The organism is Actinomycetospora succinea, assembly GCF_004363095.1.
Classification (GTDB): Bacteria; Actinomycetota; Actinomycetes; order Mycobacteriales; family Pseudonocardiaceae; genus Actinomycetospora; species Actinomycetospora succinea.
In genome coordinates, this window is the sequence record NZ_SNYO01000006.1 from 111,029 (window position 1) to 225,284 (window position 114,256).

Below are 114,256 nucleotides of genomic sequence, written 5' to 3' on the forward strand. Positions count from 1 at the left end.
GGAACATGCCGACGAAGGGCGTCCAGGAGATCCACCACGCCCAGTAGAAGACCGTCCACGAGCTCAGCCACTCGAGCATGGCCTCGCCGCCGGTGGCCTCGGTGCGCCCGACCATCTGGGCGAAGTCGCCGAAGTAGGCGCCCACGGCCGTCGGGAGCAGGTCCAGGATGATCACCGTCGGGCCGACGACGAACACGAAGAGCGCCAGGATGCCCGCGAGCACCATGTTGATGTTCGACAGCCACTGGATGCCCTTGGCGACGCCGGACACGGCCGAGAGCACGAACGCCGCGGTGAGCACGACGATCAGTGGGACCAGGACCTCGTTGCCGGCGCCGGGCAGGAAGCCCGTGGCGTCGAGCCCGCCACCGATCTGCAGCGCGCCGAGCCCCAGCGAGGCCGCCGACCCGAAGATCGTCGCGAAGATCGCGATGATGTCGATGACCCGGCCGACCGCCCCGTTGGCGGCGCGCTCGCCGATGAGCGGGATGAACGCCGAGCTGATCAGCTGACGGCGACCCTTGCGGAACGTCGAGTACGCGATGGCCAGGCCGACCACGGCGTAGATCGCCCACGGGTGCAGGGTCCAGTGGAAGAGCGAGGTGGCCATCGCCGTGTTCAGCGCGCCGACCTGGTCGCCCGGCATGACCGACCCGGGCGGGGGCTCGGTGAAGAACGACAGCGGCTCGGCGACGCCGTAGAACATCAGACCGATGCCCATGCCGGCGCTGAACATCATCGCGATCCAGGAGACCGTCCTGAACTCGGGCTGCTCGTCGTCACGCCCCAGCCGGATCCGGCCGAAGCGGCTGAACGCCAGCCACAGCGCGAAGACCACGAAGCCGGTGGCGGCGAGGATGAAGCCCCAGCCACCACCGCGGATGACGCCGCTGAGCATGGCGCTCGACGCGGCGCTGAGGCTCTCGGTGCCGATGACACCCCAGCCCACGAAGATCACCGCGAGCGCGGCGCCGACACCGAAGACGACCCAGTCGGTGCCGTGCTTCCGGTCCGCGGCGCTCACCGCCGGGACGTCCGGCTCACCCCCGGACGACCCGGCCGGCTGGCCCGGCGGTGATGAGAGATCTTGTGTCATGGCGAGTCGCGCCTCCCAGGTCCTCGAGAGACGCCCCTCCTCTCCGGATCGTCAGCGGACGCCGAGTGTACGTCTGGTTGCAGCGGGTTCATCCCGCTTTCGGCCTGTTGCTGTCGGTACGGCGTGTTCGGGTCAGTATTCGTACACCGGATCGGGTGTCGCAACCGGCGACCACGAGGTCACCGCCAGTGTCGGGACGTGCCCGTCGGCCGGCGTGCCCGTGCCGGCCACGACCCGCCCGCGCACCGCCACCCAGCGGTCGCCCTCGGGACCGCCCGGGCCCTGGTCGCGCAGCTGACCCTGCGGGTCGGCGAGGTGCACCCGCACGGTCGCGGCGTCGGCCGCGCAGCACGTGATCACCCACCGTGCCAGATCCACCGTGGCGGTCCCGGGGGGCGGGTGCCGGGCCGGCACGAGGAAGCCCGTCACCGTGACCTCGCGGGTCGTGACCTGCCCGAACGGGTCCGCGGCGGCGCGCGAGACGACATCGAGGAGCCCGAGCGCCGGCGCCTCGCCCGCGGGCAGCGGGTCGTCGGCGACCGCGGACACCGGCGCCGCGCGGGCCCCGACACCGCCGACCGCCGCCGACCCCAGCGCCGGCGGCACGACCAGCAGCAGCGCGAGGACCGGCAGCACGAGCATCCACGCCGACGGGCCGGCCCGGGAGTCGTGCCCGGCCTCGGGACCGGCCCCGTCCCCGTGGTCGTGCCCGTCCACCACCGCCCGTCCCCGCAGGTCGCGCACGATGCCGACCACCGCCACCGTGATCAGCACGACACCGGCCGCGAGCACCGGCACCGCCGACCACGGCCGCACGTAGCGCAGGTACGAGCCGTCCGCGACGATCTTGACGAGCACGCCGCCCACGAGGACGAGCAGCACGTGCTGCGAGTCCCTGCTCATGACCCGCTCACCCCGCTCCCCCGAACACGACCAGCCCCACCACGACGGCGCTCGTCACCGCGACGACGAAGGTCAGCGGGGCGAAGCGCGCCGCGAACGCCTTCCCGAACGCCCCGGCCTGCAGGGCGACGAGCTTGACGTCGACCGCGGGACCGACGACGAGGAAGACCAGCCGCGGCAGCAGCGGCAGCGTCGAGAGCGACGCCGCGACGAACGCGTCGGCCTCGCTGCACAGCGCGAGCAGGACCGCGAGCAGCGCCATCACCGCGCAGGCGAGCACGAGGTGGCCCGCCAGCCCGTCGAGCCACGACGCGGGCACGACGACCGTCATGACCGCCGCCGCCAGACCGCCGACGACGAGGAAGCCGCCGGCGTCGACCACGTCGCGGCGCACGGTCTCGGCGAACACCGCCCACCGCGGCGTCCCGTCGTCCGGCGGCGGCCTGCGCACCCGCGCGGCGATCCACTCCGCGCGCCCCACCCGGGTCCACAGCCATCCGACGCCGACCGCGGTGGCGGCCGAACCGAGCAGTCGGGCGCCGACCATCTCCGGGTGGTCGGGGAACGCGACGGCCGTCGCCACCAGCACCACGGGGTTGATCGCCGGCGCGGCGAGCAGGAACGCCAGCGCCGCGGCCTCGGGCACCCCCTGCGCGACGAGCCGCCGCGCCACCGGGACCGACGCGCACTCGCAACCCGGCAGCACGAGCCCCGCGGCTCCGGCGACGGGGACGGCGAGCGCGGGACGCCTCGGCAGCACCCGGCGCAGCACCGCGGGCGAGACCCACGCCGCGAGCGCCCCGGAGAGCAGCGTGCCGAGCACGAGGAAGGGCAGCGCCTGCACGCACACGGCGACGAACACCGTGGCCGCCGTGCGGACCACACCGACGTCGAGCAGCCGCACCAGCGGGCCCTGCAGCGCCGTCGCCACCAGGAGCGTCGCGCACAGCACGACCAGGGACACGGACCCGCGCGTGGTCGTCGATCGCGGGGAGCTCACGAACCGTGATGCTCCCAGCCGTCCCGATCAGCGCCGAGGACCCGCCGGGAACCCTGTGGAGGCGAACGGAGGATGGGGACGGCGGACGGGCGAACGGCGCTCAGGTCTCGGCGACCAGGTCCTCCCGGACCCGCTCCGCCGTCGACACGACGAGCATGAGCAGCGTGCCCAGCGGGCCGACCGCGAGGCCCTCCGCGGGGAACGCGTAGCGCAGCGTCACGTCCCAGCCCGTGTCGGTGGCGACCGCGCCGAGCGTGCCGAAGAGCCCCTGACCAGCGCGTTCGGCGACCCGGCGGGGGACGTCGGCGTCCTCGAGGTCCCAGGCGACGACGCAGGTCAGGCTGAGCACGACGAGCCCCTCGACGAGCTCGACGCCCTGGATCGCGCACGGCACGCCCGCGTGGCGGAAGGACAGCGCGCCGTCGTCGTCGACGTGCACGTCGACGAACTGCTCCATCGCCTCCCGGGCGGTGATCAGCAGTCCGGCGGTGGTGGCGGCCTCGCGGCTCACGAGCCGCTCCCTTCGGCTGCGTCGGTGGCCCCGTCGACGGCTCCGCCGTAGCGGCGGTCGCGCCGGGCGTAGATCTCGCACGCCTCCCAGAGGTGGCGGCGGTCGAAGTCGGGGAAGAGCGTGTCGAGGAAGACCATCTCGGCGTACGCCGACTGCCAGAGCAGGAAGTTCGACGTCCGCTGCTCCCCCGAGCTGCGCAGGAAGAGGTCGACGTCGGGCATGTCGGGCTCGTCGAGGTGGCGGGCGAGGGCCTTCTCGTCGATGCGCTCGGGGTCGATCTCGCCGCGGGCCGCCCGACGCGCCAGCTCCTTCGCGGCGCCGACGATCTCCGCGCGGCCGCCGTAGTTGACGCACACGGTGAGGGTGACGACGTCGTTGTCCTTCGTCAGCTCCTCGGCCGTCTCGAGCTCCTTGATCACGCTGCGCCAGAGCCGCGGGCGCTGCCCCGACCAGCGCACCCGGACGCCCATCGCGTGCATCTCGTCGCGGCGCCGGCGGATGACGTCGCGGTTGAACCCGAGCAGGAAGCGCACCTCGTCGGGGCTGCGGCGCCAGTTCTCGGTGGAGAAGGCGTACGCCGAGATCCACTTGACGCCGAGGTCGATGCAGCCGCGCACGACGTCGAGCAGCTGGCCCTCGCCCTGGCGGTGGCCCTCGATGCGCGGCAGGCCCCGCTGGTTCGCCCAGCGCCCGTTGCCGTCCATCACCAGCGCGACGTGGTTCGGGACGAGCTCGCGCGGGATGGCGGGGGCCGTCGCCCCGCTGGGGTGCGGCGTCGGCGGCATCACCGTCGGGTCGTCGCGTCCCCGCAGCGCGCGGTCGGCGGTCCGGCCGCGGGTGGGACGCAGGCGGGGGCTCACAGGGGCACTCCCGGTCCCGACCGAAGGGCACCTTCGGTCGGCTCCTCGGGTCGAAGGTGCCCTTCGCTCGGATCCTCGTCGACCCCGATGTCGAGCGGGGTCCCGGTCAGGTCGACGCGCGGGACGCCGCCGCGGCGGTCGACGAGCGGCAGCGAGCGCAGGGTGCGCTCCAGGTGCCACTGCAGGTGGGCGGCGACGAGGCCCGCGGTGTCGCGGCGCGCGGCGGCGTCGGTGCCCTCGGCGGTGTCCCAGTCGCCGCTGCGCAGCGCCTCGAGCAGGCGCCAGGTCTCCTCCGACGGGACGACGGCGCCCGAGAGCCGGCAGTGCTCGCACACCGCGCCGCCGGCGGGTACGGAGAAGCGGCGGTGGTACGGCGCGCCCTCGACCCCGCAGCGCGCACACTCGGTGATCGCCGGCGCCCAGCCGGCGATCACCATGGCACGCAGGAGGAAGGCGTCGAGCACGAGGTAAGGATCGCGGGTACCGCCCGCGAGGCCGCGCAGGCCCCCGACGAGCAGCAGGAACAGCTCGCGGGCCGGCTCGCCCTCCTCCGAGGTCAGGCGGTCGGCCGTCTCGAGCAGCGCGCACCCCGCCGTGTACCGCGGGTAGTCGCCGGTGAGCCCGCCGCCGAAGGCGTCGACGGTCTGCACCTGGGTGACGATGTCGAGGCTGCGCCCGGTGTGCAGCTGCAGGTCCACGTGCCCGAACGGCTCGAGCCGCGCCCCGAAGCGCGAGCTCGTGCGCCGCACGCCCTTCGCGACCGCGCGCACCTTCCCGTGCCGGTGGGTCAGGAACGTGACGATCCGGTCGGCCTCACCGAGCTTCTGCAGCCGCAGCACCACCCCGGTGTCGCGATAGAAGCCCACGGCGCCATCGTCCCACCCTAGGGCGCCGGGGGGTGCAGCAGTGGCCGCAGATCGGGGTAGTTCGTGATCTCCCAGCCGCCGTCGACGACCAGGCTCGTCCCGTTGACGTAGGACGCGTCGTCGCCGGCGAGGAACAGGGCCGGGCCGGCGATCTCGTCGGGATCCCCCGCCCGGGCGGCGACGATCCGCGTGACGAAGTCCTTCTCGATCGGCCCGCCGTCCAGGAAACCGGCCGTCAGCGGCGTGCGGACGAGGCCCGGGAGGATCGCGTTGACGCGGATGCCGCGGTCGCCGAGCTCCAGCGCCGCGTTCTTCGTGAACATCTCCACGCCCGCCTTCGCCGCCGCGTACGAGCTGGCGCCGTAGAGCGGGACGTGGGCGTTGAGCGAGGAGATGTTGACGATCGAGCTGCCCGGCGCCATCGCCCGCGCCTCGTGCCGGGTGCTCAGGTAGACCCCACGCAGCACGAGGTCGACGGTCCAGCGCCAGTCCTCCTCGTCGCCGTCGACGACGGTGCCGAAACGGGCCGAGCCGGCGACGTTGAACGCCGCGTCGAGGCGCCCGAACCGCTCGACGGTCCGCGCGACGGCGCCCTGGACCTGCGCGGAGTCGGTGACGTCGGCGACGACGGTTTCCGCGCCCTGCTGACGGCCGAGCCCGTCGGCGTCGATGTCGACGAGGACCACCGACGCGCCCTCGGCGACCAACCGCGCCCCGATCGCGGCGCCGATGCCCGACGCGCCGCCGGTCACCAGGGCGACCTTGTCCCGGTATCGCTGCATGCCCCGAACGTAGGACGATCAGGCCATGAGCGGAATCGAGCGGCGCGTCCTCGACGCCCTGGCCCACCCCGCGTCCGAGGCACCGGAGGGGCTCTTCGCCCCCGGTGCGGTCACCTGGCACTCGTTCGACGAGGTCGAGGCCCCGACGGTGCCGGACACGTTCGCGACGTTGGCCGCGATCCGGGAGAAGGTCCCGGACTTCACGATGACCGACGTCCGCCTCGGCGACGGCTTCGCGCAGTACGTGTTCGTCGGGACGCTGCCGGACGGCTCGACGCTGCGGGCGCCGGCGGCGCTGGCGATCCACGTCGACGGCGGCCTCGTCACCCGGATCGAGGAGTACGTCGACACGGGCCAGCTGGCGGGGCTGTTCGCGCTGCTCGGGTGATCGTGGGGGCTTTCCTGATATCTGACGTCAGCGTGGCCGCCAGGCTGACAAACCTCAGAAGCCGAGGCGGCGGAGCTGGCGGGGGTCGCGCTGCCAGTCCTTGGCGACCTTGACGAACAGGTCGAGGTGGACCTTCTCGCCGAGCAGGGCCTCGATGTGGCGGCGGGCCTCGGTGCCGACGTGCTTGAGCCGCGAGCCGCCCTTGCCGATCACGATCGACTTCTGGCTGTCGCGCTCCACGAAGATCTCGGCGCGCACGGTGAGGACCTTGCCCGGCGTCATCTCCTCGACGACGACGGCCAGCGAGTGCGGGAGCTCGTCGCGCACGCCCTCGAGCGCCGCCTCCCGCACGAACTCGGCGATCATCGTCGTCTCGGGCTCGTCGGAGAGCTCGCCGTCGGGGTAGAGCGGCGGGCCGGGCGGCATGCGGGCGAGCAGGAGGTCCGCCAGCAGCGACACCTGGTGCCCCTTGGACGCGGACACCGGGACGATCTCCGCGAACTCCGCCAGCTGCTCCAGCGCGAGCAGCCGCTCCGCGATCACCTCGGGACCCACGAGGTCGGTCTTGGTCAGGATCCCGATGAGCGGGGTCTTCGCCGTCACCTTCGCCAGCTCGGCGGCGATGAACCGGTCGCCCGGCCCGATCTGCTGGTCGGCGGGCACGCAGAACCCGACCACGTCGACCTCGGCCCAGGTCGTGTGGACGACGTCGTTGAGCCGCTCCCCCAGCAGCGTGCGCGGGCGGTGCAGCCCGGGGGTGTCGACGAGGACGAGCTGGCCGTCGTCACGGTGCACGATGCCGCGGATCGCGTGCCGGGTGGTCTGGGGCCGCGACGACGTGATGGCGACCTTCTGCCCGACCAGCGCGTTGGTCAGCGTCGACTTGCCGACGTTGGGCCGGCCGACGAAGCACGCGAACCCGGAGCGGAACTCCTCGGACGACGTCACGCGGCCTTCCCCTCCAGCCGCGCCACGATCTCCCGCCCGATCGGCAGCGCCGCGGTCGCCGCGGGCGAGGGCGCGTTGAGCACGTGCAGCACGCTCGGGCCGTCCTCCGGGGCGCCGTCCTGCACGAACAGGAAGTCGTCGACCAGCGACCCGTCGGGACGGATCGCCTGCGCGCGCACCCCGGCGCGGCGGGCGACGTCGTGCGGCGTGCGCAGGTCGTCGGCGGTGACGCCGGGCAGCATCCGGGCGACCGCGGCGGCCATCGCGGGCCGCGACAGCGAGCGCTGCATCTCCCCCAGCCCGTAGCGCCACTGGCGGCCCGCGAGCGTGAGAAACCCGGGATCAGTGAGCGTCCCGGCGAGCTCGCGCACCCGCAGCGTGCGCCAGTCGTAGCCCTCGCGCGCCAGGGCGAGCACGGCGTTCGGCCCGACGTGCACCGACCCGTCGACGCCGCGCGTGGCGTGCACCCCGAGGAACGGGAACGCGGGGTCGGGCACCGGGTAGACGAGGCCGCGGACGCTCTCGCCGATGGGTCCGACCAGGTCGGAGTACTCGCCGCGGAAGGGCACGATGCGCACGCCGGGGTCGAAGCCCGAGGCGCGGGCGATCTCGTCGGAGCGCAGGCCCGCGCACACCACGACCTGGCCGGCGAGCAGGTCGCCGCGGTCGGTGTGCACGACGACGTCGCCGCGCCGGCGCGCCACCGAGCGGACCGCGCGCCCCGTGTGCAGCACGGCGCCGCGCCCGACGGCGAGCTCGGCGAGGCGGCGGGTGATCGCGCCGTAGTCGCAGATCCCGGTCGAGGGCACCCACAGCCCGGCGATCGCGGCGACGGCGGGCTCGCGCTCACGCACGCCCGCCTCGTCGAGCTCGTGCACCTCGACGCCGTTGGCGCGCCCGCGGCGGACCAGCTCGGCCATGCGCGGCAGCTCGTCGGCGTCGGTGGCCGCGACGACCTTGCCGCACTCCTGGAACGGCAGGTCGTGCTCGGCGCAGAACTCCTTGGTCTCCGCGCAGCCGGCGACCGCCAGGCGCGCCTTCAGCGAGCCGGGCGCGTAGTAGAGCCCGGAGTGGATGACGTTGGAGTTGCGGCCGGTCTGGTGCGTGCCCGGCGTGGACTCGCGCTCGACGAGGGCCACCGAGGTGTGCCCGGCGGCGAGCAGCTCGTGCAGCACCGCGAACCCGACGATCCCCCCGCCCACGACGACGACGTCGTGGCGCGGGCTGGGCGCGACCGGGAGGGTCACAGCACCGGTCACGACGCCACCCGGTGCACCGACGACGCGTCCGGGCCGGCGACGAGCACCACCGCGCCCGCCGTGACCTCGGCGACCGCCGCGAGACCCGGGTCGTCGAACCCGCCGTCGAGGCCCTCGGCGCCGACCACCGCGGCGGCCTCGAGCCCGGGCGCACCGGCCGCCACGGCCGCCGCGACCGCGGCCTGCAGGGCGGTCAGCGACAGCGAGGGCAGGCTCACCGTGCACGCCGCGTACGTGCGGCCGTCGCTGTCGCGCACCGCGGCGCCGTGGGCCGCCCCGGTCCGCGCGCGGGCCGAGCGGGCCAGGGTCACGATCTTGGCGTCCTCGGGGTCGAGGGCGTCGGGGGCCACGGGCTCCGTGAGCGCGGCAGCGTCAGCCACGGTCGTCCTTTCCGTCGCGGGCGCCGGTCTGGGCGAGGTCGCCCTCGGCGCGCCCGGTGTCGTCGGCGCGCCGCGCATCGTCGTCGGTCGTCGTCGCGGGGTCCTCGGCGGGGGCGGGCTCGTCGGCCTGGCGCCACACGAGCAGGCTGCGGATGCGCATCCGGCCGCGGGCGTCCTCGCCGCCCTCGGCGCGCAGCCGCAGGCCGCCGATCTCGGCCTCGGCGCCGGGCAGCGGCACGCGCCCGAGGCGCTGGGCGAGCAGCCCGCCCACGGTGTCGACGTCCTCGACGTCGAACTCGACGCCGGTGGCCTCCTCGAGGTCCTCGACGGGCAGGCGCGCGGCGACCCGCCACGTCGTCTCGTCGAGGTGCTCGAGCGGGCGGTGCTCGGCGGCGTCGTACTCGTCGGTGATCTCGCCGACGATCTCCTCGAGCAGGTCCTCGATGGTCACGAGGCCCGCGGTGCCGCCGTACTCGTCGACGACGAGCGCCATGTGGTTGCGGTCGCGCTGCATGTCGCGCAGCAGGGCGTCGGCGCGCTTGGAGTCGGGCACGAAGTTGGCGGGGCGCATGACCTCGCCGACCGCGCCCGCCCGGTCGGCCGGGGCGTCGCTGTCGACGGTGCGCCGCACCAGGTCCTTGAGGTAGACGACGCCGACGGTGTCGTCGACGTCCTTGCCGATCACGGGGATGCGCGAGTAGCCGCTGCGCAGGGCGAGCGCGAGGGCCTGGCGCACGCTCTTGTCGCGCTCGATCCACACCATCTCGGTGCGCGGGACCATCACCTCGAGCACCCGGGTGTCGCCGAGGTCGAACACCGACTGGATCATCGCCCGCTCGTCGTCGTCGACGAGCCCGCCGCGCTCGGCCATGTCGACCAGCTCGCGCAGCTCGACCTCCGAGGAGAACGGCCCCTCGCGGAACCCGACGCCGGGCGTGATCGCGTTGCCGACGATGATCAGCAGCGAGGCCAGCGGGCCGAGCAGCACCACCAGCAGGCGCACCGCGGGCGCCACCGCGAGCGCCATGCCGTACGAGTGCTGGCGCCCGAGCGTGCGCGGCCCGACCCCGATGAGCACGTACGACACGAGCACGACCACCAGGCCCGCGACCAGCAGCGCGAGCCAGTCCGGGCCGATGAGCTGCAGGGCGACGAAGGCGCCGAGGACGTAGGCCGCGGCCTCGCACGCCAGCCGCAGCAGCACGAGCAGGTTGAGGTGGCGCGGACGGTCGGCGACGACGGCGGCGAGCGCCTTCGCCCCGGTGGCGCCCTCGCGCACGAGCCCGTCGACCCGCGCCCGCGACACCGACGAGATGGCCGCGTCGGCGGCGGCGAACACCCCGGCGAGCGGGACCAGGAGGATGACGGCGACGAGCTGGCCGACCAGCCCGGAGGTCACTGTTCGTTCTCGCCGAGCCCGACCGTGCCGAGCAGGCGGTCGTCGGCGGCGCGCTCGCGGGCGCTGCGGGCGGCGGCGGCGCGCTGGGTGCGCCAGTCGGCGAGCAGCTCGGCCTGCAGGCCGAACATCTGGCGCTCCTCGTCGGGCTCGGCGTGGTCGTAGCCGAGCAGGTGCAGCACGCCGTGGACGGTCAGCAGGTGCAGCTCGTCGTCGAGCCCGTGCCCGGCGGCCGCCGCCTGGTCGGCCGCGAACGCGGGGCACAGCACGATGTCGCCGAGCAGCGCGGGCCCCGACGACGGCGCGTCGGGGCGGCGCGCCGAGTCGTACTCGTCCATCGGGAACGACATGACGTCGGTGGGGCCGGGCTCGTCGAGCCAGCGCTCGTGCAGCTCCGACATGGGCTCCAGCTCGACGAGCATGATCGAGAGCTCGGCGAGCGGGCTGACGCCCATGCGGTCGAGGGCGTAGCGCGCGACCTCGACGATCGGGCCCTCGGCCACCTCGACGCCGGACTCGTTGGCGATCTCGATGCTCATGGGGTCCTCGTCGGTCTCGGAAGTCATCGACCTCGTCGCTCGCGGTTGCGCGGCCCCACCGGCGGGCCGGTGCGCGGGGCCGTCGACACGGCCTGGGGACGCCGCTGCTGCTGGGACTCGTCGTACCGGCTGTAGGCGTCGACGATGTCGGCGACGAGACGGTGACGCACGACGTCGTGCGACGTCAGCTCCGAGAAGACGACGTCGTCCACCCCGTCGAGGATGTCGCGGACCACCCGGAGGCCGGAAGCGGAGCCACCCGGGAGGTCGACCTGGGTGACGTCACCCGTGACCACCATCTTCGAGTTGAAGCCCAGGCGGGTCAGGAACATCTTCATCTGCTCGGGCGTCGTGTTCTGGGCCTCGTCGAGGATGATGAAGGCGTCGTTCAGGGTGTTGTGGGTGACGATGAAGTCGTCGGTGACGTAGAGCGAGTCCTCCGCCGCGACCGAGATGCAGACACAGTCCGCCTCGCCGTCCGGGAGGATGCTGTCGATGTAGCGACGCGGGCGTCCGCCGCCGGTCGCCTCGAAGGCCTCACGCTTCCGGGTGAGGCGGAAGGGGGCGATCTCGGCCGGGAGCCGGATGTCCAGGACATGCGTATCCGACCGGTAGAGGACCGGCCTGCCACCCGCCCAGCCCGGCGGGCGTCCCGCGGCGTATCGCGTCTTGACGTAGGCGACCCCGCCGAGCGACCGGACCAGGCGCACGACGTCGTCGCGCAGCCGCGGCGAGCACGTCGCGTACTGGACGCGGCAGGTCCGACCGCCCTGCGTCACCGGTCCACCGTCGGTGTCGAGCAGGCCCTGGAGCACGCCCAGCCGCACGTCCACGCTGTTCTGGAGATAAGCGTCGGGGACGAACTTCGTGCTCGAGTTGGTGCCCGCCAGGCCGAGCTGGCGGAGCACCGCGGTCACCGGGTTCGCCGTGATCACTCCGCCGCGACCGCCGCCGCCCGCCCGCCGGAGCACGTAGTCCAGCCCGGACTTGTGCGTCACCTCGGCGCCGGGCAGCGCCGCGTCCAGTGCCTCCGCCAGCTCGGCGTCCTTGGTCGAGAAGCTCGGCGTCGTCCGACCCGTGATGCACCCGTCGCCGAGGAGGAGCCCCAGGGCGTACGGATCCATCGGCACGGTCTGCGCCGGGTGCTCGACCGGCGACACCATCGGGAGCTCGTAACGGTGGGCGTGGGACCAGCGCAGGTTGCCCGTCATCTGCTGCGTCTGGAGGACTCGGCCCGCCGTGCCGTCCCGGCGGTCGTCGGGGGTGGTCACGAACCACAGGTGCTCGCCGCACGCCCGCGTCGAGGCCCCGTCCTGGGTCCAGACCCGGTAGACCTGCTTGCGGCCCTGCGGGTGGACGCCGACGACGGGCGTCGGTGTGCCGTCGCGTCCGGTCACCAGGTCGCCGACCCGCAGCTCCCCGATGGGCCGGAACCCGTCCGGGGTGAGGACCGGCGAATCCACCGGCTGCGCGCGACCCCGCATGTAGGCCAGAGGGGCGATCTCGATGGTCCCGGCGGCCATGAGCTTCGGCACCGCGTCGGTGTCGAGCATGTCGTGCAGCGCGTCGTAGAGCGGCCGCAGGTACGGGTCGATCTTCTCCGAGAGCGTGCCGGGCAGGAACCCGAGCCGCTCGCCGGCCTCGACCGCGGGCCGGGTCAGGATGATCCGGTTGACCTGCTTGGCCTGCAGCGCCTGCACGGCCTTCGCCATCGCCAGGTAGGTCTTGCCCGTGCCCGCCGGGCCGATGCCGAAGACGATGGTGTTGACGTCGATCGCGTCGACGTAGCGCTTCTGGTTGAGCGTCTTGGGCCGGACGGTGCGCCCGCGCCGGGAGACGATGTCGAGGCTGAGCACCTCGGCGGGCGACGGGGAGCCACCCTCGGTGCCGTCGTCGATGTCGTCCTGCAGCATGCGCACCGAGCGGCGCACCGCGTCGGGGTCGATCTGCTGCCCGCGGCTGGCCAGCACGACCAGCTCGGCGAACACCCGCTCGGCGAAGGCCACGTCGGCCGGCTCGCCGGAGAGGGTGAGCTCGTTGCCGCGGACGTGGACGTCGGCGGCCAGCAGGCTCTCGGCCTCGCGCAGGTTCTCGTCGCGCTTGCCCAGGAGCGTCAGGAGCGCTGCCTCGGGCACCACGATCCGGGAGTTTCCGTCACCGGTCACGTGCTGAACTGTCCTGCTTCCTGCTCGCCATGTGGGCCGTCGGTCCCTTCACGCCAATCCTAGCCTCCCCGCGCGGGTGGCCGGGCGCCGCTCACAGCAGCCCCTCGACCTCCTCGCGCACCGCGGCCCACGCCGGCAGGCCGGGATCGATGATCGCGAAGTGGTCGGCGCCCGGCACGACCCGCAGGCGGGCGTCCCCGCGCGCCGCGACCGCGGCGGCCACGTAGCGCTGCGACTGGTCGAGCGGGACCACCGTGTCGGCGTCGCCGTGCACGCACACGACGGGGGCGGGCGCCGGCACGAGCGCGGCGGGCGAGGCCAGCGCGTAGCGGTCGGCGACCTGTTCGGGGGGCCCGCCGAGGAGGTCGGTCACCGCGCCGCCGCCCAGGCCCTGGGTGGCCCCGGCGACGAGGTCGAGCACCCCGGCCTGGCTCACCGTGCCGACCGGGCGCACCTTGGGATCGGCGCCCGGGCGCCCGGTGTCGAGACGCTCGCGGCTCGCGGCCCAACCGACGAGCTGGCCACCGGCGGAGTGCCCGAGGAACACGACGCGGTCGAGGTCCAGGCGCCCCTTGGCGGCGTCCTGCACCGGGCCGGGCAGCAGGTCGAGGGCGGCCGCGACGTCGGTGAACGTCATCGGCCAGCCCCCGCCCGCGCCGACGCGGCGGTACTCGACGTTCCACGCCGCGATGCCGCGGTTGGTGAGGTCGACGGCCAGCGGGGTGCCCAGCTCGAGGCCGTACGCGGCGCGCCAGTAGCCGCCGTGCACCACGACCACGACCGGCACCTGCTGCCCGCCGGGCGGGAGGTGCAGCACCCCGTACTGCGCGGGGTCGGGGCCATAGGGCAGCGAGGTCGGCGACGGCGTGCCCGGCTGGGTCGGCGGGACCGCGACGCCGCCGGTCGGGGTGGGGACACGGCTGCAGGCGGCGAGCCCGGCGAGGCCGGCGAGGCCCCCGAGCAGCGAGCGGCGCGCCATCGTCGAACTCCTGGCCGTCATCCCCATCGTCCGGTGCGCGCCCCCAGCGCGCCGAGCGCCACCGCGGCGGCGCTCGAGGTCCGCAGCACGCCCGGGCCCATGCGCACCTCGCGGGCGCCGGCGCGGGCGAGCAGGGCGCGCTCGGCGTCGGTGACCCCGCCCTCCGGGCCGACGACGAGCACCAGCTCGCCGCGCCCGGGCAGGGCGACGTCGGCGAGCGACTCGGTGGCCGTGGCCTCGAGGACCAGCACCGCGTCGGCGTCGCGGGCCGCGAGGTCGCCGGTGGTGGCGGGCGGCGCGACGTCGGGCACCCGGGCCCGGCGCGCCTGCTTGGCCGCCTCGCGGGCGGTGGCCCGCCACTTCGCGAGCGCCTTCTCGCCGCGCACCCCGTCGTCCCAGCGCGCCACGCAGCGCTCGGCGCGCCACGGCAGGATCGCGTCGACGCCCGCCTCGGTGGCGAGCTCGACGGCGAGCTCGGCGCGGTCGCCCTTGACCAGGGCCTGCGCCAGCGTGATGCGCAGCGGCGCCTCGTCCTCCGAGCGGCGCTCGAGCACGGTCGTCGTCACCCGGCTCTTGCCCACCTCGGTGACCCGCGCCCGGGCCCGCGTGCCGGCGCCGTCCCCGATCAGCACGACCTCGCCGGGACGCACCCGGCGCACGTCGGCGGCGTGGCGCCCCTCGGCGCCGTCGAGCACGACCTCGCCGCTCCCGGGCACCGCGTCGACCCAGAACAGCGCGGGCCGCGACCATGCCGTCGGACCAGCCGTCGGGTCGGCCCCCACGTCCGGTGTCCCCCCTGCCCGCCCCCGCGAGCTCACCGCAGGCTCACCGCGTGCGACCACCCGAGCGCCGGCGGCCGAACAGGCCGTTGCGGTGGGCCAGATCCGGGCGCTCCTCGCCGCGCAGCTCGGCGAGCTCGCGCAGGAGCTCGGTCTGGCGGGTGTCGAGGCGGTCGGGCACCTGGACGTCGAGGTGCACCAGGAGGTCGCCGCGCCCGTCGGTGCGCCCCGTCGAGCGCAGGCGGGGCATCCCACGCCCGCGCAGGGTGAGGGTGGTGTTCGGCTGCGTGCCCGCCTCGATCGTCAGCTCCTCCTCGCCCTCGAGGGTGCGCTGGGGCAGCGTCGTGCCCAGGGCGGCCGCGGTCATCGGCAGGCTGACGTGGCAGTGCAGGTCGACGCCGTCGCGGGTGAAGTACTCGTGGCGCTCCTCGGAGACCTCGATGTACAGGTCACCGGCCGGTCCGCCGCCGGGCCCGACCTCGCCCTGGTTGGCCATCCGGATGCGCATGCCGTCGCCGACGCCCGCGGGCACCTGCACGGTGACCGTGCGCCGGGACCGCACGCGCCCGTCGCCGCCGCACTGCGAGCAGGGGCTCGGGATGATCTCGCCGGTGCCGCGGCAGACCGGGCAGGCGCGGGCCGTGACGACCTGGCCGATGAACGAGCGCTGCACGTTCTGGATCTCGCCGCGGCCGTCGCAGGTGTCACAGGTCTCGGTGCGCGTGCCCGGCTCCGCGCCGCCGCCGTGGCACTTCTCGCAGAGCACGGCGGTGTCGACGGTGAGGTCGCGCGCGACGCCCGTCGAGCACTCCTCGAGCGTGAGGTCGATGCGGATGAGCGCGTCCTCGCCCGGCTGCACCCGGCTGCGCGGCCCGCGCCCGCCGGTGGCCCCGGCGGCGCCGAAGAACGCGTCCATGATGTCGCCGAGGCCGCCGAAGCCGGCCGCGGAGAAGCCCCCGGCGCCGCCGCCACCGCCGCCGCGGGTCTCGAGCGGGTCGCCGCCGAGGTCGACGATGCGCCGCTTCTGCGGGTCGGTCAGGACCTCGTAGGCGTTCTTGACGTCCTGGAACCGCGCCTGCGTCTCGGCGTCGGGGTTGACGTCGGGGTGCAGCTCGCGGGCGAGCTTGCGGTAGGCCCGCTTGAGCTCGGCGTCGTCCGCCTCCCGGGACACGCCCAGGATTCCGTAGTAGTCCTTCGCCACGCTGGTCCTCGTCCGTCCTGTCTCATCGTGCCGGCGCCCGGTCGAACGGGCACTCAGCGTCCCCCGACGATCTCACCGACGTAGCGCGCGACCGCACGCACCGCCGCGATCGCGCTCGGGTAGTCCATCCGCGTCGGTCCCACGACGCCCATCCCGCCCAGGGCGGTGGTTCCCTGCCCGAGAGAAGATAAAGCTCCGTACCCGATCGACACCGTGGAGGCACTCCACAGGTCCTCGGACTCGTTCTCCTCGCCGATCCGCACCGTGACCCGCTCCGGGTCGCTCGCCGAGGTGAGCAGGCGCAGCACCACCACCTGCTCCTCCAGCGCCTCCAGCATGCCGCGCAGCGCCCCGGCGTCCGTGCCCGCCCGGGTGAGGTTGGCCGTGCCGCCGAGCACCAGGCGTTCCTCGGGGCGCTCCAGCAGGGCCTCGAGCAGCACCGCGGCCACGCTGAGCAGCGGCGAGCGCAGGCCGGCCGGGGCGTCGTCGGGCAGCTCGGACATCCGCGCCGACGCCGTCGCCAGCGGCTGCCCGACCAGCGCGTTGTTGAGCAGCGCCCGCAGCCGCGACACGTCGTCCTCGTCGAGGACGTCGCCGAGGTCGACGACGCGCTGGTCGACCCGGCCGGTGTCGGTGATCAGCACGAGCATCAGGCGCGCCGGCGTCAGCCGCACGACCTCGAGGTGGCGCACCGTCGAGCGGGTCAGCGTCGGGTACTGGATGACGGCGACCTGCCGTGTGAGCTGGGCGAGCAGGCGCACGCTGCGCTTGAGCACGTCGTCGAGGTCGACCGCGCCCTCGAGGAAGGTCGTGATCGCCCGGCGCTCCGCGGCCGAGAGCGGCTTGACCTGGTGCAACCGGTCGACGAAGAGGCGGTAGCCCTTGTCGGTGGGGACGCGCCCGGCGCTGGTGTGCGGCTGGGCGATGTAGCCGTCCTCCTCGAGCGCCGCCATGTCGTTGCGCACGGTGGCGCTGGAGACGCCCAGGTTGTGACGCTCCACGAGCGCCTTCGAGCCGACCGGCTCGTTGGTGGCGACGAAGTCCGCGACGATCGCGCGCAGGACGGCGACGCGGCGCTCCTCGGCGTTCACCGCGCACACCTCCTCGCCGTGGCCGTCGGGTCCGTCCCATCGTAGGCGAGCCGGGGCGCGGCGTCCGTGGGACGCCGAGGGTGCTGTCAACGAAGTGGCGCCGCCCGGGCTCAACCTCCGGAGCGCCCGGCCAGGATCCCCTCGACGCTGCGGACGACGACGCGCGCGACGTCGGCGCGGGCCCGGTCGGCGCGCGGGTCCTCCCCCGCCCGGCGCCACCGGGCGAGCGCGTCGAGGGCGAGCCCGCGGACGTCGTCGGGGGCCGCGTCGGAGGGCGCGCCGAGCCGTGCGGTCGCCCCCGGGCCGTCGCCGCCGAGCAGCCGGCGCGCCTCCTCGTCCGGGCCGCCGCGGGCCTGCAGCGCCACCAGCGCGTCCTGCTCGGCGAACTCGTGCGCGCCGGTGAGCACGCGCTCGACGGCGGCGGCGAGCTCGGCGGTGTCGCCGCCGCCGCGGGGGCTCGGCACGGTGTGCAGCACGCGCCCGAGCGCGCCGAGCGCGGCGCGGGCCCGGAAGACGTCGCCGTGCGCGACGAGCTGGGTGCCGACGACGGCGCGGAGGTCCTCCAGGCCGCTGCGGCGGACGAGCTCGGCGGCGAGGCCCGCGGAGTCGGTGGCGCCGCGGCGGACCAGCGTGGTCGCGAGGCGCAGCCCGTGGAGCCCGAACCGGTCGAGCAGGGCCCGGCGCTCCCGGCGCTCGAGCGCCTCGGGGAACCGCCCGTCGAGGAAGCGGTCGGCCGAGAGGAGCAGGTCCTCGACGTCCTCCCGCGGCGTGCTCGCGAGATCCCGGACCGCGGCGAACTCGGTGGCGCGCAGGGTCCGGGCGGTCTCGGCGAGCAGGCCCGCGACCGGCACCACGGTGCGGCAGTGCCGCCGCAGGGCCGGGTCCGCGCGGTAGCGGCGGGCGACCTGGGCGGCGGTCATCAGCGCGTCGAGGCGCCCGCCGCCGATCTCGTCGGCGTGGGACAGGACGGCCACGGTGCCCGCCGGACCGATGCCGCGCGCCGCGCGCTCGCCCACCGTCTCGGCGAAGGCGACGTCCGCGTCGTGCAGGTGGCGCACGAGGTGCAGGACCACGTCGGCCCCGTCCTCGTCCTCCTGCTCGGCGGACAGGAACGCGCGCGCCCGGCCCGCGACGCCGGGGCGGGTGGAGTCCGCGCCCGGGGTGTCGATCAGGTGGACGGCCCGCAGGCTCGCCGAGGGCCAGTCGACGCGCAGCTCGCGCAGCCGCTCGGCGGTGCCGCCGAGGTCGATGACGAGCGCGCCGCGGCGGTGCACGACGGGCAGGTCGGTCGGTGGGGTCCCGTCGCGGGGGATCGCGGTGATCCGCGCGCTCGGGGCGTCGCGGTAGGTGGTGACGACGCGGGTGCACTCCGCGGTCCCGGTGGGCGCGATCTGCTCGCCGACCAGCGCGTTGAGCAGCGTCGACTTGCCCGCCTTGAGGGTGCCGGCCAGCGCCACGCGCAGGGGGCCGTCGAGGCGGTCGCGGTGGGCGCGGAGCACGGCCGCGGCCGCCGGGTCGGCGGCGTAGACGGCCAGGGCGCGGTCGAGGACGGCGCGGGTGCGCCCGGCGAGGGCGCTCACGCGGCGCACCGGGCGAGGACGTCGTCGAGGCGCGCGAGCTGCGCCCGGACCTCGGCGGTGCGGCGGCGACGCACCTGGGCGTCGAGGTCGCGCGCCCCGGTGGCGGCCGCGACGGCCTCGGCGGCACCCCGGGCGACCTCGTCGGCCCGCCCGGCGAAGTGGTCGCGCAGGGTGCGCTGGACCTCGCGGAGCATGTCCTTGGTGTGCTTGCCGACGACGAACTGCACCTCGTCGGCGTGCTGGCGGACCACCCGGCGGGCGTCGAGCCGGCGACGCCGCAGGGCGCGGCGGCGCTCGTCGCGCAGCGTGCGCCCGCCGAGCAGCACCCCGGCGCCGACCGAGAACGGGTTGATCAGCGCCATCCCCGACAGCGTCGTCACGAGTCCGACCATGAGGACGCCGCCGTAGGAACCGCGCAGGCCGACGAGGAGCCCCTGGGTGAGCGCCATCCGGTCGAGGTCGGGCGTCGCGAGCTCGGGCAGGACCGACAGCTCGGCGGTGAACCGGCCGGCGGGCACGGGGGCACGGTCGGGTTCCGAGCCGGGATCGGCGAAGTGCGCCGCGACCCGCTCGGCGAGCCACCACGTGCGCTCCCCCGCCCACAGGTAGGTGGTCGCGACCGCCCGGCCGACCTCCTCGGCGAGCCACGGCTCGAACTGGTCCCAGACCTGGGCGGGGTCGACCTCCTCGAGCGTCTCCTCCGCGGTCCGCACGACCTGCCGGACGCGGTCGCGCAGGTCCCACTCGATGTCGGACGTGAGGTCGGCGACGCCGTCGGCGAGCGTCTGCTGCCAGCGCGCCGAGCGCTCCTTGGTCGCCGCCGCCCGGGCGGTCGCCGCGGCGAGCGCCTCGTCGAGCTCGCGGGCCCGCTCGGGTCCCTCCAGCGCGGCGAGCTCGACGACCGGGACCGCGCGCAGGTCCCCGAGGACCTCCGCGACGTGCCGGTGCACCGCCCGCTCCGCCCGGCGCCCGCCGGGCTCGACGACACGACGGCGCAGCAGGTCGCGCAGCGCCGGGATCCCGGAGGCGACCTCGAGCTCCCGGCCTGTCTCGGTATCCCCCCGCGTGCGGCCGTGGCGCTCGAGCTCCGCCGACACCCCGACCACCTCGACCGTGAGCCCCCGCTCGGCGAGGAGGGCGAGGTCCAGGTCGCGCACCTCGCGCCAGGCCGGGTGCAGGTCGGTGCGGGTGAGGGCGACGACGACCGTGGCGACATGCGCCACGGCCGCCCGCAGCAGCTCGACCTCGCCGGCCGCGAGCTCCCGCGACGCGTCGCTGACCAGCAGCACCGCGTCCGCGGCGGGCAGCTCGGCGAGCACCGCGGCCGCCGGCGCCCCGCCGGGCCCGCCCGCGCCCGGGGTGTCGATCAGCGTGAGGCCCTCGGCGAGCAGCGGGACCGCCCGCCCGATCTCGGCCTGCATCCACGCCGGGTCGTCCCGCGCCGTCACCGCGCCCGCGAGGCGCGCGGCGGTGACGTCCTCGCGCCCGTGCGCGCCCACGAGCACCGTGTACGGCTCGTCGGCGTGCGCGACGACGGTCGGCAGGGCCGTCGCGACGTCGGGGTGCGCAGGGCAGAGGTCCGCGCCGACGAGCGCGTCGACGAGGCTGCTCTTGCCCTGCTTGTAGTCGCCGACGACGAGCACCCGGGCGCCCGGGTCGAGCAGGCGGCTCCCGTTGCGCGCGAGCGAGGCGGCGACGTCGTCGCGACCCAGGTCGCGGGCGATCGCCACCGCCGCGTCGAGGACCGCGGCCGCCTCGCGCCGCCCGGTCCTCGCGGGTCCTGTCGTGGTCGTCGTCGTGGTCATGCGCTCCCCCGTCGTCGACGGGCGGTGCTCGACCTCGCCGAGCACCGCCCGTCACCGAACAGCCAGCAGATGCTACTGCGTGTGACCGGACCCGATCAGGGGAAGAGGTCCACGTCGACGTCGTCGACCTCGATGTCGACGTCGTCGTTGTCCTCGGTCACGTCGTTGTCCTCGGTGACGCTGTTGTCGACGTCGTTGTCCTCCGTCACGTCGTTGTCCTCCGTGACGTCGTTGTCCTCCGTCACGTCGTTGTCCTCCGTGACGTCGTTGTCCTCGGTCACGTCGTTGTCCTCGGTGACGCTGTTGTCGACGTCGTTGTCCTCGGTCGTGTTGCCCGAGTCGGTGATCGTGACGTCGTTGTCCTCGGTGACGTCGTTGTCCTCCGTCGTGTTGCCGGAGTCCGAGATCGTGACGTCGTTGTCCTCCGTCGTGTTGCCGGAGTCCGAGATCGTGACGTCGTCGTCGCTGGTCAGGTCGCCGGCGCCGCCCTCGACGAGCACGTCGCCCTCACCCGAGGTGGCGACGGTGCCGCCCGCCGCGTCACCGCCGATCGACACCGCACCCCCGACGCCGGCGGCGAGACCGCCGCCCACCGCGGTGCCGTCGCCGAGCACGGCGGTGCCGTCGTCGACCACCTGGTTGCCGTCGCCGACGATCGCGCCGGCGCCGGTGACGACCGTGCCGTCGAGGTCGTCGCCGACCGCGACCGCGCCGGCGCCCGAGGCCACCGTCGGGCTCAGGTCGACGTCCTGGACGACGTCGCCGCCGGCGACGATGTCCTGGTCGATGATCTGGTTGAGCACCGTGTCGTGGCTGTCGAAGTGGTAGGTCGTCGTCGCGACCGACAGGTGGGCGATCACGCGGTCGATCTCCGTGACGCCCGGGACCGCGGCCCCGGGACCGCCACCGCCGTGCCAGCCACCGCCGCCGCCGTGTCCCCCGCCGCCGTGCCAGGCACCGCCGCCACCGCCGCCGTGCCAGCCGCCCGGCCCCGACCAGTCGTCGTCCACCGCGGCGATCCGGGCGGCGCCGCCGCCCCCGCCCCCGGGGCCGTCGAGCACGCCGTCGCGGACGTCCTCGTCGTAGCGCGCCGCGACGGCGGCCGGCGCGTGGTCCATCACCAGCGGCACCGCGTCGCGGACGTCGTCGAACGTGAGGTCCTCGAGGCCCGCCGACTGCAGGGAGCACGTCGGGTCGGCGAGGAACTCGGCCCGCGCGACCGGGTCGCGGAACAGGTCGAGGAGGAACTGCAGGAGCGTCTTGGCTTCCGTCGTGGGCATCGGGCCACCTCCGTCGTCGTGTCCGGAGCCGTCGTCCGGTGCCGACGAAAGCTAGGAAGATCCGGGGTCCGGGACAGCGGGGATCGGCCCGCATCCCGGGGAGGGGGCTCGGGGGATCCGCCCCCACTGGGCCGTCCGGGACGGGGGGTCCGGACGTGCGACCCCGATGTCCACCCCCCGTGTGGGCTAAGTGGACTAGGTGTTAGCCCGAATGCCGCCTAACCTCGCCGCTGAGCACGTTCGGTACATCAATGCCGAACGGTGGGTGACGGAGTTTTCGGGTGACTGGGTGGGGGGCGGCCATGACGTACGACCTCGGCATCGATCTCGGGACGACCTCCACGGCGGCGGCGGTCCTGCGTGACGGGGGTGCGCACCCGGAGACGGTGGCGCTCGGGAGCCGCCTCGCGGTGGTCCCGTCGGTCGTGTACCGCGGCGCCGACGGGACGGTGCTGGTCGGCGAGAGCGCCGAGCGCCGCGCCGGCGACGAGCCCGACCGCGTCGTGCGCGAGGTCAAGCGGCGCCTCGGCGACGACGTCCCGCCCGTGGTGGGCGGCGAGCCCTGGCCGGCCGAGGACGTCGCGGCCGCGATCGTGGCATGGGTGCTCGCCCGGGTCGCCGAGCGCGAGGGCGGGCCGGCGCGGCGGGTGGTCGTCACGCACCCCGCGACCTGGGGGGACTTCCGGTGCACCCGCCTGCGGACGGCGCTCGCCGGGCTCGCCGACGTCGAGCTGCTCGCCGAGCCGCACGCCGCGGTCCTCGGGCACGCGGCGCTGCGGCGGCCGGTGACCGTCGGCGGGGGCGCCGAGGACGCCGTCACCACGGCCGTCTACGACCTCGGCGGCGGCACCTTCGACGCCGCCGTCGCCCGCCGCGCGGCGGACGGCACCGTCACCCTGCTCGGCACGCCCCGCGGCCTGGACCGGGTCGGGGGCATCGACTTCGACGAGGCGGTCCTCGCCCACGTGCGCGCCGAGGTCGCCGACGCGCTCGCCGAGCTCGACCCCGACGACCCGGAGAGCTGGCAGGCGCTGCACCGGCTGCGCCGCGACTGCGTCGAGGCCAAGGAGGCGCTCTCGGCCGACACCGAGGTCGCCGTCCCCGTCGTCCTCCCGTCCGGCCACCGCACCGTGCGCCTCGGCCGCGCCGACTTCGAGGCGCGCATCCACGACACCGTCGCGGCGACCGTCGAGGAGTTCGGGGCCGCGCTGGCGGACGCGGGCGTGACCCCGACCGAGGTCGACCACGTGCTGCTGGCGGGCGGGTCGTCGACGATCCCGCTGGTCGCGCGCCTGCTCACCGAGGCGCTGGGCCGGCCGGTCTCCGCCGACGCGGACCCGCTGACCGTCGTCGCCCTCGGCGCGGCCGTCGCGGCGCGCGGGGAGGCGGTCGAGGACGCCGAGGTCCCGGTCCGGCCCCGCGGACCCGAGCGCCCGCCCTCGACCGTCGTGGCCCTGAGCGACGCGGCCGGGTCGCCCGACGCCGACCCGCCCCGGCGCGGCCGGCGCGCCCTCGTCGCCTCCGGGGTGCTCGTGGCGGCGGTGGCCGTCGCGGTCGCCGTCCCCCTGCCGCTCGACGAGGCCGTCACCGACTCCGTGCGCGGCGCGCTGCACGACGCGTTCGGCACCCCGGCGGCCGCGCTCACGGTGCCGCCGCCACCCCCCACCGTCGTCGCCCGCCCCCTCGGCGAGGTGACGCCCCTCGGTCCGACGGACCCCGCTCTTCCCGGCGGCGGTCCCGTGTCGGGCCCCGGCCCGGTGCCGCCCCCCGGCACCGGGCCGGTCGGGGCCGCCGCCCCGGCGGCCTCCCCCGCGGCCTCCCCCGCGGTCGCCCCGGCCGTCGCGACCCCCGCGGCCGCGAGGACGGCCGAGGCCCCGACCGGTCCGGTCACCGTCGCGGCCACGCCCGCCGCGGCGACCGAGCCGGACCCGCCCTCGTCACCGGTCGAGCAGGCGCCGTCGGACGACCAGCCACCGTCGGAGGAGCCGGAGCCCACCGGTGAGCCCGACCCGCCGGCCGAGGAGACGCGCAGCGTCGAGGAGCCGTCCGAGCCGTCCTCGTCGGCTCCCGCTCCGTCCTCCGGCGACACCGAGGAGACGACGTGACCGCCGTCCACACCGCCCCGCCCCCGTCCGACGAGGGGGCCGACCCCGCCGAGCAGGCCGCCCGCACCGGCGACCTCGACGCCGCCCTGCGCACCGCCGACGCCGCGCTGCGCGACCGCTCCGACCCCGACGGGCAGCTCCGCGCCGCCGCCGTGCTCGCCGCGGTCCTGCCCCACCGCGGGCTGCTCTCGCGCAGCGCCGACCTGCACCGATGGCTCGCGCGGCGCCAGGGCGCGAGCGCGCCCGACGCCGCCGTGGCGCTGCTCGGGGTGGGGGCGCTCGACGAGGCGACGGCCGCCGTGGTGTCGGCCGACGACGACGCCCCCGGCCTCGCCGACGCCGCCGACGTGCTCACCGCCCGCGGCGCGCTGGCGACCGTCACCGGCGATTCGTCGGCGGCCCTGTCCCTGCTCAGCCGCGCGGCCGCGGCGCTGGCGGTGTGCGACCGCCCCGCGGTTCGCGGCGACACCCCGGCCGCGCTCGGCGCCCTCGTCGCCCTGCACCGCGGGGAGCCCGAGCTCGCCGGGCCGCTGCTCGACCGGGCGCTCGCGCTCGACCTCGGCGGACCCGCCCACCGCCGCCGCCACCTGCTGCTGCGGGCCTGGTGCGCGCTCGCGGCCGGCGACGCCGCCGGCGCCCGGACGTGGCGGGCCCGCGCCGGCGAGGCCGGGCCGGAGACGGTGGAGCCGCGCGACGAGCTGGTCGCCGTGGCCCTCGACGTCGCGCTCGCCCGCCGGGCCGGGGACGTGCGCGCCCTGCTGGACCTCTGGGCGCGGGCCCGGGAGGCGCTCGTGCGCCACCCCGTCGACCTCTACGTGCTCCTGCCCGTCGGCGAGCTCGCCCTCGCGGCGGCACGGCTCGGCGAGCAGGGCTGGGTGGCGCCGCACCTCGACGATGGCAGCGCCCTGCTGGCGGCGCTCGGGGAGCCGGCGCTGTGGAGCACGCCGTGGCACTGGTACGGCCTGCAGTACGCGATCGCCACCGAGCAGTCCGCGCTCGCCGCCGTCCACGCGCAGGCGCTGGCCGACGCCGCGCAGGTCGCGCACCCGGCCGTGGCGCCGGCCCGCGCCGCCGCCGCCTGGCTGCGCGTGCTGGACGGCGACGTCGACCCCGACGAGGTCACGGCCGCGGCGACCGGTCTGCGCGCCGCCGGGCTCGGGTGGGACGGGTCCCGCCTCGCCGGCGAGGCCGCCCTGCGCACCACCGACCGGCGCGCGATCTCGTCGCTGCTGGCGTGCGCGCGGGATCTGCACCCGGACACCTCGGACACCCCCGACGTGCCCGCGCCCCGGACCTCGGGCGTCGTGCTCAGCGACCGGGAGCGCGAGGTCGCGGCGCTCGTCGTCGAGGGCCTGACCTACCGGGAGATCGGCGCGCGCCTGTTCCTGTCGGCGAAGACCGTCGAGCACCACGTCGCCCGTCTGCGCCAGCGCCTGGGCTCGGCGACCCGGAGCGAGCTGTTCGGGGACCTGCGCGCGGCGCTGGGCCGCTGAGCCTCAGCGCTCCGCGAGCGCCAGCGCCACGCCGTCGGCGAGCAGGCGCCCGCGGCGGGTGAGCACCGCGCGGCCACCGGCCCAGGCGTCGGGGGCGAGGAGGCCGTCGCGGGCCGCGTCATCCCCGGCGTCACGGCCGGCGGGGGCCAGCGCGGACACCGCCAGCCCGTCCGACGTCCGGAGCTCCAACAGCACCTGCTCGAGGTGCGCCTCGTCGGGCGTCACGCGCTCGCGGGCCTCGGCGGGCGAGCGGCCCTCCGCCAGCGCCGCCGAGTAGCGGGCCGGGTGGCGCACGTTCCACCAACGGGTCCCGCCGACGTGCGAGTGCGCGCCCGGACCGGCGCCCCACCAGTCGCCGCCGCCCCAGTAGCCCAGGTTGTGGCGGCACCGCGCCGCGTCCGAGCGCGCCCAGTTGGACACCTCGTACCAGCCGAAGCCGGCCTCGGTGAGCACGTCGTCGACGATCTCGTAGCGGTCGGCGAGCACGTCGTCCTCGGGCATCGGGATCTCGCCGCGCGCGATGCGCCGCGCCAGCGCCGTCCCCTCCTCGACGATCAGCCCGTACGCCGAGACGTGGTCCGCGCCCGAGGCGAGGACGGCGTCGAGCGAGCGGCGCAGGTCGTCGTCGGTCTCGGTCGGCGTGCCGTAGATGAGGTCGAGGTTGACGTGGCGCAGGCCGGCGTCCAGCGCGGCCGAGGCCACCGACACCGCCGCCCCCGGCGTGTGCCGGCGGTCGAGGACGGCGAGGACGTGGTCGACGTCGGACTGCATCCCGAGCGAGAGGCGCGTGTAGCCGGCGTCGGCGATCGCGGCGAGCAGCCCGGGGGTCGTCGACTCGGGGTTGGCCTCGGTGGTCACCTCGGCGCCCGGCCGTAGCCCGAACGACGCCCGCACCGCGTCGAGCACCGCGACGAGACCCTCGGCGCCGAGCAGCGACGGGGTGCCGCCGCCGAGGAAGACGGTGTCGGCCGGGGGCGCCGCCCCCAGCACGCGCGCCCCGAGGTCGAGCTCGCGGCGCAGCCCCTCGAGCCACGAGGCCGGCGACGCGGGGTCGTCACTGCTGGTGAGCCCCAGGTCGGAGGCCGTGTAGGTGTTGAAGTCGCAGTACCCGCAGCGCGTCGCGCAGAACGGCACGTGCACGTAGACCCCGAACGGGCGCGTGCCGAGCCCGGTCAGCGACGCGGGCGGGAGGGCACCGTCGGCGGGCGCCGGCTCGCCGGACGGGGGGACGGAAGGCACCGGTCCATTTTGCGCCCGCCCGCCGAGTAGCCCGTCCGCCGGACGTGAGCAGTCCCTCCCGGCGGCCGAGGCGATGAGTGCGCACCGAACTGACCGGGGGCAAACCCCGCTGCGGCGAAGGTCACCGACGGCGCTCCCCCGCTGGAACCGGGCGATCACGGATGGCACGGTCGATCCGTGCGCGCTCCCCGTCTGCTCCTCGTGGCCCGCCGCCACGTGGATCTCGGACGGCTCGCGAGCGCCCTCTGCCCGGCGTGCTGAGGCCCCCGCCCGCACGCCGTCGCAGAGGACACCCATGACCACGGCCGCCGCGCCCGCGCTCGACCAGCACGACTCCACCAGCCCCCGCACGGTGCTGGTCGCGAGCCTCATCGGCACCACGATCGAGTGGTACGACTTCTTCCTGTTCGCCACCGCCGCCGGGATCGTCTTCCCGGCACTGTTCTACGGCGACAACGACCCGACGGTCGCGACGCTGCTGTCGTTCGCGACGTTCGCGGTCGGCTTCGTCGCCCGCCCGATCGGCGGGCTGATCTTCGGCCACATCGGCGACCGGGTCGGCCGGCGCGAGACGCTGATCGTGACCATGGCCCTGACCGGCCTGGCGACCGCCGGCATCGGGTTCCTGCCGACCTACGCCGCGATCGGCGTCGCCGCCCCCGTCCTGCTCGTGCTGCTGCGGATCGTCCAGGGCATCGCGATCGGCGGCGAGTGGGGCGGCGCGGTGCTGATGGCCGTCGAGTACGCCCCGAACGGCCGGCGCGGCCTCTACGGCTCGACCCCGCAGATCGGGCTGGGCCTGGGGCTCGCGCTCGGCACCGGGGTCTTCGCCCTGCTCGGGCTCGTCATGGACGACGCCGCCTTCCTGTCCTGGGGCTGGCGCGTCGCGTTCATCGCGAGCCTCGTGCTCGTCGGCGTCGGGCTCGTCGTGCGGCTCGCGGTGATGGAGACGCCGGCGTTCCGCCGCATGCAGGCCGCCGCCGAGACCTCGCGCGTCCCGGCCGTCGACGTCCTGCGCGACCCGCCGTCGCGCCGCAACCTCGGCTGGACGCTGCTCGCCCGCTGGGCCGAGGGCGCCTCGTTCAACACCTGGGGCGTGTTCGTCCTGACCTACGCCGTGGCGACGCTCGGGATGCCGCGCACCCAGGTGCTGGTCGCCGTCACGGTGGCCGCGGTCGCGAGCGCGGTCGTCGTCCCGATCGCCGGCGCCTGGGGTGACCGGATCGGGCGCGGGCGGGTGTTCGCGATCGGGTGCGTCGTGCTCGTGCTCGGTGTCTTCCCGGCCTTCGCGCTCATCGGCACGGGCTCGATCGCCCTGGTCACCGTCGCCCTGCTCGTCATGCTCGGCCTCTCCTACGGCTTGACGAGCGGGGCGGAGTCGACGCTGTTCGCCGAGGTCTTCCCGACCCGCACCCGCTACACCGGCATGTCGCTCGCCTTCCAGGGCGGCGGCATCTACGCCTCGGGGCTGACGCCCCTGATCCTGACCTCGCTGCTCGCCCTCGGCGGCGGCACGCCCTGGCTCGCGGCGGGGTACCTCGCGCTCGCCGGGGTCGTCAGCACCGTCGCCGCCCTGCGGGCCACGCCCCTCGAGACGCTCTGACCGGAGACACCCATGAGCCTCACCGCCCACTGGTTCCTGCCCACCTACGGCGACTCGCGCGGCCTCGTCGGCGGCGGCCACGGCGTCGCGACGACGGCGGCCGACGCCGTGCGGCCCGCCGAGATCGGCTACCTGGCCCAGATCGCCCGCGCCGCCGAGACCGTCGGCTTCGAGGGCGCCCTGACCCCCACCGGCGCGTGGTGCGAGGACGCCTGGCTGACCACGGCGATGCTCGTCGCCGAGTCCGAGCGGCTGAAGTTCCTCGTCGCGTTCCGCCCCGGGGTCATCTCCCCCACGCTCGCCGCGCAGCAGGCCGCGACCTTCCAGCGCCACTCGCAGGGCCGCCTGCTGCTCAACGTCGTCACCGGCGGCGAGCCCACCGAGCAGCGCGCCTACGGCGACTTCCTCGGCAAGGACGACCGCTACGTGCGCACCGGCGAGTTCCTCGAGGTGTGCCGCCGGCTCTGGGCGGGCGAGACGGTCACGCTCGACGGCGAGCAGATCCACGTCGAGGAGGCCGCGCTGACCCGCGTGCCCGACCCGGTGCCGCCGGTCTACTTCGGCGGCTCGTCGCCGAAGGCGGGCGAGGTCGCCGCCCGGCACGTCGACGTGTACCTGACCTGGGGCGAGCCGCCTGAGCAGGTCCGCGAGAAGGTCGAGTGGATCCGCGGGCTCGCCGCCGCGCAGGGCCGCGAGGTGCGCTTCGGCATCCGCCTGCACGTCATCACCCGCGACACCTCCGACGCCGCGTGGGCCCAGGCCGAGAAGTACCTCGAGGGCATCCCCGACGCGATGATCGAGGAGGTGCAGGCGGGCCTGTCGCGAAGCGAGTCGGAGGGGCAGAAGCGCATGCGCGCCCTGCACTCGGGCGGGACGAAGACGGCCGCCGACCTCGAGGTCGCGCCCAACCTCTGGGCGGGCGTGGGGCTCGTGCGCGGCGGGGCGGGCACGGCGCTCGTCGGCAGCCACACCGAGGTCGCCGACCGGATCGCCGAGTACCACGACCTCGGGATCACCGAGTTCGTCCTCTCGGGCCACCCGCACCTCGAGGAGGCCTACTGGGTCGGCGAGGGCGTCCTGCCCGAGCTGGGCCGCCGGGGGCTGTGGGAGCACCCGGCGGGTGCCCGGGAGTCGGCGCCGGCCGCCATCCCCTTCGCGCAGTAGAGCGGGCAACCTCACGTGGAAAAAATCGCCCTGCTCATGGCAGGGTTGTGGGCATGTCTGCGCCGGGCGATCTCCTCGTGAGTCGACGTCACGTCGACCTCGAGCGCCAGTCCAGCGCGCTCTGCCGCGCCTGACGAGCGCGATCCCCCGCCACCACGCCCGAGCGGACCCCGCGCGCCCCCGCCCACGAGGCCTGTCCTCGTCGTGCCCGCGCGCGCCCGTGCACCACCCGGAGGAACCCCGAACCATGGCCGCTAGTTCCGGCGCCCCGTCGTCCGAGAAGGCCGCGACCTCGGAGGAGTCGTACGCGGAGACCACCCCGCTGCGGCACCCCGGGGCCACCGAGGACGTGCCGCCGAAGCCCAAGCCGGCCCGCGCCCGCAAGGGCAAGGCCGAGGGCCAGTGGGCGCTGGGCTACCGGGAGCCGCTCAACAAGAACGAGCAGTCGAAGAAGGACGACAACCCGCTCAACGTGCGGGCGCGGATCGAGAACATCTACGCCCACCGCGGGTTCGACTCCATCGACCCGGCCGACCTGCGCGGACGTTTCCGCTGGATGGGGCTCTACACCCAGCGCGCCGAGGGCTTCCCGGGCACCGACACCGGCCACGTGGAGGAGGAGCTCCTCGACGCCCCGCACTTCATGATGCGGGTGCGCGTCGACGGCGGCGGCCTCACCACCGAGCAGCTGCGGGTCATCGGCGAGATCTCCCAGACCTTCGCCCGCGACACCGCCGACGTCACCGACCGCGAGAACATCCAGCTGCACTGGATCCGCGTCGAGGACGTCCCCGAGATCTGGCGCCGGCTCGAGGCCGTCAACCTCTCCACCACCGAGGCCTGCGGCGACTGCCCGCGCGTCGTCCTCGGCTCGCCGGTGGCGGGGATCAGCAAGGACGAGATCATCGACGGCACGCCGGCCATCGAGGAGATCGTCGAGCGGTTCATCGGCGACAAGTCGCTGTCGAACCTGCCGCGCAAGTACAAGACGGCGATCTCCGGGCAGCAGGACATCGCCCACGAGGTCAACGACATCAGCTTCGTCGGCGTCGTCCACCCCGAGCACGGCCCGGGCTTCGACCTCCACGTCGGCGGCGGGCTCTCGACGAACCCGAAGCTCGCGGTGCGCCTCGGCGCCTGGGTGCCGCTCGACGAGGTCCCCGACGTCTGGCACGGCGTCACGAAGGTCTTCCGCGACTACGGCTACCGCCGCCTGCGCACCCGCGCCCGCCTGAAGTTCCTCCTCGCCGACTGGGGCCCCGAGAGGTTCCGCCAGGTCCTCGAGGACGAGTACCTGGAGCGCAAGCTGATCGACGGGCCGGCGCCCGAGGAGATCGCCGGCACCATCGATCACGTCGGCATCCACGAGCAGGTCGACGGCAACCACTACGTCGGCGTCGCCCCGCCCGCCGGGCGCACCAGCGGCTCGACGCTCGTCGGCGTGGCGAAGGCCGCCGAGGAGGCCGGCTCGGGCCGCGTCCGCCTCACGCCGTACCAGAAGATCGTGGTGCTGGACGTGCCGCCGGCGAACCTCGACGGGCTGACCACCGCGCTCGACCACCTCGGCCTGCCCGCCCGGCCCACGCCGTGGCGCCGCGCGACGATGGCCTGCACGGGCCTCGAGTTCTGCAAGCTCGCCTTCGTCGACACGAAGAACCGCGCGGGCGAGCTCGTCGAGGAGCTCGACCGGCGCCTCGCCGACGTCCAGGACACCCTCGAGCACCCGGTGTCGATCCACCTCAACGGCTGCCCGAACTCCTGCGCGCGGGTCCAGGTCGCCGACATCGGCCTCAAGGGCCAGATCGTCAACGACGCCGAGGGCAACCCGGCTGCGGGCTTCCAGGTGCACCTCGGCGGCGGCCTCGGCCTCGACGCCGGCTTCGGGCGCAAGCTGCGCGGGCACAAGGTGCTCTCGGCCGACCTCGGCGACTACGTCGAGCGGCTCGTGCGCGCCTACGCCGAGAACAAGGAGACCGGCGAGCGGTTCGCCCAGTGGGTCGTCCGCGCGGAAGAAGCGCAGCTCTCATGAGGTTGGCGGTGCAGTACTGCCCGTACTGCGGCGAGCAGGACCTGCGGCCCCGCGAGGAGCCGCAGGGCGCGTGGGAGTGCGCCGACTGCCGCAGCACCTTCGTCATCACTCCGGCGGCGTCGCCGGTGAGGGGACCAGCATGACCACCACGGAGACGGACGCGAGGGACGACCTGCGCACCGAGGCCCTCGCCGCCGGTGAGCGGTTCGCCGCGCGGGAGGGCGAGGTGGGCCACGAGGAGCTCACCCGCGAGATCCTCGCCTGGGCCGCCGAGACCTTCGGCGAGGACCTGATCGTGGCCTCGAACATGCAGGACGCGGTGCTGGTCGAGCTCGGCGCCGCGGCGCGCCCCGGCGTCGACGTGCTGTTCCTCGAGACCGGCTATCACTTCGCCGAGACCCTCGGGACCCGCGACGCGGTCGCGCAGGTCTACGGCGTGCGGATCGTCCAGGCCGAGCCCGAGCTGACGGTGGCCGAGCAGGACGCGCAGTACGGCAAGGACCTCTTCGCGACCGACCCCGGCGCGTGCTGCGGCATGCGCAAGGTCGAGCCGCTGAAGAAGACGCTCGCGCGGTACGACGCCTGGGTCACCGGCGTGCGCCGCGTCGAGGCCCCGACCCGCGCGACGACGCCGCTGGTCACCTGGGACGAGCGCCACGGGCTGGTCAAGATCAACCCGATCGCGCACTGGAGCGACGAGCAGATGGACACCTACATCCGCGAGCACGCGGTGCTGGTCAACCCGCTGGTCGACGCCGGCTACCCGTCGATCGGCTGCGCGCCCTGCACCGCCAAGCCGGCCCCGGGCGCCGACCCGCGCAGCGGGCGCTGGGCGGGCTTCTCCAAGACCGAGTGCGGGCTGCACGGATGACCGCCGCCGCCGTGGAGACGCTCCACACCGACCAGCTCGACGCCCTCGAGTCCGAGGCCATCCACATCATGCGCGAGGTCGCCGGCGAGTTCGACCGCCCGGTGATCCTCTTCTCCGGCGGCAAGGACTCCATGCTGCTGGTGCACCTCGCCGCCAAGGCGTTCTGGCCCGCGCCGATCCCGTTCCCGGTGCTGCACGTCGACACCGGGCACAACTTCGACGAGGTCCTGTCGTTCCGGGATCGGGTCGTCGAGCGCTACGGCCTCGAGCTCGAGGTCGCGCGCGTGCAGGACTACATCGACGACGGGCGCCTGTCCGAGCGCGCCGACGGCACCCGCAACCCGCTGCAGACCACGCCGCTGCTCGACGCGATCGCCGAGCACCGCCACGACGCCGTGTTCGGCGGCGGGCGCCGCGACGAGGAGCGCGCCCGGGCCAAGGAGCGGGTGTTCAGCCTGCGCACGGCCTTCGGGCAGTGGGAGCCGTCGCGCCAGCGCCCCGAGCTGTGGAACCTCTACAACGGGCGGCACAAGCCGGGCGAGCACGTGCGCGTGTTCCCGCTGTCGAACTTCACCGAGCTCGACGTGTGGCGCTACATCGCCCGCGAGGGCGTCGAGCTGCCGTCGATCTACTACGCGCACACCCGCGACGTGTTCTCCCGCGACGGCATGTGGCTGACCAGCGGCCCGTGGGGCGGGGCGCGCGACGGCGAGGAGGTCGTCACGAAGACGGTGCGCTACCGCACCGTCGGCGACGGCTCCTGCACCGGCGCGGTCGAGTCCACCGCGACCAGCCTCGACGAGGTCCTCGCCGAAGTGCGCGAGAGCCGGCTGACCGAACGTGGCGCGACGCGGGCCGACGACCGTCTCTCGGAGGCCGCCATGGAGGACCGGAAGCGAGAGGGCTACTTCTGAGATGACCGACCTGCTGCGCCTCGCCACCGCCGGATCCGTCGACGACGGCAAGTCGACGCTGGTCGGACGGCTGCTCTACGACACCAAGTCGGTGCTCGCCGACCAGATGGAGGCCGTGGAGCGCGCCACGCAGGGCGGCGGCGACCCGGACCTCTCGCTGCTCGTCGACGGCCTGCGCTCGGAGCGCGAGCAGGGCATCACGATCGACGTGGCCTATCGCTACTTCGCGACACCGCAGCGGTCGTTCGTCCTCGCCGACACCCCCGGCCACGTCCAGTACACCCGCAACACGGTGACGGGCGCATCCACCGCGCAGCTGGCCGTGCTGCTGGTGGACGCCCGCGCCGGCGTCGTCGAGCAGACCCGCCGCCACGTCGCGGTGATGGGCCTGCTGCGCGTGCCGCGGCTCGTCCTCGCGGTGAACAAGATGGACCTCGTCGACCACGACGAGAACACCTTCTGGCGGATCGCCAAGGAGTTCACGGGGCTCACCGACGCCCTCGGCTACGCCGAGTCCGACGTCGTCGCGATCCCGCTGTCGGCGAAGAAGGGCGACAACGTCGTCCTGGCCTCGGAGAACACGCCCTGGTACGAGGGCCCGACGCTGCTCGAGCACCTCGAGTCGGTGCCGGTCGAGGGCGCCGACCACACCGCGCCGTTCCGGTTCCCCGTGCAGTACGTGGTGCGCCCGCGCACCGAGTCGCACCCCGACTACCGCGGCTACGCCGGGCTCGTCGCGGCCGGCACGGTGCGCGTCGGCGACGAGGTGGAGGTCCTGCCCGACGGGCAGCGCACCCGCGTCGAGGGCATCGACACCTTCGACGGCGAGCTCGACGCCGCCCACGACGGCCAGAGCGTCGTCCTGCGCCTCACCGACGACCTCGGCATCGCCCGCGGCGCCGTGCTCGCCGCGCCGGGCGCGCCCGAGCCGGTCACCGAGTTCGACGCGACGCTCGCCTGGCTGCACGAGAAGCCCCTGCGCCCCGGCGCGCGGCTGCTGCTCAAGCACGGCACCCGCACGGTGCAGGTCATCGTCGGCGCCGTGACCCACCGGCTCGACACCGAAGACCTCTCTGTCGTCGAGGACCCGGGCGAGCTCGGCATCAACGACATGGGCCAGGCGTCGCTGACGGTCTCCGAGCCGCTGCCGCTCGACCAGTACGACGAGATCGCGGCCACCGGGTCGTTCCTGCTCGTCGATCCGCAGGCCGGCGACACGCTCGCCGCGGGCCTCGTCGGGCGGCCGCTCGTCGCCCGCCCGCTGGAGATGCGCTGACGCGCAGGTGAGTGGTTCGGGTCGCCAGGGCGACCCGAACCACTCACGTGTCGGCGTCAGCTCACCTCGTTCAGCTTCCCGGTCGCGACGTCGAGCACGAACCCGCGCACCGAGCCCTTGTTCTTGACGAACGAGCTGTCGGTGATGCGCTTGATCGAGTCGCGGACGTCCGCCTCGAGGTCGGGGAACGCGTTGGCCGACCACGACGGGCGCTCGCCGGCCTCCTTCTCGAGGATCTCGGCGAACTGCTCGTCGGTGAAGGTCACCATGCCGCAGTCCGTGTGGTGGATCAGCACGATCTCCTCGGTGCCGAGGAGGTGCTGGCTGATCGCGAGCGAGCGGATCGTGTCGTCGGTGACGACGCCGCCGGCGTTGCGGATGACGTGCGAGTCGCCCTCGTGCAGGCCGAGCGCGCCGTAGGGGTTGACGCGGGCGTCCATGCAGGCCACGACGGCGGTCCTGCGCGCCGGCGGCAGGGGCAGCTCGCCCGGGAAGGAGGCGACGTAGGCCTCGTTGTTCTTCAGGTACTCGTCGGTGACGGACACGGGAGAGCCTCCGCGGGATCGATCCGGATGGTGGGCACGACGATCCGGCCGCGCGAGCGGATCTCAGGACACGTCTCGACCCCGGGCGCTCACGCGGCCCGGCGACACCACTGGTCGAACTCCTGCACGCGCCGGCTCGGCCAGAACGGCTCGAGGGCGCGGCGACTCATGCGCACATCTCACCGCAGGCATCCGTTCGGCCGCAACGAGGGCCCGTCTACGAGACGGCGGCGAGCTCGTTCTCCCGGCGGGTGAGGACGCGCGGCCCGTCCTCGGTGACGGCGACGGTGTGCTCGCTGTGGGTGGTCCGCGAGCCGTCGGCGGAGCGGATGGTCCAGCCGTCGGGGTCGAAGACGATCTTCCCGGTGGTGCGCGCGAACCAGGGCTCGAGGGCGAGGGTGAGGCCGGGCTTCAGGCGCATCCCGCGGCCGGGGCGCCCGTCGTTGGGCACGTGCAGGTCCTCGTGCATCGTGCGGCCGATCCCGTGCCCGCCGAACTCGAGGTTCACCGGGTAGCCGTGCCGGGCGGCGACCGCCCCGATCGCGGCCGAGATGTCGCCGAGCTTCCCGCCCGGCTGAGCAGCGGCGATGGCGGCCTCGAGGGCCTCCTCGCTCGCCGCGACGAGCCGCCGGTCGTCCTCGCGGGGCGTGCCGACGATGACGGTGCGCGCGGAGTCCGCCGCCCACCCGTCGACCATGACGGCGAGGTCCATCTTCAGGACGTCGCCGTCGCGCAGGACGTAGTCGTGCGGCAGGCCGTGCAGGACCGCGTCGTTCACCGACAGGCACACGACGTTGCGGAACGGGCCGCGCCCGAAGGACGGCGCGTAGTCCCAGTAGCAGGACTCGGCCCCGTGCTCGCGGATGAGGTCGCGGGCGTGCTGCTCGAGGTCGAGCAGGTTGACCCCGACCGCCGCGCGCTCCCCCAGCTCCGTCAGCACGTGCGCGACGAAGCGGCCGGCCTCGTGCATCCGCTCGATCTCGGCGGGGGTCTTCAGCTCGATCATCGACAGCACTCTCTCCGCGGGATAACTATCCCGGTATTAGTATCACGGTCATGGTGCGCGTGCCGCTGACGGCCGAGGAACACGAGCGGGGGCAGCGCCTCGGCGAGGTGCTGCGTGCGGCGCGGGGCCCGCGGAGCATGACGTCGGTGGCGGCGGCGGTCGGGATGTCGCCCGAGACGCTGCGCAAGATCGAGACGGGGCGCGTCCCGACGCCGGCGTTCTTCACCGTGGTCGCCCTGTGCGCCGAGCTCGGGCTCCCGCTCGACGACCTCGCCGGGCACTGCACCGCCGCCCCGGAGCCCTCGCGCAGCGCCTGACGGCGGGGACGACCGTCACCTTGCGTTGACCCGCCCGGGTGACCCTGGTGGACTCCGTGCCCGTGTTCCTGACCCGCCGCCGGCACGTCGACCTCGGTCGCGTCGGCGCCCAGGGCTGTCGTCGCTGACCTCGTCAGCGTCCAGCCCTCTCCCCCGGGAACCCTCATGAGCACCAGCACGCCCACCACCGCCGCGCCCGTCCGCACCCCGCGCCGGGTCGCGCTCGCCAGCGCCATCGGCACCACGATCGAGTGGTACGACTTCTACCTCTACGCCACCGCCACCGCGCTGGTGTTCAACCAGCTGTTCTTCCCGTCGATCAGTCCGACGGCCGGCACGCTCGCGGCCTTCGCGACCTACGCCGCGGGCTTCGGGGCGCGCCCGATCGGCGCGGTGATCGCCGGGCACCTCGGTGACCGGCTCGGACGCCGCACGGTGCTCGTCGGCGCGCTCGTGCTCATGGGGAGCGCGACGACGCTGATCGGCCTGCTGCCGTCGTTCGCGACGATCGGGGTCGCCGCGCCGATCCTGCTCGTGGTCCTGCGGATCCTCCAGGGCCTCGCCGTCGGCGGCGAGTGGGCCGGCGCCGCGATCCTCGCCGTCGAGCACGCCCCGCCGCGCCGCCGCGGGTTCTTCGGCAGCTTCACCCAGCTCGGCTCGCCCGCCGGGATGCTGCTCGCCACCGGGTTGTTCTTCCTCGTGCGCACCGCGGTCGGCGACGCGGCGTTCGTCGACTTCTGGTGGCGCCTGCCCTTCCTGGCCAGCGCGGTGCTCGTGATCGTCGGGCTGGTCATCCGGCTGCGCATCTCGGACGCCCCGGAGTTCACCGCGCTGCGCGAGCAGGGCAAGGTCTCGCGGCTGCCCGTCGTCGAGGTGTTCCGCGCGGCGCCGCGCGAGGTGATCCTGACGAGCGGCCTGCGCCTGTCGCAGATCGCGCTGTTCGTGCTGATCACCACGTACGGCCTGACCTACATCGCGAGCGAGATCGGCCGCGGCTCGAGCGCCGGCCTGATCGCCGTGGTGATCTCGTCGGCGCTGGGGCTCGCGACGACCCCGCTGTGGGCGATCCTGTCCGACCGCATCGGGCGCCGGAAGCCGTACCTGTTCGGCGCGGTCGGCGGCACGGTGACGCTGCTGCTGTTCTTCCTCGCCGTCGGCACCGGGTCGACGCTGTTTGTCGTGCTCGCGGTCGTGCTCGCCGTCAACGTCACCCACGACGCCATGTACGGGCCGCAGGCCGCGTGGTTCGCCGAGCTGTTCGACGTCCGGCTGCGCTACAGCGGGGCGTCGCTGGGCTACGGGATCGGCTCGGTGATCGCCGGCGGCTTCGCGCCGCTGGTGGCCGCGGCCGTCGTCGGCGCGACCGGGTCGTTCTGGCCCGTCGTCCTGATCTTCGCCGGTGTGTCCGTGCTGACGATCCTCTCGGCCGTCTTCGCGCGCGAGACGGCGTTCGACGACGCGGTCTGAGAGAAAGGACGCCGTGCCCCCCGAGAAGCGGAGAATCCACCTCAACGCGTTCGCCATGAACTGCGCCGGCCACCAGTCGGCCGGCCTGTGGCGCCACCCCGACGACCAGGGGTTCCGCTACACGGACCTCGACCACTGGATCGGGCTGGCCCGGACGCTGGAGGACGCGGGGTTCGACGCGCTGTTCCTCGCCGACGTGTTGGGCATCTACGACGTCCACGGCGGCAGCCGCGACGCCGCGGTCCGGGCCGGCGCGCAGGTCCCCCTCGGCGACCCGATGCTGCTCGTGCCGGCCCTGGCCGCGGCGACGTCGCGGCTGGGCTTCGGGGTCACGGTGTCGGTGAGCTACGAGCACCCGTACGCGCTGGCGCGGCGCTTCACGACGCTCGACCACCTGACCAAGGGCCGGGTCGCGTGGAACGTCGTCACCGGCTACCTGTCCAGTGCGGCGGCGAACCTCGGGCTCGGCGAGCAGCTGCCCCACGACGAGCGCTACGCGATGGCCGAGGAGTACCTCGAGGTCTGCTACAAGCTCTGGGAGACCTCCTGGGACGAGGACGCGGTGGTGCGCGACGCCGGGCGCGGCGTCTACACCGACCCGGCCAAGGTGCACGACGTCGCCCACCACGGGACGTGGTTCGACGTGCCCGGGCCGTTCCTGTGCGAGCCCTCGCCGCAGCGCACACCGGCGATCTTCCAGGCGGGCGCGTCGTCGCGGGGCAAGGCGTTCGCCGGCAAGCACGCCGAGGCGGTGTTCGTGTCGGGGCCGTCGACGGCGGTGGTGGCGAAGTCGGTGGCGGGCATCCGCGCGGCGGTCGCCGAGGCCGGCCGTGACCCCGAGTCCGTGACGATCTACGTGCAGCTGGCGCCGGTGGTGGCGTCGACGTCGGCTGAAGCACGGGAGCTCTACGAGAGCTACCTCGCTGCCGCCTCCCGCGAGGGCGCGATGGCGCTCTTCGGCGGCTGGACCGGCCTCGACCTCTCCGACGTGCCGCCCGACGAGCCGCTGCGCCACGTGCACACCGACGCCGGGCAGACGGCGCTCGCGTCGTTCACCACCGACGACCCGGACCGGGAGTGGACGATCGACGAGATCGCCGCGCACCTCGCGGTCGGCGGGCGCGGCCCGGTCGCGGTGGGGTCGCCCGCCGAGGTCGCCGACGAGATGGAGCGCTGGATCGACGAGACCGGCGCGGACGGGTTCAACCTCGCCTACGCGGTCACGCCGGGCACGTTCGAGCAGGTCGCCGAGCTCGTCGTCCCCGAGCTGCGCCGGCGAGGGCGGATGCCGGAGACCCCGCCGACGGGGACGCTGCGCGAGGTGCTGGGCGGCAAGGGTCCGCGGGCGGACGCGAGCCACCCGGCCGGGGCGCTGCGGGCGGGTGCCACGTCGTGAGCCCCGCGTCCCGGACCGCCGCCGAGCCCGAGGTCGCCGCGCTGCTCGCCGAGATCGCCGCGGGGGCCGCCGAGCGGGAACGTCTCGACGAGTCGCCGTTCGACCAGGTCGCCGCGGTCGCGCGGGCCGGGCTCGGCGCGCTCTCGCTGCCCGTCGACGAGGGCGGGCGCGGCGCCTCGGTGCGCGAGGTGCTGGCGTTCGTCGTCGACCTCGCCGAGGCCGACCCGATCGTCGCCCACGTCCTGCGCACCCACTACAGCCAGGTGCTGGGCTTCCTGCGCAACCCCGACCCGGACGTCCGCCGGCGCTGGGTCGACGAGATCCGCGCGGGAAAGGTGTTCGGGAACGCGATCAGCGAGACCGGGCCGTCCGCGGCGGGCGGGCACGAGTTCGACACCCGGCTCGACGACGTCGACGGCCGCCTGGTCCTGAACGGCACGAAGTACTACAGCACCGGGACGCTGTACGCGGACTGGATCTCAGTGGCGGCGCGTGTCGACGGCGACCGCGTCGCGACGGTCATGGTCCCGGCCGACCGCGCCGGGGTCGACGTCGTCGACGACTGGGACGGCATGGGCCAGGGCCGCACGGGCACCGGGACGACGCGGTTCACCGACGTGGCGGTGGAGCCGGCCGACGTGCTGGGCTCGCGGCCCCGGCTCGAGGCGCGCCCACCCGGCGACGTCGCGTTCCTGCAGCTCTACCTGCACGCGCTGGTGGCGGGCATCCTGCGCAGCGTCGCGACCGACGCCGCCGGCGTCGTGCGCTCCCGGAGCCGGACCTTCGAGCACGCCGCCGCGCCGCAGGCCGTCGACGACCCGATCCTGCAGGAGACGGTGGGCCGGCTCTCGGCGACGGCGTGGGTCGCGGAGTCGGCGGTGCTGACCGCGGCGGACGCCATCGACGCCGTCATGGAGGCGTGGGCCAAGGGCGAGCCGACCGAGGACCTGCTGCTCGCGGCGTCGCTGGCGCACGTGTCGGTGAAGGTGCACCTGGACCGGGTCGGCCTGGAGGCGGCGACGGCGCTGTTCGACGTCGGCGGCGCCTCGGCGTCCAGCCGGGCCCGCAACCTCGACCGGCACTGGCGCAACATCCGCACGCTGACCCTGCACAACCCGGCGAGCTACAAGGCCGCGGCGATCGGACGCCACCTGATCTCCGGCGCCCCGCTCCCGACCAACGGCTACTTCTGATGTGAGTGGTTTCAGCCCCTCCAGGGGCAGAAACCGCTCACGTGTGGTTGCCGAGCTTCGCGACGGTGAGCAGGACGACCGCGTCCTCGACGGCCTCGAGGCGGTGGCGGGCGTCGGGCACGACGAGGAGGTCGCCGCGGCGCCCGTCCCACGAGTCCTTGTCCGACACGAGGCGCACCCGGCCGTGCAGCACGACCAGCGTCGCCTCGCCGGGGTTCTCGTGCTCGCCGAGCTCGCGACCGCCGGTCAGGGCGATCACGGTCTGGCGCATGACGTTGCCGTGCCCGCCCACCACCGTGTGGGCGGCGCGCCCGGCGGTGCTGGTGCGGGCGGCCGTGAGCTGCTGGCGGGCGCAGGCGTCGAGCGAGAGCTTGAGCATGGTCGTCCCCGTCCGTGCCGTGGTGGTGGAGGACCATGGTCACAAGCCGGGCAAGGGCACGGACACCGCCGAGTGCGCTTCCTCCGGAAGCACCTTCTCGTCAGAGCTCGGCGGCGCTCCCGGCGGACGGAGCCGGTTCCGGCGCTGCGGGCTCGCGCACACCCGAGCGCACGGCGACCGGGAAGACCGCGAGCGCCCAGGCGCCGACGACGAGCGAGTCCCACGGCGCGGGCAGGACGCCGGCGCCGTCGAAGCTGCCGAGCCCGGAGAGCAGGAGCAGCACCAGCAGGTGGGCGACGAGCCAGGCCCCGCGGCGCAGCTCGGCGCGCAGCGAGCCGATGCGGTCGGTGCGCCAGAGCAGCGCGAACAGCGGGACGCCGAGCAGCACGAGTGGCAGGGCGAGGCGCAGGTCCTCCCACCCCGACCAGTAGATGAACTCCGTCGAGAACAGGAACGCGACCGGGGCGATCCAGCGCAGGCCCGGGACCCAGCCCGACAGCCGGTCGGGCTCGCGGCGCCGGAACACCTCGGCGGCCACGGCGGCGGCGAGGTAGAGCAGCAGGTACATCGTGCCCATCACCGAGACGATGTCCTGCCAGCCCCGGAACGGGAGCAGGAACACCACCATCACCGCGAGGTTCAGCGCCATCGCCCGCCGCGGCACGCCGGAGCCCGGGTGCACGCGCATGAGCGTGCGGGGCAGCAGGCGGTTCTTGGCCAGCGCGTAGGTGTGCCGCGCGTTGACCGCGACGCCGACGTAGGCCGACCCGCCGGGCGAGACCACGGCGTCGGCGTAGAGCAGGGCGGCGAGGAAGCCGAGGTTCAGCGCGACCGCGAGCTCGCCGAACGGCGACTCGAAGTTGACGCCCGCCCAGCCGCCGACGAGCGCCGCGTCCGGCACCGCGCCGATGAACGCGACCTGCAGGCCGAGGTAGAGCAGCACGGCGGCGGCGATGCTGCCGAGGACCGCGAGCGAGATCGTGCGCCGGGGGTTGCGGGCCTCGCCGGAGAAGTCGACGGGGGCCTGGAACCCGTTGACCGAGTAGACGATGCCGCCGCCGGCCAGGGCGGTGAGCACGGCGCCGTAGCCGTAGGGGGCGAAGCCGCCGTGGTCGGTGAAGTGCGCAGTGTCGAACGCCGACGCGATCAGCAGGACCACGGTGAGCACCGGGATGACGACCTTGATGACGGTCACCGCGGTGTTCAGCGTGCCGAAGAGCCGCACGCCGAACCAGTTCAGGGCAGTGAGCACGACCGAGAGCACCAGCGCCGCGACGACGCCCCAGCCGGTGAGCTCGTCGTTCGCGTAGAGCCACGGCAGGTAGTAGCCGGCGTACTGGACGATCGCGGTGAGCTCGGCGCTCGTCGCCCCGACCGCGAGCAGCACCGAGACGCCGATGACCGTGCCGGTCAGCCGCCCGCTGGCGTAGAGCGGCCAGCGCACGGTGCCGCCGCCCTCGGGCCGCGTCGCGCCGAGCTCGACCATCACCAGCGCGACGAGCGCGCACAGGAGCCCGGCGGCGATCCACGCGAGGATCGCGGCGGGTCCGGCGATCTGCGCGGCGTAGAGCGCGGCGAAGAGCCACCCGGACCCGACGATGTTGGAGAAGCCGATCGCGGTGAGCCCGCCGACGCCCAGCCGACGCTGCAGCCGGCCCTCCTCGGCGCCGACCTCGGTGTCCGGTGTCGCCGTCATCGTCTCCCCCTCCCCGATCCGTGGTGTGCTGGATCGCAGCCGGAATGGTCGTACGGACCGGGCGGTTGTGCCGGGTGTGGCATCCGCACCCACCGGGCCGCTCGACGAGCCGGTCCGGACGTCCCTGCTGGGCGCCCACGCGCACCTCGCGCAGGGCCTCGGCGACGCGGTGCGCTACGACCCCGACGTCGCCCCCTTCCTCGCCGAGCCGCAGAGCGCCGCCGAATGGGACGACGTCGCCGCACTGGTCGGGCCCGGTGGCCACACCGTCGTCCCCGCCTTCGGTGCGCTGGAGCCGGTGGGCCTCGAGGTGCTCAGGGCCATGGAAGGCGTCCAGCTCGTCGGCGACGCCGTGACCGGCCGCCACGACCCCGAGCTCGTGCGCCTCGGCCCCGACGACGTCCCCGCGATGAGCGAGCTCGTCGCCCGCACGAAACCCGGGCCGTTCCTGCCGCGCACGATCGCGATGGGCACCTACCTCGGCGTCGTCGAGGACGGTGCCCTCGTCGCGATGGCCGGTGAGCGTCTGCACCCGCCCGGGTACACCGAGATCAGCGCGGTGTGCACCGACGAGCAGCACCGCGGCCGGGGTCTGGGCACGCGTCTCGTCCTGGCGATGGCGGCCGTCGTCCGCGACCGCGGCGAGGTCCCCTTCCTGCACGCCGCGGCCACCAACACGACCGCCATCCGGCTCTACGAGGCGCTCGGCTTCCGGCTGCGCGCCCGTCCCGACTTCACCGCACTGACCGTCCCGAGCGACGTCCCCGCCCGGACGTAGCGGACAGGAGGACCATGTCCCAGGAACCGTCACTGCACCTCGCGATCGCCCTCGACGGCACCGGCTGGCACCCCGCGTCGTGGCGTGAGCCCGGGGCCCGCGCCGACGAGCTGTTCACCGCGGGCTTCTGGGTCGACCAGGTCCGCGAGGCCGAGGCGGGCCTCGCGGACCTCGTGACCTTCGAGGACTCCTTCGCCCTCGACGGCGACCGCGCCGACCGGGCGCAGGGCCGTCTCGACGCGCAGCTCGTCGCCCTGCGCGTCGGCCCCGTGACCAGCCACATCGGCCTGGTCCCGACGGTCGTCACCACTCACACCGAGCCGTTCCACGTCTCCACCGAGATCGCGACGCTGGACTTCGCGACCACCGGCCGCGCCGGCGTGCGGGTCCGGGTGTCGTCGCGCGACGAGGAGTACGCGCTGTTCGGGCGTCGCGAGGCCGGCGCCGAGAGCCGGGAGAGCCTGTTCGACGAGGCCGCCGACCACATCGAGGTCCAGCGCCGCCTCTGGGACTCGTGGGAGGACGACGCCGAGATCCGCGACGCCGCCACGGGCCGGTTCGTCGACCGCGACAAGCTGCACTACATCGACTTCGAGGGCGGGCACTTCTCGGTGCGCGGGCCCTCGATCACCCCACGTCCGCCGCAGGGCCAGCCGCTGGTCAGCGCCCTCGCGCACGTCGACGTCGCCTACCGGCTCGCCGCTCGCGGCGCCGACCTCGTGTTCGTGACCCCCGGCGGGGTCGGGCGCGACGGCCCGACCGGCGACGCCGAGGCGATCCTGCGGCAGGTCCGGGCGGAGGAGGCCTCGGTCGGCCGGGACGGCGACCCGCTGCACGTCCTCGGCGACCTGCTCGTCGTGCTCGACGACAGCGCCGACGCCGCCCGCGCGCGCCTGGCCCGCCTCGACGAGACCGACGGCAGCGAGCTGCGCAGCGACGCGCGCATCCTCACGGGGACCGCCACCGACGTCGCCGACGTCCTCGCGTCCTGGCACGACGCCGGGCTCGCCGGCGCCCGCCTGCGCCCCGCCGTCACCGCCCACGACCTGCCCCGCATCACCCGCGAGCTCGTCCCCGAGCTCCAGCGCCGGGGGCTGTACCGGACCGCCTACGACGCCGCCACGCTGCGGGGCCACTTCGGCCTCGCGCGGCCCGCCGACCGCTACGCGCGAGTCTGAGGAGCGACATGCCGAAGAAGCAGATCCACCTCGCCGCCCACTTCCCCGGCGTCAACAACACGACGGTCTGGAGCGACCCGGCCTCGGGCAGCCACATCGAGTTCGAGTCGTTCCGGCACTTCGCGCAGACTGCCGAGCGCGCCAAGTTCGACTTCCTCTTCCTCGCCGAGGGCCTGCGCCTGCGCGAGCAGGGCGGGCGGATCTACGACCTCGACGTCATGGGCCGGCCCGACAACGTCGCGATCCTGCAGGCCCTGGCCGCGGTCACCGACCACATCGGCCTGGCCGGCACCGTGAACTCGACGTTCAACGAGCCGCTCGACGTCGCCCGCAAGCTCGCGACGCTCGACCACCTCTCCGGCGGGCGCGCCGCGTGGAACGTCGTCACCAGCTGGGACGAGTTCACCGGCGAGAACTTTCGCCGCGGCGGCTACCTGCCCAAGGACAAGCGCTACCTGCGCGCCCAGGAGATGCTCGCGACCGCGCAGGCGCTGTGGGACTCGTGGCCCGCCGACGAGGTGCTCGCCGACGCCGCGTCCGGGCAGTTCCTGCGCCACGGGGACGCCGGGCGGTTCGCGATCCGCTCGGACCAGTTCGACATCTCGGGGCGCTTCCCGGTGCCGCGCAGCCCCCAGGGCCGCCCGGTGATCATCCAGGCCGGCGACTCCGAGGAGGGTCGCGAGTTCGCCGCCTCCAGCGCGGACGCGATCTTCACCCGGCACGCGGAGCTGGAGGCCGGCCAGGAGTTCTACGCCGACGTGAAGGCGCGGCTCGCGAAGTTCGGGCGCCGCCCCGAGGACCTCAAGATCCTGCCGGCGGCGACGTTCGTGCTCGGGGACACCGAGGAGGAGGCTGCGGAGAACGCGCGTCAGGTGCAATACCAGCAGGTCGGGCCCGCGACGGCGATCGCGTTCGCCGAGCAGGTCTGGAACCGCGACCTCTCCGACGTCGACCCCGACGGCCCGGTGCCCTCGTTCGACCCGAAGACCGAGGACGACGTCGACTCCGGCGGGCACATCTCGAAGGGCCGGGCGAGCGTGCGGATGTACCGCGACCCCGTCGCGACCGCGAACGAGTGGCGCGAGCTGGGTGAGCGCGAGGGCCTGTCGCTGCGCGAGGTCGTGATCCGCAAGAACGGGCGCCACACGTTCGTCGGCACCCCGCAGCGCGTCGCCGACACGATCGACGAGTTCGTGCAGTCCGACGCCTCCGACGGCTTCGTCCTCGTCCCGCACATCACCCCGGGCGGCATGGACGTGTTCGCCGACCAGGTGGTGCCGCTGTTGCAGGAGAAGGGCTCGTTCCGCACCGAGTACGAGGGCACGACGCTGCGTGAGCACCTCGGCCTCGCGCCCTCCCCCACCACCGTCGCCGCGGTGAGCGTCGAGGCGTGACCGACGCCTCACGTGAGCGGAATTCACGGCTATAGCCGTGAATTCCGCTCACGTGCGCGGGCTAGGTTGAACTCCGTGCACGCGACCACCGTCATCATCGGCGCAGGTCACGCCGGTCTCGCGATGAGCAGGCAGCTCACCGACCGGTCGATCGACCACGTCGTGCTCGAGCGCGGCGAGGTCGCGAACTCCTGGCGCACCGAGCGCTGGGACTCGCTGCGCCTGCTCACCCCTACCTGGCACCTCGGGCTCCCCGGCGACGACGGCCCCGCCGGCGCCGACCCCGCCGGCTTCCTCACGGTCCCCGAGCTCGTGTCCTACCTCGACGGCTACGCCGCGACGGTCGCCGCGCCCGTGCACACCGGCACCACGGTCCTGCGCGTCGCGCCGCACGACGGGGGCTACGAGGTCACCACCGACCGCGGCACCTGGACCTGCGCGAGCGTCGTCCTCGCCAGCGGCGCCAACAACGTCGCGGCCCTGCCCGCCGCGGCCGAGGGGGTGCCCGATGACGTCGTCTCGATCAGCACCGCCCGCTACCGCTCGCCCGACGACGTCCCCGAGGGCGGCGTCCTGGTCGTCGGCGCGTCAGCCAGTGGCGTGCAGCTCGCCGACGAGCTCGCGCGCAGCGGGCGCCGCGTCACCATCGCCACCGGCGAGCACGTCCGCATGCCGCGCACCTACCGCGGCCGCGACGCCTTCTGGTGGATGGAGCGGGCCGGAGTGCTCGACGAGCGCTACGACGAGGTCGACGACATCATCCGCGCGCGCCACACCCCCTCGCCCCAGCTCGTCGGCAGCCCGAGCCACAGCGACATCGACCTGGGCACGCTGCAGGCACGCGGGGTGGAGGTGGTCGGCAAGGTCGGGCGCCTGCGCGACGGCGTGGCCCAGTTCTCCGGCGGGCTCGCCAACACCGTCCGGCTCGCCGACCTCAAGCTCAACCGGCTCCTCGACCGGTACGACACCTGGGCGCAGGAGGCGGGCTACGACGACCTCGGCGACCCCCACCGCCCCGAGCCCACGAGCGTCGGCACGTCGCCGCGCATCGAGATCGACCTGGCGCGCGACGGCATCCGGACCGTGCTCTGGGCGACCGGCTACCGCCCCGACCACTCCTGGCTCGCGCTGCCCGTGCTCGACTACAAGGGCCGCCTGCAGCACGACGGCGGCGTCGTCGCGGGCGCCCCGGGCGTCTACGTGCTCGGGTCGAGCCTGCTGCGCCGCCGGCGCTCGACGTACATCGGCGGTGCCGACCAGGACACCGCCGAGCTGGCCGCCCACCTGGCGGACCACCTCGCGGGCCGGTCGACACCGCCGCGGAGCGCTGCCCCGGAGCCGGTCAGCCCACGCTGACGTTCACGTTCGTCGGGTTGGCCAGCGCGTCGAACACCGCCGAGCGCTTCTGCGACTGGGCCACGAGCGCGGCGATGTCCTCCGGGCTCGCGTCGGCGTCGATGTCGAAGCGCACGTTGACGTCGTTGAAGCCGTTGCGGACCTCGGGGTCACCGCCGAGGATGCCGAGCACGTTGTGGTTGCCCTCGACGGTCGCCCTGACCGAGTGCAGCTGGATCCCACGGTTCTGGGCGACGGCCGCGACGCCCGCCGTCAGGCAGCCCGCGAGGCCGGCGAGCACCGTCTCGACCGGCGTCGGCGCCCGGTCCTCGGAGGCGAAGACCTCCGGGTGGTCGCCCTCGAGGGTGAAGGCCTGCTTGTGCTGCTGGGCCGCGCCGAGGCCCGAGAAGTGCTCGATGGTCTGGCGCGAGTAGGTGCCGTCCTTCCACTCGGAGGTCACCTTCCAGACGAACTCGGCGGCCTGCGGGGCCTCCTTGAGTGCGTCGCGCGCCTGCAGCAGGGCGTCGCTGTTGACGTTGTTGTTGACGGTCGGGGTGGTCATCGGGTGCTCCTGGGATGTGCGTGATCGAGAAAGATCGGGTCCGCGCTCGTCGCGTCCGGACCCGGGAGGAGAGGTGTGCTCAGCGGCCGGGGCGACAGCCCATGACGGAGACGCGGCACAGGTCGACGTGACGTCGACGCACCAGCACCCCCCGACGGCTCACACAGGAGTTCCTAGCGGAACCGTCGCCGCAGGCCAAGGGCTTACGCGCCCGGTACGGCCATCGGTGCGACGCCGATCACCCAGGGCCCCGGATCACTCACGGAACGCCGACCTGCGGACCCGACCGCGCCGCGCGTCGCCGCGACCCCGGCGCGCCGGCCGGTGATCGTCGTGGTCGGCGTCGGCACTGCTCGCTCCTTGAGGCCCCGATGCCCGGCCGTGTACGCAGGGACGAAACCGACACCGGTCCTGTCCACCGACGAGGGAGAACCCGCCGTGACCGCACTCGAGGAGCCCACAACCGTCGAGACCGGCCGGGGCCGCGTCCACCCGCTCGAACCGCTCTCCGGCGACGAGATCCGCGAGGCCGCCCGGGTCCTGCGCGACCGGCGCGGCCTGGCCGACACCGCACGGTTCGTCTTCGTGACCCTGCACGAGCCGAGCAAGCAGGCCCTGGCCGGGAACGCCCGCCTGGCCCGCGAGGCCGAGATCGTGCTCTACGAGCGGTCCGAGCGGATGGTCTACGAGGCCGTCGTGTCGCTGACCGACGGCGAGGTCGTCGCGTTCGAGTCCCGGCCCGGCGTGCAGTCGCCGGTCACCGGCGAGGAGTTCTTCGCCTGCGAGGACATCGTGCGCGCCGATCCCCGCTGGCAGGAGGCCATGCGCCGGCGCGGCGTCACCGACCTCGACCTCGCCATGGTCGACCCGTGGGCGTCGAGCTGGACCGGCCCCGAGGACGACCCCGCCCGCCGGCGCATCCTGCGCCCGCTGACCTGGATGCGCGCCGCGCCCGGCGAGCACGGCTACGCCCGCCCGGTCGAGGGGCTGATCGTGACCGTCGACCTCGACGCGCGCGAGGTCGTCGACGTCCAGGACAACGGCGTCGTCCCGTTCCCGCCGAAGCCCGGCAACTACGAGCAGCCCTTCATCCACGACCCGGACAACGTGCCGCGGGTGGACGCGCTGCGCGAGGGCATCAAGCCCCTCGACGTCGTCCAGCCCGAGGGCCCCAGCTTCACCGTCGACGGGCACGCCGTGAGCTGGCAGCGCTGGCGCCTGCGCATCGGGTTCTCGCCGCGCGAGGGCGTGATCCTCCACCAGGTCAGCTGGGACGACCGCGGCCGTTCGCGGCCCGTGCTGAACCGGGCGTCGCTGGTCGAGATGTACGTCCCCTACGGCGACCCCGCGCCCACCCACCGGTTCAAGAACGTCTTCGACCAGGGCGAGTACGGCGTGGGCTGGCTGGCGAACTCGTTGCGGCTCGGGTGCGACTGCCTCGGGCACATCCACTACTTCGACGGCGTGGTCAACGACCAGGACGGCGAGCCGGTGGTCATCGAGAACGCGATCTGCATGCACGAGGAGGACGTCGGGATCGCCTGGAAGCACACCGACTTCCGCACCGGGGCCGTCGAGGTCCGCCGCCGGCGCCGCCTGGTGATCTCCTCGATCGTCACCGTCGGCAACTACGAGTACGGCTACTTCTGGTACCTCTACGACGACGGCGTCCTCGAGTACAAGGTCAAGCTGACCGGGGTGATCTCCACCGCGGCGGTCCCGCCGGGCGAGACGCCGACGTACGGGTCGCTGGTCGCGCCGGGCCTCTACGGCCCGAACCACCAGCACTTCTTCTGCGTCCGCCTCGACGTGGCCGTCGACGGGCCCCGGAACACCGTGGTCGAGCTCGACTCGGTGCCGAGCCCGCCCGGACCCGACAACCCGCACGGCAACGCCTGGACGGTCCGCCGGACCCCGATCACCTCCGAGCGCGAGGGCGGGCGCGACGTCGCGCCGCAGCACGCGCGGACGTGGCGGATCGAGAACCCGGAGGAGACGTCGTCGGTCGGCGGGCCGACCGGCTACCAGCTCATGCCTGGCGCCACGGTGCCGCCGATGTACTCGTCCGAAGCGCTCTTCGCCCCGCGGTCCGGGTTCACCGAGCACTCGGTGTGGGTCACGGCGTACGACCCGACCCAGCGCTTCGCCGCGGGCGACTACCCGCTCCAGCAGCCGCGCAGCACGGGCCTGCCGACCTTCCTCGACGGGGACCGGCCGCTGGAGAACGCCGACGTCGTCGTCTGGTACACGATGGGCGCCCACCACGTCGTGCGGCCCGAGGACTGGCCGGTCATGCCGGTGTCGACCATCGGCTTCATGCTGCGCCCGAGCGGCTTCTTCGACGGGAACCCCGTGCTCGACCTCCCGCCGAGCAGCAACGGCCACCAGCACTGACGCGGGGCCCGCGCGCCGGTGACGACGGGTGGCCGGTGACGGTCCACTCGGCGGGTGGTGATCCGCGCTCCGTCGTGCGAGGCTCCTCGGTGTGAGCGGACCGGGACCTGGCGTGGTGCTGGTCCGTCGTTTCTGGGTCGACCTGCTCCGGCTCGTGGCCAGCGGCTGTCGCACGACGTCCGTGCGCCGCTGACCCGATCTCCCCCTCGGGCGCGGCACGGTGCCGCGCCCCGACGGCCCGCCGTGCTGCGCTCCGCACTCCCCGGAGCCGTCATGACCGCCGTCCCGTCCGACCCGCCCGTCACCCGGATCGCCCCGCACCGCACCGTCACGGCGGGGCGCGCCCGCAGCATCGCGGCCGCCGCCCGTCGACCGAGCACGACCGCGCTCCTGCACGCCGTGGAGGCCGCGATCACCCGGCTCGACGGCCTCGCGGGCGCGTTCGACCACGCCACGCGCACCGCGCTCGACCGCCGTCTGCGCGAGGCGCTGACCCGCCACATCGGGCGCACCGGCGAGAACGGGCCCGCCGTCCCCGCCGTCCGTGTGGCGTGCGCGCACCTCGCGGCGGGCGACCTGGAGTGGGCCTACCTCTCGCTGCTCACCGCCCGCGACCAGCTCGAGTGACACGATCACGGACGTGACGCGCCCGGACAAGGAACGCCCCGACTCGCTCGGGTTCGCGACCCAGGCGGTGCACGCCGGCAACGCCGTCGACGCCGGCAGTGGCGCGATCCGCACGCCGATCGTCATGGCGAACTCCTACGCGCTCCCCGACGACCCCGAGGAGCTGTCGTGGTCGGGGTTCGACGTGCCGCTCTACACCCGCAACACCGGGGCCAACCAGCGCGCGCTGCAGGAGAAGCTCGCGCTGCTCGAGCAGGGCGAGGACGCCGTCGTGCTCGCGACCGGCGTCGCCGCGCTGCACGGGGTGTTCTTCACGTTCCTGCGCACCGGCGACCACGCCGTGGTCTCCGACGTCACCTACGAGGCGTCGTACCGGCTCTTCGCCGAGATCCTCCCGCGGCGCTACGGCGTGCAGGCCACGTTCGTCGACACCAGCGACCCCGACGCCGTGCGCGCGGCGATGCGGCCGAACACCCGCCTGGTCCACACCGAGGTGATCGCCAACCCGACGACGCGGGTGTGCGACGTCGCGGCGCTCGCGGAGATCGCGCACGCGGGCGACGCCCTGCTCTCGGTGGACTCCACGTTCACCCCGCCCCCGCTCTACCGGCCGCTCGCCGACGGCGCGGATCTCGTCGTGCACTCGCTGACCAAGGTGATCAACGGGCACGGCGACGCGATGGGCGGGGTGGTCGTGGGCGCGCGCGAGCACGTCGACGCCATCCGGGCCGAGGCGATGGTCGACGTCGGCGGGGTCGTCTCGCCGTTCAACGCCTGGCTGATCTCCCGGGGCGCGATCACCCTGCCGCTGCGCCTGCGGCAGCACCTCTCCTCCGCGCAGCGGGTCGCGGAGTTCCTCGCCGGCCACCCGGCGATCGCCTACGTGACCTACCCGGGGCTGCCCGACCACCCGCAGCACGCGCTCGCCCGCCGCTTGTTCGACGGGCGCGGGCACGGCTGGATGATGGCCTTCGCGCTCGAGGGGGACGCCGCGCTGCAGAACCGGTTCGTCGCCGACCTGCGCGTCATCACCTCGGCGGTGTCGCTGGGCCACGACGAGAGCCTGATCGTGCACGTCGGGACCACGGGAGCGCGGGCCGCGCACTGGCCCGAGGAGTTCCGCCGGTACGGGCACCTGCGGTTCTCGGTCGGCCTCGAGGACCCCGACGACCTCATCGCCGACCTCGGCGCCGCACTGGACACGGTGCGTGCGTGATCGTGCGCTCTGCGGTCTGGTTCGGTTGCGCGCTATCGGGTAGGAACGAGGGCGTGGGCCCCCTGGTGCGACGACTGCACGTCGACCTCTGCCGGCTCGCGACGACGACCTGTCGTCGCGGCTGATCCACCCGCGTCCCCTTCCCCACGCCCGGCCGTTCCGTGCCCGGCGTGTTCCTCCACGCCCGAGAAAGGCTCCCTCATGGCCATCCAGCCCAAGGAGACCGTCGTCCCGTTCGCCGTGCACGGCGAGGGCACCGGTGTCGCGCAGAAGCTCACCGCCGGCGGTCACGTCTTCGCCACCGACGCCTACCCCGCGTTCGGCGGCGCCGACGAGGCCCCGAGCCCGCTCTTCTACGCCCTCGGCTCACTGACCTCGTGCAACCAGGTCACCGCCTCCCTCGTCGCCAAGGACCTCGGCATCCGCCTGGGCGCCTGGACCTTCGACATCCAGGGCGACCTCGACACCGCCGTCCTCGTCGGCGGCGCCGAGGGCAACGCGAACTTCGACAAGGTCGAGGTCCGCGCCACCGTCGAGACCGACGCCAGCGAGGAGCAGTTCGCGACGCTGATCTCGGAGACCGAGCGCCGCTGCCCCGTGACGCAGCTCTTCCGGCGCTCGGGGCTGGAGTTCGTCAACGACTGGACCCGCGCGGAGATCCCCGCCGGCGTCTGAACCGCTGGCGGCCCGCGGCCGGCTGGGCGAGGCTGGACGTCACCTCGGAGAGGAGAACCCCGTGTCCGGACTCCCGGTCCTCGACCTGCGCCGGTTCCGGTCCGCGGACCGCGACGCGTTCCTCGACGACCTGCGCCGCGCGGCGCGGGAGGTCGGCTTCTTCACCGTCGTCGGTCACGGCATCGCGCCGGAGCTGACGACGCGGCTCGACGAGGAGGTCCGCCGGTTCTTCGCGCTGCCCCTCGACGACCGGCTCGCGATCGAGAACACCGCGTCGCCGCACTTCCGCGGCTACAGCCGGGTCGGCACCGAGCGCACCGGCGGCGCCGCCGACCAGCGGGAACAGATCGACGTCGGGCCCGAGCGGGCGCCGGTGGAGGGCGAGGCGCGCTACTGGGGGCTCGTCGGGCCCAACCAGTGGCCGCCCGCCCAGCCCGCCCTGCGCGACGCGGTGCTCGCGTGGCAGGACGAGGCGCTGCGGGTGTCGCAGGAGATCCTGCGCGCGCTCGCGGCGTCGCTGGGCCAGCCCGAGGACCACTTCGACCGCTGGTTCGACGAGGAATCGCACCTGCACCTCAAGGTCCTGCACTACCCGGGCGGAGCCGCGACCGCGCAGGGCGTCGGCGCGCACAAGGACTACGGGTTCCTGGCCCTGCTGCGCCAGGACGACGTCGGCGGCCTCGAGGTCCAGGTCCCCGGCGCCGACGACTGGATCGGCGCCGCGCCGGTCCCCGACGGCTACGTCGTCAACATCGGCGAGATGCTCGAGGTCGCCACCCGCGGCCACCTCACCGCCACCCGCCACCGGGTGGTCAGTCCGGCCGCGGGGGTCGACCGCTACTCCGTCGCGTTCTTCCTCGGCCCGCGCCTCGACGCCGTCGTCGAGCCCGTCGACCTGCCGCCGGAGCTCGCCGCGGAGACCGGCGACTGGGACCCGAACGACGACCCGGACAACCCCCTGCTCGCCGCCTACGGCGAGAACGCCCTGGTCGGGTGGCTGCGCTCGCACCCGACGGTCGCGGCGCGCCACTGGAGCTGACGCGTCCGCCGGCCGCGAACACGGGCCCACGGCGCCCGCCCGGCCCCTAGCGTCCGTGCCATGACGGTGACGACGCGCTCGGTCTCCTACCCGGCCGACGGGCTGACGATGGTCGGCCGCCTCGCGCTCCCGGACGGTGACGGCCGGCGCCCGGCGGTGCTGATCGGGCCGGAGGGGCCGGGCCTGAACGACTTCCAGCGCCGCCGCGCCGACGCCCTCGCCGAGCTCGGGTACGTCGCGCTCGCCTTCGACATCCACGGCGGGCGGTGGATCCGCGACCCGCAGGAGATGCTGGCGCGCGTCATGCCGCTGCTCGGCGACCCCGAGCGGATGCGCGACATCGGGCACGCGGCCCTCGACGTGCTGCTCGCCGAACCGCGGACCGACCCGGACCGGATCGCCGCGATCGGCTACGGCACCGGCGGCGCGATCGGGCTGGAGCTCGGGCGCGCCGGGGTGCCGCTGCGCGCCATCGCGACGGTCAACGGGCTGATCACGGGCCGGCCGGGCGAGGCCGCGAACATCGGCTGCCCGGTGTGGGCCGGCGTGGGCTCGGAGGACCCGATCCAGCCGCCGGAGCAGCGCGAGGCCTTCGCCGCCGAGATGCAGGCGGCGGGCGTCGACTGGCGCCTCGTCGTCTACGGCGGCGCGCAGCACGCGTTCCACCACCCGCCGGTCGACCAGGACCAGGAGGTGCTCCCCGGCGTCGGGTTCCACGCCCGGCACGCGGCGCGGGCGTGGGACGACGTCGTCGCGCTGCTCGCCGAGTGCCTGCCCCTGGAGCTCTCCCCGACCGCGGCCTAGCGTGGAGCGCGTGGTCCTCCTGGTGTCGCGCCGTCACGTCGACCTGGGTCGTCTGGCGTCGGCGCTCTGAGACGGGTCGAGCCGACCCGATCCGTCTCCCAGGAAGAGCACCGCCATGCCCGTCGAGTTCCTCGGCATCGCCGCCACCAACGACGGATCCGAGATCCACCCGCGCTCGGGTCCCGCCTTCGACCCCGACTACACGCTGCGCCTCGCCCGCGCCCACCGCGACAACGGCTGGGACCGCGTGCTCACCGCGTACTCCTCGGGCAGCCCCGACCCCGCGCAGGCCGCGACGTACATCCTCGACCACGTGGACGACCTGCAGGTGCTCGTCGCCCACCGCCCGAACCTGTCGATCCCGACGTTCGCGGCGAAGACCTTCGCGACGATGGACCTCATCGGCTCCGGGCGCGTCACCGTCCACGTCATCACCGGCGGCAACCAGCACGAGCAGGCCCGCGAGGGCGACCGGCTGAGCAAGGACGCGCGCTACGGGCGCACCCGCGAGTACATGCAGATCCTCAAGCGGGCCTGGACCGAGACCGCGCCCTGGGACCACGCCGGCGAGCACTACGCCTTCGAGGACTTCGCCCTCGACGTGCGGGCCGCCCAGCAGCCCCGCATCCGGCTCTCGTTCGGCGGGTCGTCGGACGCCGCCTACGCGGTCGGCGGGGCCGAGGCCGACATCTACGCGCTGTGGGGCGAGCCGCTCGCCGACACCGCGCAGCAGATCGCCACCGTGCACGCGGCCGCCCGGGCCGCGGGGCGCAGCGACGTGCCGCGCATCCAGGTCGCGTTCCGCCCGATCCTCGGCGCCACCGAGGAGGCGGCGTGGGAGAAGGCGTACGCCACCGTCGCGCGCATCGAGGAGCGCACGCAGGGCGGCACGCAGCCGCTGACCAACCGCCACCGGCTGCAGGACCCGGAGAACGCCGGCTCGCAGCGGCTGCTCGCGGTCGCCGCGCGCGGCGAGCGCTTCGACCGGGCGCTCTGGACGCCCACGGCGCAGGCCACCGGCGGCGGGGGCAACTCGAACGCCCTGGTCGGCACCCCGGAGACCGTCGCCGCGGCCCTGCTCGACTACTGGGACATCGGCGTCGACATCCTCTCCGCGCGCGGCTACGACCTGCTCGCCGACGCCGAGGAGTTCGGCCGCGAGGTCATCCCGCTGGTGCGCGCAGGCGTCGCGCAGCGCGAGGCCGAGGGCCGCCCGCGCGGGATCCACACCCTCTCCGCGGCGTAGCGACGGCGGCCTCACGCGCGGCAGGATCATGCCCGTGGCGAGGATGCGTGCCGTCGTGCTCAGCGGGCCCGGGGACCTGAAGGCCCTGCAGATCAAGGAACTGCTCGTCCCCGAGCCGGAGCCGGGGCATGTGCTCATCGCGGTGAAGGCGTTCGGGCTCAACCGCTCGGAGCTGCACACCCGCCTCGGGCTGGCGGACGGCGTGACGTTCCCGCGGGTGCCCGGGATCGAGGCCACCGGGGTCGTCGCCGTCTGCCCCGGCGGCGAGTTCGCCCCGGGCCAGCAGGTGGTCACGATGATGGGCGGGATGGGCCGCACCTTCGACGGCGGGTACGCGGAGTACACCTGCGTGCCCGCCGCGCAGGTCATCCCGTTCACCAGCGACCTCGACTGGCCGACGCTCGGCGCCGTCCCCGAGATGCTCCAGACCGCGTACGGCGCGCTCACCGACGGGCTCGACGTGCAGGCAGGACAGACGCTGCTGATCAGGGGCGGAACGTCGTCGGTGGGCCTCGCGGCCGCCGTGCTCGCGAAGGCCCGCGGGCTGACGGTCGTGGCGACGACCCGCACCGGGGCGAAGATCGCGCGGCTGCGGGCGGTCGGCGTCGACCACGTGCTCATCGACGACGGCGAGGTCGCCCGCCAGGTGCACGACACGCTCGGCGACGGGGTCGACGCGGCCCTCGAGCTCGTCGGCACCCCGACCCTGCCCGACACCCTGCGCGCCACCCGACGCCACGGCGTCGTGTGCTTCGCCGGGATGCTGTCCAACGAGTGGACGGTGCCGGACTTCTACCCCATCGACTACCTGCCCCGCGGCGTCCGGCTCACCGCGTACGGCGGCGACGCCACCGACCTCCCCGCCGACGTGCTGCAGGGGTTCCTCGACGACGTCGCCGCCGGCCGCGCGAGCGTCCCGCTGGGCCAGGTCTTCCCCATCGAGCGCATCCGGGACGCACACTCGATCATGGAGGCCGACCGGGCGACGGGGAAGATCGTCGTCCTCCCCCGCCCCCTGCGGTGGCGCCCGCGCCGCTGATCCGGCTCAGCTGTACCAGGTCGGCGTCGGCAGCTCGTCGACGAGCACGTGGCGCCCGACCTCGCGGCGCTTGTAGGCCACCGGGTCGTGCAGCGTGTGCGTCCGCACGTTGCGCCAGAACCGGTCGAACGCGAGCGTCGACGTCGTCGCCCGCGCCCCGAGCACCTCGAACACGCGGCTCGTGACCTCCAGCGCGACGTCCGTCGCCCGCGCCTTCACCGCCGCGACGCGGACCTCGTGCTCCCCGCGGGCCCGCTCGGTGAGCGCGTCCGGGTCGCGGTGGATCGGCAGGGCCTCGGCGGCCACCGCGTCGGCGAGAGCCTCGACGGCCCAGAGCTTGGCGGTCAGGTCCCCGTAGGTGTCGATCACGTACGGCTCGTCGACCGCCCGCTCCAGGCCGCTGTGCAGCCACGCCCGCGTGCTCCCCCGCGTGTACTGCGCCGCCTCCTCGAGCGCCCCGCGGGCGATCCCGAGGTAGAAGGCGACGAACACGAGCTGGATCACCGGCACGTTCATCGTGTTGTAGGTCCGCGGCGTGAACACCTTGTCGCGGAACCCGGCGGCGGCCTCCCACGGCACCCGCACGCCGTCGAGGGTGACGCTGCCCGACTCGGTGAGCCGTTGGCCGACGTTGTCCCAGTCGTCGTGGAAGGTGATCGCGGGCTGGTCGGACGGCACGATCGCGAAGACGTGCGTGTCGGTGTCCTCGACGACCCCCTCGAGCACGGTCACGTCCGACACCTTGCTGCCGGTCGAGAACGACTTGCGCCCGGTGTAGACGATCTCGTCGCCCTCGTCGCGGATGACGACGTCGGCGTCGCGCGGGTTCACCGCGCCGCCGAAGAACCACCGCTGCCGGGTGGCCTCGGCCTCCACCTGCGCGATCTGCTCGGGCGTGCCCACCAGCCGCGCCGCCCAGAACCAGAGCAGGTGGTAGCCGAGGAGCTGGCCGATCGAGCCGTCGCCGGCGGCCACCTCCCGGATGACGCGGTAGGCGGTCGGCCACTCCTGCCCGCCGCCGCCGTGCTCGACGGGGCCGAGCAGGGTGACGAGCCCGGCGTCCTTGAGCAGGGCGACCTCGGCGTACGGGGTCGCACCGGCCGCGTCGCGCGCGGCGGCGTCGGCGGCGAGCAGCCCGCGCACGAGGCGGGCCCGCTCGAGCCACTCCTCCTCGGTGCGCGGGGTGGGCAGGGTGGTGAAGTCGGTGGTGGGGCGGGACAGCGTGTTGGTCACGGTTCTCCTCGGTCGCGAAGGGGTCGGGTCGGCGAGGAGGTCCGACAGCCCTGCGAGCACACCCGCGCGTGGTCGATGTGCCGGCGCCGCACCAGCGGCACCGGCGGGAGCGCCCGCATCAGCGCCGCCGGGGCAGCGGGTGGCGGCGCAGGTCGTCGCGCAGGCGCGCGAGCGTCGTGGCGACCTCGGCGGCGATGCGCTCGGCGTCGCGGTCCCAGTTGTCGGTGCCGGCGTGGTCGCTGGTCACCTCACGACGGACGAGGGCGTCCAGGTCGGTGAGGAGCTCGGCGACGGCGGCGCCGCGGGGGCTGAATCGGGGGATGACAGTGGCCATGCGGGATTCCTCCGGTGGATCTCGCCCGGGACGGTGCCCGCGGTCGGCGAGGAGAAGTGGATCAGGGCGAGCAGCGGCGCCCGGCGACAGAAGTCGTCGAGGAGGGCTGCCACGCGCTGCGCGAGGGACATGTCGGCTCCGACGGCGTGAGGACTCCACGCCCGGGACGGTCCCCGGACGTGCTCAGCGGGTCAGGAGCAACAGATCGCGGCGGAGGTCCGGCAGAGATCGACATGACGGCGCCACGCGTGCCACACGGTGGTCGGCGCCTCGATCACGAGGCGAACGCTACGCACCGGGGGTCCCCGGGCGCCACCACCGAGCGAGCGATCCCGCCCGTGTCACAGTGGCGCCCATGGAGCCGAACCCCGACGAGCTGGTGCACCTCGACGTCGCCGGCGGCACCGCGACGATCACGCTCGACTCGCCGCGCAACCGCAACGCCCTGTCCGCCCAGCTGCGCCGGGAGCTCTCCGCGCACCTCGACGCCGCCGTCGAGGACGAGGCCGTCCGGGTCATCGTCCTGACGCACACCGGCCCGGTGTTCTGCTCGGGCATGGACCTGCGCGAGTCGCGCGGCGCCGGGTCGTCCGACCAGGGCGTCAACGAGTTCCCCGCGATCCTCACCGCGCTCTGGTACTCCGACAAGCCGGTCGTCGCGCGCCTGGCCGGGCCCGCGCGGGCGGGCGGGGTCGGCCTCGTCTCCGCCTGCGACATCGCCGTCGCGGCGAAGGAGGCGACGTTCGCGTTCAGCGAGGTCCGCATCGGCGTCGTCCCCGCCGTGATCTCCGCGACCGTGCTCCCCCGGCTCCTCCCCCGCGCCGCGCACGAGCTGATGCTCACCGGCGAGACCTTCGACGCCGACCGCGCCGCCGCCGTCGGCCTCGTCAACAGCGCGGTCGACGCCGACGGGCTCGACGCCGAGGTCACCCGGTACACCGACATGCTCGCCCGCGGCGGCCCGCGCGCCCTCGCCGCCACCAAGGCGATGCTGCGCCGCGACCGCGGCGAGCAGCTCGCGCAGGACCTCGAGGCGATGCTCGCCCTGTCCTCGGAGTTCTTCGCCTCCGACGAGGGCCAGGAGGGCATGGCGGCGTTCGCCGAGAAGCGCGCGCCGTCCTGGGTGCCGGAGGGCTGACCCGGCTCAGGCCAGGTTGACCACGATCACGAGGACGAGCAGGGCGACCAGGGTCGCGGTGACCCAGAGCCGGGCGACGCGGCGGTCCATCGTGCTCAGGACTCCGGGGCCGTCGACGCCCGCTCCTGCTCCCGGCGCGCCGCCCGCCGTTCCGAGGCCTCGAGGCGGGCGGCCACGGAGCGCTCCACGACGGTGTCGATGATCGCCGCCGCGCCCCAGCACACCGGGCCGACGACGGCCACGACCAGCACGACCTGGACGGCGAAGTCGAGCTGGGTCAGCCACAGCTCGACGCCGTCCCACCAGGTCGCGACGGCACGCAGCACGTGCTCGACGGTACGCCGCCGGCGCCCGCCGTCCTCACCGGGCCAGGAAGTCCTCCACCAGCGGGGCGACGAGCCCGACCCGGCTGATGACCTTGGTGTGCTTGGTCCGGGGCAGGACGGCGAGCCCGGCGTCCGGGATCGCCTCCTGCATCGCGACGGCGTGGTCGACCCGCACGAAGTCGTGGTCGCCGATCATCAGCAGCGTCGGGGCGGTGATCGTCGCGAGCTGCTCGGGCGTCCAGTTCTGCTCGGCGCCGACGATGGGCTGCAGCTTCGCGTTGACCGCCTCGAAGGTGCTGATCCCGTACCGCTCGTACTCGCCGACCATGGCGGTGAAGTCGTGCTCGCTCGGCATGCGGGTCGACGTCGCCCACTGCTCGGGGTCGTGGATCTCCGCGTGGTAGCCGTCGGCGCGGGTGTTCACCGCGGCGAGCACGAGACGGTCGACACGGTCGGGGTGGCGCAGGGCCGTCTCGAGGGCGACGTACCCGCCCCAGCTGAAGCCGAGGACGTCGGCACGCGCCAGCCCGAGGTGGTCGAGCACCCCGACGACGTCGCCGGCCTGGTTGGCGAGGGTGACCTCGCGGTCCGCGGGGTCGGCGGTGCGCCCGTGGCCCTGGAGCTCGATCGGGATCACGCGCCGGTGCGGGGTGAGCAGGGGCATCAGCGCGCCGAAGCTCAGGTCGAGGGTCTGCATGCCGCCGTGCAGGAGCACCAGGGGCGCGCCGGCGCCGTGGTCCTCGAAGTAGACGTCGATGCCGGGCAGGGAGGCGTACATGAGGGGATCCTCCGGTCGGGGGTCGGGGCCGTCACCGGTGGAACCGCGCGATGACCCCGAACTCATCGGGCATGCGGCAAGTCGTCCCGGATAGGTTGCGGGGCATGTTCGCGGTCTACGCCTCCGAGCCCAACGCCGACGACCCCCTCGCCTCCCTGGTGGTGGGCGAGCGACCCGACCCCGAGGTGCCCGAGGGCTGGGTGCGGGTGAAGGTCGAGGCGGCGAGCCTCAACATGCACGACCTGTGGACGCTGCGCGGCGTCGGCATCAAGGAAGACCAGTTCCCGATGATCCTGGGCTGCGACGGGGCGGGCACGCTCGACGACGGCACGCCCGTCGTCCTGCACTCGCTCATGGGCGACCCGGACTGGAAGGACGACGAGACCCTCGACCCGAAGCGCAAGATGCTCACCGAGTGGGCGCAGGGCAGCTTCGCCGACTACGTGGTCGTCCCGCAGCGCAACGCCCTGCCCCGTCCCGAGGGCATGTCCGCCACGGCCGGCGCCGTCATGGGCACCGCGTGGCTCACCGCCTACCGGATGCTGTTCACCAAGTCGGGCCTGCGCGGCGGCCAGACGATGCTCGTGCAGGGCGCGTCCGGCGGGGTGTCGACGGCGCTGATCCAGCTCGGGCGCGCGGCCGGCATGCAGGTGTGGGTGACCGGGCGCACCGACGAGAAGCGCGAGCTGGCCCTGCGCCTCGGCGCCCACCAGGTGTTCGAGTCGAACGGGAAGCTGCCCGGCAAGGTCCAGGCCGTCTTCGAGACCGTCGGCGAGGCGACCTGGAAGCACTCGGTCCGCGCGCTGGTGCCCGGCGGCACGATCGTCTGCTCGGGCGCGACGTCGGGCAACCAGCCGCCCGCCGAGCTCGCCCAGATCTTCTTCCTGCAGAAGAACCTGGTCGGGTCGACGATGGGCACGCTCGCCGAGCTGCGCGACCTGCTCGACTTCGTCGCCGCCACGGGCATCGCCCCGGAGATCGGCCAGGAGCTGCCGATGACCGACGCGAAGGACGGGTTCCGGTCGATGCTCGACGGCGTCACGGCCGGCAAGATCGTCTTCACCCGCTAGGTGCCTTCGGCAGGTGAGCAGTTTGGACGGCTATAGCCGTCCGAACTGCTCACCTGCGCGTCAGCGCACCAGGAACGCCAGCAGGGCCTCGGTGACCGCGCCGGGGTGGCGGGCGGGGAGCCAGTGGTCGCCGCCGGGCACCGGGACGTAGGTGAACGGGCCGTCGAGGTGGCGCGCCGAGCCGGCCATCTGCGCCTCGGTGAGCGCGACGTCGCCCGTCCCGATCATGCCCAGCACCGGGATGGTCAGGCGCGGCAGGCCCAGCGGGGTCTCGTCGGCGAAGGTGCGCGCGTCGATGTTCGCCCGGTACCAGTTCAGCCCGGCGGTCAGGGCGCCCGGACGCGCGAGGTCGGCGATGTGGGTGCGGGTGAGCTCGTCGTCGCCGCCCGCGTGCAGCCACCGCCGCAGCAGCGCCCAGTCGTCGGCGGGCAGGACCTCCTCGGCCACGCCGGGGAACTGGAACCAGAGCATGTACCAGGACAGGGCGCGCTGCTCGAGCCCGGCGGCGCGGAACGCCTCGGGGTGTCCGACGGCCAGGGCGGCGTAGCGCGTGACCCGGTCGCTGCGCATCGCGAGCGCCCAGCCGACCACCGAGCCGAAGTCGTGCCCGGCGACCGCGGCGCGCTCGATCCCGCGCTCGTCGAGCAGGGCGAGCACGTCGGCCACCGAGTGGCTGATCCGGTAGGCGGCGACGTCGTCGGGGCGGTCGCTGTCGCCGAAGCCGCGCAGGTCCGGGGCGATCACCCGGTACCCCGCCGCGACCAGCGCCTCGATCTGCGGGCGCCACAGCGTCGCGCGGTCGGGGAAGCCGTGCAGCAGGACGACCGCGGGCCCGGTGCCGGCGTCGATCACCGAGAGCGTGATCCCGGGCAGGGCGACGCGGACCGGGTCGGGGATCACGCCGAGAGTCTCCCGGCCGCCGGCTCCACGTCGGCGAGCTGGGTGAGCACGGCGCGGGCGAGCGCGTCGTTGGCCCGGAAGCTCAGCGCGTTGGTGTTCGGCCGGGTGAAGGCGCCGGGGAGCCGGACGTTCGTGTGCGGCCCGATCGCGAAACGGCAGGGGTCGGGGCGGCCCTCGGCGTCGATCAGCCGGAAGTCCGAGGTGCGCACCCGCACGAGACCGGTGTTGTGCAGCGTCACCGCCGCGCCGGAGTGCGCGACCGCGGCGTCGGCGGCGTGCACGGCGGTGCCGGAATCGTCGGTGTGCTCCTCCCGCAGCGTCTCCTCGTCGAGCAGGCCCTCGGCGTGCAGCCCGGCCAGCATCGGGTCGTCGCTGCGGCTGACGCTCGGCGACGACAGGCGCGCCTCGACGAAGGTCCGCGCGGTCACGGCGACGTGGTCGAGCGAGGCGCTCGTGGCCCGGAAACCACCCTCGACGGGCGCGACCTGCAGCCCGGCGCCGAGGAACACCACGTACCCGGCGCGCGAGAGCGCGAGCAGCTGGCGCAGGCGCGGTCCGGGCGGGCCGCTGGCGAGCGAGCTGAAGAAGTTCTGCCACCACGCGAGGTCCTGGGCGCGCGAGCGCGGCGTCAGCGCCGGCGTCCCCGCCAGCTCCGCGACCTGCGCGAACGCCGACAGCAAGCCCACGAACGCCCCGAGCTCGGCGGTGTAGCGGTCGTCGACGTGGCGGGCGAGGTCGTCGAGGACGTAGGAGCGCAGGCGCTCCTGCAGGCTCGCGAGGTCGGGCGCGCAGACGTCCTCGAGGGGCCGGTCGATGCGCTCGAAGTCGAGCCGGTCGCCGGGGTCGGGCACGAAGCCGACGACCAGCTCGTACATGGCCGGCGTGTACCAGTCGAGCTCGGCGTAACGCAGCGCGAAGTCGTCCCACACGCCCCGGACGCGGTCGGGGTGGCCGGCGAAGAGCTCGTGGTAGTACGCCCAGCCGACCTCCTTGGCCATGAGCGGCCACACGTCGCGGCGCAGGTCGACGTCGCCGCGGCGGACGAAGCCGGCGATCTCGTCCGGCCCCAGGAACCGCGGCAGCGGCGGGCGCGGTCCCTTCAGCGCGTACTCGGTCTTCGCGTGGTACGGCACGCCGCGCCCCGAGCCGACGTGCACGACGGGCTCGCGGCCCGAGGGCTCGTAGTCGAGCGTGCCGTCGCCACGGTCGCGGAACGCCCCGCCGCGGCCCTCGAAGAGCAGGACCATGAGGTCGACGAACGCCAGTCCCATCCCGCGCGCGATCACCGTCTCCCCCGCCGGGATGCGGTCGAGCTCCGAGTCGGTGGTCTGCTCGGGCGGGAAGTAGAGCAGCCCCTGCTCCCGGGCGTGCGCGGCCAGGGCGGCCTCGGCATCGGTCGGCGCGGCGTCGAGGTGCCCGGAGGCGAGGACCAGGACGTCGGCGGGCAGCTCACCGCCACCCTCGAGCTGCACCCTGTCCGGCGTGCCGCGGCGCAGCCCGACGGCGCGGGTCCGGTGCCGGTGCACGCGGACCTGCGGCGGGAGGGTCGCGAGGACGCGGCGCAGCACGAAGTCGAGGTAGTGGCTCTGCAGGCGCCGGGTGGCGAACGTGGCCGGCCCGAGGGCGCGCAGCTCGTCGCCCACCGGGCCGTCGGGGACGTCCTCGCCGTCGAGCTCGCCGTCGCGGACCGCCACGGCCCACTCGTAGAGCGACGGACCAGGGACGATCGGGCCGTCGCAGACGACGCTCGAGTCGGTGAACATCGTGACGTCGGCGGCCATCGAGTTCATCCACAGCAGCGCCGACTGGTCCTCGCGCCAGATGCGGCCCGCGCCGTCCGGGTAGGGGTCGACGAGGTGGACGTCGAGGTCGTCGACGAACTCCGGCGCGCTCGCCGCGAGGCGTTCGAGGACACCGGTCCCGCGTGGCCCGCCCCCGACGATCACCACCGACCGTGGCATCTGTCCGCACCCTCCGCCGTCCGCCTCGCCCCTCAACCGTAGGCGGGGGGTCACCGGACCGGCCACCGATCGGCGGTGTCGGGTGACGTACGGCCCAGTGGGAGGCTCGGACCGGTGGGAGGCTCGGACGCGATGGACACTCCCCTGGTCGCCGTGACCGGCAGGCGCCGCAGCGCGGCCGGCCTGCACACCGGTCCGCCGGCGATGGACGCGCTGGAGGTCGACGCCTACTTCAGCGGCTACGCCGCGCACGTCGTCGCGGCCGGCGGGCTGCCGCTGCACGTGCCCGGCGGCGTCGACGCGGCCGCGGTGATGGACCGCGCGGACGCCCTCCTGCTGACCGGGGGCAACGACGTCGACCCGGCGCGCTACGGCGCGGTCCCCGACGCGCACACGTCCGCACTCGAGCCCGCCCGCGACGCCCTGGAGATCGCGCTGCTCGCCGCGGCGCGGGAGCGCGGACGCCCGGTGCTGGCGATCTGCCGCGGCATCCAGCTGGTGAACGTCGCGTGGGGCGGCACGCTGTACCGGCACCTGCCCGAGCACGCGGACACGCGGTGGCACGACGTCGCCCTCTCCCCCGACAGCGTCCTGGCCGGCCTGCACGGCGCCGGCGCGCGGGTGAACAGCCTCCACCACCAGGGCGTCGACCGGGTCGGCGACGGCCTCGTCGTCACCGCGACGGCGCCCGACGGCCAGGTCGAGGGGCTGGAAGCGGAGCGCCTGGTCGCGGTGCAGTGGCACCCCGAGCAGCTCGACGACGTGCCGCAGCCCGAGTTCCGGTGGTTGGTCGACGCCTGTTGACCCCGCACACACGACCGCGCCCGCCCGTGCGGGGCACGGACGGGCGCGGGCAGTGGTGCTCGTCGACGGTGCTTATCGACGCTTCGGGCCGCGCGGGCCCCGCGACGGCCCCGAGGCCACCTCGTCGCGCGACGCGCGACGCAGGCCCATGGGGCGGCCGGCGACGCGGGCGCGCTGCAGGCGCTTGACGACCGGGCCGGGCACGTCGGCGGGCAGCTCGACCAGCGTGTGGTCGGTGCGGATGTCGATGTGCCCGATGTGCGCCGAGTCGAGCCCCGCCTCGTTGGCGATGGCCCCGACGATGGCGCCCGGCCGCACACGCTGGTTGTGGCCGACCTCGATCCGGTAGGTGTCGGTGCCCGACCCGACGCTCCACTCGGGCGCCTTGCCACGGCCCTGACCGCGGCCCGGCTTGTCGTCGCGCGGGCGCTTCTCGCCACGCGGCGGCGGGGCCGGCAGGTCCTCGACCAGCAGCGGCTTGTCGCCCTGGACCATCTTGGCCAGGGCGGCGGCCAGCTCCATCGGGTCGGCGCCGGTCTCGGCGACGTAGTCGCCGACGATGCCGCGGAAGACGTCCATCGGGTCGCCACCGGCGACCGTGCCGTCGAGGGTGCCGGTGATCTGCTCGGCGAAGCGGCGCTTGCGCACCGCGTTCACCTCGTCGGTGCCCGGCACCGACATCTCCTCGGCCTTCTGCTTGGTGACGCCCTCGATCATCCGCATGGTGCGGATCTGGCCGCGGGTGACGAACGAGATCGCCTCGCCACTGCGCCCCGCCCGGCCGGTGCGCCCGATGCGGTGCACGTAGGACTCGGGGTCGGTGGGCAGGTCGTGGTTGACGACCAGCGAGATGCGGTCGACGTCGAGACCGCGGGCGGCGACGTCGGTGGCCACCAGCACGTCGATCTTGCCGGCGCGCAGGTCGCCGATCGTCTTCTCGCGCTGCGGCTGTGAGAGGTCACCCGAGATCGCGACCGCCGCGAAGCCGCGGCGGTTGAGGGCGTCGGTGACGTCGGTGGTGTTCTGGCGGGTGCGCACGAACACCAGGCAGGCGTCGAAGTCCTCGACCTGCAGGATGCGGGCGAGCGCGTCCGCCTTCTGCCGCTCGGGCAGCACGACGTAGCGCTGGCGCGTGTTGACGCCGGTCTGCGTCTTCGACTTGATCGAGACCTCGGCCGGGGCGTTCAGGTGCCGCCGCGAGACCTCGCGGATGGCGCCCGGCATGGTCGCCGAGAACAGCGCCACCTGCCGGTCCGGGGGCAGCAGGTCGAAGATGTGCTCGACCTCTTCGAGGAAGCCCATCTGCAGCATCTCGTCCGCCTCGTCGAGCACGAAGTGCGCGACGTCGGTGAGGTCGAGCGTGCCCTTCTCGAGGTGGTCGGAGATGCGGCCGGGGGTGCCGACGACGATCTGCCCGCCGCGGCGCAGCCCGTGCAGCTGCGGGCCGTAGGGCGCGCCGCCGTAGAGCTGGACGACGTTCAGGCCGGGGACGCCGGCGCCGAGGCGCTCGATGGCCTCCGCGACCTGGATCGCCAGCTCGCGGGTCGGGGTCAGCACGAGGGCCTGGACCGACTTCTGGGCCGGGTCGATCGCCGAGAGCATCGGCAGCGCGAACGCGGCGGTCTTGCCGGTGCCGGTCTGCGCGAGCCCGAGGACGTCGCGCCCCGACAGCAGCAGCGGGATCGTCTCGGACTGGATCGGCGTCGGGGTGTCGAACCCGGACTCGACCAGCGTGGGGAGCAGTCGCTCGGCGACGCCGAGCGCGGCGAAGGCCGAGGCGGGGACCTCGTCGGTCGCCTCGTCCTCGGTGTCGTCGGTGTCCTCGGCGTCGTTCTCGACGTCCTCGAGGCTCTCGGTCTGGTCCTCCGGGGCGCTGACGGGGGTGTTGCCCGCTTCGTCGGTCGCGTCAGAGGTGGAGGGGGAGATCACGTCCACGAGCTCGACGTCGTGGTCGGACAGGACAGCAGCGTTGGTCACGTAGATCTTTCAGGAGAGGGAACTCGGACACGAGAGCTGTCCGCGGACCCGGTCACACTGAGAAGGTCCCACCCAGGCCGACAGCTCGGCGTTGATAACCAGTCTACGCGAGTGGACATTCCCGGCCGTCGACCGCGGGGTGTGAGCTACTTCTTGGCCTTGCTCTTCTCGACCGCGTTCTGGTCGGTGGACAGCGCCGCGACGAAGGCCTCCTGCGGGACGTCGACGCGCCCGATGGTCTTCATCCGCTTCTTGCCCTCCTTCTGCTTCTCGAGCAGCTTGCGCTTGCGGGTGATGTCCCCGCCGTAGCACTTGGAGAGCACGTCCTTGCGGATCGCGCGGATGGTCTCGCGAGCGATGATCTTCGCCCCGATGGCGGCCTGGATCGGCACCTCGAACTGCTGGCGCGGGATGAGCTCGCGCAGCTTCGTGGCCATCGAGTTGCCGTACTCGTAGGCGGCGTCGCGGTGCACGATCGCCGAGAACGCGTCCACCGGCTCGCCCTGCAGCAGGATGTCGACCTTCACCAGGTCAGCGGCCTGCTCGCCGGCGGGCTCGTAGTTCAGCGAGGCGTAGCCGCGGGTGCGCGACTTCAGGATGTCGAAGAAGTCGAAGATGATCTCGGCGAGCGGCATCGTGTAGCGGAGCTCGACCCGGCTGTCGGACAGGTAGTCCATGCCCTCGAGCGACCCGCGCCGCGACTGGCAGAGCTCCATGATCGGGCCGACGAAGTCCGCCGGGGCGAGCACCGAGACCTTGGTGATCGGCTCGTAGATCGTCGCGACCTTGCCCTCGGGCCAGTCCGCGGGGTTGGTCACCTCGGCCTCGGAGCCGTCGTCGAGCTCGAGGCGGTAGACGGTGTTGGGCGCGGTGGAGATGAGGTCGAGCCCGTACTCGCGCTCGAGGCGGTCGCGGGTGATCTCGAGGTGCAGCAGGCCGAGGAACCCGCAGCGGAACCCGAAGCCGAGCGCCGCCGAGGTCTCCGGCTCGTAGGACAGGGCGGCGTCGTTGAGACGCAGGCGGTCGAGCGCGTCGCGCAGGATCGGGAAGTCCGACCCGTCGATCGGGTACAGCCCGGAGTAGACCATCGGCTGCGGGTCGCGGTAGCCGCCGAGGGGCTCGGTGGCGCCCTTGCGCTCCCAGGTCACGGTGTCGCCGACGCGGGACTGGCGGACGTCCTTCACGCCGGTCATCAGGTAGCCGACCTCGCCGACCCCGAGGCCCTGACAGGGCTTCTGGTCCGGCGAGATGATCCCGACCTCGAGCAGCTCGTGCACCGCGTTCGTCGACATCATGCGGATGCGCTCGCGCGGGGTGATGCGGCCGTCGACGACGCGGATGTAGGTGACGACGCCGCGATAGGTGTCGTAGACCGAGTCGAAGATCATCGCGCGGGCCGGGGCGTCGGCGTCGCCCACCGGTGCGGGGACGCGGCGCACGACCTCGTCGAGGACGGCCTCGACGCCGGCGCCGGTCTTGGCCGAGATGCGCAGGACGTCGTCGGGCTCGCAGCCGATGAGGTGGGCGATCTCCTCGGCGTAGCGCTCGGGCTCGGCGGCCGGGAGGTCGATCTTGTTGAGCACCGGGATGATCTCGAGGTCGTGCTCCATGGCCAGGTACAGGTTGGCCAGGGTCTGCGCCTCGATGCCCTGCGCGGCGTCGACCAGCAGGATCGCGCCCTCGCACGCGGCCAGCGACCGGCTCACCTCGTAGGTGAAGTCGACGTGGCCCGGGGTGTCGATGAGGTGCAGGACGTGGTCGCGCATCTCGCCGTCGGGACCGGCGGCGCACCAGGGCAGGCGCACGTTCTGCGCCTTGATCGTGATGCCGCGCTCGCGCTCGATGTCCATGCGGTCGAGGTACTGCGCGCGGTAGGCGCGGTCGCCGAGGACGCCGGTCATCTGCAGCATCCGGTCGGCCAGCGTCGACTTGCCGTGGTCGATGTGGGCGATGATGCAGAAGTTGCGGATCCGGTCCGGCGGCGTGAACGTCTCGTCGGCGAAACCCTTCGTGCCCGGCCGTCCAGGGTTGCTGGCGGACTGCTGGGTGGTCTGGCTCAACGGGTTCCTCACGTTCTGGGTCGGCCGGCTCGCCCCCATCGTCCCATGAGGCCCGCCCGCGCTCCGCGACGAGCGGTGTTGCTAACCTTGAGGACACGTGTGAGGCGGTCGAGCGCCCCCGCGCGCTCCCGTGACGCCAGACAGCACCGACAGACGAGGTTCGAAGACTCCGTGGCGAACATCAAGCAGCAGGTCAAGCGCATCCGCAAGAGCGAAGAGGCGCGCCAGCGCAACAAGGCGGTCAAGTCGCGCATCAAGACGTCGATCCGCCGCTACCGCGAGGCCGTCGAGGCCGGTGACCAGGAGCAGGCCACCACCCGCCAGCGCGAGGCCGCCCGCCTGCTCGACAAGGCCGTCAGCAAGGGCGTCATCCACAAGAACCAGGCGGCGAACAAGAAGTCGCGCATGGCCCACCGCGCCGAGCGCTTCACCGTCGACGCCAAGGCGGGCAAGACCCCGGCCTGACCGGACCCAAGCTCTCGCGACGGCCCGTCCCCGGTTCCCGGGGGCGGGCCGTTCGCGTGTGTCAGCGGCGGGCGTTCCCCCGCGCCGCGACGACCGCCTCGACGGCGTACTCGAGCGCGTAGGACGGGTCGGCGGCGGCGCCCTTGACGTTCGCGTTGAGGTCGGCGACGACGCCCATGGCGCGGGTGAACCCCTCGCCCGTCCACCCGCGGCCGTTCTGCTGGCCCCGCTTCACCTTCCACGGCGGCATCCGTAGGCCTGACGCGAGGCTGTAGGGGTCGCCGCGTCCGGCCGCCGTGACCCGCGCGGCCGTCCGCACGCCGTCGGCGATCGCGTCGGCGACGACGACGTGCGGGACCCCGGTGTCGAGCGCCCAGCGCAGCGCCTCGAGGGCGCCCGCGCGGTCGCCGGTCATGGCGCGGTCGGCCACGGCGAACCCGGTGACCTCGGCGCGCCCGCGGTGGAACCGCCGCACCGCGTCGGCGTCGACGTGCCCGCCCGAGTCGGACGCCAGCTGCGACGCCGCCGCGGCGAGCTCGCGCAGGTCGGAGCCGACGGCGTCCATGAGCAGCCCGAGCGCCTCGCCCGTGATCTTGCCGCCGGCCTGGCGGACCTCGGCGCGCACGAAGTCGGCCCGCTGGTCGTCGGACAGCGACGACGCCGCCGCCTCGGTGGCGCCCGCCCCGCGCAGGCCCTCGAGCAGCGCGTCGCCCTTCGCGGGACCCTTCGCCGCACCCTTGGCGGGGCGGCGGCTGCGGGAGCTCTTCGGCGGGCCGCGGTGGACGACGACGAGCGTGACGCCCTCGCTGGGCGCCTTCGCGTACTCGAGCAGCAGCGTCGTGACCTCGGCGCCCGCGTCGTGGCCGTTCTCGACCACGACCACCCGCGACTCGGCGAACAGCGACGGGCTGACCAGCTCGCCCAGCACCCCGGACGTCAGCTCACCGGCCGGGAGCCGGCTGACCTCGACCGCCGGGTCGGCCTCGCGCGCCGCCGTGATGGCTCGCGTGACCGCCCGCTCGACCAGCAGCCCCTCGTCGCCGACGACGAGGTGCACCGGCCCGGGGGCGCTCGCGGAGCTCACGCTCCGATCGTGTCACGACGCCACGACAGCGCGGCCGCGAGTCCGCCCGGCCCGCGTGAGGCACATCTCCCCCGGCGCGCGCTCGGTGGTCGGGTCGGAACCGGTGCCGTAGTCTTCTCCGCCGAGCGCCCCAGGGGTCTCGCACAACCGAATACGGCTCATCCAGAGGGGTAGAGGGACCGGCCCGACGACACCCCGGCAACCGGCGTCAGCGTTCTCCGCAGGCGATCACGGTGCCAATTCCGACCCGTTCGCGGGGAAGATGAGGAGGATTTCCTTCCATGACGCTGACCGCCCAGCCCACGAGTACCACCGGGCTCGACCTCGGTCCCGCCGCTGCTCTCGCCTGCCGCGCCTGCGGCCACCGCCTCGACCTCGCCGCCGAGTTCGCCTGTCCGCAGTGCTTCGGCCCGCTCGAGATCGCCTACGACTTCGGCCGCGTGACCCGCGAGGACATCGAGCGCGGCCCCCGCAGCATCTGGCGCTACAAGTCGCTGCTGCCGGTGCCCAGTACCGTCGAGTCGTACCCCAACACCGACCCGGGCCTCACCCGCCTGCTGCGCGCCGACCGCCTCGGCGCCGAGCTCGGCATCCGCAACCTGTGGATCAAGGACGACACCGGCAACCCGACCCACTCCTTCAAGGACCGGGTCGTCGCCGTCGCCCTCGCCGCCGCCCGCGAGCTCGGGTTCACCGTGCTGGCCTGCCCGTCGACCGGGAACCTCGCGAACGCCACCGCCGCCGCGGCCGCCCGCGCCGGCTGGGACTCGGTCGTGCTGATCCCCGCCTCCCTCGAGCGCGCGAAGATCCTGATGACCGCGGTGTACGACACCAACCTCCTCGCCTGCGAGGGCACGTACGACGACGTCAACCGCCTCGCCACCGAGCTCGCCTTCGAGCAGGAGGACTGGGCGTTCGTCAACGTCAACGTCCGCCCGTACTACGCCGAGGGCTCGAAGACCCTGGGCTACGAGGTCGCCGAGCAGCTCGGCTGGCGCATCCCGGCCCAGACCGTCATCCCGATCGCCTCGGGCTCGCAGCTGACCAAGGTCGACAAGGCCTACGGCGAGCTGATCTCCCTCGGGCTGGTCGACGACGCCGAGTACAAGGTTTTCGGCGCCCAGGCCGCGGGGTGCTCGCCGGTCTCGACCGCCTACCGCGAGGGCACCGACGTCGTCCGCCCGCAGAAGCCGGACACGATCGCGCGCTCGCTCGCCATCGGGAACCCGGCTGACGGGCCCTACGTCCTCGACGCTGTGCGCCGCTGCGGCGGGAGCATCAACGACGTCACCGACGAGGAGGTCCGCGACGGCATCCGCCTGCTCGCGCGCACCGAGGGCGTGTTCGCCGAGACCGCCGGCGGCGTGACCGTGGCGAACGCCAAGAAGATGGTCGAGTCGGGCGATCTCGACCCGGACGCCGACACGGTCCTGCTGATCACCGGCGACGGCCTGAAGACCCTCGACGCGATCGAGCACCAGGTCGGGCCGAAGGCGACGATCCCGGCGACGTCGGCGGCGGTCCGCGAGGCCCTGGGCCTGTAGTTCTCCGGGGCTCGACCCGTGTCCTCGGGACACGGGTGGGGTCCCGCGTTCTGCCGCAGCGCCCGAGATCAGGGGCGACCGGGTGCACCTCGCGAGCGTCCGGAGGTGCACGGCGTCGCCCGTGATCACCTGACGCTCACCGCTTCCTCGGGTCGGGGCGCGGGTCGCCGCGGGCGACGACGGCGGGCCCGGTGCGCGGGTCGGCGCCGGCGACGACGGCGAGGTCGCCCGACTCGTCGGTGCGGCGCACGAGCGCACCGGTGCGGGCGAGCAGGTCCACGACCCGAGGGTTCGGGTGGCCGTAGGTGTTGCCGCGCCCCACGCTGACCAGGGCGAGCGAGGCGCGGGCCGCGGTGAGGAAGGTCGGCAGCGAGGACCGGGACCCGTGGTGCGGGACCTTGAGGATCTCCGCGTGCAGGTCCGAGCCGGACCCGAGCAGCGAGGACTGCGACGACAGTTCCGCGTCGCCGGGCAGCAGCACGCGTCCGACCGGGGTGTGCGCACGCAGCACCACCGAGGTGTCGTTGACCGCGGAGCCGTCGTCGCCGTCGACGTGCGCGGCGGGGTGCACGGGGCCCAGCACCTCGAGCACCAGCCCCGGCCACCGCAGCACGGTCCCGCGCGCCAGCCCGACCAGCGGGGCGCGCACCGCGGCGGCCCGGCGCACCACCTGCCCGAGCGTGTCCGCGGGCTCGCGCGCCGGGCCGAGCGCGACGCCGCCGACCGACCGGCCCGCCAGCGCCCCGGCGAGGCCGCCGACGTGGTCCGCGTGCAGGTGGGTCAGCACGACGAGCGCCAGCGACCGGACCCCGAGCCGCGCCAGGCACCCGTCGATCGCGCCGGCGTCCGGGCCGACGTCGACGAGGACCGCGCGCCCCGGCTCCCCCGTCGCGAGCACGAGGCCGTCGCCCTGCCCGACGTCGCAGGCCACGAGCGTCCAGCGCGCGGGCGGCCACCCGGGCGGCGCGACGCGGGTGGGGACGAGGACCAGCAGCGCGCCGACCAGGATCGCCGCGACCACCGCGCGCAGCCGCCGCCAGCGCAGCGCCGCCCCGACCAGCACGACGACCGCGGCGAGCCCGAGCGCACCGGGCACCCCGCCCGGCCACTCCAGCGTCGCGCCCGGGACCGCGGCGCACCGCCGCGCCACCCACACCAGCCACGACACCCCGGGACCCGCCGCCCACACCAGCGCGTGCGCACCCGCGGTCCACCACGGCGCCACCGCCGCGGCCATCACCCCGAGCACCGTCACCGGGGCGATCACCGGGGCGGCGAACAGGTTGGCCACGACCGCGACGAGGCTGACCTCGCCCGACAGCCCCGCGATCACCGGCGCCGTCACCACGTGCGCGGCCACCGGCACCGCGAGCGCCTCCGCCACGCCCGGCGGCACCCGGCGCGCCCGCATCCGCGCCACGAACCCGGGCGCGAGCAGCACCAGCGCGCCGGTGGCGAGCACCGAGAGCGCGAACCCCGGGTCGGTCGCCAGCCCCGGGTCGACGAGCAGCAGCACGATCACCGCCGCGCAGAGGGCCGGCACCACCGAGCGCCGCCGCCCCACCGCGAGCGCCAGCACCGTGACCCCGCCCATCACGGCCGCGCGCAGCACGCTCGGCGAGGGCCGCGCGAGGACCACGAACCCGACCAGCGCCAGCCCCGCCAGCACCGCCGCCGTGCGCGGACCCGCCCGCGCCAGCCGGGCGAGCAGCAGCACCGCGCCGCACACGATCGCCACGTTCGTGCCGGACACCGCCGTGAGGTGCGTGAGCCCTGCGGTCCGGAAGTCGTCGGTGAGCCCCGGCGAGATCCCCGAGGTGTCGCCGACCACTAGCCCGGGCAGCAGGCCGGCGGGGTCCTCGGCGAGCACGGCCCGCGCCGCGTCGCGGAGGCCACCGCGCAGGTCGCCGGCGACCCGCTGCATCACCGGCACCGGGCCCACCGACCGCGGCGGTCCGCGCACCTGCAGCACCGCCACCGTGAGGTCGGCGCGGTCGGGCGGCCCGAGCCGGCCCCGCGCGCTGACCAGCTGGCCGGGCAGCAGGCCGCCCCACTCGTCGGCGGGCGCCAGGAGCACCACCCGGCCGCCGGCGAGCCACCCCGGACCCGCCCCGACCTGGCCGCCGACCAGCTCGCCGCGCACGACCACCCGCCCCGGCCCCGGCACCGTCGAGCGGACGGGCCGCGGGTCGGCGGTGACGACGAGGTCCAGCCGCGCCGACACCCCGGTGCCGGTGGCCGGGCGCAGCGGGTGGCTCGCCACGGCGAAGGCCCCGAGCCCGGCCACCAGCCCCACGGCCGCCGTGCACCCGCCCGCGGCCACGACGACGGCCCGAAGCCCGGACCGACCCGAGGAGCCTCGAGCCCGTCGCGCGGCGATCACCGCCGCCACGGCGGCCAGCACCACGAGCACCAGCGCGACACCCCAGCCGGCCGTGAGCGCCGCGATCGCGACGCCCCACGACGCCAGCGCCGCCGGCACGAGCCGCAGGTCGGGCGGCGCGGGCTCGTCCGGTGGCCTCGGAGGCCGGCCGCTCACACCGTGACCAGGTCGCGCAGGTTCGCGAAGCGGGCGTCGCCGATCCCGCTGACCTCCTGCAGCTGCTCGACCGCTCCGAAGCGCCCGTTCTGCGTGCGCCACTCGAGGATCCGCTGTGCGGTGACCGGCCCGACGCCGGGGAGCTGGTCGAGCTGCTCGAGGGTCGCGGTGTTGAGGTTGACCGGCCCGCCCGGCGCGGAGCCACCGGGAGCACCACCACCCGCCGGCGCTGCGGAGGCCGACGGCGCCGCCGCCGGTACCCCGACCACCACCTGCTCGCCGTCGGTGAGCCGCGCCGCGAGGTTGAGCCCGGTGATGTCGGCGTCCGGCGACGCGCCACCGGCGGCGTCGACGGCCTCACCGACGCGGCTGCCGGGCGGGAGCCGCACCAGCCCGGGCCGGGCGACCTTCCCGGACACCGACACGACGATCGGTCCCGTGTCGGGCGGCGGGCCACCGGGCGGCAGAGCCGCCGGCGAGGGCTGGACGGGTGCACCCGCCACCAGCGGCAGCGCGGGCACCGGCTCGGCGACCGGGCGGTCCGACCACACCCCCACCGCCGCCACGACCGCCGCGACGGCGGCGACCGTGGCGAGGGCGAGCGCCCCGGTGCGGCCCGGGTCCCACCGCGCGCCCGACCACGACGCCGGGAGCCACCGCGCCATCCACCGCCGCGCCCGCTCGCCGCGCTCCGGCGGGTCCCACGCGCTCCCCCGGCGCGCCGCGGGGAGCGGCTCGTCGTCCTCGTCGTCGTCCCACCACGCGTCGTCCCGGTCGTCGGCGCGGGGCTCACCACAGAGGTCACCACGGAGGTCACCACGGACGTCACCACGGACGTCACCACGGACGTCACCGCGGACGTCACCGCGGACGTCACCCCGGACGTCACCCCGAAGATCACCTCGCCGACCAGCCGGCACGTCGTCCGGGCGCGGCGGCAGGCGCAGCCGGGCGGCGGGCGTGCCCGGCGGCGCCCCGGGCCAGCCCACGCGGGCACCGTCGGGCGGCCCCACGTCGACGGCGTCCCGCCCGCCCCAGTCGGCGGCGCGGGCCCGCAGGCGGGCGCGGGCGCCGTCGGTGTCGGGCGGCGCGGAGCGGGTCATGCCCGGGACGCTAGAAAGCACCTGGCCGGAGAGCCCAGCACGGACCGAGCGCCTGGGGACGAGCGCCCGGGGTGGGGACGGACAGCCGTCACACCGAGGCCGACAGCAGACCGAACGGCCGACAGGAGACCGCCGGTCAGCCCCGGGGCGCCAGTATCTTCCCCAACCGCCGCATGTTCGCCCGCCCCGCGACGCGCATCCCGGCCGCGAGCGCCGGCAGCGCCGACCCCAGGGCGCCGGGGGCTGCCAGCGAGATCGTCAACGTCAACCTGCTGCCGCTCCCGCGGGCCTCGACGTCACCGACGAGGTCGACGTCCAGCCCCCGGAACCGGCAGCGGGTGCGCCAGCACCTCGGCCGGTCGTACTCGACGATCTCGGCGGTCCCGCCGCCCAGCCCGAGCCAGGTCCCCTCGAAGCGCGAGCCGACACCCACCGGCTCCGCCCCGAGCAGGTCGATGCGCCGCGCCGCCGGGTTCCAGGCCGCCTCGGTGCGCAGGTCCGCGACCCGGTCGAACACCGTCTCCGGGGAGGCGTCGGTGTCGAGCAGGTTCACGACGGTGGTCACCGGCACATCATCGGGCAGGACGGTCGGCCAGCGCTGCCGCCACCTCGGTGCCGACGGCCGCCCCCACCGCCGCGTGGGCCGTCCATCCCCAGTGGATCCCGTCGGGGTTGCCGTGCCCGCCGAGGACGTGGTCGGCGACGAGGGGCACGGGGTCGACCAGGCGCACACCATGCCGATGGGCCCACGCCGTCATCGCCGCCACGTGCCGGTCGCGCCCCGCGTGGACCCCGCCGTAGAACGGCGCGCGGTGCACCGACGGCAGCATCCCGACCACCGGCAGGCCCGGGATCAGCGCGGTCACGGCCACGCGGAGCAGCTCCAGGTGCCGCACGGTCTCCGCCGGCGGCAGCGCGACCGGCCCCGCGCGCCCGAGCGCCCGCGCCGCGCGCGGCACCACCCACGCGTGCGCGTCCCGGGCGGCCCGCCGGACGCGGGGCGAATGCACCGCCGGGATCAGCTCCCGCAACGCCGTCGGCACCGGCGACGGGAGCGTGTCCATCCCGCCGATCCCCAGCACGACCGCGTCGGCGTGGCGCAGCGACGCCCAGATGCGCGGGTCGCCGACCATCGCCCGCCACGCGTGGCGCGCGGTCCAGCCCAGGCCGGCGTGCAGCTCGGCGCGTCCCCCCAGCGTGGAGGCCGCCACGTGCGGCCACAGGCGCGGCTCGTCGGCGGGTTCGGCGCGATCGGGCCCGTGGAACGACAGCGAGTCCCCGATCACGACCAGGAGGGTCACGCGTGGAGGCCCCAGGCGCGCAGGCGCCAGCGGTCGATGCGGTGCTCGAGGATCGCCCACGCGCAGTTGTGCAGCGGCGAGAGCGAGTGCCACGCCTCGATCGGCCAGGCCAGCGCGGAGGCCGTCAGCGCGCCGATCGTGCCGCCGTGCGCGACGACCATCGCGGTCTGCCGCTCGTCGCTGCCGCCGAGCTCGGCGTCCAGCTCGGCGACCACGGGGAACGCGCGCTCGGCGACGTCGACCCGGGACTCACCGCCGGGGGGCGCCCACGCCGGGTCGGTGCGCCACGCCTCCAGCCCGCCGGGCCAGCCCGCCTCGACCTCGGAGCCGGTCAGGCCCTCCCAATCACCCAGCGATGTCTCGCGCAGACGCGGCTCCGGGCGCGGGACCAGCGCGGACTCCTTGGCGACGGCCTCGGCCGTGCGCCAGGCGCGGACCTGGTCGGACGCGACGAGCAGCGCCGGCTCGTAGGCCGCGAGCAGCGGCGCGGCGGCGAGGGCCTGGGCGCGCCCGACCTCGTCGAGATCGGGGTCGAGCCGGCCCTGCATGCGGCTCTCGGCGTTCCACATCGTCCGACCGTGGCGGGCGAGGACCAGCCGGTGGAGGCTCACTCGCCGGCGGCACTCTGATCGGAGGGCGGCCCGTACACCTCGGCGGGCAGCGGCACGGCCGGGCAGTCCTTCCACAGCCGCTCGAGGCCGTAGAACTCCCGCTCCTCGGTGTGGAACACGTGCACCACGATGTCGGCGAAGTCCAGCAGGACCCAGCGGGCCTCCTGGGTGCCCTCGCGGCGCACGGGCTTGGCGTCGAGGTCGCGGAGCTTCTCCTCGACGCTGTCGACGACGGCCTGCACCTGGCGCTCGTTGGGCGCCGAGGCGATGACGAACGCGTCGGTGAGCGGGAGCCGCTCGGACACGTCGATGGCGACGACGTCCTGGGCGAGCTTGTCGGCAGCGGCGAGCGCGGCGGTCTCGGTGAGACGGCGGGCGCGATCGGTGACGGCCACGAAACCCTTCGGAGGTCGACGACAACAGCGTGGCGATGGTACTCGACCGCGCGCCGTGATGACCCCGCGCGACCGCGGTGGCCCGGCGCATACTGGTCCGATGCCGGACTACGGGGACGGGCTGGCCCAGGGCGGCGACCTGCTGGCGGCCGCCGAGAACGCCGTCGCGCAGGCCACGGCCCCTCTCGGGGGGCGGCGCCCCGACCTGCTGGCCGTCTTCGTCTGCCACCCGGATCCCGACGAGATCGCACGGGCGGGCGAGCGGGCGATGGAGGTCGCGGGCGCGCGGGTGGCCGTCGGCTGCAGCGCGGGAGGAGTGATCGGCGACGGGCGCGGCGTCGAGGCGCAGCCGGCCGTCGCGGTGTGGGCGGGCGCGCTGCCCGACGCCTCGCTGACGCCGTTCCGCCTCGACGCGCACCGCGCGGAGAACGGTCTCGTCGTCGGCGGGATGCCGAAGCGCACCGACGCCGACGAGGTCGCGCTGCTGCTCGCCGACCCCTACACCTTCCCGATCCAGGGGTTCGTCGAGCACTCGGCCGAGGCACTGCAGGGCCTGCCGCTGGTGGGCGGGCTCGCGTCCGGGCCGGGTGGAGCCGGCGCGACGCGGCTGTTCCTCGACGGCGTCGTGCACGAGCGCGGCGTGGTCGGCGTGACGATCGGGGGCGACGTCCGGGTCCGCACGCTCGTCAGCCAGGGGTGCCGCCCCGTCGGCCCGACGATGACCGTCACGGCCGCCGAGGGTCCGCACCTGCAGGGTCTCGCCGGGCAGCCCGCCTACCGCAAGCTCGAGCAGATCGTCGGCGAGCTCGACGAGGCCGAGCAGCAGATGGTGGCGCAGAGCCTGCACCTCGGGATCGCGATGGACGAGTACGCCGACGACCACCGCCAGGGCGACTTCCTCATCCGCGGCGTCGTCGGCGCCGATCCCGAGCAGGGCACGGTGACCGTCGGTGACGTCGTCGAGGTGGGGCGCACCGTGCGCTTCCAGGTCCGCGACGCCGCGAGCGCCGACGCTGACCTCGACTGGCTCATGACCCGCCACCGCGGCGACGGCGACACCGCCGGCGCGCTGCTGTTCTCGTGCAACGGGCGAGGTCGGGCCATGTTCCCCGACGCCGACCACGACGTCGCCGCGGTCCGGCGGGGCCTGCGTCCCGAGGGCGTCGCGGGGTTCTTCGCCGCCGGGGAGATCGGGCCCGTCGCCGCCCGCAACCACCTGCACGCGTTCACCGCGTCGGTGCTCGCCTTCGGCGGCTGACGACTCCGGGCGGGACCCCTCGCACGGCGCGTGACCAGCCCGTCCTACCGTGGACGGCGCCCGCGAGCCCACCACGGAGGACCACGACCACCGATGAGCGTCGAGCCAGTGCAGGCCGAGCGACTCCCCGAGGACGTCGTCTCCCTGCTCCGCGGCGCCAACCCGTGCTTCGTCGCGACGGTCATGCCGGACGGATCGCCCGAGACCACCGAGTCCTGGGTGGACACCGACGGCACCCACGTCGTCCTCAACGCCGTCGAGGGCCTCCAGAAGGTCGAGAACGTCCGCCGTGACCCCCGGGTCTCCGTCGCGATCGCCGACGCCGGGCGGCCCGGGCGCTACGTCGCCGTGCGCGGGCGGGTCGTCGAGGTGACCCCGCACGGCGCCGCCGAGCACATCGAGTTCCTCGCCCGGCGCTACCTCGGCCGGCCCTACCCCTGGCACCGCCCGGACCAGACCCGCCTGATCCTGCGGATCGCCCCGACGGCCGTGCACCGCCCGGACTCCTGAGGAGTCAGGGACTCCCCGGCACCACCTGTGCGGTCGACGCCCCGGGCGCCGACTCGCCCGCCGTCGCGAACGGCGAGCGCCCGGCGAGCCCGAGCAGGTCGGGCCGCACGAGCGCCACGCCGAGGACCGCGAGCATGCCGACGAGCAGGACGATCGTGGCGACGAGCAGCGCGCTCGTCCCCCGCCGCGCCGGTGCCCGCGGGGCGAGGACGGGCAGCGGTCCCGACCGCGGGCGGGCGAGCTCGGGGTCGGGCGGCCACGGGCCCCAGCCGTCGTCGGGACGGGCCGGGAGGAGCCGCGGGGGTGCGACGGGCGCGCTCGGCGTGACCGGCGGGGTCGTCGGCGTCGGGCGGGTGCGGGCGAACTCGCCGGGCGCGTCCGCCCAGGCCCGGGCCCTGTCGTCCATCCAGGACGGCCGGCTCGGGGCCGGCTCCGGCGGGCCGACGAGCTCGGACGGCTTGCGGGGCACGAGCGTGACGTGCCCGGGCGGCGGCAGGGTCACCGGGCCGGTCGGGGCGTCGTCGATCGCGACGTCCTCGACGGGGTCGGCGTCGAACAGACGGTGCCGGCTCACGACGCGGCCGTGAGCGTGCAGCTGCCGGAGGGGGACGTCCAGAGGCTGGTGGAACCGGTGAACGTGACGGACGAGCCGCCGCCGGTCGGTGTGACGACGAGTGACGAGCCGCTCATCTCCCAGGTCCCGGCGTCGTTCGCGTCGGAGCTGTAGGTCCCGGTGCTCGTGAACGTCAGCGTGCCGGTCGCGAACTGGCAGCCGCTGCCGGCGGTGTAGTCGCCCGAAGGCTCGCTCCCCGACGAGGTGGCCGACGTCGTCGTGCTGGACGACGGCGGCGTCGTGGTGGACGAGGACGTCGTGCGAGGCGCGAGGCCGGTGCCGCCGCTCGGGATGCTGCGCTGCTGCACGGCGCCCGGCGCGGCTCCCTCGTCCTCCGGGGCCGCCGGGTCCGCCGGCTGCTCGGCGACGACCTCGTCCGGCGCACCGTTCGAGGTCGGGCCCGTCGGTGTCGTCGTCGACGTGTCGCCCGCGGCCAGCGGCGCGGCCGCGTCGGAGTTCTCCTCCGGCCCCTGCCCCTCCGGGAAGTTGGCCTGCACGCGCGGGTTCGGACGATCGTGCTCGCCCTCGGTGCCGTGCGGGCGGTCGTGGCCGCGCCCGGTGTGGACGTCGATGATCGTGAAGTTGTTGGTGACCTGCGTGGTCTGGTGCGTCACCACGGTGATCGAGGTCGACTGGAACGAGTACCAGCGCGGGCCGACGTAGGCGACCGTGGTGAACGACTGCGGCGCGGTGAGCGGGTTGCCGCAGAAGCAGCGGGTGACGAGGTTGCCGTGCTGGTCGACGAGCACCGCGGTGCCGGCCTGCAGGACCGACGGCCAGGCCGTGACGTGCCCGCCGGACCAGCCGTGGTTGGTGACGTAGGTGTCGGAGCGCAGGACCACCGAGGTCAGCCCGTCGACGTAGCTCGAGATTGTCGAGGCCGAGGAGTCGCGCAGGCCGAGCACCGAGGCCCAGCCGGCGGCGCGGTCGGGGTGCTCGCCGAGGAAGCGGCTCAGGCGCGAGCGGTCACACACCGAGTTGCTGCCCGAGCCGCCGTACAGGCCCGGGGTGGTGCCGGAGTAGGTGCCGCCGGTGTGGGCGACGGGGCGCACGTCGGGGACGTCGGTGCCGACGCTCTCCATGAACGGGTTGGCGCCGGCCGTCGCCACCGGCTCGAGGGTGACGTCGGTCGGCGCGTTCAGCTCGCGGGCGACGATCACGCCGCCGAGCGCCGCGACGAGCATCGCGAGCACGACGATGGCGATGATCGGTCCACGGGACGCGCGCCGTGGCGGCGGCGGGCCCGGGAAGGCGGGCGGCATCAGCACCGAGATCACTCCCCCAACGAGTGCCACACCCTCGGACGGGCGGGGCGTTCGGAGTGGATCTCGCCGGGCCGACGCAGCGTGTTAGTCGACGCGCCGTCATGTCACTCGTTCGTGTGGTGACACCTCCGAACGGCGGAGGTGCTTCGACTACTCCGAGGCGACGTGCTCCGTCGGCCCGAGTACCCAGCCCTGGCCCGCCGGCCGGTACAGCCCGCGCTTGGCGATGTACTGCACGACGCCGTCGGGCACGAGGTACCAGACCGGCTCCCCCGCGGCGACGCGCTCCCGGCACGCCGTCGACGAGATCGCCATCGCGGGCACCTCGAGCAGGCTGACCGACCCGCGCGGCAGGTGGTCGTCGACCAGCTCGAACCCGGGCCGGGTGACGCCGACGAAGTGGGCCAGCCGGAACATGTCGTCGGCGCGGTGCCACGACAGGATCTGCTCGAGGGCGTCGGCGCCGGTGATGAAGAAGAGCTCGTCGTCCGGGAAGATCTTCGAGAGGTCGGCGAGGGTGTCGACGGTGTACGTCGCACCCTCGCGGTCGACGTCGACGCGGCTGACGGTGAAGCGCGGGTTCGACGCCGTGGCCACGACCGTCATGAGGTAGCGGTCCTCGGCCGGGCTCACCGTCTCGCTGTCCTTGCGGTACGGCTGACCGGTGGGGACGAACACGACCTCGTCGAGCGCGAAGCGGATCTGTGCCTCGCTGGCGGCCACGAGGTGGCCGTGGTGAATGGGGTCGAAGGTGCCGCCCATGACCCCGATCCGGCGGCCGCTCATCCGTTCAGACTAGATCGTCGTTCGCGTCTCACACCGGCAGCAGCCCCGACACCACACCCGCGAGCTGCGCGGCCGTGCGGCACTCGTGCATCGGGACGACCTGCCCGTAGCTGCGCGCCGCCGAGTCGCCGGTGCCCCACTGGGCCTGGGGCTCGGGGTTGAGCCAGTGCACGTGCCGGGCCTGGTCGGCGAGCTCGCCGAGCACGGTGAGGTTCGGGTCGCGGTAGTTGGTGCGGGCGTCGCCGAGCAGGAGCAGCGAGGTCCGGGGGCCGACGACGTCGGGCCAGCCCTCGCGGAAGCGTCCGAGCGCGGAGCCGTAGTCGCTGTGCCCGTCGAACGCGATGAGCCCGGGGCGCGCGGTGATCTCGGCCATCACGCCGCCGAGGTCGGCGTTGGGCCCGAACAGGTCGGTGACCTCCACGCACCCGTCGACGAAGCAGAAGATCCGGATGCGCGAGAACTGCTCGCGCAGGGCCTGGACCAGCATCATCGTGAAGTGGCTGAACCCGGCCACCGACCCCGACACGTCGCAGAACAGCACCAGCTCGGGGCGCCCGGGACGCGGGCGGCGGAACGCGGGGCGCATCGGCACGCCGCCGGTGGACATCGACCGGCGCAGCGTGCGGCGCAGGTCGATGGGGCCGCGACGCGCGCGTCGGCGACGGGCGGCGAGCCGGGACGCGAGGTGGCGCGCGAGCGGGGCGACGCGGCGGCGCAGGTCGGCGAGCTGCTCGGAGTTGGCGGTGAGGAAGTCGACGCGGTCGCCCTGCTTGGGCACTCCGGTGCGCGCCGCCGCCTCCCGCCCGCGGATCTCGGCGCCGCGCCGGCGGGCCTCGTCGGTGACCATCCGGCGGAACGAGGAGATGCGGTCGCGCACCTGCCGCCGCGAGACCTCCTCGGCGAACGGGCTGTCCCAGTCGGCGTCGGCGCCGCCGCGCAGGTCGGCGAGCACGCGCGCCAGCAGCGTCTCGGGCCGCACGGCGTTGAGCGCCTGGTAGGCCGACCACGTCGACGGGCGCCCGCCGCCGCCCTGCCCGCGGTCGCCGCCCCCGCCGCCCTGGCCCTGTCCCTGGCCGCCCTGGCCCTGGCCCCGTCCCACGGCGCCGAGACCGTCGACGATCGCGCGGGCGAGCTCGGCCATCGCCGCGGTGTCGCCGTCGCGCAGCAGGCCGGCGAGCAGGTCGCGCAGCGCCTCGACGTCGACCGACCCGTCCTCGGCGTAGGGCAGCGCGACCTCGCCGAGCGCGGCGCCCTGCCCGAGCGGGAACCACAGGTCGAACAGCGCGTCGAACACCGCCCGCTGCCCCGAGCGCCGCAGCATCGCCGCGGCGAGGCCCTCGCGCACCTGCTCGCGCTGCAGGAGGTCGAGCTCGGCGACCACCGCGGCGGCGTCGACCGACTCCCCCGGCCCGACCGCGATCCCCGCCCGGCGCAGCGCGCCGACGAAGTCGACGAGGTGGGCGGGCAGCCCGCCGTGCACGACGGGAGTCATCTCAGTTCAACCGCAGCTCGGCGACGGCCTTCTGCGCGTCGGCCTGGTGTTTGAGGACGACGCCGAGCGTGGAGCGCACGGTGTCGTCGTCGAGGGTGTCGAGGCCCAGCGCGAGCAGCGTGCGGCCCCAGTCGATCGTCTCGGACACCGACGGCGCCTTGCGGAGCTGGATGCCGCGCAGCACCCCGACGATGCGCACGAGCTCCTCGGCGAGGGCTTCGGGCAGCTGCGGCACGCGGGTCAGCACGATGCGGCGCTCGAGATCGGGGTCGGGGAAGTCGAGGTGCAGGAACAGACAGCGCCGCTTGAGCGCCTCGGAGAGCTCGCGGGTGGCGTTCGAGGTGAGGAGGGTGAACGGGCGCTGGTTCGCCGTGATCGTGCCCCACTCCGGCACGGTGACCTGGAAGTCGCCGAGCACCTCGAGCAGGAGTCCCTCGACCTCGACGTCGGCCTTGTCGGTCTCGTCGACGAGCAGGACGGTCGGGTCGGTGCGCCGGATCGCGGTGAGCAGCGGGCGCGGCAGCAGGAACTCCTCGGAGAACACGTCGTCGCGGGTGTCGTCCCACGACTCGCCCTGGCTCGCCGTGATGCGCAGGAGCTGCTTGGCGTGGTTCCACTCGTAGAGCGCGCGGGCCTCGTCGATCCCCTCGTAGCACTGCAGCCGCACGAGCCCCGAGCCCGTGGCGTCGGCGACCGCGCGCGCCAGCTCGGTCTTGCCCACGCCCGCGGGGCCCTCGACCAGCAGCGGCTTGCCCAGGCGGTCGGCGAGGAAGACGGTCGTCGCGACGGCGGTGGACGGGAGGTACCCGACGTCGGTGAGCCGCGTCATGACGTCGTCGACGGAGTCGAACAACGTCTTCTGGCTCACCGGCTCGGTACTCACGCGCCGCATCCTGCCCTCCGCGACCCGCGTTGTCCCGGCGATGTGGCTGATGCGGGAGGTGTCAGCGTGGCGGCCACGCTCTCGTTGAACGTCAGGGGAGCCCCCACGATCATGGAGCGCATGACGGTCCTGCTGCGCGGCGCCCGCACGCCGGGATCCACCCGCGAGATCGACGTGCGCCTCGCCGAGGGCGTCGTGGCGTCCGTCACGCCGACCGGCGAGGGCGAGGTCCGCCCCGGCGACGACGTCGTCGACGCGCGAGGCGCGACCGTCGTGCCGGGTCTGGTCGACGCGCACGTGCACTGGTCGCAGTGGGCCCAGGTGCGCCGCCGCGTCGACGTCGGCCACGCCCGCGGCCCCGAGGAGGTCGCGACGACCATGGCGGCCGCGGCGCCCGGCGTCCCGGGGCTCGTCGTCGGGCACGGGTTCCGCGCCGCGCTGTGGTCCCGCCCGCCGCACAAGGAGATGCTCGAGCGCGCCGCGCCAGGCGTGCCGATCGCGGTGGTCAGCGACGACCTGCACGCCGTCTGGCTCAGCCCCGCCGCGCTCGTGCTGCTGGGCCGCGAGCACCCGACGGGCCTGCTGCGCGAGCACGAGGCGTTCGCGCTCATGACCGAGCTGTCGACCGCCCCCGACCCCGCCGAGCTCGACCGCTGGGTCGCCGCGGCGTCGACGGAGGCGGCCGCCCGGGGCCTCACGGGCGTCCGCGACTTCGAGTACGACGACACCGTCGCCACCTGGACCCGGCGCGCCGAGCACGGGCTCGCCCTCCGCGTCGCCGCCGCCGTCTGGGAGCCGTGGCTCGACGCCACCCTGCACCGCGGCCACCGCACGGGCGACGCCGTCACCGACCTCGTGACCGTCGGCCCCTTCAAGATCCTCGCCGACGGCTCCCTCAACACGCGGACCGCCGCGTGCCACCACGCCTACCCCGACCCCGCCGACGGCCACGGCGCGCTCAACATCGACCCCGGCGACCTCCGCGACCTCATGGCCCGGGTCGCGCGCGCCGGCCTGCACCCCGCCGTCCACGCCATCGGCGACCGGGCCAACGCCGTCGTGCTGGACGCGTTCGCGCACGTCGACGGGCCCGGGAGCATCGAGCACGCCCAGCTGGTGGCCACCGAGGACGTCGCCCGCTTCGCGCGTCCCGGCCTCGTCGCGTCCGTGCAGCCCGCCCACCTGGTCGACGACCGCGACGTCGCCGAGCGCCACTGGCCCGACGTGCACGCCCGCGCCTACCCCTACGCCGACCTGGTCGCCGCCGGCGCGCGCCTGGAGCTGGGGTCCGACGCCCCGGTGTCGCCGCCCGACCCGTGGGTCGCGATCGCGGCGGCCGTCGCGCGCTCCGGCGACGAGCGCCCGCCGTGGCATCCCGAGCAGGCCCTCGACGTCGCGACCGCCCTGCGCGCCTCGTGCGGGGGACGCCTCGAGCTGCGCCCCGGGGACCCCGCCGACGTCGCGCTCCTCGACGCCGACCCGCTGCACGCCGACCCGGGAACGCTGCGGGCGATGCCGGTCCGCGCGACCGTGCTGGCCGGGCGCTTCACTCACGGTGCCGGCTGATCCCCGCCGACCGTCGGAGCGCGCCGCCGCAGCCGACACGTCGCGCGACGAAGGAGCGGGACGGGTCGTGACCGGCTTGGCGCGACACCTAGTAGCGGTTGGTGCGCGCGTCCACGCTCAGCGCCGCGTCGATCGCCGCGGCGGGCACGTGCGTCCCCGACTGGCTCTTGGCGATCCTCCCCGCCGACGGGACGTCGTCGCCGGACGGCCAGCTCGACGGGTCCCAGAGCGACGAGCGCAGGAACGCCTTCGCGCAGTGCAGGAAGAGCTCCTCGATCTCGACGACGACCGCGAGCCGCGGCGTCTTCCCCTTGACCACGAAGTCGGCGGCGAACGGCGGGTCCTCGAAGATCCGCGCGTGACCGTTGATCCGGAGCGTGTGCTCGCGCCCGGGGACGAGGAAGAGCATCCCGACCCGCGGGTGCTCGAGGATGTTGCGGAACGAGTCGAGCCGGTGGTTGCCGGGGCGGTCGGCGAAGGCGACCGACTTCCCGTCGTCGAGCACGAGCACCTGCCCGCCCGGGTCGCCGCGGGGCGAGACGTCGACGGTGCCGTCGGCGCCGGTGGTGGCGAGCAGGAAGAACGGCGAGGCCTCGAGGAACCGGCGCGACTCCGCGTCGACGTGGTCGATCCCCTTCTCCGCGATGAACGGCGGCGGGTCGGCCACGATCGCGCGCAGGGCCGCCAGGTCGGTGATCTCCGGCATCACGTGCTCCGGTGGGGAGGGGTCACTTAGGTGACCCTAACTCACGGGAAGGCGCCCGCGTAGGCGTTGAGCGCGGGCTGCCCGCCGAGGTGGGCGTAGAGCACGGTCGAGTCCGGCCCGATGTCCCCGTGCCGCACGAGGTCGACGAGCCCGGCCATCGACTTGCCCTCGTAGACCGGGTCGAGGATCACGCCCTCGAGCCGCGCGGTGAGCTCGATGGCGTCGACGGTGCTCGCGACGGGGATGCCGTAGCGCTCGCCCGCCCAGCCCTCGAGCACGGTGATCTCGTCGTCGCGCAGGTCGCGCCCCAGCCCGATGAGCTCGGCGGTGTGCCGGGCGATGCGCGCGACCTGGTCGCGGGTCTTCTCGAGCGTCGCGGACGCGTCGATGCCGATCACGCGGCGCGGGCGGTCCGACCCCGCGAAGCCGGCGACCATCCCGGCGTGCGTCGAGCCGGTGACGATGCAGACGACGACCGTGTCGAAGAAGACGCCGAGCTCGGCCTCCTGGGCCTCGACCTCGCGGGCCCACTGCGCGAACCCGAGCCCGCCCAGCGGGTGCTCCGAGGCGCCCGCCGGGATGCCGTACGGGACGCCGCCCGCGGCGCGGACCTCCTCCATCGCGCGCTCCCACGAGTCGCGGATGCCGATGTCGAAGCCGGCGGGGTCGAGCCGGACGTCGGCGCCGAGGATGCGTGAGAGAAGGATGTTGCCGACCTTGTCGTTGACGCTGTCCGGCCAGTCGACCCAGCGCTCCTGCACCAGGCGCGCCTTGAGCCCCAGCTTCGCGGCCACGGCGGCCACCTGGCGGGTGTGGTTGGACTGCACGCCGCCGATGGAGACCAGCGTGTCCGCGCCGGAGGCCAGCACGTCGGGGACGATGTACTCGAGCTTGCGGGTCTTGTTGCCGCCGTAGGCGAGGCCGGAGTTGCAGTCCTCCCGCTTGGCCCAGATCCCCGGTCCGCCGAGGTGGGCGGAGAGGCGGTCGAGGCGGTGCACCGGGCTCGGTCCGAAGAGCAGCGGGTGGCGGGGGAAGTCGTCGAGGCCCACGCGACCTGTCTACACGCGGGCGCCCCGCTGTCGGACCCCTGTGCTCTCCTGGAGCCATGACGACGGCGACCACCGATCTGCGCTCGGACGCCGAGGCGACGCTCCAGCGCCTCGCGGGTCCGGACGCCGCGCTGCGCGAGGACCAGTGGGCCGCGATCCACGCGCTGGTCGCCGAGGGTCGGCGCGCGCTGGTCGTCCAGCGCACGGGGTGGGGCAAGAGTGCCGTCTACTTCGTCGCCACAGCGCTCATCCGGGCGCGCGGCGGCGGCCCGACGGTGATCGTCAGCCCGCTGCTCGCGCTCATGCGCAACCAGATCGAGGCCGCCAACCGTGCGGGCATCCACGCCGTGACGGTCAACTCCGCCAACACCGACGACTGGCAGGACGTCTACGGCGAGGTCCAGGCGGGCGCGGTCGACGTGCTGCTGGTGAGCCCGGAGCGGCTGAACAACCCCGAGTTCCGCGACCAGGTGCTCCCCGAGCTCAGCCGCACCGCGGGCATGCTCGTGGTCGACGAGGCGCACTGCATCTCCGACTGGGGGCACGACTTCCGACCCGACTACCGGCGGCTGCGCACCTTGATCGCCGAGCTGCCCGACGGCGTGCCGGTGCTGGCCACCACGGCCACGGCCAACGACCGGGTGACGACGGACGTGGCCGACCAGCTGGGTGTTTCCAGTAGCCACGACCACGCGCTGGTGCTGCGCGGCGAGCTCGACCGCGAGTCCCTGCGCCTCGGGGTGCTGCCGCTGGACAAGGGGGCCGACCGGTTCGCCTGGCTCGCCCAGCACCTCGACGACCTGCCGGGCTCGGGCATCGTCTACACGCTCACCGTCTCGGCCGCCGACGAGCTGGCCGCGTTCCTGCGGGAACGGGGCCACCCGGTCGCCGCCTACACGGGCAAGACCGACCCCGCCGAGCGCGAGCGCGCCGAGGACGACCTGCTGGCCAACCGCGTGAAGGCGCTGGTGGCGACGAGCGCGCTGGGCATGGGGTTCGACAAGCCGGACCTCGGTTTCGTCGTGCACCTCGGGGCGCCGCAGTCGCCGGTGGCCTACTACCAGCAGATCGGCCGCGCGGGCCGCGGTGTCGAGCGCGCCGAGGTGCTGCTGCTCCCCGGGCCCGAGGACCGCGACATCTGGGCCTACTTCGCCTCGCTCGCCTTCCCCGCCGAGCCACAGGTCCGGGTCGCGCTCAGCGTGCTCGGCGACGCCGGGCGCCCGATGTCCACGGCGGCCCTCGAGCCGCGGGTGGAGCTCAGCCGGGGCCGGCTCGAGATGATGCTCAAGGTGCTCGACACCGACGGCGCCGTCCGCCGGGTCAAGGGCGGCTGGGAGGCCACCGGGCAGCCGTGGGAGTACGACGGCGCCCGTTACACCGGCCTGGCCAAGGCCCGGCGCGCCGAGCAGCAGGCGATGCTCGACTACATCGACACCGACGGCTGCCGCATGGAGTTCCTGCGCCGCCAGCTCGACGACCCGGGCGCCGCGCCGTGCGGGCGCTGCGACAACTGCACCGGCCGCCACGCCGACCCGACGATCGGCGAGGACGTGCGGGTGCAGGCCCAGACGACGCTCGACCGGCCGGGCGTGCCGCTGGCCCCGCGCAAGCAGTGGCCCAGCGGCATGGACGCCCTCGACGTGCCCCTCAAGGGCAAGATCGCGCCCGGTGACGCCGCCGAGGAGGGCCGGGCGCTGGGCCGGCTCACCGACGTCGGGTGGGGCCCGCGCCTGCGCCCGCTGCTGCGCGCCGACGACCTCGTCCCCGACGCCGCGGTGGACGCCGTCGTCGAGGTGCTCAAGGGCTGGGACTGGGCCCAGCGGCCGGCGAGCATCGTCTGGCTGCCCTCGCGGCGACGCCCGGTGCTCGTCGAGAGCTTCGCCCAGCGCATCGCGAGCATCGGGCGCCTGCCTCTGCTCGGTGCGCTGGCCGACACCGCTCCCCCGCTCTACGAGGACCCCGAGGACGACACCGAACCCGAGCAGCCCAACTCCGCCCAGCGCCTCGCCGAGGTGTGGTCGCGGCTCTCGGTGCCGGCGGGGATGGACCCCTCCGCCGGTCCGGTCCTGCTCGTCGACGACGTCGCCGACTCCGGCTGGACGCTGACGGTCGCCGCGGCCCTGCTGCGCCGCGCGGGGGCGCCGGCGGTGCTCCCGCTGGTCCTGGCCACCACCGGCTGAGCCGGAGGGCTCTGGCACGCTGCCGGGTGGTCCGGATCCGGACCGCGCGGGACCTCTGGGGGGACATGACGGCCGACACCGTGGTCGACGAGCGGAGTCCCGGGACCGCGCCACCGTCCGCCCCGGGCGGGCCGTCGGCGACGCGCCCGATCGGGACGCCCCTCCGCGTCGCGCTCGGCGTGCTGGTGGCCGTGCTGGTGGGCGGTGGCCTGCTGCTCCGGCTCGGGCTCGTCGGGGGCGACGCGATCGGCGTGGCCGACAACGGCGACGCGGTGCGCCTGGCCTGCGTCGCCGACCTGGTGCCGGACGCCACCGACGGCACCTCCGCGGGCCACGGCGTCGTCGTCACCGAGTACCGCACCGGCGGCCCCGGGTGCGCGCGCGAGGCCCCGACGACGTCGGCGGGACTGATCCTGCGGGCGACGGTCGCCGTCACGACGGCACTGGACGGGACGCCGCCCGCCCCGGACGGGTCCACCCGGTTCTCGCTGGAGTGGCTGGCGGCGGCCTACGTCGGGCTGTTCGCCCTCGGCGCCGGCCTCGCCGCTTTCGCCGCCACCGCCGGGCACCGCGCCGGCCGGGGCGTGCCGGTCGTCCTCGCGGTGATCGGCCCGCCCCTGCTGCCGCTGCTCGTCGCGCCGTGGTGGACCCGGTTCCTGGTCGCGTCGCTCAGCGAGGCGGGCGGCCTCCTCGGGCTCGCGTGGATGGCGTGGGGCCTGCTGGCGGTGGCCCTGACCCGCCCCGCGCACCGGTCGGCGCGGCTCCTCGCGCTCGGGCTGATCGCGGCGGGTGGCGTCGTCGCGGCCACCGCCAAGCCCGGCTTCCTCCCCGTCGGGCTGGCGGCCGTCGCGGCGTGCGCCGTGGTGACGGTCGGGACCCGACCCGTGCGACGTCACGCGCCCGGGCTGTGCGCGGCCGCGCTGGCGGTGGCAATCGCGGCCGCGCCGGTGATGTCCGGGCTGCGCGCGCAGGACGAGGCGTACGACGTGGTCAACGCCCACAACCTCGCGTTCACGGCCGTCCTGCCCGAGTCCGGACCGGCCGCCACGGCACCGCTAGGGCTGCGCCCCGAGGCGTTCGCGCAGGCCGGCCAGCACTTCTACCTCGACGGCGGGCGCAGCGTGCCCGGCTGGGACCAAACGGTCGGCGCCCGCCCGGAGGAGCTCCGGACCGCGGCGCGCCTCTGGGTGGCCGAGCACCCGCTCGTGCTCGCGCGCATGGTCCACCGGGGCCTGCTCGCGACGCTGCGCCCCCAGATCCCCTACCTCGCCTCGGAGACCGGCGGGCCCCGGAGGGTCGACGGCACGGTCCCGCGCCCGGCCTACCCCGAGGGCTCGCAGGTGATGGGCCCGATGTTCGTCTACCTCGACGGCCTCCCGGGCCGCTGGGTGCCGCCGACCGTCCTCGCGCTGGCGCTCCTCGCCTCCCTGCTCACCGTCGTGCTGCCCCGCCGCGCCCGCGGGTCGCCCGTCACCGTCGGCACGGCGCGGGTCGCGGGCGTCCTCGCCGCCACCGCGCTCGGCGTCGTCGTCCTCGCCGTGCTCGGGGACGGCTACTGCGAGCTCGCCAAGCACGTCTGGCTCGGGTCCTACGCGCTCGTCGTCACGGGCCTCACCCTGGTCGTGGCCGCGGTGAGCGCCGTCGCGGCCCGGCGCGCGGCCGGCTCCTGACCGACCGGCCGGTTCCGAACGCCGTGCCGCGGGTGGTATGCCCTGCGGTGTGACGATCGCCGCGCTCTACCGCTACCCCGTCAAGTCCATGCTCGGAGAGTCCCTGAGCCGCGCCGTGTTCGACGAGCGCGGGGTCGCGGGCGACCGCGCGTACGCCGTCCTCGACGTCGAGTCCGGCATCATCGCGAGCGCGAAGGTGCCCAAGCGCTGGGCGAAGCTCCTGGAGTTCTCCGCCGCGTTCGCCGGCGAGCCGGTGGCCGGGGAGGTCGCGCCGCCGGTGGTCATCACCTTCCCGGACGGCTCGACCCGCCGCAGCGACGACCCCGACATCGACCAGGCGCTCTCCGACGTCCTGGGCCGCGAGGTCCGGCTGGTCACCACCGCCCCCGAGGCGCCGAAGTTCGAGGAGCTGTGGGCCGACCTCGACGGCATGGACCGCGAGAGCCTGGCCCCCGAGCACATCATCGACGCCACCACCTCGCGCCAGGAGGACACCGGCGAGGCGATCAGCAGCTTCGACGTCGCCGCGTTCGCCCCGCCCGGGCGCTTCTACGACCTCGCGGCCCTCCACGTCGTCACCGAGTCGACGCTCGCCCGGCTCGCCGAGCTCGCCCCCGAGAGCGACTTCGACGTCCGCCGCTACCGCCCCAACGTCGTCCTCGCGGACACCGGGGACGGGTTCGTCGAGAACGACTGGCCGGGCCGGGAGATGACGCTGGGCAGCGACGTCCGGGTCGCCTTCACCTTCCAGACCATGCGCTGCGTCATGACGACGATGGCCCAGGGCGACCTGCCCGACGACCGGAACACGCTGCGCACGGTCGCGAAGAACAACCGGATCATGATCGAGAAGCCCGAGGTCGCCGGCAAGTGGGCCTGCGCCGGGGTGTACGCCGACGTGAGCGCGGGCGGCGAGGTGGCCGTGGGAGACACTCACGCCTGACGGTCCGCCCACCCGAGGAGACGAACACCCCGTGGACACCCGCTCGAGCACCGTCGACGGCGTGCTCGCCCGCAGCGCCCGGCGCAGCCCGGACCGCGTGGCGCTGCTCTTCTCGGACCGCACGTGGACCTACCGGGAGCTGGACGACGCCGTCACCCGCGCCGCCGGGTTCCTCATGGAGCTCGGCGTCGGCGCGGGTGACCGCGTCGCCACCTACGGCAGGAACTCCGACGCCTACCTGCTCGCCTTCCTGAGCGCCGCGCGGATCGGCGCGGTCCACGTGCCGATCAACTACGCGCTCACCGGCGAGGAGCTCGGCTACCTGGTCGAGCAGTCCGGCAGCCGCCTGCTGCTGATCGACCCCGCGCTCGCCGGCCCGGTCGACGCCCTCCCGACCCAGCCCCAGCAGGTCGTCCCGCTGCGCGACGCCCCCGGCTCGCTGCTCGACCGGGCGCGCACCGGCGAGATCCCGGAGCTGACGGCCACGGTCGCCGACACCGACCTCGTCCAGCTGCTCTACACGTCGGGCACCACGTCGCGGCCCAAGGGCGCGATGATGACCCACCGCGGGCTGGTCCACGAGTACGTCTCCGGCGTGCACTCGCTGGCGATGTCGGAGGACGACCGCCCGCTGCACGCGATGCCGCTGTACCACTCGGCGGGCATGCAGCTCTTCCTCATGCCCTACCTCATGGTCGGCGCCACCAACCACCTCATGGAGGCGCCGGACATCCCGGAGATCCTGCGCCGGATCGAGGCGGACGGCATCGGCGCGATCTTCCTCGCGCCGACCGTGTGGGTGCCGCTGGTCAACCACGCCGACTTCGGCACACGCGACCTGACCAGCCTGCGCAAGGCCTTCTACGGCGCCTCGATCATGCCGGTGCCGATCCTGAACCGGCTGCGGGAGGCGCTGCCCGCCCTCGGGGTCTACAACTGCTTCGGGCAGTCGGAGATCGGCCCGCTCGCGACGGTCCTGCAGCCCGAGGAGCACGACGAGCGCCCCGACTCCTGCGGGCGCCCGGTGCTGTTCGTCGAGCTGCGGGTGATCGACGACGAGGGCCAGGACGTCGAGCCCGGCGGCACGGGCGAGGTGGTCTACCGCTCGCCGCAGCTCTGCGAGGGCTACTGGGACAAGCCCGAGGAGACCGCCGAGGCGTTCCGCGACGGCTGGTTCCACTCCGGCGACCTCGTGCGGATCGACGAGCAGGGCTACATCACCGTCGTCGACCGCATCAAGGACGTGATCAACACCGGCGGCGTGCTCGTCGCGTCCCGCGAGGTGGAGGACGCGCTCTACACCCACGAGGCCGTCGCCGAGGTCGCCGTCATCGGCACGCCGGACGACCGCTGGATCGAGGCGGTGACGGCGTTCGTGGTCCAGAAGACCGACGTGTCCGCGGACGAGCTGATCCAGCACGCGCGCGGCCGGCTCGCGGGCTACAAGACGCCGAAGAACGTCCACTTCATCGACGAGCTGCCGCGCAACCAGTCGGGGAAGCTGCTCAAGCGCGTCCTGCGCGACCAGGTCCCGGGGTCATGACCGCGACGCCGCCCCGCGCGGGCAACTGGTTCACGCGGGGCGGCTGGTGGTTCTTCGTGCACCTCCTGAGCCTCGGCCTCCTGCTGCCCGTGCCGCTCGCGCACGCCGCGGTGCGGACGCGGCGGGCGGTCTACGCCGCGCTCACCGTCGGGTCGGTGGTCCTCGTCGCCAGCACCTTCGCGCTGAACCGCGCCTCGGACCGCACCCCGGACGGGCAGTTCTACGGGGTCGCGTCGACGCTCTCGACGCTCGGGCTGGTCACCCTCCTGCTCGGCGGGCTGGTCCTGCTGATCCTCATCCGGCCCCGGGTCTTCGACCGCCCCGCGGGCACGCCGGCCGGGTGGGACCGCCCGCCGCCGGACCCGGCGATCGCCGCGGCGCTGGCCGCCCGCGAGCGCCGCACCGAGGCGCGGCGGCTGGCCGCGGAGGACCCGCTGCTCGCCCGCGAGCTGCGCATCGGGCGGCCCGACCTCGCGCGGACCTACGACGACGGCGGTCTCGTCGACCTCAACACCGCGCCCGGTCCGGTGATCGCCCGCACCCTCGGGATCGCCCCGGTCCACGCCGAGCGCATCGTCACGTGCCGGACGGCGGCGGGCCGCTTCGCCGCCGTCGAGGACGTCTTCGCCTGGGCGGACCTGCCCTACGAGGTGTGGGACCAGGTCCGCGACCGGGCCGTGGTCGTCGGCCGCTGACGTCCGGCGCTACCGCGGCCGCCCGCCGTGCGCTCCACTGTCGGTGACGGGGGCACGGAGGACCGGGGGGACCATGAGCCGCGAGAAGGACCGACGCACGCCACTGCCGCAGCTGGTGGTCACACCCGGTGGGTACCGGGCCTTCGCTCCCGAGCTGGTGAAGGACCGCAAGGACCTGCAGGAGACGGTCGTCCGCAGCGAGCTCCGGTACCAGAACAACGGTCCCGAGGACTCCCTCTTCTGGACGATGACGATCGTCGGCGGCATCGGGCTCCCGCTGCTGCTCGGGACGTCCCTGCTGAGCTACATCCTCTGGTTCGTCGCCGGTGTCGTCGGCGGTTTCGTCGTGGGCGGCGTCGTCGCCGGGATCATCGGTCCCGACCGGGAGAAGGAGTACCGGCAGGAGCATCGCGACAGCGACCCCTGGGCCGAGATCCCCGCCGCGGACCCCCGGGCCGAGGTCTGCTCGCTCGCCGAGGAGATCGCCGAGACCCGGGCCTGGCAGGACGGCATCCTCGACGCGCCGCGCCACCTCGCGTCCATCGTCTGGTCCGCCGTCTCGAAGGACGCGGCCGTGAGCACCGACGAGGACGCCGAGGACGTCGCCGTCGTCACCGAGAACCTCCGCGAGCTGCTCCGCGTCGCCCGCGACCTCGACCACCGGCGCGAGTACGGCACCGCCGCGGTGGACGAGCGCATCAGCGCCAAGGAGCCGACCGCGCGGGCCCGCGCCCTGTCCGCGGAGGCCCTCGAGAACGGGCGCGCGACCCGCGACCTCCTGTAGTCGGCGCTCCTGTGCGTATCCCCTGACGGCCCCGCGCGTTCTCCTCGTGGGCAACCGATCGGGGGGTGGGCGTGCGCCGCAGGATGGGCACCAAGGTGGGCACGGTGGTGGTGGCTCCGCTCGCGGCGCTGCTGGTGGCGACGGGAGCGCCGGCGGTGGCCGCGCCGACGGCCCCGGCGCTGATCGCCGCGCCGCCCCCGTCGGGTGATCCGGAGGACGTGGCGCCCGCCGCGCTCCCCGCCGCGTCGGCGCCCCCGGCGCAGGTCGAGGAGGAGCGGCTGACCCCGCCGAGCCCGTCCCCCGACTCGGGCGGCGCGCGGCAGGTCACGAGCCCCGACCCGCTCAAGCTGGTCGCGGTGACCTGGACCGGTCCGGCGCCGCAGGTCGTCGAGATGCGCAGCCGCCTGATCACCGGCCTGTTCGGTCCGTGGACGCGGGTCGACCCCGTCGACACCGAGCGCGACGGGAGACGGAACGCGTCGACCGGCACCGAGCCGGTGTGGGTCGACGACAGCAAGGAGGTGCAGGTCCGGGCGACCACCAACGGGCAGCCCGTGACCCAGCGCGTGGCCCTGACCTCGATCGACCCCGGGACCGGCAGCAACGACGCCCGCATCGCGGCCGCCGCCGTGACGCCCGGGGGCGCGACCGGCAGCCCGAGCAGCCCGGCCGTGGTGACCCGCGCGCAGTGGGGCGCCGACGAGCGCCTGATGACCTGGGCGCCGGAGTACACGCCGACCGTGCGTGCGGTGACCGTGCACCACACGGCGGGCACCAACGCCTACACGGCGGCCGAGTCGGCGGCGATCGTGCGCGGGATCTACACCTACCACGCCCGCACGCAGGGCTGGGGCGACATCGGCTACAACGTGCTCGTCGACCGCTTCGGCACCGTCTTCGAGGGCCGCGCCGGCGGCCTGGCCCGCTCGGTGATCGCGGCGCACGCGGGCGGGTTCAACCGCGAGACCTTCGGCATCGCGATGATGGGTGACTTCACCTCGGTCGCGCCGCCGGCCCCGACGCTCGAGGCCACCGCGCAGCTCGCCGCCTACAAGCTGGGCGGGCTCTACCGCGACCCGAACGCCACCGTCTCCCTGACCAGCACCGGCGGCGGCACCTCGCGCTACCCGGCGGGACGGGCCGTGTCGCTGCCGGCGGTGTTCGCCCACCGCGACGTCGGCGCCACCGAGTGCCCCGGCAACACCGGGGTCCGGTCCATGCCGACGATCCGCTCGCGCACGGCGGCGCTGGTCGGCAACCTCGCGAGCTACCCGATCCGGCAGAAGTGGCTGGCGCTGCGCAGCGTGCTCGCCGAGCCCTCGGTCGTCGAGAGCCCGACAGCACGGTCCGCCCGCGTCACGCGGTTCTCCGGCGCCAACGGGGCCGTGTACTGGTCGAGCGCCACCGGCGCCTGGGCGGTGTACGGCACCATCGGCACCCGCTACGACGCCCTCGGCGCCGCCGGCTCGGTGCTCGGCCTCCCGCGCACCGACGAGAAGGCCACCCCGGACGGTCGCGGGCGCTACAACCAGTTCCAGTCGGGCTCGATCTACTGGTCACCGTCGACGGGGGCGTGGCCGGTGCGCGGGCCGATCCTCACCCGCTGGGGCCAGCTGGGCTACGAGCGCTCGAGCCTCGGCTACCCGAAGGGCGACCAGCGTGCCGTCACCGGCGGGCAGCGTCAGGACTTCGAGCGCGGCTACCTGCGGCTGAACACCGCGACCGGCGCGGTGACGGTCAACAGCTGACCCCCTATTCGGGGTGGCCGATCGCCGTCGACGCCGGCACGACCACGTACTGGCGCAGGCACAGGTCGGTGAACACCACCGGGCCGCGCGGCCCGGGCACGTGGTCGACGTTGATCCCGGTCTCGGGCACGCGGCGCAGCTTGACGCCGTCGAGGAGGCGGGTCGTCGCGTTCCAGAACGCGCCGGTGCCGGCGTAGGTGTCGAGGAACTCGCGCGCGGCGGCCTCGTCGGCGGTGACGATCGCGGCCGCCAGCCCCGAGGTCTCGCGGTTGGCGATCGCGGCCGCGTCGGCGGGCCCCTCGGCGGGCGCGACGGTCACGGTCGCCTCGTGGCCGTCGTCGAGCGCCCACTCGTGGCCCAGCGCGTGCTCGTGCGGGGGCAGCGAGGCGCGCAGCCCGTGCTCCTCCAGCAGCGCGACCACCTCGGGCACGACCTCGTCCCACCGGTGGCGCTCGACGAGCAGGAGGTTGAGCCGGTTGCAGACGCCCAGACGGTCGATCGACGAGGTGACCATGGTGCGCGTGAGGTCGGGCGGCGCGGCGCGGTCGACGTAGAGGACGCCGCCGCCGTCGGCATGGGCGAGGGTGCGCACGCCGTGCTGGGCGGCCTCGAGGCCGAGCGAGCGGGTGGTGTCGCCAGACCCGCGCAGGATCACCAGCGGGATGAGCGCGGGGCGGCGGACGAGCTCGACGGCGCACTCGCGGCGCGGGTCGGTGACCAGCACGACCGCGTCCGGGTCGAGGCCGGCGCCGGCCAGCGCGGGCGCGACGACGGCGTCCATCAGCGCGGTCGCCGAGGCGAGCGCGGCGCCGCCGGTGCGCAGGACCCCGGCGTTGCGGGACTTGACCAGCTGCGACGCGACGTCGACGACGACGTTGGGCCGCGCCTCGAAGTTCGCGCCGATGACGCCCACCGGCCGGCGCCGCTCGATGAGGCGCAGCCCGTCGGGGCGCTCCTCGAGCACGGTGTCGATCTCGGGCGTGGGCACGTCGGCGAGCTCGCGCAGCGTCTCGGCCATCGCGTCGAGGCGCGGGCGGTCGAGGCGCAGGCGGTCGACGAGCGCGGGCGTCGTGCCGGTGCGCTCGGCCGCGTCGACGTCGGCGACGTTCGCGGCGAGCACCCTGTCGGCGGCCTCGGTGAGCAGGCGCGCCATCCCGCGCAGCGCCTCGGCGACCTCGTGGTCGCGCGCGGCGGCCATCCGCGGTGCCGCGGCGGCGGCGCGACGGCCGCAGTCGGTGACGATCTCCGCGGGGGCGGCGACGGCGGGGAGGGTGGTCACGGCGAGCTCACCTCGGCGGGGTCGGAGGTCGGGTCGGGGGTCGGCACGGGGGCGACGACGGGGACGAGGTCGTCGGCGTGCACGACCTCACGGCGCAGCTGGGCCGGCAGGTCGTCGCTGGAGCGTCCGGAGATCTCGGGGAGCTCCTCGGCGTCGAACGCCACGACTCCACGGGCCACGACCTCGCCCCGCGGGTCGACGAGGTCGACGACGTCGCCGGCCTCGAAGTCGCCGTCGGATCCGACGATCCCCGCGGCGAGCAGGGACCGGCGGCGCCCGACCACGGCGCGCACCGCGCCGGCGTCGAGGTGCAGCCGCCCGCGCGTCCCGGCCAAGTGGCGCAGCCAGAAGCGGCGCGCGGACAGCCGCGGGCCGTGCGGCGCGAACACCGTGCCCACCTCGGCGCCGTCGAGCGCGGCGGTCGCGTCGGCGGCGGCGGCGACGAGCACGGGCACGCCGGCGCCGCTGGCGAGGTCCGCCGCAGCGAGCTTCGAGGCCATGCCGCCGGTGCCCAGCGAGGACGTCTTGCCGACCCGGACGCCGGCGAGGTCGGCGCCCCCGGTGACCTCGCGGACGAGGCTCGCGCCCGGTGTGCGCGGGTCGGCGTCGTACACGCCGGCGACGTCGGAGAGCAGCACGAGGGCGTCGGCGGAGATCACGTGGGCGACGAGCGCGGCGAGCCGGTCGTTGTCGCCGAAGCGGATCTCGTCGGTGGCGACGGTGTCGTTCTCGTTCACCACCGGGACGACGCCGAGCCCGAGCAGGCGCTCGAAGGTCCGCTGCGCGTTGCGGTAGGGCTGGCGGCGCACGACGTCGTGCGAGGTCAGCAGCACCTGGCCGACCGTGCGGCCGTGGCGGGCGAAGGCCTCGGCGTAGGCGCGCGTGAGGTGGAGCTGCCCGACACCCGCCGCGGCCTGCTGCGTCGCGAGGTCCCGGGGGCGGCGCGGGAGCCCGAGCGGGCGCAGCCCCGCCGCGATCGCGCCCGACGACACGAGCACGACCTGCGTGCCCGCGGCCCGCGCGGCGACGGCGTCGACGAGCGCGTCGAGGCGGGCGACGTCCAGGCCGCCGTCGACGCTGGTCAGCGAGGTCGAGCCGACCTTGACGACGAGCCGGCGCGCGCCGGCGACCGCCTCGCGCGCGCTCACCGGGGGTCGTCCTCGTAGTCCTCGTGCCAGGGCGTGATGCCGAGCTCGAAGTCGCTCTGGTGGCGGCGGCGCTCGTCACGGGCGGCGCGCCGGTCGGTGGCCGACGGGCGGTCGGCGTGCTCGGCGCCCTCGAGACGCGGGTCGGTGCCGCGGTTGCCGCGCATCGCCGCGACGCCGGCGGGGGTCGAGGGCTCCCAGTCGAAGGTGTGGATGCCGATCGTCACCATGTCGCCCGGCGTCGCGCCGGCCTCGGCGAGGGCCTCCTCGACGCCGAGGCGGGCGAGCCGGTCGGCGAGGTAGCCGACGGCCTCGTCATTGGCGAAGTCGGTCTGCCGCACCCAGCGCTCGGGCTTCTCGCCGCGCACCACGAACCCCTCCTCGGGGTCGGGCTCGACGGTGAAGCCGGTGTCGTCGACGGCGGTGGGGCGCAGCACGACCCGCGGCGCCTCCGACGGCGCGGCCGCGGCGCGCGCGGCGTCGACGGCCGAGGCCATCGTGTAGGCCAGCTCCTGGAGGCCGGCGTGGCTCGCCGTGGAGATCTCGATGACCGGCCAGCCGAAGGCGGCGACGTCGTCGTGGACCATCTCCGCGAGGTCGGCGGCGTCCGGCACGTCGATCTTGTTCAGGGCGACGATCCGGGGCCGCGACGCCAGGTCGGTGCCGAGCGCCGGGGTGTAGGCGGCGAGCTCGGCCTCGAGCGCCCGGATGTCCGAGACGGGGTCGCGGTCGGCCTCGAACGTCGCGCAGTCGACGACGTGCACGAGCACCGAGCAGCGCTCGATGTGCCGGAGGAAGTCGAGGCCCAGGCCCTTGCCGCTGCTCGCGCCCGGGATGAGCCCCGGCACGTCGGCGACCGTGAACGTGCTCCCACCGGCCGAGACGACGCCGAGGTTCGGGGCGAGCGTGGTGAACGGGTAGTCGGCGATCTTCGGCTTGGCGGCGCTCATCGCGCTGACCAGCGACGACTTGCCCGCGCTCGGGTAGCCGAGGAGCCCGACGTCGGCCATCGAGCGCAGCTCGAGCACCAGGTCGCGCGACTCCCCCTCCTCGCCGAGCAGCGCGAACCCGGGCGCCTTGCGCGACGGACCCGCGAGCGCGGCGTTGCCGAGGCCGCCCCGCCCGCCCCGCACGGCGACGAACCGCGTGCCGAGCCCGGTGAGGTCGCCGAGGACCTCGCCGTCGGGGTCGAGGACGACGGTGCCCTCGGGGACCGCGAGCTCGATGTCGTCGGCGTTGGCGCCGTTGCGGAAGCTGCCCATCCCCGGCTTGCCGTTCCCGGCCGTGGCGTGCGGGCGGTGGTGGAAGTCGAGCAGGGTGTGCACGCCGGGGTCGACGACGAGCACGACGTCGCCGCCGCGCCCCCCGTTGCCGCCGTCCGGGCCGCCGAGGGGGACGAACTTCTCCCGGCGGATCGAGGCGCAGCCGTGGCCGCCGCTGCCCGCCGTGACGTGCAGTGTCACGTGGTCGACGAAGCGGGCCATGTCGGGCTGCCGATCCTTTGCTGGAGGAGGTGGAGACGAACGAAAGGGGTGGGTCCGCGTCCCGGACCCACCCCTGACGGTACTGCTGCTGTCGTCGGCCTTCGGCGCCGCAGCTCTCGCTGCGCTCCGTGCGGCCTGATCAGGCGGAGACGGTCTCCTCCGCCGGGATGACGCCGACGGTCTTGCGACCGCGCTTCGACCCGAAGGTCACCGAGCCGGCGACCAGCGCGAACAGCGTGTCGTCGCCGCCGCGGCCGACGCCGACGCCCGGGTGGAACTTGGTGCCGCGCTGGCGGATGAGGATCTCGCCGGCCTTGACGACCTGGCCGCCGAAGCGCTTGACGCCGAGCCGCTGGGCGTTGGAGTCGCGACCGTTGCGGGAGCTGGACGCACCCTTCTTGTGAGCCATGCTGCTCCCCCTACTTGGAGATGTTCGTGACCTCGAGGCGGCTGTAGCGCTGGCGGTGGCCGACGCGCCGCTTGTACCCGGTCTTGTTCTTGTACTTCAGGATCTTGATCTTCGGGCCCTTGTCCTCACCGACGATGTTGCCGGTGATGGAGACCTTCTCGAGGTCGGACGCCGAGCTGAGCACGGTGCTGCCGTCGACGATCAGGACGGGCTGCAGGTCGACCGTGTCACCGTCGAGGAGCTCCACGTCGATGACGTCGCCGACCGCGACCTTGTACTGCTTGCCGCCGGTCTTCACGATCGCGTACATCTTCCGCGGGACTCCTGTCTGCGAGGGCTTCACGTCTCCCACGCGCGGCTCGTGCGGTGCGAGCTCGGCGCGCTCGGTCCGCGGGTGACGACCCGGCGGGCTCCGACGTCCTAGGGTACCTGCCCCCGAGGTGCGGGCCCGACCCCGGGGGCCGACCCGCACCACGGAGGGTCTGATCGTCAGCCGGTGGGCGGTCCCGCCGGTCGCGAGGCCGCGCGGCGGCGGCCCCGGCGGGCGGTGCCGGCACCCGTGGGGGCCGCGGCCGGCTCCGGCGTGCCGTCGGTGTCCTCGGCGGTGTCCTGGCTGCTCCCCGCGGGCGTCACCAGGGCCTCGTCGCGGCCGTGACCGTTGCCGTTGGCGGCCCCGATGGCGCCGGTGATGCGCGGTGCCGGTGCGGTCTCGGCGACGGCTTCGGTGACGGCGTCCGCCCCCGTGTCCGGCCCGGTGCCGTTGCTGCCCGGGACGTGCTCGGCGAGGTCGGCCTCGAGCGCGACCTCGGCCTGGACGGCCTCGTGGATCGTCTCCTCGACCGCCTCGACGGGTTCGGCGACCTCGTCGGCCGCCTCAGCGGGCTCCTGCTCGGCACCGGTGGCCTCGGCGAGGCCCGCCTCGAGCTCGACTTCGTCCGCCTCGACGACGGTCGGGACGTCGGCCGCGGCGGTCGCGGTGACCGTCTCCTCCGCGTCCTCGCCCTCGTCGTCGCGTCCGAGACCGCTGGCGGCGGCCACGGTGGCCGGCGAGGCGCCCTCGGAGCGCTCCGCCCGGCGGCCGCGACGGCCACGCCGCCCGGACCCGCCGGACCCGGAGTCCTTGCCGCCGTCCTTGTCCTTGGCGTCCTTGCCGTCCTTGCCGCCGTCCTTGGCGTCCTTCGACCCGCCCGAGCCGTTCCCGTTCGACGACCCGTGGTCCCCGAACACGGGCTCGCTCGAGACGATGACGCCGCGCCCGCGGCAGTGCTCGCAGGTCGTGGAGAACTCGTCGAGCAGGCCCTGCCCGACCCGCTTGCGCGTCATCTGCACCAGGCCGAGCGAGGTGACCTCGGAGACCTGGTGGCGCGTGCGGTCGCGGCCGAGGCACTCGGTGAGGCGGCGCAGCACGAGGTCGCGGTTGGACTCCAGGACCATGTCGATGAAGTCGATGACGATCATGCCGCCGATGTCGCGCAGCCGGAGCTGGCGGACGATCTCCTCGGCGGCCTCGAGGTTGTTGCGGGTGACCGTCTCCTCGAGGTTGCCGCCGGAGCCGGTGAACTTGCCGGTGTTGACGTCGACGACGGTCATCGCCTCGGTCCGGTCGATCACCAGCGTGCCGCCCGAGGGCAGCCAGACCTTGCGGTCGAGCGCCTTGACCAGCTGCTCGTCGATGCGGTGCGCGGCGAACACGTCCTCGGGTCCGGTGTGGCGGATCAGGCGACCGGCCTGCTCGGGGGCGACGGTCGCGACGTACTCCTCGAGCGTCTCCCACGCCCGCTCGCCCGAGACGACGAGCGAGGAGAAGTCCTCGTTGAACATGTCGCGGACGACACGGATGAGGAGATCGGGCTCCTCGTAGACCAGGGTCGGGCCCTTGGAGCCCTTCGCGCCGGCGGCCGAGGACTCGATCCCCTCCCACTGCGCGGTGAGCCGGCGGACGTCGCGCTCGAGGTCCTCCTCGCTGACGCCCTCGGCGGCCGTGCGGATGATGACGCCCGACTCGTCGGGGACGATCCGCTTGAGGATCTCCTTGAGCCGCTTGCGCTCGGTGTCGGGCAGCTTGCGGCTGATCCCGGTGGCGCCGCCCGCGGGCACGAACACCAGGAAGCGCCCGGGCAGGCTGATCTGGGTGGTCAGGCGCGCGCCCTTGTGGCCGACCGGGTCCTTCGTCACCTGGACGAGCACCTGGTCGCCGGTCGACAGCGCCTGCTCGATCTTGCGCTGCTTGCCCTCGAGTCCCGAGGCGTCCCAGTTGACCTCGCCGGCGTAGAGGACGGCGTTGCGCCCCCGGCCGATGTCGACGAACGCGGCCTCCATCGACGGGAGCACGTTCTGCACCCGGCCGAGGTAGACGTTGCCGACCATCGAGTTCTGGCCCTCGCCGGCCACGAAGTGCTCGACGAGGACGCCGTCCTCGAGGACCCCGATCTGGCTGCGGCCGGCCTGCTGGCGCACCACCATCGTGCGCTCGACGGCCTCGCGCCGGGCGAGGAACTCGGACTCGGACAGGATCGCGGGCCGGCGGCGGCCGGACTCGCGCCCGTCGCGGCGGCGCTGGCGCTTGGCCTCCAGGCGCGTGGAGCCCTTGACCCCGCGCACCTCGTCGTTCGAGGACTTGCCGCCCTCGGGACGCTCGACCCGGTCGCGGACGTGCGTGACGGTGTCCGGCGGGTCATTGCCGTCGGAGGAGCCCTCGGTGGAGCCGTCGCCCGACGAGCCGTCGCCGTCCGAGGAGCGGCGCCGACGCCGGCGCCGGCGCCGCGAGCCGCCCGAGGAGCCCTCGCCCTCGTCGCTGTCGGAGCTCTCGGACTCGGCGTCGTCGTCGGACTCGCCCTCGGCGTCGGAGCCGGACTGCTCGTCCCCGCCCTCGGACTCGCCGTCGTCCGACGAGTCGGCGTCACCGTCGTCGCTGCCGCCCCGGCCACGACCGCGCCCGCGGCGCCCGCGGCGGCGACGCCGGCGACCGTTGTCGTCGTCGTCGTCGGAGCTGTCGCTGCCGTCCGTGCCGTCGGCCCCGTCGCCGCCCGTGGCGCCGGTCGCGGTGTCCTCGGAGGTGCCGGCCGGCGTCTCCGGGGTCTCGGGCTCGTCGGCGGGCGGGGTCGCCTCGCCGGTGGTCTCGGTCTCGGTGGCCTCGCCGGGGGTGACGACCCCGGTCGAGCGGCTCCCGCGACGCCGGCGGGTGCGCGACGGGGCGGCCTCGGTGTCCGAGCCCGACTCGGGGGCCAGGAACATCGGCGCGGCGAAGGCCGGCGCCGCCGCGGTGGTCCGCGGGGTGGCGTCACCGACGGTGTCGGCGGTGTCGCTGCCGTCGGCGACGGTGTCGAGCGTGGTGTCGCGCGCCGTCTCGGGCAGCGCGAGCTCGGCCGCGGCGTCCGAGGGCGCGGGCACGTCGCCGAGCACGTCGGCGGCGCTCGCGGTCGCCTCGGCGACCGGCTCGGCCGCGGGGGCACCCGGGGTCGGGAAGAGGTCCTCGACGACCTGGCTCACGACCCCGCGGTCGACGCTGGACTGGGCGCTGCGCGCCCCGACGCCGAGCCGGGCCAGCACGGCCAGCAGCTCACGGCTGGACGTGCCCACGACACGGGCGAGCGCGTGCACCCGCACCTTGTCCGGGAGCGCGGCCAGGGCCGCGTCGTCGGGCCGTCCGGGTGCGACGGAACCCCCCGCGGCGGGTGAACCGCCGGAGGGGGTGTCGATGTCGGTCATCCATCTCCTCCGCCCCCGGGCGCGACACGGGGGTCGCGGCCACACGGGGACCTTCGCGTGGTCTCGCCGGGGCGGCCGCCGGGGGCGGTCGCCGACTGCGGCACGGCCGGCGGATCGGGTGGCCGTCGGACCGTGCGGTGCGCCGAAGTGCGAGCACCGAAGCCGACCGGGTCCGTCCGGGCGACTACGCGGGGGTGGCCGCGCGGTCCGCCGCGAGCGGGTCGATCAACTCTCCGCGCTCGTCGAGCCGTCCCTGGGCCCACCGGGTGGCCCTGACGGGCTCCGGGAACTCGAGGCCGGCGACGGCGCGAAGGGCACTGCACACATCGTCGGGTCGTGCGGCCGGCGTGGTGTGCCGTACGACCGCTGTCAGTCTCCCACACGTCGCCGCTCGTGCACGGTCCTCCCGGTCGGCGGCGAGCGGTTCGCCCTTCCGGGTGAGTCCGCACGCCAGTTCGGCCACGGCGGATCGCACGTCCAGCGGCCGGGGACCGTTCTTGGTGAGGCGCTCCACCGACACCTCCGGGGCGGCGAGGAACGCCTCGACGGCCCCGGCGAGCGTGTCGTCGGACACGCCGGGGGTCTCGATCTCCCAGCGGCTGGCGTCGATCCGGTCGGCGAGCGCGCCCGGGCCCGCCAGCACCACCTCGACGACGGCGATCCCCTCGGGCAGGACCGCGTCGACCTCGCGGGCGACGAGCACGGGGTCGAGGTGTTCGGTGACCCCGATCTCGACGTACTCCGCCTCGCTCGCCGCGCCGGTCGGGGCGGCGCCGATCCAGGACAGCCGCGGGTGCGGGCTGAACCCGTGCGAGAGCGACACCGGCACCCCGGCGCGGCGCAGCGTCCACTCCATGGTGCGCGCGACGTCACGGTGCGAGCTGAACCGGGCGCGGCCGCGCTTGGCGAACTGCATCCGCAGCTTGGCCACCGTCGGCGCCGACGGGTGCGGCGCCTCGCCGGGCTTCGTCCTCGCCATCAGCCGCTCCCTCCGGTCGACAGCACCATCATCTCGTCTCCCGCCGGGCTGAAGCCCGCCGCGCGGTAGAACGCCGCCCCTGACGCGGACGGCCGCAGCACAAGGCGGACCAGCCCGCGCTCGCGGGCGTGGGTCACGGCGGCGCCGAGCAGCTTGCGGGGCACGCCGCGCGGGGCGGCGCCGAGCGCGACGAGGCTGCCGACGTAGCCCCACCGCTCCCCCGGACGGCCCGGCGCGGGCATCGCGGCGACCTCGGCGACGTCGAGGGACCCGACGACCTCCCAGCCGGTGTCCCACGACGCCTCGGCCACCCACACCGCGTGGTGCGAGAGCTCGGCGCGCCACCACGTCGCGAACCCGTGCTCGAAGCCCGGGTCGGCGCCGGGCGCGATCCGGCCCCGCTGCTCGATCCAGGCCCGGCGCAGCGCGGCGACCGCGTCCCCGTCCGTGGTGCCGGCCCGGCGGACTCGCACCTCGGCGGCGTCGGGGACCTCGGCCGCACTCACGGACGGTCGGACGCGAGCGCGGGGTTGCGCACCGGGGTGGACGTGCGGTGCTCCACCGGCGTGATCGGCAGCGACGGGCGCCCGGGCTCTATTACTGGGCTTGGGCCAATCTGGATCTCGGTGCCCATGGTCGGGCAGACGCCGCAGTCGAAGCACGGCGTCCAGCGGCAGTCGTCCTGCTCCTCGGCGTTGAGCGCGTCCTGCCAGTCGTCCCACAGCCAGCCGCGGTCGAGCCCGGAGTCGAGGTGGTCCCACGGCAGGATCTCGTGCTCGCCACGCTCGCGCGTCGTGAACCAGTCGAGGTCGACGCCGTCCAGCGCGGCCTCGGCGGCCGCGACCCAGCGGTCGAACGAGAAGTGCTCGCTCCAGCCGTCGAACTGCTGGCCGTCGCGCCACGCCTGCTCGATGACCCGCCCGATGCGACGGTCACCCCGGCTGAGCAGGCCCTCGATCAGGCTGGGCTGCCCGTCGTGGTAGCGCAGGCCGATGTTGCGGCCCAGCGAGCGGTCGCTGTTGATGGCCTCGCGGAGCCGGCGCAGGCGGTTGTCGACGACGTCGGGCGCCGTCTGCGCGGCCCACTGGAACGGCGTGTGCGGCTTGGGCACGAACGCGCCGATCGACACCGTCGCGCGGACGTCGCCGCGGCCCGCGGCCTTGCGGCCCGCGCGGACGACCTCGTGGGCCATCGACGCGATCTGCAGGACGTCCTCGTCGGTCTCGGTGGGCAGACCGCACATGAAGTACAGCTTGACCTGCCGCCACCCGTGCTCGTAGGCGGTGGAGACGGTCGCGATGAGCTCCTCCTCGGAGACCATCTTGTTGATCACCTTGCGCAGGCGCTCCGACCCGCCCTCCGGCGCGAAGGTGAGCCCGGAGCGGCGCCCGCTGCGGGTCAGCTCCTCGGCGAGGGTGACGTTGAAGGCGTCGACGCGGGTCGACGGCAGGCTCAGGCCGGTGCCGGTGCCCTCGTAGCGGTCGGCGAGCGAGCTGGCGATCTCCCCGATGCCGGAGTGGTCGGCGCTGGAGAGCGAGAGCAGCCCGACCTCGTGGTAGCCGGAGTTCTGCAGACCCTGCTCGACCATCTCGCCCACGCCCTGCGGCGAGCGCTCGCGGACCGGCCGGGTGATCATGCCGGCCTGGCAGAAGCGGCAGCCGCGGGTGCAGCCGCGGAAGATCTCGACGCTCATCCGCTCGTGGACGGTCTCGGCCATCGGGACGAGCGGGGCCTTCGGGTACGGCCAGTCGTCGAGGTCGCTGGTGGTGCGCTTGTGGACGCGCGCCGGGGCGGCCTCGCTGGTCGGCGTGACCGCCGCGATCGTGCCGTCGTCGCCGTAGGAGACCGCGTAGAGCCCCGGGACGTAGACGCCGGGCACGGCGGCGAGCCGCTCGAGGGTCTGCCGGCGCGTGAGCCCCTCGGCCTTCGCGGCCTTGACGACGTCGGTGATGTCGCCGACGACCTCCTCGCCGTCACCCAGGGCGACGATGTCGACGAAGTCGGCGATCGGCTCGGGGTTGAACGCGGCGTGGCCGCCGGCGAGGACGAGGGGGTGCTCCGTCGTCCGCTCGGCGGCGTGCAGCGGGACGCCCGCCAGGTCGAGGACCGAGAGCAGGTTCGTGTAGCCGAGCTCGGTGGCGAAGCTGACGCCGAGCACGTCGAACGCGCCGACCGGGCGGTGCCCGTCAACGGTGAACTGCGGGACCCCGTGCTCGCGCATCAGCTCGGCGAGGTCCGGCCACACGGCGTAGGTGCGCTCGGCGAGGGCGTCGGGGCGCTCGTTGAGGACCTCGTAGAGGATCATCAGGCCCTGGTTGGGCAGGCCCACCTCATACGCGTCGGGGTAGCAGAGCGCCCAGTGGACCGGCACCGACTCCCACGGCTTGGTCCCCGCGTTGCGCTCGCCGCCGACGTACTGCACCGGCTTCTTGACCCGGGGCAGCAGCGGTTCCAGGCGTTCGAACACGGACTCGACCACGGACCCAGGGTAAGGATGGCGTCGCCACGTGAGGGATATGGGTCGTCCTGACGACTCATCTCACTCACGTGGCGACAGCCATCACCCGAACCAGAGCTTGATCTCGCGCTCGGCGGACTCGGGCGAGTCGGAGCCGTGCACGATGTTCGAGCCGGTCTCGAGGGCCAGGTCGCCGCGGATCGAGCCGGGCACCGCCTTCTCGACCGGGTCGGTGCCGCCCGCGATCTGGCGGAAGGCGGCGATGGCGCGGGGGCCCTCGACGACCATTGCGGCCACCGGCGCGGAGGTGATGAACGAGATGAGCTCCTCGTAGAAGCCCTTGCCCTCGTGCTCGGCGTAGTGCTGCGACGCCAGGTCGCGGTCGACGGCCTTCAGCTCCAGCGACACGAGGCGCAGCCCCTTGCGCTCGATGCGCGAGACGACCTCGCCGATCAGGCCGCGCTGGACGCCGTCGGGCTTGACCAGCACCAGGGTGCGCTCGTTCACGTCGTTCCTCTCGGGGTGGACCGCAGGGTCGCCGCCGAGGGTAACGAGCCCGGTCAGCCGCCCTGCTCGGCCCACTGCTACCCGGGTCCGGCTCCGCTGCGCTCCGCGAACAGTCGCTGGCGTCTCAGCACCTCGTGGCGCATCCAGAGCATCAGCGCCCAGACGAGGCAGAAGATCAGCCCGAGGATGCCGAGCGACGGCGACACGACCCAGCCGAGCAGCATGAGCACCTGGAGCGCCAGGGCCAGCGGGAGGCCCCAGGGCTTCGAGAAGCGGGCGATCGCGACGATCATGCCGACGGTCAGCACGACCACCCAGGCGATCTTGGCCGGCGTCAGGCCGCCCTCGACCTTGTCCATCACCAGCAGCCCGAGCGGCACGATGACGGCCTCGAGCGACAGGCACGCGCTCGCCGGGCCGCGGAACGCCTTCTTCGCCGCGGCACCACCGTCGGGAACGGTCACTGCGGCTCCCTCCCCAGCAGCGTCCGGGCTTCGCCCGCGGCGACCACCGAGCCGACGACGAGCACGCCGGCGCCCGCGACCGGGGTCTCCGGGTCGTCGGTCTCCTCGGCCAGCCCGATCGCCGTCTCCAGGGCCGCGTCCATCCGGGTCTCGACGACGACGCGGTCGGCGCCGAAGAACCCGACCGCGAGGCTCCCGAGCTCGTCGGCGTCCATCGCCCGCGGCGACGACACGGCGGTGACGACGACCTCGTCGAGCACCGGCTCGAGGGCGGCGAGGATGCCGTCGGCGTCCTTGTCGCGCATCACCGCGAGCACCCCGACCAGCCGCCGGAACGAGAACTCCTCGCGCACCGCGGTGGCCGCGGCGCGCGCCCCGTGGGGGTTGTGGGCGGCGTCGACGACGACGGTCGGCGCCGAGCGCAGCCGCTCGAGGCGCCCCGGCACCCGCACCGAGGCGAAGGCGTCGCGGACGGCGGCGATGTCGAGCTTGCGCGACGCCCCCGCTCCGAAGAAGGCCTCGACGGTCGCGAGCGCCAGCGCGGCGTTCTTGGCCTGGTGCTCGCCGAAGAGCGGGAGGTAGATGTCGTCGTACTCGCCGCCGAGCCCCTGCAGGCGCAGCTGCTGGCCGCCCACGGCGACCTCGCGGCCCAGCACCCCGAACTCCATGCCCGCGCGCGCCACCTCGGCGTCCATCGCCACCGCGCGCTCGAGCAGGACCTTGGCGGCCTCGGGCGACTGCTCGGCCATGAGGGCGACGGCGCCCTCCTTGATCACGCCGGCCTTCTCGGCCGCGATCCCGCCGAGCTCCGAGCCCAGGTAGTTCACGTGGTCGATGTCGATCGGGGTGATCGCGGCGACGACGGCGTCGGCGACGTTGGTGGCGTCCCAGCTCCCGCCGAGGCCCACCTCGAGGACCGCGACGTCGACCGGGGCGTCGGCGAACGCCGCGAACGCCATGCCCGTGAGCACCTCGAACTTCGAGAGCCGCGGGCCGTCGCCCTGGGCGCGGTCGACGATCCCGAGGAACGGGGCGATCTCCTGGTAGACCTCGACGTAGCGCCGCGCGCTGATCGGGGCGCCGTCGATCGCGATCCGCTCGGTGGCCCGCTGCAGGTGCGGGCTCGTGTAGCGCCCGGTGCGCGGCCCGATGCGGGTCAGCAGCGCGTCGATCATCCGGGTGACCGAGCTCTTGCCGTTGGTGCCGGCGACGTGGATCGCCGGGTACGAGCGCTGCGGGTCGCCGAGCACCTCGACCAGCGCGCGGATGCGGTCGAGCGAGGGCTCGATGCGGGTCTCGGGCCAGCGCTCGTCCAGCTCGGCCTCGACGGCGCGCAGCGCGGCGAGCGCCTCGGCGTCGTCCGGCTCGCGGTCGGGCCGGTCGTCGGTGGGCCCGGTGGTGACGCCCTGGCTCAGGGCGTCGGCGAGCGCCCCGCCGCCCGGGCCGGAGCCGGCGTCATCGGCGCCGCCGGCCATCGCCAGGAGCTGGGCGAGCTCGTCGGCGTCCGCGTCGCCGGACGCGTCCTGCTCGGCGCTGACGGAGCCCCATCGGTCGTCGCTGCTCATCACCCTCGATGCTACGGCCGGGGGTGCTCCCGGGCCCGCGCCGCCAGCCGGTCGGCGAAGCCCTGCGCGAGCTCCGGCTCCCCCGGCCCCGACCCGGCCGCCCGCCCCACGGCGAGGCCCAGCAGGTAGGCGCTGATCGGCGCCGCGGGCCGGGCGACGCCGTGGGCGACGTCCTTGGTCATGTCGAGGACGAGGGGCTGCACGAGCTCGGGGTCGACGAGCGCGTGCAGCTCGTCGATCCCGAGCTCGCGGGCGACCTCGTCGATCCAGTCGGAGAGCTCGGACACCTAGAAGAGGGCACCGACGTTCTGGAGCAGGGACCAGACCCCGTAGAGGAACGGGATCACCACCCACGCCCACGCGAACACGGTGAGCACCGTGCGACCGGCGGTCATCGGGACACCTCCTCGGTGCGCTCGGAGCCGCCCGGAACACCGGCGTCCTCGACGCCTCCGCGCTCCGAGTCGGCGACGTAGTTCTTCGGGTCGACGGGCCGGATGAGCTCGTTGGCGACGAAGCCGATCACCAGCAGCCCGATCATGATCGTGAACGAGACCGTGTACTTGGACGGTCCGGCCACGTCGCCCTGGGCCTCGACGACCGCGTTGACGATCAGCGGACCGAGCACGCCCGCCGCCGACCACGCCGTGAGCAGCCGGCCGTGGATGGCGCCGACCTGGTAGGTGCCGAAGAGGTCCTTCAGGTAGGCGGGCACGGTCGCGAACCCGGCGCCGTAGAAGGACAGGATCAGCATCGAGGCGATGAGGAAGATGACCTTGTTGCCCTCGCCGAACAGCAGGATGACGAGGTAGAGCAGCGCCCCGACCCCGAGGTACATCCGGTAGATGTTCTTGCGGCCCACGATGTCGGACGTCGACGACCACACGAACCGGCCGAGCATGTTCGCGAGCGACAGGATCGACACGAACGCCCCGGCGGCGGCCGCGATGGTGGTGGTCGGGCCGCTGGTGGCGAAGAAGTCCTGGTAGATCGGCTGGGCCTTCTCCAGGATGCCGATACCGGCCGTGACGTTGAAGCAGAGCACGACCCAGAGCAGCCAGAACTGCGGGAGCTTGATGGCCGTGGCGGCCGAGACCGCGGGGCCCGCCCCGGTCGCGCCGGGCGAGGCCTGCGGCGGGTTCGGGGGCTGCCAGTCGTCGGCGGGCACGCGCACGAGCAGCCAGCCCACCGACATGAAGATCGCGTAGCCGATACCCATGACGAGGAACGTCTGCGAGAGCCCGGCTGGCGTCGTGCCGAAGCCGGAGAGCAACGCCTTCTCGACGGGCTGCGCGATGAGCGCGCCGCCGCCGAAGCCCATGATCGCGATGCCGGTGGCCATGCCGGGCCGGTCGGCGAACCACTTGATCAGCGTCGAGACCGGCGAGATGTAGCCGATGCCCAGGCCGATACCGCCGACGAAGCCGTAGCCCACGACGACGAGCCAGTACTGGCCGATCGCGATGCCGCCCGCCGAGATGATGAAGCCGGCGGCGAAGCAGACGGTGGACACGAACATCGCCCACCGCGGGCCCTTGCGCTCGACCATGGTCCCGCCGAACGCGGCGGAGAGCCCGAGCATCACGATGGCGAGCTGGAAGGGCAGCGCGGTCGCCGTGCCGGAGAGCCCCAGGCCCTGCCCCAGCCCGGCCTTGAGCACGCTCCACGCGTACGCCTGGCCGATGCCGAGGTGCACCGCGAGCGCAGCCGGGGGAACGAGCCAGCGACTCCACCCTGGCGGTGCCACGATGGAGGAGCGATCGAAGAATCCCGCCATGGATGGCTCCTTCCGTCGACACCGTCCGGTTGGCCTGCCACTACCCGGTCGGGCGAAGAGTCACACACCGACCACACAGAGCAACATCACGCAGCGAGACCACGGAGGCGCACATGGGACGCGTGACGGTGAAGCGCCCGGTGCTGCGGATCGTCGACGGCGAGACGCGGCGACGTCCCGACTCGCTGGCCGCCGAGGAGCCCCTGGAGATCCGCGTCGGCGGGCGCCCGCTCGCCGTCACGATGCGGACGCCGGGCCACGACGTCGAGCTGGCGCACGGCTTCCTGCTCACCGAGGGCGTCATCGGCGACCGCGAGGACGTGTCGACGGCGCGCTACTGCGACTCGGTCGACGACCACGGCCGCAACACCTACAACGT

Annotated in this window: 107 protein-coding genes, 3 pseudogenes and 1 riboswitch (2 of these 111 cut by a window edge); of the genes and pseudogenes, 44 read left to right on the forward strand and 66 right to left on the reverse strand. The window is 74.6% G+C overall.

Annotation, left to right across the window (positions count from 1 at the left end):
* From EV188_RS20695 to EV188_RS20725, 7 genes are all read right to left on the reverse strand, one after another.
* Positions 1-1,096, reverse strand: the 5' portion of a protein-coding gene (locus tag EV188_RS20695) for a BCCT family transporter (RefSeq protein ID WP_133828201.1). Its footprint begins 839 nt before the window's first position; 1,096 of the gene's 1,935 nt are visible here — the first part of the coding sequence; the start codon lies at positions 1,094-1,096; its stop codon lies beyond the left edge, outside the window.
* A 132-nt stretch (positions 1,097-1,228) separates the two neighbouring features.
* Positions 1,229-1,999 carry a TIGR03943 family putative permease subunit gene (locus tag EV188_RS20700; RefSeq protein WP_133828202.1) on the reverse strand — a complete coding sequence of 257 codons (771 nt, stop codon included), beginning with the start codon at positions 1,997-1,999 and terminating at the stop codon, positions 1,229-1,231.
* Positions 2,000-2,006: 7 nt separating this feature from the next.
* Positions 2,007-2,999, reverse strand: coding sequence for a permease (locus EV188_RS20705; RefSeq protein WP_133828203.1), 993 nt, complete (start codon positions 2,997-2,999; stop codon positions 2,007-2,009).
* Positions 3,000-3,099: 100 nt separating this feature from the next.
* Complete coding sequence (locus EV188_RS20710; RefSeq protein ID WP_133828204.1) at positions 3,100-3,510, reverse strand: hypothetical protein; 411 nt, start codon at positions 3,508-3,510, stop codon at positions 3,100-3,102.
* Positions 3,507-4,295 carry an isoprenyl transferase gene (locus EV188_RS20715; protein WP_133828372.1) on the reverse strand — a complete coding sequence of 263 codons (789 nt, stop codon included), beginning with the start codon at positions 4,293-4,295 and terminating at the stop codon, positions 3,507-3,509. Before EV188_RS20715 ends, EV188_RS20710 begins: the two co-directional genes overlap by 4 nt.
* A 71-nt stretch (positions 4,296-4,366) precedes the next feature.
* Positions 4,367-5,236: a DNA repair protein RecO gene (recO, locus tag EV188_RS20720; RefSeq protein ID WP_133828205.1), complete on the reverse strand. Its 870-nt coding sequence runs from the start codon at positions 5,234-5,236 to the stop codon at positions 4,367-4,369.
* Positions 5,237-5,253: 17 nt separating this feature from the next.
* Entirely contained in the window at positions 5,254-6,018 is a 765-nt protein-coding gene (locus tag EV188_RS20725) for an SDR family NAD(P)-dependent oxidoreductase (protein WP_133828206.1), read from the reverse strand.
* Positions 6,019-6,043: 25 nt separating this feature from the next.
* Between EV188_RS20725 and EV188_RS20730 the strand changes: the two genes are divergently transcribed.
* The gene (locus tag EV188_RS20730; RefSeq protein ID WP_133828207.1) at positions 6,044-6,406 is read left to right on the forward strand and encodes a nuclear transport factor 2 family protein; all 363 of its coding nucleotides are present in this window, start codon (positions 6,044-6,046) and stop codon (positions 6,404-6,406) included.
* 54 nt (positions 6,407-6,460) lie between these two features.
* Here the strand turns inward: EV188_RS20730 and era are convergent, their stop codons facing one another.
* From era to EV188_RS33020, 15 genes and pseudogenes are all read right to left on the reverse strand, one after another.
* On the reverse strand, positions 6,461-7,354 hold the full coding sequence (gene era / locus EV188_RS20735) for a GTPase Era (protein WP_133828208.1): 894 nt from the start codon (positions 7,352-7,354) through the stop codon (positions 6,461-6,463).
* Positions 7,351-8,613, reverse strand: coding sequence for an L-2-hydroxyglutarate oxidase (lhgO, locus tag EV188_RS20740; protein WP_133828209.1), 1,263 nt, complete (start codon positions 8,611-8,613; stop codon positions 7,351-7,353). Before lhgO ends, era begins: the two co-directional genes overlap by 4 nt.
* Complete coding sequence (locus EV188_RS20745; RefSeq protein ID WP_243741876.1) at positions 8,610-8,993, reverse strand: cytidine deaminase; 384 nt, start codon at positions 8,991-8,993, stop codon at positions 8,610-8,612. The genes lhgO and EV188_RS20745 overlap by 4 nt, the downstream gene beginning before the upstream one ends.
* Positions 8,986-10,392 (reverse strand): hemolysin family protein, encoded by a 1,407-nt coding sequence (locus EV188_RS20750; protein ID WP_133828210.1) that lies wholly within the window; start codon positions 10,390-10,392, stop codon positions 8,986-8,988. Before EV188_RS20750 ends, EV188_RS20745 begins: the two co-directional genes overlap by 8 nt.
* On the reverse strand, positions 10,389-10,928 hold the full coding sequence (ybeY, locus tag EV188_RS20755) for an rRNA maturation RNase YbeY (RefSeq protein WP_133828211.1): 540 nt from the start codon (positions 10,926-10,928) through the stop codon (positions 10,389-10,391). Before ybeY ends, EV188_RS20750 begins: the two co-directional genes overlap by 4 nt.
* 23 nt (positions 10,929-10,951) lie before the next feature.
* Positions 10,952-11,323 (reverse strand): annotated as a pseudogene (locus EV188_RS32695) (PhoH family protein); the annotation flags it as partial.
* A gap of 252 nt (positions 11,324-11,575) precedes the next feature.
* A pseudogene (locus EV188_RS33120) lies at positions 11,576-12,412 on the reverse strand (LAGLIDADG family homing endonuclease); the annotation flags it as partial.
* Positions 12,401-13,093: pseudogene (locus EV188_RS33125) on the reverse strand (PhoH family protein); the annotation flags it as partial. The pseudogenes EV188_RS33125 and EV188_RS33120, both read right to left, overlap by 12 nt.
* 91 nt (positions 13,094-13,184) lie before the next feature.
* Entirely contained in the window at positions 13,185-14,072 is an 888-nt protein-coding gene (locus EV188_RS20765; protein ID WP_133828213.1) for an alpha/beta hydrolase, read from the reverse strand.
* Positions 14,073-14,089: 17 nt separating this feature from the next.
* A complete protein-coding gene (locus EV188_RS20770; RefSeq protein WP_166659997.1) occupies positions 14,090-14,854 on the reverse strand; it encodes a 16S rRNA (uracil(1498)-N(3))-methyltransferase in 765 nt (254 codons plus the stop codon).
* 43 nt (positions 14,855-14,897) lie between these two features.
* Positions 14,898-16,052: a molecular chaperone DnaJ gene (gene dnaJ, locus EV188_RS20775; protein WP_133828214.1), complete on the reverse strand. Its 1,155-nt coding sequence runs from the start codon at positions 16,050-16,052 to the stop codon at positions 14,898-14,900.
* Positions 16,053-16,105: 53 nt separating this feature from the next.
* Positions 16,106-17,143, reverse strand: coding sequence for a heat-inducible transcriptional repressor HrcA (gene hrcA, locus EV188_RS20780; protein ID WP_133828215.1), 1,038 nt, complete (start codon positions 17,141-17,143; stop codon positions 16,106-16,108).
* A 110-nt stretch (positions 17,144-17,253) separates the two neighbouring features.
* Positions 17,254-18,723: a dynamin family protein gene (locus EV188_RS20785; protein ID WP_133828375.1), complete on the reverse strand. Its 1,470-nt coding sequence runs from the start codon at positions 18,721-18,723 to the stop codon at positions 17,254-17,256.
* Positions 18,720-20,528, reverse strand: coding sequence for a dynamin family protein (locus tag EV188_RS20790; protein WP_133828216.1), 1,809 nt, complete (start codon positions 20,526-20,528; stop codon positions 18,720-18,722). The genes EV188_RS20785 and EV188_RS20790 overlap by 4 nt, the downstream gene beginning before the upstream one ends.
* 95 nt (positions 20,529-20,623) lie before the next feature.
* Complete coding sequence (locus tag EV188_RS33020) at positions 20,624-21,808, reverse strand: IniB N-terminal domain-containing protein (RefSeq protein WP_166659998.1); 1,185 nt, start codon at positions 21,806-21,808, stop codon at positions 20,624-20,626.
* A 302-nt stretch (positions 21,809-22,110) separates the two neighbouring features.
* On the opposite strand from EV188_RS33020, the gene EV188_RS20800 reads away from it, so the two are divergent.
* Both EV188_RS20800 and EV188_RS20805 read left to right on the forward strand, forming a co-directional pair.
* The gene (locus EV188_RS20800) at positions 22,111-23,913 is read left to right on the forward strand and encodes an Hsp70 family protein (protein WP_133828217.1); all 1,803 of its coding nucleotides are present in this window, start codon (positions 22,111-22,113) and stop codon (positions 23,911-23,913) included.
* Complete coding sequence (locus EV188_RS20805; protein WP_133828218.1) at positions 23,910-25,406, forward strand: helix-turn-helix domain-containing protein; 1,497 nt, start codon at positions 23,910-23,912, stop codon at positions 25,404-25,406. Before EV188_RS20800 ends, EV188_RS20805 begins: the two co-directional genes overlap by 4 nt.
* A gap of 3 nt (positions 25,407-25,409) precedes the next feature.
* Here EV188_RS20805 and hemW read toward each other — a convergent pair whose 3' ends face one another.
* Entirely contained in the window at positions 25,410-26,645 is a 1,236-nt protein-coding gene (hemW, locus tag EV188_RS20810; protein ID WP_133828219.1) for a radical SAM family heme chaperone HemW, read from the reverse strand.
* A 177-nt stretch (positions 26,646-26,822) separates the two neighbouring features.
* On the opposite strand from hemW, the gene EV188_RS33245 reads away from it, so the two are divergent.
* The 9 genes from EV188_RS33245 to EV188_RS20840 all read left to right on the forward strand — a co-directional run bounded on the left by EV188_RS33245 (position 26,823) and on the right by EV188_RS20840 (position 34,502).
* Positions 26,823-26,906 (forward strand): putative leader peptide, encoded by an 84-nt coding sequence (locus tag EV188_RS33245; protein ID WP_424922948.1) that lies wholly within the window; start codon positions 26,823-26,825, stop codon positions 26,904-26,906.
* Between the two features lie 34 nt (positions 26,907-26,940).
* The gene (locus EV188_RS20815) at positions 26,941-28,248 is read left to right on the forward strand and encodes an MFS transporter (RefSeq protein ID WP_133828220.1); all 1,308 of its coding nucleotides are present in this window, start codon (positions 26,941-26,943) and stop codon (positions 28,246-28,248) included.
* A gap of 12 nt (positions 28,249-28,260) precedes the next feature.
* Positions 28,261-29,412 (forward strand): LLM class flavin-dependent oxidoreductase, encoded by a 1,152-nt coding sequence (locus EV188_RS20820; protein WP_133828221.1) that lies wholly within the window; start codon positions 28,261-28,263, stop codon positions 29,410-29,412.
* 53 nt (positions 29,413-29,465) lie between these two features.
* Complete coding sequence (locus EV188_RS33250; protein WP_378022848.1) at positions 29,466-29,546, forward strand: putative leader peptide; 81 nt, start codon at positions 29,466-29,468, stop codon at positions 29,544-29,546.
* Between the two features lie 113 nt (positions 29,547-29,659).
* Positions 29,660-31,441, forward strand: coding sequence for a nitrite/sulfite reductase (locus tag EV188_RS20825; RefSeq protein WP_133828222.1), 1,782 nt, complete (start codon positions 29,660-29,662; stop codon positions 31,439-31,441).
* Positions 31,438-31,584, forward strand: a complete 147-nt coding sequence (locus EV188_RS31835; protein WP_166659999.1) for a hypothetical protein — start codon at positions 31,438-31,440, stop codon at positions 31,582-31,584. The genes EV188_RS20825 and EV188_RS31835 overlap by 4 nt, the downstream gene beginning before the upstream one ends.
* Positions 31,581-32,312, forward strand: coding sequence for a phosphoadenylyl-sulfate reductase (locus EV188_RS20830; protein ID WP_133828223.1), 732 nt, complete (start codon positions 31,581-31,583; stop codon positions 32,310-32,312). The genes EV188_RS31835 and EV188_RS20830 overlap by 4 nt, the downstream gene beginning before the upstream one ends.
* On the forward strand, positions 32,309-33,226 hold the full coding sequence (cysD, locus tag EV188_RS20835) for a sulfate adenylyltransferase subunit CysD (protein WP_133828224.1): 918 nt from the start codon (positions 32,309-32,311) through the stop codon (positions 33,224-33,226). The genes EV188_RS20830 and cysD overlap by 4 nt, the downstream gene beginning before the upstream one ends.
* Before the next feature lies 1 nt (position 33,227).
* Positions 33,228-34,502 carry a sulfate adenylyltransferase subunit 1 gene (locus EV188_RS20840; RefSeq protein WP_133828225.1) on the forward strand — a complete coding sequence of 425 codons (1,275 nt, stop codon included), beginning with the start codon at positions 33,228-33,230 and terminating at the stop codon, positions 34,500-34,502.
* A 56-nt stretch (positions 34,503-34,558) separates the two neighbouring features.
* Here the strand turns inward: EV188_RS20840 and EV188_RS20845 are convergent, their stop codons facing one another.
* Positions 34,559-35,047: a beta-class carbonic anhydrase gene (locus EV188_RS20845; RefSeq protein WP_133828226.1), complete on the reverse strand. Its 489-nt coding sequence runs from the start codon at positions 35,045-35,047 to the stop codon at positions 34,559-34,561.
* A 217-nt stretch (positions 35,048-35,264) separates the two neighbouring features.
* Positions 35,265-36,053, reverse strand: a complete 789-nt coding sequence (gene map / locus EV188_RS20850) for a type I methionyl aminopeptidase (protein ID WP_133828227.1) — start codon at positions 36,051-36,053, stop codon at positions 35,265-35,267.
* Between the two features lie 50 nt (positions 36,054-36,103).
* Between map and EV188_RS20855 the strand changes: the two genes are divergently transcribed.
* The 4 genes from EV188_RS20855 to EV188_RS20870 all read left to right on the forward strand — a co-directional run bounded on the left by EV188_RS20855 (position 36,104) and on the right by EV188_RS20870 (position 40,426).
* A complete protein-coding gene (locus EV188_RS20855; protein WP_133828228.1) occupies positions 36,104-36,370 on the forward strand; it encodes a helix-turn-helix domain-containing protein in 267 nt (88 codons plus the stop codon).
* A gap of 165 nt (positions 36,371-36,535) precedes the next feature.
* Positions 36,536-37,837, forward strand: coding sequence for an MFS transporter (locus EV188_RS20860; RefSeq protein WP_133828229.1), 1,302 nt, complete (start codon positions 36,536-36,538; stop codon positions 37,835-37,837).
* Between the two features lie 13 nt (positions 37,838-37,850).
* A complete protein-coding gene (locus EV188_RS20865; protein WP_243741877.1) occupies positions 37,851-39,233 on the forward strand; it encodes an LLM class flavin-dependent oxidoreductase in 1,383 nt (460 codons plus the stop codon).
* Positions 39,230-40,426: an acyl-CoA dehydrogenase family protein gene (locus tag EV188_RS20870; protein ID WP_133828230.1), complete on the forward strand. Its 1,197-nt coding sequence runs from the start codon at positions 39,230-39,232 to the stop codon at positions 40,424-40,426. Before EV188_RS20865 ends, EV188_RS20870 begins: the two co-directional genes overlap by 4 nt.
* A 37-nt stretch (positions 40,427-40,463) precedes the next feature.
* Here the strand turns inward: EV188_RS20870 and EV188_RS20875 are convergent, their stop codons facing one another.
* The gene (locus EV188_RS20875) at positions 40,464-40,805 is read right to left on the reverse strand and encodes a cupin domain-containing protein (RefSeq protein WP_133828231.1); all 342 of its coding nucleotides are present in this window, start codon (positions 40,803-40,805) and stop codon (positions 40,464-40,466) included.
* Positions 40,806-40,905: 100 nt separating this feature from the next.
* The gene (locus EV188_RS20880) at positions 40,906-42,501 is read right to left on the reverse strand and encodes an APC family permease (RefSeq protein ID WP_133828232.1); all 1,596 of its coding nucleotides are present in this window, start codon (positions 42,499-42,501) and stop codon (positions 40,906-40,908) included.
* A 76-nt stretch (positions 42,502-42,577) separates the two neighbouring features.
* Between EV188_RS20880 and EV188_RS20885 the strand changes: the two genes are divergently transcribed.
* From EV188_RS20885 to EV188_RS20900, 4 genes are all read left to right on the forward strand, one after another.
* Positions 42,578-43,279, forward strand: a complete 702-nt coding sequence (locus EV188_RS20885; protein WP_243741878.1) for a GNAT family N-acetyltransferase — start codon at positions 42,578-42,580, stop codon at positions 43,277-43,279.
* Positions 43,280-43,293: 14 nt separating this feature from the next.
* Positions 43,294-44,457, forward strand: coding sequence for an LLM class flavin-dependent oxidoreductase (locus tag EV188_RS20890; RefSeq protein ID WP_133828234.1), 1,164 nt, complete (start codon positions 43,294-43,296; stop codon positions 44,455-44,457).
* A gap of 8 nt (positions 44,458-44,465) precedes the next feature.
* Positions 44,466-45,851, forward strand: a complete 1,386-nt coding sequence (locus tag EV188_RS20895; protein ID WP_133828235.1) for an NtaA/DmoA family FMN-dependent monooxygenase — start codon at positions 44,466-44,468, stop codon at positions 45,849-45,851.
* Positions 45,852-45,926: 75 nt separating this feature from the next.
* The gene (locus EV188_RS20900; RefSeq protein WP_208114308.1) at positions 45,927-47,207 is read left to right on the forward strand and encodes a flavin-containing monooxygenase; all 1,281 of its coding nucleotides are present in this window, start codon (positions 45,927-45,929) and stop codon (positions 47,205-47,207) included.
* Here the strand turns inward: EV188_RS20900 and EV188_RS20905 are convergent.
* Positions 47,194-47,748, reverse strand: a complete 555-nt coding sequence (locus EV188_RS20905; RefSeq protein ID WP_133828237.1) for an OsmC family protein — start codon at positions 47,746-47,748, stop codon at positions 47,194-47,196. The two genes, EV188_RS20900 and EV188_RS20905, sit on opposite strands and share 14 nt — an antisense overlap.
* Positions 47,749-48,186: 438 nt before the next feature.
* Here EV188_RS20905 and EV188_RS20910 point away from each other — a divergent pair, with 438 nt between their 5' ends.
* The 8 genes from EV188_RS20910 to EV188_RS20945 all read left to right on the forward strand — a co-directional run bounded on the left by EV188_RS20910 (position 48,187) and on the right by EV188_RS20945 (position 56,788).
* Complete coding sequence (locus tag EV188_RS20910; RefSeq protein ID WP_133828238.1) at positions 48,187-50,142, forward strand: primary-amine oxidase; 1,956 nt, start codon at positions 48,187-48,189, stop codon at positions 50,140-50,142.
* Positions 50,143-50,415: 273 nt separating this feature from the next.
* Positions 50,416-50,769: a hypothetical protein gene (locus EV188_RS20915; protein WP_133828239.1), complete on the forward strand. Its 354-nt coding sequence runs from the start codon at positions 50,416-50,418 to the stop codon at positions 50,767-50,769.
* A gap of 13 nt (positions 50,770-50,782) precedes the next feature.
* Positions 50,783-51,985, forward strand: a complete 1,203-nt coding sequence (locus tag EV188_RS20920; RefSeq protein ID WP_133828240.1) for a trans-sulfuration enzyme family protein — start codon at positions 50,783-50,785, stop codon at positions 51,983-51,985.
* 201 nt (positions 51,986-52,186) lie between these two features.
* Positions 52,187-52,660, forward strand: coding sequence for an OsmC family protein (locus EV188_RS20925; RefSeq protein WP_133828241.1), 474 nt, complete (start codon positions 52,187-52,189; stop codon positions 52,658-52,660).
* Between the two features lie 61 nt (positions 52,661-52,721).
* Positions 52,722-53,699 carry an isopenicillin N synthase family dioxygenase gene (locus tag EV188_RS20930; protein WP_133828242.1) on the forward strand — a complete coding sequence of 326 codons (978 nt, stop codon included), beginning with the start codon at positions 52,722-52,724 and terminating at the stop codon, positions 53,697-53,699.
* 60 nt (positions 53,700-53,759) lie between these two features.
* The gene (locus EV188_RS20935) at positions 53,760-54,503 is read left to right on the forward strand and encodes a dienelactone hydrolase family protein (RefSeq protein WP_133828243.1); all 744 of its coding nucleotides are present in this window, start codon (positions 53,760-53,762) and stop codon (positions 54,501-54,503) included.
* A gap of 115 nt (positions 54,504-54,618) precedes the next feature.
* Positions 54,619-55,749 carry an LLM class flavin-dependent oxidoreductase gene (locus tag EV188_RS20940; RefSeq protein ID WP_133828244.1) on the forward strand — a complete coding sequence of 377 codons (1,131 nt, stop codon included), beginning with the start codon at positions 54,619-54,621 and terminating at the stop codon, positions 55,747-55,749.
* Between the two features lie 43 nt (positions 55,750-55,792).
* Complete coding sequence (locus EV188_RS20945) at positions 55,793-56,788, forward strand: zinc-binding alcohol dehydrogenase family protein (RefSeq protein WP_133828377.1); 996 nt, start codon at positions 55,793-55,795, stop codon at positions 56,786-56,788.
* Positions 56,789-56,794: 6 nt separating this feature from the next.
* On the opposite strand, the gene EV188_RS20950 is transcribed toward EV188_RS20945, so the two are convergent.
* The 3 genes from EV188_RS20950 to EV188_RS33255 all read right to left on the reverse strand — a co-directional run bounded on the left by EV188_RS20950 (position 56,795) and on the right by EV188_RS33255 (position 58,651).
* Positions 56,795-58,021, reverse strand: a complete 1,227-nt coding sequence (locus tag EV188_RS20950) for an acyl-CoA dehydrogenase family protein (protein ID WP_424922943.1) — start codon at positions 58,019-58,021, stop codon at positions 56,795-56,797.
* 118 nt (positions 58,022-58,139) lie between these two features.
* Positions 58,140-58,355 carry a hypothetical protein gene (locus EV188_RS20955; RefSeq protein WP_133828245.1) on the reverse strand — a complete coding sequence of 72 codons (216 nt, stop codon included), beginning with the start codon at positions 58,353-58,355 and terminating at the stop codon, positions 58,140-58,142.
* A gap of 191 nt (positions 58,356-58,546) precedes the next feature.
* On the reverse strand, positions 58,547-58,651 hold the full coding sequence (locus tag EV188_RS33255) for a putative leader peptide (RefSeq protein WP_424922944.1): 105 nt from the start codon (positions 58,649-58,651) through the stop codon (positions 58,547-58,549).
* A 59-nt stretch (positions 58,652-58,710) separates the two neighbouring features.
* On the opposite strand from EV188_RS33255, the gene EV188_RS20960 reads away from it, so the two are divergent.
* Positions 58,711-59,493, forward strand: coding sequence for an enoyl-CoA hydratase-related protein (locus tag EV188_RS20960; RefSeq protein WP_133828246.1), 783 nt, complete (start codon positions 58,711-58,713; stop codon positions 59,491-59,493).
* A gap of 95 nt (positions 59,494-59,588) precedes the next feature.
* On the opposite strand, the gene EV188_RS20965 is transcribed toward EV188_RS20960, so the two are convergent.
* Both EV188_RS20965 and EV188_RS20970 read right to left on the reverse strand, forming a co-directional pair.
* Entirely contained in the window at positions 59,589-59,819 is a 231-nt protein-coding gene (locus EV188_RS20965) for a hypothetical protein (RefSeq protein WP_133828247.1), read from the reverse strand.
* A gap of 34 nt (positions 59,820-59,853) precedes the next feature.
* Positions 59,854-60,597, reverse strand: a complete 744-nt coding sequence (locus tag EV188_RS20970; RefSeq protein ID WP_208114309.1) for an alpha/beta fold hydrolase — start codon at positions 60,595-60,597, stop codon at positions 59,854-59,856.
* Positions 60,598-60,701: 104 nt separating this feature from the next.
* Between EV188_RS20970 and EV188_RS20975 the strand changes: the two genes are divergently transcribed.
* Entirely contained in the window at positions 60,702-61,667 is a 966-nt protein-coding gene (locus EV188_RS20975) for a quinone oxidoreductase family protein (protein ID WP_133828248.1), read from the forward strand.
* Between the two features lie 60 nt (positions 61,668-61,727).
* On the opposite strand, the gene EV188_RS20980 is transcribed toward EV188_RS20975, so the two are convergent.
* Positions 61,728-62,567: an alpha/beta fold hydrolase gene (locus EV188_RS20980; RefSeq protein ID WP_133828249.1), complete on the reverse strand. Its 840-nt coding sequence runs from the start codon at positions 62,565-62,567 to the stop codon at positions 61,728-61,730.
* Entirely contained in the window at positions 62,564-64,528 is a 1,965-nt protein-coding gene (locus EV188_RS20985) for an FAD/NAD(P)-binding protein (protein WP_133828250.1), read from the reverse strand. The genes EV188_RS20980 and EV188_RS20985 overlap by 4 nt, the downstream gene beginning before the upstream one ends.
* Positions 64,529-64,660: 132 nt before the next feature.
* On the opposite strand from EV188_RS20985, the gene EV188_RS20990 reads away from it, so the two are divergent.
* On the forward strand, positions 64,661-65,332 hold the full coding sequence (locus EV188_RS20990; RefSeq protein ID WP_133828251.1) for a gamma-glutamyl-gamma-aminobutyrate hydrolase family protein: 672 nt from the start codon (positions 64,661-64,663) through the stop codon (positions 65,330-65,332).
* A 72-nt stretch (positions 65,333-65,404) separates the two neighbouring features.
* Here the strand turns inward: EV188_RS20990 and EV188_RS20995 are convergent, their stop codons facing one another.
* Together EV188_RS20995 and lepA are read right to left on the reverse strand one after the other, a co-directional pair.
* Complete coding sequence (locus EV188_RS20995; protein ID WP_243741879.1) at positions 65,405-67,309, reverse strand: DEAD/DEAH box helicase; 1,905 nt, start codon at positions 67,307-67,309, stop codon at positions 65,405-65,407.
* Between the two features lie 146 nt (positions 67,310-67,455).
* A complete protein-coding gene (lepA, locus tag EV188_RS21000) occupies positions 67,456-69,369 on the reverse strand; it encodes a translation elongation factor 4 (RefSeq protein ID WP_133828252.1) in 1,914 nt (637 codons plus the stop codon).
* 171 nt (positions 69,370-69,540) lie between these two features.
* On the opposite strand from lepA, the gene rpsT reads away from it, so the two are divergent.
* Complete coding sequence (gene rpsT, locus EV188_RS21005) at positions 69,541-69,834, forward strand: 30S ribosomal protein S20 (protein WP_133828253.1); 294 nt, start codon at positions 69,541-69,543, stop codon at positions 69,832-69,834.
* A 61-nt stretch (positions 69,835-69,895) separates the two neighbouring features.
* On the opposite strand, the gene holA is transcribed toward rpsT, so the two are convergent.
* Positions 69,896-70,918: a DNA polymerase III subunit delta gene (holA, locus tag EV188_RS21010; RefSeq protein WP_133828254.1), complete on the reverse strand. Its 1,023-nt coding sequence runs from the start codon at positions 70,916-70,918 to the stop codon at positions 69,896-69,898.
* A 155-nt stretch (positions 70,919-71,073) separates the two neighbouring features.
* A riboswitch (SAM riboswitch) is annotated at positions 71,074-71,187 on the forward strand.
* Positions 71,188-71,199: 12 nt separating this feature from the next.
* On the opposite strand from holA, the gene thrC reads away from it, so the two are divergent.
* Positions 71,200-72,462 carry a threonine synthase gene (thrC, locus tag EV188_RS21015; protein ID WP_133828255.1) on the forward strand — a complete coding sequence of 421 codons (1,263 nt, stop codon included), beginning with the start codon at positions 71,200-71,202 and terminating at the stop codon, positions 72,460-72,462.
* A 136-nt stretch (positions 72,463-72,598) separates the two neighbouring features.
* On the opposite strand, the gene EV188_RS21020 is transcribed toward thrC, so the two are convergent.
* From EV188_RS21020 to rsfS, 6 genes are all read right to left on the reverse strand, one after another.
* On the reverse strand, positions 72,599-75,001 hold the full coding sequence (locus tag EV188_RS21020) for a ComEC/Rec2 family competence protein (protein ID WP_133828256.1): 2,403 nt from the start codon (positions 74,999-75,001) through the stop codon (positions 72,599-72,601).
* Entirely contained in the window at positions 74,998-76,104 is a 1,107-nt protein-coding gene (locus EV188_RS32710; protein ID WP_133828257.1) for a ComEA family DNA-binding protein, read from the reverse strand. The genes EV188_RS21020 and EV188_RS32710 overlap by 4 nt, the downstream gene beginning before the upstream one ends.
* 136 nt (positions 76,105-76,240) lie before the next feature.
* Positions 76,241-76,669: an SRPBCC family protein gene (locus EV188_RS21030; protein WP_166660000.1), complete on the reverse strand. Its 429-nt coding sequence runs from the start codon at positions 76,667-76,669 to the stop codon at positions 76,241-76,243.
* 7 nt (positions 76,670-76,676) lie between these two features.
* Positions 76,677-77,405, reverse strand: a complete 729-nt coding sequence (gene octT, locus EV188_RS31845) for a diglucosylglycerate octanoyltransferase (RefSeq protein WP_166660001.1) — start codon at positions 77,403-77,405, stop codon at positions 76,677-76,679.
* Complete coding sequence (locus EV188_RS21035; RefSeq protein WP_133828259.1) at positions 77,402-78,016, reverse strand: histidine phosphatase family protein; 615 nt, start codon at positions 78,014-78,016, stop codon at positions 77,402-77,404. Before EV188_RS21035 ends, octT begins: the two co-directional genes overlap by 4 nt.
* Positions 78,013-78,411, reverse strand: coding sequence for a ribosome silencing factor (gene rsfS / locus EV188_RS21040; RefSeq protein WP_133828260.1), 399 nt, complete (start codon positions 78,409-78,411; stop codon positions 78,013-78,015). The genes EV188_RS21035 and rsfS overlap by 4 nt, the downstream gene beginning before the upstream one ends.
* A 100-nt stretch (positions 78,412-78,511) precedes the next feature.
* Here rsfS and EV188_RS21045 point away from each other — a divergent pair, with 100 nt between their 5' ends.
* Positions 78,512-79,669, forward strand: a complete 1,158-nt coding sequence (locus EV188_RS21045; RefSeq protein WP_133828261.1) for an FIST signal transduction protein — start codon at positions 78,512-78,514, stop codon at positions 79,667-79,669.
* A gap of 93 nt (positions 79,670-79,762) precedes the next feature.
* Positions 79,763-80,179: a TIGR03618 family F420-dependent PPOX class oxidoreductase gene (locus EV188_RS21050; RefSeq protein ID WP_133828262.1), complete on the forward strand. Its 417-nt coding sequence runs from the start codon at positions 79,763-79,765 to the stop codon at positions 80,177-80,179.
* A 4-nt stretch (positions 80,180-80,183) separates the two neighbouring features.
* Here EV188_RS21050 and EV188_RS21055 read toward each other — a convergent pair whose 3' ends face one another.
* The 5 genes from EV188_RS21055 to EV188_RS21075 form a co-directional block, all read right to left on the reverse strand.
* The gene (locus EV188_RS21055; RefSeq protein ID WP_133828263.1) at positions 80,184-80,753 is read right to left on the reverse strand and encodes a hypothetical protein; all 570 of its coding nucleotides are present in this window, start codon (positions 80,751-80,753) and stop codon (positions 80,184-80,186) included.
* On the reverse strand, positions 80,750-82,054 hold the full coding sequence (locus EV188_RS21060) for a DUF6777 domain-containing protein (protein ID WP_341770787.1): 1,305 nt from the start codon (positions 82,052-82,054) through the stop codon (positions 80,750-80,752). Before EV188_RS21060 ends, EV188_RS21055 begins: the two co-directional genes overlap by 4 nt.
* 153 nt (positions 82,055-82,207) lie before the next feature.
* On the reverse strand, positions 82,208-82,843 hold the full coding sequence (gene nadD, locus EV188_RS21065) for a nicotinate-nucleotide adenylyltransferase (protein ID WP_133828265.1): 636 nt from the start codon (positions 82,841-82,843) through the stop codon (positions 82,208-82,210).
* A 28-nt stretch (positions 82,844-82,871) separates the two neighbouring features.
* Entirely contained in the window at positions 82,872-84,335 is a 1,464-nt protein-coding gene (locus EV188_RS21070; RefSeq protein WP_133828266.1) for a vWA domain-containing protein, read from the reverse strand.
* 1 nt (position 84,336) lies between these two features.
* Positions 84,337-85,164 carry an AAA family ATPase gene (locus tag EV188_RS21075; RefSeq protein WP_243741886.1) on the reverse strand — a complete coding sequence of 276 codons (828 nt, stop codon included), beginning with the start codon at positions 85,162-85,164 and terminating at the stop codon, positions 84,337-84,339.
* A gap of 174 nt (positions 85,165-85,338) precedes the next feature.
* Here EV188_RS21075 and EV188_RS21080 point away from each other — a divergent pair, with 174 nt between their 5' ends.
* Entirely contained in the window at positions 85,339-86,784 is a 1,446-nt protein-coding gene (locus tag EV188_RS21080) for an amidohydrolase (RefSeq protein WP_133828268.1), read from the forward strand.
* Between the two features lie 88 nt (positions 86,785-86,872).
* Here EV188_RS21080 and EV188_RS21085 read toward each other — a convergent pair whose 3' ends face one another.
* Together EV188_RS21085 and EV188_RS21090 are read right to left on the reverse strand one after the other, a co-directional pair.
* Positions 86,873-87,490, reverse strand: a complete 618-nt coding sequence (locus EV188_RS21085) for an MSMEG_1061 family FMN-dependent PPOX-type flavoprotein (protein WP_133828269.1) — start codon at positions 87,488-87,490, stop codon at positions 86,873-86,875.
* Positions 87,491-87,531: 41 nt separating this feature from the next.
* Positions 87,532-88,539 (reverse strand): 1-aminocyclopropane-1-carboxylate deaminase, encoded by a 1,008-nt coding sequence (locus tag EV188_RS21090; protein WP_133828270.1) that lies wholly within the window; start codon positions 88,537-88,539, stop codon positions 87,532-87,534.
* 56 nt (positions 88,540-88,595) lie between these two features.
* Between EV188_RS21090 and EV188_RS21095 the strand changes: the two genes are divergently transcribed.
* The 7 genes from EV188_RS21095 (at position 88,596) to EV188_RS21125 (ending at position 98,102) form a co-directional block, all read left to right on the forward strand.
* Entirely contained in the window at positions 88,596-90,719 is a 2,124-nt protein-coding gene (locus tag EV188_RS21095) for a RecQ family ATP-dependent DNA helicase (protein ID WP_133828271.1), read from the forward strand.
* Between the two features lie 65 nt (positions 90,720-90,784).
* Positions 90,785-92,389 (forward strand): glycan biosynthesis hexose transferase WsfD, encoded by a 1,605-nt coding sequence (wsfD, locus tag EV188_RS21100; protein WP_133828272.1) that lies wholly within the window; start codon positions 90,785-90,787, stop codon positions 92,387-92,389.
* 49 nt (positions 92,390-92,438) lie between these two features.
* On the forward strand, positions 92,439-93,332 hold the full coding sequence (locus EV188_RS21105) for an MOSC domain-containing protein (protein WP_243741880.1): 894 nt from the start codon (positions 92,439-92,441) through the stop codon (positions 93,330-93,332).
* Between the two features lie 31 nt (positions 93,333-93,363).
* Entirely contained in the window at positions 93,364-94,875 is a 1,512-nt protein-coding gene (locus EV188_RS21110; RefSeq protein ID WP_133828274.1) for an acyl-CoA synthetase, read from the forward strand.
* On the forward strand, positions 94,872-95,570 hold the full coding sequence (locus tag EV188_RS21115; RefSeq protein WP_133828275.1) for a helix-hairpin-helix domain-containing protein: 699 nt from the start codon (positions 94,872-94,874) through the stop codon (positions 95,568-95,570). The genes EV188_RS21110 and EV188_RS21115 overlap by 4 nt, the downstream gene beginning before the upstream one ends.
* 73 nt (positions 95,571-95,643) lie before the next feature.
* Positions 95,644-96,354 (forward strand): hypothetical protein, encoded by a 711-nt coding sequence (locus EV188_RS21120; RefSeq protein ID WP_133828276.1) that lies wholly within the window; start codon positions 95,644-95,646, stop codon positions 96,352-96,354.
* Positions 96,355-96,425: 71 nt separating this feature from the next.
* Entirely contained in the window at positions 96,426-98,102 is a 1,677-nt protein-coding gene (locus tag EV188_RS21125; protein ID WP_208114311.1) for an N-acetylmuramoyl-L-alanine amidase, read from the forward strand.
* Positions 98,103-98,106: 4 nt separating this feature from the next.
* On the opposite strand, the gene EV188_RS21130 is transcribed toward EV188_RS21125, so the two are convergent.
* The 15 genes from EV188_RS21130 to EV188_RS21195 form a co-directional block, all read right to left on the reverse strand.
* Positions 98,107-99,381 carry an aldehyde dehydrogenase family protein gene (locus EV188_RS21130; RefSeq protein WP_133828278.1) on the reverse strand — a complete coding sequence of 425 codons (1,275 nt, stop codon included), beginning with the start codon at positions 99,379-99,381 and terminating at the stop codon, positions 98,107-98,109.
* Positions 99,378-100,529, reverse strand: coding sequence for a glutamate 5-kinase (gene proB, locus EV188_RS21135; protein ID WP_133828279.1), 1,152 nt, complete (start codon positions 100,527-100,529; stop codon positions 99,378-99,380). The genes EV188_RS21130 and proB overlap by 4 nt, the downstream gene beginning before the upstream one ends.
* On the reverse strand, positions 100,526-102,010 hold the full coding sequence (obgE, locus tag EV188_RS21140) for a GTPase ObgE (protein ID WP_133828280.1): 1,485 nt from the start codon (positions 102,008-102,010) through the stop codon (positions 100,526-100,528). Before obgE ends, proB begins: the two co-directional genes overlap by 4 nt.
* Positions 102,011-102,149: 139 nt before the next feature.
* Positions 102,150-102,419 (reverse strand): 50S ribosomal protein L27, encoded by a 270-nt coding sequence (gene rpmA / locus EV188_RS21145; RefSeq protein WP_133828281.1) that lies wholly within the window; start codon positions 102,417-102,419, stop codon positions 102,150-102,152.
* 10 nt (positions 102,420-102,429) lie between these two features.
* A complete protein-coding gene (rplU, locus tag EV188_RS21150) occupies positions 102,430-102,729 on the reverse strand; it encodes a 50S ribosomal protein L21 (protein WP_133828282.1) in 300 nt (99 codons plus the stop codon).
* Positions 102,730-102,908: 179 nt separating this feature from the next.
* Complete coding sequence (locus EV188_RS21155) at positions 102,909-106,127, reverse strand: Rne/Rng family ribonuclease (protein WP_133828283.1); 3,219 nt, start codon at positions 106,125-106,127, stop codon at positions 102,909-102,911.
* Positions 106,128-106,311: 184 nt separating this feature from the next.
* On the reverse strand, positions 106,312-107,106 hold the full coding sequence (locus tag EV188_RS21160; RefSeq protein ID WP_208114312.1) for a TIGR03936 family radical SAM-associated protein: 795 nt from the start codon (positions 107,104-107,106) through the stop codon (positions 106,312-106,314).
* Positions 107,106-107,612: a GNAT family N-acetyltransferase gene (locus tag EV188_RS21165; RefSeq protein WP_133828284.1), complete on the reverse strand. Its 507-nt coding sequence runs from the start codon at positions 107,610-107,612 to the stop codon at positions 107,106-107,108. Before EV188_RS21165 ends, EV188_RS21160 begins: the two co-directional genes overlap by 1 nt.
* Positions 107,609-109,585, reverse strand: a complete 1,977-nt coding sequence (locus EV188_RS21170; RefSeq protein WP_243741881.1) for a TIGR03960 family B12-binding radical SAM protein — start codon at positions 109,583-109,585, stop codon at positions 107,609-107,611. Before EV188_RS21170 ends, EV188_RS21165 begins: the two co-directional genes overlap by 4 nt.
* 81 nt (positions 109,586-109,666) lie before the next feature.
* A complete protein-coding gene (ndk, locus tag EV188_RS21175; RefSeq protein ID WP_133828285.1) occupies positions 109,667-110,071 on the reverse strand; it encodes a nucleoside-diphosphate kinase in 405 nt (134 codons plus the stop codon).
* A gap of 77 nt (positions 110,072-110,148) precedes the next feature.
* Positions 110,149-110,535 (reverse strand): DUF4233 domain-containing protein, encoded by a 387-nt coding sequence (locus EV188_RS21180; RefSeq protein WP_133828286.1) that lies wholly within the window; start codon positions 110,533-110,535, stop codon positions 110,149-110,151.
* Complete coding sequence (gene folC / locus EV188_RS21185) at positions 110,532-112,100, reverse strand: bifunctional tetrahydrofolate synthase/dihydrofolate synthase (RefSeq protein WP_133828287.1); 1,569 nt, start codon at positions 112,098-112,100, stop codon at positions 110,532-110,534. Before folC ends, EV188_RS21180 begins: the two co-directional genes overlap by 4 nt.
* Before the next feature lie 11 nt (positions 112,101-112,111).
* The gene (locus EV188_RS21190) at positions 112,112-112,387 is read right to left on the reverse strand and encodes a DUF6457 domain-containing protein (RefSeq protein ID WP_208114313.1); all 276 of its coding nucleotides are present in this window, start codon (positions 112,385-112,387) and stop codon (positions 112,112-112,114) included.
* Positions 112,388-112,495: an MFS transporter small subunit gene (locus EV188_RS33260; protein WP_424922945.1), complete on the reverse strand. Its 108-nt coding sequence runs from the start codon at positions 112,493-112,495 to the stop codon at positions 112,388-112,390.
* Positions 112,492-113,877 (reverse strand): OFA family MFS transporter, encoded by a 1,386-nt coding sequence (locus tag EV188_RS21195; RefSeq protein ID WP_133828288.1) that lies wholly within the window; start codon positions 113,875-113,877, stop codon positions 112,492-112,494. Before EV188_RS21195 ends, EV188_RS33260 begins: the two co-directional genes overlap by 4 nt.
* Before the next feature lie 113 nt (positions 113,878-113,990).
* Between EV188_RS21195 and fdhD the strand changes: the two genes are divergently transcribed.
* On the forward strand, positions 113,991-114,256 hold the 5' portion of the coding sequence (gene fdhD / locus EV188_RS21200; protein WP_133828289.1) for a formate dehydrogenase accessory sulfurtransferase FdhD. Its footprint extends 592 nt past the window's final position; the window shows 266 of its 858 coding nt (coding positions 1-266); its start codon is at positions 113,991-113,993; its stop codon lies beyond the right edge, outside the window.

Bases quoted from the DNA above. Each gene is read 5' to 3' on its own strand.
- folC (WP_133828287.1), bottom strand. From the start codon at position 112,100: ATGAGCAGCGACGACCGATGGGGCTCCGTCAGCGCCGAGCAGGACGCG.
- EV188_RS20955 (WP_133828245.1), bottom strand. From the start codon at position 58,355: ATGGCCACTGTCATCCCCCGATTCAGCCCCCGCGGCGCCGCCGTCGCC.
- EV188_RS21160 (WP_208114312.1), bottom strand. From the start codon at position 107,106: ATGGCGAGGACGAAGCCCGGCGAGGCGCCGCACCCGTCGGCGCCGACG.
- EV188_RS31835 (WP_166659999.1), top strand. From the start codon at position 31,438: ATGAGGTTGGCGGTGCAGTACTGCCCGTACTGCGGCGAGCAGGACCTG.
- EV188_RS20730 (WP_133828207.1), top strand. From the start codon at position 6,044: ATGAGCGGAATCGAGCGGCGCGTCCTCGACGCCCTGGCCCACCCCGCG.
- thrC (WP_133828255.1), top strand. From the start codon at position 71,200: ATGACGCTGACCGCCCAGCCCACGAGTACCACCGGGCTCGACCTCGGT.
- EV188_RS20765 (WP_133828213.1), bottom strand. From the start codon at position 14,072: ATGGCGCGCCGCTCGCTGCTCGGGGGCCTCGCCGGCCTCGCCGGGCTC.
- EV188_RS21070 (WP_133828266.1), bottom strand. From the start codon at position 84,335: ATGACTCCCGTCGTGCACGGCGGGCTGCCCGCCCACCTCGTCGACTTC.
- EV188_RS20830 (WP_133828223.1), top strand. From the start codon at position 31,581: ATGACCACCACGGAGACGGACGCGAGGGACGACCTGCGCACCGAGGCC.
- EV188_RS21080 (WP_133828268.1), top strand. From the start codon at position 85,339: ATGACGGTCCTGCTGCGCGGCGCCCGCACGCCGGGATCCACCCGCGAG.
- EV188_RS20970 (WP_208114309.1), bottom strand. From the start codon at position 60,597: ATGTACGCCTCCCTGCCCGGCATCGACGTCTACTTCGAGGACCACGGC.
- EV188_RS21060 (WP_341770787.1), bottom strand. From the start codon at position 82,054: ATGCCGCCCGCCTTCCCGGGCCCGCCGCCGCCACGGCGCGCGTCCCGT.
- EV188_RS20975 (WP_133828248.1), top strand. From the start codon at position 60,702: ATGTTCGCGGTCTACGCCTCCGAGCCCAACGCCGACGACCCCCTCGCC.
- EV188_RS20985 (WP_133828250.1), bottom strand. From the start codon at position 64,528: ATGCCACGGTCGGTGGTGATCGTCGGGGGCGGGCCACGCGGGACCGGT.
- EV188_RS20915 (WP_133828239.1), top strand. From the start codon at position 50,416: ATGACCGCCGTCCCGTCCGACCCGCCCGTCACCCGGATCGCCCCGCAC.
- EV188_RS20890 (WP_133828234.1), top strand. From the start codon at position 43,294: ATGTCCCAGGAACCGTCACTGCACCTCGCGATCGCCCTCGACGGCACC.
- EV188_RS20905 (WP_133828237.1), bottom strand. From the start codon at position 47,748: ATGACCACCCCGACCGTCAACAACAACGTCAACAGCGACGCCCTGCTG.
- EV188_RS33260 (WP_424922945.1), bottom strand. From the start codon at position 112,495: ATGACCGCCGGTCGCACGGTGCTCACCGTGTTCGCGTGGGCGTGGGTG.
- EV188_RS20960 (WP_133828246.1), top strand. From the start codon at position 58,711: ATGGAGCCGAACCCCGACGAGCTGGTGCACCTCGACGTCGCCGGCGGC.
- rpmA (WP_133828281.1), bottom strand. From the start codon at position 102,419: ATGGCTCACAAGAAGGGTGCGTCCAGCTCCCGCAACGGTCGCGACTCC.
- EV188_RS33020 (WP_166659998.1), bottom strand. From the start codon at position 21,808: ATGCCCACGACGGAAGCCAAGACGCTCCTGCAGTTCCTCCTCGACCTG.
- EV188_RS21095 (WP_133828271.1), top strand. From the start codon at position 88,596: ATGACGACGGCGACCACCGATCTGCGCTCGGACGCCGAGGCGACGCTC.
- EV188_RS20825 (WP_133828222.1), top strand. From the start codon at position 29,660: ATGGCCGCTAGTTCCGGCGCCCCGTCGTCCGAGAAGGCCGCGACCTCG.
- EV188_RS20815 (WP_133828220.1), top strand. From the start codon at position 26,941: ATGACCACGGCCGCCGCGCCCGCGCTCGACCAGCACGACTCCACCAGC.
- EV188_RS20880 (WP_133828232.1), bottom strand. From the start codon at position 42,501: ATGACGGCGACACCGGACACCGAGGTCGGCGCCGAGGAGGGCCGGCTG.
- EV188_RS21050 (WP_133828262.1), top strand. From the start codon at position 79,763: ATGAGCGTCGAGCCAGTGCAGGCCGAGCGACTCCCCGAGGACGTCGTC.
- EV188_RS32710 (WP_133828257.1), bottom strand. From the start codon at position 76,104: ATGACCCGCTCCGCGCCGCCCGACACCGACGGCGCCCGCGCCCGCCTG.
- EV188_RS21085 (WP_133828269.1), bottom strand. From the start codon at position 87,490: ATGCCGGAGATCACCGACCTGGCGGCCCTGCGCGCGATCGTGGCCGAC.
- EV188_RS20860 (WP_133828229.1), top strand. From the start codon at position 36,536: ATGAGCACCAGCACGCCCACCACCGCCGCGCCCGTCCGCACCCCGCGC.
- EV188_RS20895 (WP_133828235.1), top strand. From the start codon at position 44,466: ATGCCGAAGAAGCAGATCCACCTCGCCGCCCACTTCCCCGGCGTCAAC.
- rplU (WP_133828282.1), bottom strand. From the start codon at position 102,729: ATGTACGCGATCGTGAAGACCGGCGGCAAGCAGTACAAGGTCGCGGTC.
- EV188_RS21155 (WP_133828283.1), bottom strand. From the start codon at position 106,127: ATGACCGACATCGACACCCCCTCCGGCGGTTCACCCGCCGCGGGGGGT.
- EV188_RS21045 (WP_133828261.1), top strand. From the start codon at position 78,512: ATGCCGGACTACGGGGACGGGCTGGCCCAGGGCGGCGACCTGCTGGCG.
- EV188_RS21115 (WP_133828275.1), top strand. From the start codon at position 94,872: ATGACCGCGACGCCGCCCCGCGCGGGCAACTGGTTCACGCGGGGCGGC.
- wsfD (WP_133828272.1), top strand. From the start codon at position 90,785: ATGACGGCCGACACCGTGGTCGACGAGCGGAGTCCCGGGACCGCGCCA.
- EV188_RS21075 (WP_243741886.1), bottom strand. From the start codon at position 85,164: ATGACGCGGCTCACCGACGTCGGGTACCTCCCGTCCACCGCCGTCGCG.
- EV188_RS33250 (WP_378022848.1), top strand. From the start codon at position 29,466: ATGTCTGCGCCGGGCGATCTCCTCGTGAGTCGACGTCACGTCGACCTC.
- EV188_RS20840 (WP_133828225.1), top strand. From the start codon at position 33,228: ATGACCGACCTGCTGCGCCTCGCCACCGCCGGATCCGTCGACGACGGC.
- EV188_RS21195 (WP_133828288.1), bottom strand. From the start codon at position 113,877: ATGGCGGGATTCTTCGATCGCTCCTCCATCGTGGCACCGCCAGGGTGG.
- EV188_RS20935 (WP_133828243.1), top strand. From the start codon at position 53,760: ATGACGGTGACGACGCGCTCGGTCTCCTACCCGGCCGACGGGCTGACG.
- cysD (WP_133828224.1), top strand. From the start codon at position 32,309: ATGACCGCCGCCGCCGTGGAGACGCTCCACACCGACCAGCTCGACGCC.
- EV188_RS20855 (WP_133828228.1), top strand. From the start codon at position 36,104: ATGGTGCGCGTGCCGCTGACGGCCGAGGAACACGAGCGGGGGCAGCGC.
- ybeY (WP_133828211.1), bottom strand. From the start codon at position 10,928: ATGAGCATCGAGATCGCCAACGAGTCCGGCGTCGAGGTGGCCGAGGGC.
- obgE (WP_133828280.1), bottom strand. From the start codon at position 102,010: ATGGCCCGCTTCGTCGACCACGTGACACTGCACGTCACGGCGGGCAGC.
- EV188_RS20715 (WP_133828372.1), bottom strand. From the start codon at position 4,295: ATGCCGCCGACGCCGCACCCCAGCGGGGCGACGGCCCCCGCCATCCCG.
- EV188_RS20875 (WP_133828231.1), bottom strand. From the start codon at position 40,805: ATGCTCAAGCTCTCGCTCGACGCCTGCGCCCGCCAGCAGCTCACGGCC.
- EV188_RS20990 (WP_133828251.1), top strand. From the start codon at position 64,661: ATGGACACTCCCCTGGTCGCCGTGACCGGCAGGCGCCGCAGCGCGGCC.
- EV188_RS20700 (WP_133828202.1), bottom strand. From the start codon at position 1,999: ATGAGCAGGGACTCGCAGCACGTGCTGCTCGTCCTCGTGGGCGGCGTG.
- EV188_RS20945 (WP_133828377.1), top strand. From the start codon at position 55,793: ATGCGTGCCGTCGTGCTCAGCGGGCCCGGGGACCTGAAGGCCCTGCAG.
- EV188_RS20940 (WP_133828244.1), top strand. From the start codon at position 54,619: ATGCCCGTCGAGTTCCTCGGCATCGCCGCCACCAACGACGGATCCGAG.
- map (WP_133828227.1), bottom strand. From the start codon at position 36,053: ATGATCGAGCTGAAGACCCCCGCCGAGATCGAGCGGATGCACGAGGCC.
- EV188_RS21120 (WP_133828276.1), top strand. From the start codon at position 95,644: ATGAGCCGCGAGAAGGACCGACGCACGCCACTGCCGCAGCTGGTGGTC.
- EV188_RS20725 (WP_133828206.1), bottom strand. From the start codon at position 6,018: ATGCAGCGATACCGGGACAAGGTCGCCCTGGTGACCGGCGGCGCGTCG.
- EV188_RS20790 (WP_133828216.1), bottom strand. From the start codon at position 20,528: ATGACCACGACGACGACCACGACAGGACCCGCGAGGACCGGGCGGCGC.
- EV188_RS20925 (WP_133828241.1), top strand. From the start codon at position 52,187: ATGGCCATCCAGCCCAAGGAGACCGTCGTCCCGTTCGCCGTGCACGGC.
- EV188_RS20800 (WP_133828217.1), top strand. From the start codon at position 22,111: ATGACGTACGACCTCGGCATCGATCTCGGGACGACCTCCACGGCGGCG.
- nadD (WP_133828265.1), bottom strand. From the start codon at position 82,843: ATGAGCGGCCGCCGGATCGGGGTCATGGGCGGCACCTTCGACCCCATT.
- EV188_RS20820 (WP_133828221.1), top strand. From the start codon at position 28,261: ATGAGCCTCACCGCCCACTGGTTCCTGCCCACCTACGGCGACTCGCGC.